The following is a 115,343-nucleotide window of genomic DNA, read 5'->3' as shown; positions in this document are numbered from 1 at the left end:
TGCCGTGGTCATCCCTGAGCGGGTGTTGAGTCGGCCACCCTCGGCGGAGCTGGCGCCTGATCAACGGGATCAGGACAGTCTGCCCTCCTATGAGGTGCTGGATGCCATCATTACGGCCTATGTAGAAAATGACCGGTCTGCGGCAGAACTGATTGCCTCTGGTTTTGCAGCCGACACGGTGCAGCGGGTATTGAAGTTAATTGACCGTGCCGAGTATAAAAGAAGACAGGCGGCTCCCGGTGTGCGTATTAGCACCCGCGCATTTGGAAAAGATCGGCGCTATCCTATTACCAACGGCTACGCTTCCTGGGGTGGCCATCATAACCTGAACGAGGAGCAACACCATGAAAAAAATTGAGGCGATCATCAAGCCCTTCAAGCTGGATGACGTGCGCGAGGCATTGCAGGAAATTGGTCTGGCCGGAATGACCGTAACGGAAGTTAAGGGTTTCGGTCGGCAAAAAGGGCATACCGAGCTTTACCGGGGGGCGGAATACGTGGTGGACTTTCTGCCCAAACTCAAGCTGGAAGTAGTCGTTGGCGACGAAATGGCGGATCGCGCCATTGAAGCCATCGAACATTCTGCGCGTACGGGCAAAATTGGCGATGGCAAAATTTTTGTGAGTGCTGTGGAAAAAGTCATTCGCATTCGGACCGGCGAAGAAGGTGCCGAGGCGGTCTGATCCTGCTCACCAGGGTGCAGCCAGCTGCACCCTCAGAGATCACCTGATTCGGCTCAGTTGCCTGTGCCCAGATCGCCCAGATATTTGCTTTTGGGGTAGTTGTAGGCGAGCACCTTGCGTACGGTTTCCGCCTGATTCTGGAGGTTAAGATGCCGGTAGGAGCGGACCAGGTAGTACAGGGCTTCTTTCCTTGAAGGGCTGAGCTGGTAGCGGGTAACCACGTTATCACAGCGATTGGCCGCCGCAACGTAAGCGTGGCGCACATAATAGAACTTGCAGATGTCCAGATTGCGCTTGCCGAGAATGTCGATGATTTTGGCCATGCGCAGACGGGCATCGACAGCATAGGGACTATGGGGCCACCGTGTGGCCAGCGTTTGTAGAGTGCTAAAGGCTTCTTCGGCGGGTTTGGGATTCCATTCAGCGCCCTGGATGCCTTCATAGTAGGCGATGCCTTTCAAATACCAGGCATAATCCACATGGGGGTTAGCCGGATGCAGTTTGATGAAGCGTTCGGCTGCTGCTGCAGCGGCTTCGGAATCGCCACTCTTGTAGTAACTGTAAGCAGTATCCAGTTGTGCCTGTTCAGCATAGGGACCGTAGGGATAGCGGGTTTCCAGTTCTTCATAATGACGAATGGCCGAGGTGTAATCCCCGCGTTCCATGGCTTGCTTGGCGGGCTGATACATTTGTGCAGCCGAAGCATGGGTTTCCGCAGTCTGATCGCCTTTGTGGGGAGTGCTGGCACAACCAGCCAGAATGGCAGTACAACAAAATGAAATAAGTAAGCGTTTGCGCATGAAGGACAATAGTCTATAGTGGCGAGCCATGAGCGACGATACTACGGGACTTCCCATGATTTTGCCAGTGGATCAAGCCGGTGAACGACTGGATGCGGTTTTGAGTGGCCTGCTTCCGGACATCAGCCGCAGCCGGATCCAGACCCTGTTGAAAGACGGCCATATTCGAGTGAACGGCGCCGTCGAAAAACCCAGCCTGCGCATTCAGGGCGGCGAAGCGGTAGACATTGATTGGCCGGAAAGCGAACCCAGTGTCTGGCTGGCCCAGGATATTCCTCTGCATATTATGTATGAAGATGCGCATATTCTGGTCCTCCACAAACCGGCCGGGCAGCTGACTCATCCCGGTGCCGGCCATGCGGATGGTACCTTGGTGAACGGGGTGCTGGCGCATCTGCCGGATAACGCCTATTTGCCTCGGGGTGGTATTGTCCATCGCCTGGACAAGGACACCACCGGCTTGCTGGTAGTGGCCAAAACCGAAATGGCGCGGCAGTCGCTGATAGACCAGTTGGGTGACCATACCATGCACCGGGAGTATCTGGCCCTGGTGAATGGCCCGATGACCGGTGGTGGTCGGGTGGATGAGCCCATTGGCCGCCATGCCCATGATCGGCTGCGGATGACCGTGCGTGCCGACGGGCGCCCGGCACAAACCGATTTTCGTCTGGTGGAGCGCTTCCCCCGCCACAGCTTCCTGCGTTTGCGTCTGGCGACCGGGCGCACCCATCAGATTCGGGTGCACATGACCCATATTGGCCATCCGTTGGTCGGGGACCCGGTATATGGGGGGCGCATGAGCGTGCCCCAGGGACTGGATGCTGAAGGCTTGGCTTACTGGCAGCAGTTTCGGCGTCAGGCCCTGCATGCCTGGCGCTTGAAGTTGTACCATCCGGAAACGGAAGAGTTGATGAGTTGGGAAAGTCCGCTTCCGGAGGAAATGGAAAAACTGCTGGATTTGTTGCGGCAGGCCCGCCGTGCCCACTGATGCACCATCTATTCTAATCCCCGACTGGCCGCTGCCAGCGGGAGTGCATAGCGCGATCACCCGACGTAACGGGGGTTGCAGTGAAGGTCCTTATCATTCCTTCAATCTGGGTGATCATGTCGGTGATGTGGGTCAGGCCGTGGCCAAAAACCGCGAGCAACTTCGTGCCTTGCTGAAATTACCCCAGGAACCACAATGGCTGCGCCAGGTACATGGTACGGAATTGCTGCAGATTCCAGCTACTCAAGACCTCTCTCCGCTTCCCGAAGCCGATGGGGCGGTGACCCATCTTGCGGGGCAAGTGTTGGCGGTGTTGACTGCTGATTGTCTGCCGGTGTTGGCTTGCAGTCGTGATGGCCAGCATCTTGGAGCCTTTCACGCCGGTTGGCGGGGTCTGCTGGCCGGTATTCTCGAAAAAGGGGTGGCGGCTCTGGCAGTGCCTGGCAAGGAAGTTCTGATATACTTGGGTCCAGCCATTGGGCCCGAGGCTTTTGAAGTGGGTCCGGAGTTGAGGGCAGCTTTTGTTGCGGAAGATCCGCAGGCTGTCAGCGCCTTTCGTGCGGGGGTAGGGGATCGCTGGCTGGCGGACATTTATCAGCTTGCCCGGCAGCGCCTGCAACGGGTTGGGGCCACGGCCATTTATGGTGGGGGCCTGTGTACTTTCAGTGATACCGAATTTTTTTCGTACCGGCGGGATGCAGTGACCGGACGAATGGCATCTTTGATCTGGAGGGAATAAGTCATCATGGCGACTTTACGCAGAGCCGGTGATCCGGCGCTGGTTACGGACCCGGACATCATTGCCGGGCTGTTGGCTCCGCTGGGTGTGCTTCTGGAAAAGCTTCCTGTTCCCGCAACGGACAGCAGCCGCTCCCTGTTGGCCCAGGCAGAACTCAGTGGCGACGATCAGGAAAAGCTGCTGGGGGCTCTGGATGCGGTGTTTCGGCGCTTACAATCTGAAAAAGGGTACCAGGACCGGGATCTGGTAGTGCTCTATCCCGGTCACCCCCAGCTGGAGGCACTCAACGCCCGTTTTCATCGGATTCACACCCATGATGATGAAGAGGTGCGTTACATCGTCGATGGCGAAGGGGTTTTTGGCTTTGTGCTGCCCGATGCGCAGCAGGTCGAGCTGACGGTGATGGCAGGCGATTATATTCATGTCCCGGCTGATGTGGAGCACTGGTTCCGTCTCAATCAACTCCAGCGGATCAAGGCGGTCCGTTACTTCAGCGCCCAAGGCGGATGGACTCCCCATTATACGGATCGTCCCTTGCAGAGTTTTCACGGTTTATGAGTGGCTACATCGAGGTGGATTACCAGTTTCCTGCCGGGGTCGATGCGCAGCGGCAGGCTCAGGCCATTGCCATCGGGCAGACTGCAGGAAGCTGGGACGCGCGTTTTCAGCATCGGGAAGAACAGCTTCGGGGGCATCTCGCTGAAGTACTGGCATTGCATGAATTACCCGAGGGACGACACCTGGCCACCATCCGTTTTCCCGCCGAAAATGTGGATGGACGCATGGGTAGTCTGCTGACCATGATATTCGGGAAATATTCTCTGGCGGGTCCGGCCAAGGTCATGGCCATACGCTTACCCGCCGAGTATGGGCAATCTTGTCGCTTTGGTCTGGCGGGTATCCGCGAAAAACTGAACGTAGCGGAACGCCCCCTGATTATGGCCATTTTCAAGCCCGCTCTGGGGCTGAGTGCTGAGGATCATGCCGAAATTCTGGCAGAAGTGGCGATGGCCGGTCTGGATATCATCAAAGATGATGAAATTCTGCCGGACCTGCCTTCGGCTGCTACGCTGGCCCGCTGGGAAGCCTGTGCACCCATTATTGAGGCGCGTCGCGATCGGACCGGGCGGGATTTACTCTACGCCATGAATCTTTCCGGAGATGCCCGGCAGGTTCAGGAACTGGCCCGGCAGTTGGCTGACCGGGGGGCCAATGCCTTGCTCCTGAATGTGCTTGCCTATGGATTCCCCATGCTGGAAGCCCTGGCAGCAGATCCGGAAGTGAATGTCCCGATTTTTGCGCATCCGGCCCTGGCTGGGGCCTGGTGCGCTGCACCCGATTATGGTTTTGCCTATGCGGCCGTGCTGGGGACGGCGATGTCCTATGCTGGTGCAGATGCGGTTCTTTATCCTGCCCATTATGGCAGCTTGCCTTTTCCGGAGGCGGATGAGCAGGCCATTGTTGCGGCCTTACGGGCGCGGGGCGTAGCGCCAGTTCCCTCTGCGGGGGTGCACCCCGGTATGTTGAGCGCCATTCTGGAAGATTACGGCCCCGAGGTTATTCTCAACGCGGGGACCGGGATTATGGATCATCCCATGGGACCCTCCAGCGGCGTGCTGGCCTTTCATGAAGGGCTGGAACGCTGGCAGGAGGGAGCTTCCCTGAAACTGTCTGATCTGCCCGCCGGACCTTTGCGCACGGCCGTGGAAAAATGGGGGGCTGCCTGATGCTGTCCAAAGCCATTTTCTGTGACTTTGATGGAACCATCACGGAGCAGGAGATTTTTGTGGCCTTGATGCGGCATTTCGCCCCGGAGACTGCTGCGCAGGTTCTTCCGGAAATTTATGCGCAACGCTTGAGTCTGCGGGAAGGATTACCCCGGATCCTGGAAGGCATTCCGTCCCAACGCTGGCCGGAAATGGAAGATTTTGTTCGGGGTACAGCCTTGCGTCCCGGTTTGGAACATTTACTGGCTTCCGCCCGCCAGGCGGCTGTGCCTTTTATTGTGGTGACAGGTGGCTTTACCCGCATGGCAGAAATCGTCCTGGAACCTTATCGCGCCGATATTCATGCGATTCACGGGCTGGAAGTGGATTGCTCCGGCCCGAATTTGCGGGTTTTTTCGCCCTGGCAGGATGCGCATGAACTGGTGGCCAAACGTCAGGTGCTCGCCCATTATCAGCCCGGGACGGCGCTCTGCATTGGCGATTCCATCACTGATCTGCGGGTGGCGCGCGACTGCCCTCTGGTTTGTGCCCGTGATCGGCTGGCGCAATATCTGCAGGAGGAAGGCAAGGCTTTCATTCCCTTTGAAACGCTGGATGATGTCAATGCGGCACTGGCTGCACGCGGTTGGTGGAAGGAGGGTGCCGATGCACCATGAAAATTTGCGACAGGGGCTGGCACTGGCTGCCCGAAGCTTTTATGAAAGAGGCTGGATGCTGGGAACAGCAGGTAATTTATCGGCGCGCATGGCTGAAGAGACTTTCTGGATAACTGCCAGTGGCCGTCCCAAGGATTTGCTGGATACCGAAGATTTTGTTTCCGTAAACCTCCAGGGGGAGGTACTGCTTGCTGCCAGCGGACGTAAACCTTCGGCTGAAACTTCCATCCATCAGGTGATTTATCAACATATTCCTGAAGCCCGGGTGGTTTTTCATGTGCATTCCATTGAGGCCAATCTCTGCGGACATTTCGCCAGAAACGGGCAACTCCGTCTGCCGCCCCTGGAGATGCTCAAGGGACTGGGGATTCCCGATTCGGAACCCGAAATAGATCTGCCGGTTTTTGCCAATCATCAGGACGTTGCCCGCATTGCCAAAGAAATGGATACTGTTTTTGCGCAAGCCATTCCCCCGGTGCCCGGCGCGCTGATTCACCAGCATGGCGTCACTGCCTGGGGCGGTGATTTGTTGTCTGCACGCCATCACCTGGAATTGCTGGAATATTGTTTTCGTTATCTCGTACAGGCTAAAGCCCTCGCTATAGGAGTTCAGGCATGAGTCAAGCGCTTCTCACCGTCATCGGCGAAGATCGCCCCGGTATTGTCGCAGCTGTCACCCAGGCGCTGTTTACGGCGGACTGCTCCATTGGTGACGCTTCCATGATGCGTCTGGGCGGTTATTTCACCATCATGCAGGTCATTGACTACAGCAGAGACCTGGGCTCCGTGGAAATGGCCCTGGACCCTGCCATCAAGCGCCTGAATTTACGGGTACACCTGGATCCTATTTCCAGTGTTGCGGTCGCGGCAGATCTCCCCAACACCCGGGTCACAGTTTATGGGGCAGATCATCCGGGTATTGTGGCCGGGGTGACCGGCGCCTTGGCCGCCATCGGTTTTAATGTGATTGATCTGGAAAGCGAAAGCTCCGGAAGCGCCGAGCGGCCACTGTACGTCATGGTCATTCAGGGCTATGCCCCCGATGGCATTGAAAGCGTGCGCAAGGCGGTTTTGCCCCTGCGGGAAAAAGAAGGGGTAGAAGTGGGTGTCCACCCCATCGAAGCGGCCGTATTCTGATGGCGGTACTGTCCATCCTCACCTATCCCGATGCGCGTCTGCAGCGCAAGGCCGAAGCCGTCCAGGTTTTTGACGATGAACTGCAAAAATTTATCGGGGATTTGACCGAAACCATGTACGCCGGTCCGGGGGGCGTCGGTATTGCCGCCCCTCAGGTGGATCGCCATCAGCGTATTGTCATTGTCGATGTGCGCCCCAAACTGGGGGAGGATTGCCATGGTCTGATGGTGCTCATCAACCCCGAACTGATGGCCTGGGAAGGAATGGCGGTGGGCCGCGAGGGCTGTATGTCGGTCCCGGATTTTACCGGCAATGTTATCCGCGCCGAGCGCATTCAGGTGCAGGCCCAGGACGTGTTGGGACGCGAGCGCAGTTATGAATGTGAAGGCTTTGAGGCACGGGCGGTGCAGCATGAAATGGACCATCTGGACGGATTTCTGTTTCTGGACCGCCTGGTGTCACGAAAAACCGACCTGTTTCGCCGCAAAAATTACCAGAAATCCCAATAACCAGAACCTAGACAGCTCCGTACTGAGTATCGAGCCAGTGACGATAACTGCCATCCATGACCTGTTGCCACCATTGCGGATGCTCCAGGTACCAGAGGATGGTGCGCTGAATGCCGGTGGGAAAATCCACCGCAGGTTCAAAAGCCAATTCCCGGGTGATTTTGTCCGCATCAATGGCATAGCGGCGATCATGGCCGGGGCGGTCACGGACATACTGAATCAGTTCTTCGCTGTTGCGTCCCAGCGCAGGGGCGGCTTGGGGGTATTGCTCCGACCAGCGGGGATTGCTGGCGAATAGTGCATCCATCTTCCGGCAGACCAGTTGCACAATGTCGATATTGGCCCATTCGTTACAACCACCAATATTGTAGCTTTCGCCTTCCCGGCCCTGTTCAAGAATGGCGACGATTCCCCGGCAGTGATCTTCCACATATAGCCAGTCGCGAATCTGCTGACCATCACCGTAAATGGGCAGGGCTTTATTGTGAAGAATATTGACGATGATGAGGGGGATAAGTTTTTCGGGAAAATGATAAGGTCCGTAATTATTGGAGCAGTTGCTGGTCGTCGTGCTTAATCCGTAGGTATGCTGATAGGCACGGACCAGATGGTCGGAGCCCGCCTTGCTGGCGGCATAGGGAGAATTGGGCGCATAAGGCGTGTCTTCGCGAAAGGCAGGGTCTTTGGGTCCGAGGGTGCCGTAAACTTCATCAGTGGAAATATGATGAAAACGATGGGGAACAGGGCCTTCAGGGCCATCCAGCCAGAGAGATTTCGCCATTTTGAGGAGCGTATGGGTGCCGACGATATTGGTCTGGATAAAAGCATCAGGGTCATGAATGGAGCGATCGACGTGGCTTTCCGCAGCAAAGTGCACAATGACATTGATGTCATGGGCACGCAGGCTGCTTTCAACCAATGCCGCATCATTAATGTCACCCTGAACAAAGTGAAAGCCGGGATGCGATTCCAGTCCGTCAAGATTATGGTGGTTACCGGCGTAGCTGAGGACATCGTAAGCGGCCAGAATCCCTTGAGGATGGTTCTTCAGCCAGTAGTGACAAAAATTGCTGCCAATAAAACCGGCGGCACCGGTGACCAGCAGGCGTTTTTCCGCGAGTATTGCAGAAGAGGTGGCAGACATGGGGGTTCCTTAGTTTAATCAGAATCGGTATCGGTGAGCATTTGCCGCAGTGCCTGGCGCCAATGCGGAGCCGCACCTAATGCGGCATAGCTGGTACTTTTATCCAGTACCGCGCAGGCAGGGCGGCGGGCGGGGGTTGGGTAGGCGCTGGCGGGAATCATCTGAAGGGGGATGCTACGCTGAAGCAGACCCAAAGCCAGAGCTTCTTCCTGAATTGCGACCGCAAAATCGTACCAGGAGGCCACGCCGGCATCCGTCCAATGCTGAATGCCGTTGAATTCAGGTTGTTCGTAGGCCCGCCAGATGGCAGCCGCCAAACCTGCCGCCCAGGTAGGACTGCCAATCTGATCGCCAACCACTCCCAGAGAGTCCCGTTCTGACATCAGCCGCAACATGGTTTTGACAAAATTTTTACCGTGGGCGCTATACACCCAGGCTGTCCGCAAAATGAGCGCATTTCTCCCCAGAATACGGACAATTTCTACCTCGCCGGCAGCTTTGCTGGCACCATATACGCCAAGTGGATGACAGATATTGTCTGGCTGATAAGGGGTCGCCTGACTCCCATCAAATACAAAATCCGTGGAAACATGAATGAGTCGGGCAGAATGTTTTAGGGCAGCCTCTGCACAATGAGCAGCGCCATCCCGATTGATGGCATAGGCTTTTTCCGATTCCGACTCGGCAAGATCAACGGCGGTATAAGCGGCGGCGTTGATGATGAGGTCGGGCTGAAAACTCTCGGCAGCCTGTTCCACCTGTTCCCGAATGGCAATATCTGCCTGGGCGCGAGACAAGGCGCGCAGTTCAACAGACTCAGGTCGGTGACGTTGGAGTTCCCAGCCTAACTGACCATTCGCACCAAAGAGCAGGACGCGTTTGATTCTGGATCCGGCGGTGCTCATGTCTGGCTCCTGCTTCCTTGCAGTAGACTCATGCAACGGGCCATGCAACGGGGCCTGTTAGCATTCATGGGATTTTCCTCCGGATATTTAGTCAGAACGGCCGGTTGGGGCGTAAAGAAATTCATAGAAGTTGTCCATGGCAATGCCCTGGGTATCATAGCCCGTTACTTCGACCTGATTATTTTGGGTACCCACCGCCACCATGCAGGCATGCTCTTGAGGCAGAGCAGAGGCCGCCACGAAAGAGGACCCCTTTTGTCCGCAGGTATTGTGCGGATATTCCTGATTCAGACTGACGATAAGCTGATCAGCTATCTGCTGCGCTTGCTGTGGAGACCTAGCCGCAAAAGCCCGTTTATTCCGCCAGGCATCGGCAATGGCTTTGCGTTCTGTGGCTGTGCTGGCTGATGCCATGGCTTCATGATGCATCTGGTCCAGAGTTTCCAACGCCACATACAAATCGGTGCGCGCACCACTCTGCTGATCAATGACATGAACACTGAGAATAATGGCCAGTATGCCATAAATGACGATGACCGCACCGAGCGCCCAGGCAAAACGCAGCCGACTGGATTTGCCAGGATGATTCGCCATCAGGAAGGCCGCCGTTGCGCGGGACGGGCCCGGCGATGTGTGCTTTTCGGACTATTTTGGCGGTCAGCTATATGCCCCTCTTCATGGCGAATCTGCAAACGATTTTCGGCGGCAAAACGCATGATTTCCGCAAAGGCCTCGGGGCGTAATTGTTCCAGACTTTCATCCATGATGATGGCCGCGTTGCCATTAATGTTGGCGGGCTCAATCAACGGCAAATAATGAATTTTATGGTCGGCACCGAAATGGGCGAGCCCCACCCCTTCCAGGAGCATTTCAGCCCAGGCTGAGGGACGAAATTTGCCCCCGCTTTCGGTTACGCCATCAATGATGATCATGGATACCGCTGCTCCTCAGGAAAGGGGGCGATAATAACGCTCTTCGCATGGAGAATGAAGGGTTCACGAATAGGTTTCTGCCTTTGCGAAAGAGCAGCCGGCCGCATCCTTGCTGGCCAGCTGGGGTTCCGAATCCGTGAGGAGGGGCCAGTCTATTCCGATCTTCGGATCATTCCAGGCAATACAACGCTCGGCTTCCGGGGCGTAAAATTCAGTCGTTTTATAGAGAAAGTCGGTGCTGTCGCTCAGTACGTAAAAGCCATGTGCAAAGCCGGGCGGTACCCAGAGCATCTGATGATTTTCTTCAGAGAGTGTGGCTCCGACCCATTGACCGAAGGTGGAGGAAGACCGGCGCAAATCTACGGCCACATCAAAAACAGCACCTGAAACAACGCGTACCAGCTTTCCCTGGGGCTGATGAATCTGATAATGCAGGCCACGCAGCACGCCCTGTTGCGAACGGCTGTGGTTATCCTGCACAAAAGAGAGATTCAGGCCGGCATCACTAAATTGGCGTTGATTCCAGCTTTCCATGAAAAATCCCCGGGTGTCGCCAAATACTTTGGGGGTAATGAGCAGCACCTCGGGGATGCGCAACTTTTCAATCCTCAAAACGGTGACCCTTCTTCAATGATGCGCAGCAGATATTCTCCATAACCACTTTTTTTCAGTGGGGCTGCAAGTTCTGTGAGTGTGTCTGCATCAATATAACCCATGCGGTAGGCTATTTCTTCAGGGCAGGCGACTTTCAGGCCCTGGCGTTCTTCCAGGGTGCGAATGAATTGTCCGGCACTGAGCAGGTCGGCGTGCGTGCCGGTATCCAGCCAGGCGGTGCCGCGCCCTAAGACTTCTACATGCAGGCGTTTTTGTTCGAGGTATAAACGATTCAGATCAGTGATTTCCAGTTCGCCGCGTGGCGAAGGACGAATTTCCCGGGCCAGGTGACTCCCATCTGCATCATAAAAATACAGGCCGGTGACCGCAAAAGAAGAGCGTGGTTTGGCGGGTTTTTCTTCCAGTCCAATAGCAATCCCCTGGCGATCAAATTCCACTACACCATATGCTTTAGGATTGGCAACGTGGTAAGCAAAAATCGTTGCCCCGTTATCGGCCTGGTTGGTTTGCTGCAGGGATTCACTAAGATCATGTCCATAAAAAACATTGTCGCCAAGCACCAGTGCCGAAGGGCTACCCGCCAGAAAGTTTTCGGCAATCAGCAAGGCTTGCGCCAGACCGTCAGGACGCGCTTGTTCGGCGTAGCAGAAATCCATCCCCCACTGCCGACCATCTCCCAAAAGCTGCTGGAAACGTGGAAGATCGTTGGGGGTGGAAATAATCTGGATTTCGCGGATTCCAGCCAACATCAACGTGGCGAGTGGATAATAAATCAGGGGTTTGTCATATACCGGCATCAGCTGTTTGCTGACTGCCTGGGTCAGCGGATACAGACGGGTACCGGAACCCCCGGCGAGGAGAATACCTTTACGCTTCATGAACGGTCTCAGGATTTGCTGTTTTACTCTGGCTCAGACACAGGCTATTCATATACTCGGTAAAATCGGCACCCACTTCGGAATGTAATTTGCCGAAGGCAATGGTGGCCTTGAGATAGCCTAATTTGTCGCCACAATCAAAGCGCTGACCGGCAAAACGATAGGCCAGCACCTGACGTTCGCTGAGCAGATGCGCAATGGCATCCGTCAACTGGATTTCACCTCCCGCGCCACTCTGGGTGTTTTCGAGAAAATGGAAGAGCCGGGCGGGCAGAATGTATCGACCGACCACACCGAGATTGGACGGTGCTTTTTCCGGCTGGGGTTTTTCGACGATGCCGCTGACCTGAAAAATACGCTCGTCCCAGGGACGTGCGTCTACCACTCCATAACGGGTAGAGTGTTCACGGGGGATTTCTTCCACGCCAAGAATGCCGGCCTGATAGCGATGGTGCTGTTCGACCATTTGCGCCAATACGGGTGGTTCGCCGAGCATGAGATCATCTGCCAGCAGCACAGCAAACGGTTCATCGCCGATGACTGGCTTGGCCATCAGCACGGCGTGACCCAGCCCAAGAGGGTAAGGTTGACGCAGAAAAATGGTGCTGACATGGCTGGGCAAAATGCTTTGTACCTGTTCCAGCAAGGCCTTTTTGCCGCGCTTTTCCAGTTCGTTTTCCAGCTCGTAGGAAACATCAAAGTGATCTTCAATGGCCCGTTTCCCCCGACCGCTGATGAAAATCAACTGATCGCAGCCCGCAGCTATGGCTTCTTCTACGGCGTACTGGATCAGGGGTTTGTCCACTACCGGCATCATTTCCTTGGCGCTGGCTTTGGTGGCCGGTAAAAATCGGGTACCCAGGCCCGCTACGGGGAAAACTGCTTTACGTACTTCAGCCATACGTGCACTCCTTCTGGTATGCGGCGAGTATAACGAACACACCCCGCCTCTCGCAAAGTGTTTGGCTTCATGAACTATCTGCCGTTTCAGGTGCGTGAGGAAGAATCCGTGTCGGATTCGGAAAGTTCTTGCTGGATACCGGGTTCTGGTTTCTCCCGAAGCATTTTTCCACCACCGACGCCACCAGCCATGGCAAAACGTAAAGCCTGCTGGGGTGTCATGTCTGGAAGCGGGATGATTTTGTCTTTTTGAATCAGGCAGGTGAAGCCGCCGACGCCATAGCTCATGGGAATAAAAACGGCCACACAGTCTTCGGGGAGGTGCGGTAGTTCATGTAGGGTGTCACGGGTGACCAGCCCGATGATGTAGCCCATATCTCCCCCTTGCCGGACCAGTACAGCACTACGAAAGCCCCGGTCTGCGCCACCAAAAAGTAATCCCACCGTTTCCTGGATGGTGCTGTAAAGACTATGCAGAACCGGGATTCGTGCCAGCGCCTTGTTCATCCAGTCAAAAATCCATGCGGTCAGGACATGGGAAGCCAGAAAACCAACGCCCAGAATGGTCAGCAAGGTCAGGACCAGTCCCAGACCGGGGATGTCGATTCCGAAAATGGCCTTGATCGGCGCTTCAAACAAGTTATTGAGCCAGCTGCCAATCCATAACACCACATAAATGGTCAGGCCGATGGGAAGAGAAATGAGCAGGCCCTGTGCGAACCAGCGGCGCAAATGCCAATGCTGAAAACGTGAAGGCGGCTGAACGGGTACTGGCAGGGTCATTGGGATCCCGTTTTGGCAAGTATCTTGCCAGCATAACAAAAAATGGCAGGAAGTGGTGGATAATTACGGAGCATCATCGCGATCCTCCTGGTTTTTGAATAGTTGCGGGGCCAGGCCATGTTTGCGCATGAGCTTGTAAAGATCGGTGCGATGGCGACCAGCAATGCGAGCAGCCCGGGAAATGTTGCCGTCAGTGGCACGCAGCAGATTTTCAAGATACACCCGTTCAAAGGCCGTTTTGGCATCCTGTAAAGGCGGGAAGGCACTGGATCCGCCCTGACGGCCGGCATCGGGAATGGCCTCTCCCGAGACCCAGCCTTTTTCGGTGACGGCGGCGGCAAAGGTGATGGCGTTTTCGAGCTCTCGAACATTACCGGGCCAGGGTCGCTGCATCAGTTTGTCCATGGCTTCGGGGCTGAAACCTGGAATATTGCGTTCCAGGCGCTGGCTTTCCCGATCCAGAAAATATTGGGCAAGCAGCAGGATGTCTTCGGGACGCTCGCTGAGGCTGGGAACCCGTAGGGGAATGACGTGCAGGCGATAATATAAATCTTCCCGAAAGGCGCCGCTGGCAGTCAGTGCATGAATATCCTGATGGGTGGCACTGATGACGCGTAAATCCACGGTTATTTCCGTTTTTGCTCCCACCGGGCGTAACGTGCCTTCCTGTAATACCCGCAGCAGTTTGACCTGCAAGGCCAGGGGGAGGTCTCCGATTTCGTCCAGGAACAAAGTACCCTGGTCGGCGCTGCGAATGAGCCCGAGATGGTCTTGAGTGGCTCCGGTAAAAGCCCCCTTAACGTGGCCAAACAGTTCACTTTCGGCCAATTCGGAGGGAATGGCGCCACAGTTGACGGCGACAAAAGGATGGTCACTACGGGCGCTGGCTTCGTGGATAGCTCTGGCGACACGTTCTTTGCCAGACCCACTTTCTCCAGAAAGAAAAACACTGGCCTGGGAAGTGGCTATGCGGGTAATTTCGTTGACCAGACTGGCCATGACCGGACTGCGGTGGAGGATGCTTTGCCCGGCCTGGGCGCGTAGGTCAGCCCTTAACTTGCTGAGTTCACGGCCAGCGAGGCGTTGCGCCAGTGCCGCCGTGCATAATGTTTGTAATTCGTCATTACTGAACGGTTTACTGAGATAACCAAAAGCCTGGGCACGCATGGCTTCTACCGCGTTAGGAATGGTGCCATGGGCGGTCAGCAAAATAACCGGCAAATCGGGATCACGAGCCTGAGCGGCTTCAAGGACCGCCATCCCGTCCATGATGGGCATGCGTAAATCGCTGATCAGCAAATCCACACTTTCCTGGTCCAGTAGTTCCAGCCCTTGCAGCGGATTGTTGCTACTCAGCACCCGATAATCTTCACTTTCCAACCACAAACCCAGCAGCCTTAAGAAATCCGGATCATCATCAATAATGAGAATAGTGGGCATGGTTTTACGCATCTCAGGGTAGGGGCGCGCCGTGCGCTTCCAGGGTTTTTTCTGCATGCTGGTGCAGCAGGGATTCCAGACGTTGGAGCCGCGCCTGTGCGGCATCTGCAGCATTTTGTGCAGCGATAGCCTGTGCTTTGCTTTGCTGAATGCGGACTTTGTCTTGTTGAAGGAGAGTAATATTTTGCAGCAGGGCATTGACGCTGCGCCGTAAGGGCAGGATCTGGCTGGCCAGGTCCTGGTTTTGTGCCGCCATGCCGAGTTCCCGGGCGGCGTTATCCAGGGCAGTTTTATTGAGAGGGCCACTGCTTAAATAGCTGTTTGCCAAGGCTAGATGAATATTGGCACAATTTGCAGATTCAGCGGGCCCGCAATTATGCAGTGCCTTGAGTAGCTCTGGTCGGGGCGTTTCTGAAAGAGGCAGAGGTACGGCCTTGGGCTGGCTCGGTGTGGCCGGATGAATCATTGCACAGGCTCCCAGAAACAATAGGATACTGAAGGTGCCGAGTGAGCGGATCGCAAGCAATAATCGGTACATCAATGGGCTGCCTTCTGAGGAGAAGAGGGTAGCCAGATTTCTGCGCTGAGCCCCCCCTGCGGACGATTTTGAATGCGTATCCAGCCGTCTTGAGCCGCTACCAGTTCGCGGGTGATAGCCAATCCCAATCCGGTACCCCGGGGTAAACTGTTACTGACCGGAACCTGATAAAATCGTTCAAATACCCGTTCCAGCAAGGCTTCAGGAATGCCCGGGCCTTCATCTTCTACCCGAAACAGAACGCCCTGCTGTTCGGCATTGGCCTGCACGTGGATTTGTCCGCCTGCAGAGCTGTATTTGTTGGCGTTGCTGACCAGATTGCTGAGAATTTGCCGCAAGCGTTGCGGATCGGCGTACACTTCCAGCGGCGCATAGCTTTCACAAAGGAGGGTTTGCTGCCTTTTTTCTGTTAATGGCTGCATGCGTTTTTGCAGATCTTCGAGAATCTCGGACACTTTGACCGTTTGGGGTGAAAAATCCAGGGATTGCGCTTGTAAGGCATGCATGTCGAGCATTTCCTGAATGGCCGCATATAATTCCTTGACCTGACGGACGACAATTTCGAGGACTTCGCGTTGCCGTGGCAGAAGCGGGCCGATGCGCTCGCTGAGCAGTAATTCACTGCCGGAACGGGCCGAGGCCAGAGGTGTTTTCAGTTCGTGAGACACCTGGCTGAGAAATTCGTGGCGCAGGCGCTCTTCTTCCCGCAAGCGGGCCTGCATGCTGTCGATACTGCGGGCCAGATCGCGCAATTCCTGGGGCCCATCACTGGCAACATGGGCGACTTTGCCCGCCCCAATATCTTCCAGGGCCAGACGGAAGTCCTTTAATGGTCGGGTCAAGGCCGTGGCAACCCGCCAGGGTATCAACAGGCTGAGCAGCGCCGTGATAACTACCAGTGCATAAAGCAGTTGCACGGCCTGAGAACGCGCTGCCGCTGCCGCTTCCCCCTGACTGAGCAGCAAGGACTGCATAGCCTGGTGAACGTCATGAAAACGCGCTTCTACAGCCATCCGGCTAGCTTTGCCGTTGAGCACAGCTGCTTGCTCTGAGCCTGGTGCTTCTGCGGACTGCAAATAATTGGCCAGACTCACTTGTAGTTGCTGGAGTGTGTTGGCAAGTTGGGGGTAGGTTGTTGCGCCGGTCTGAACTGTTTGCAAAGACGTTTGTTCGTGATGAATCAGGTGGGCAAAGGTGGTTTCATAACCAGAGTGGGGCAGGACCTGCGCCAGGTCCTGATAAAATTCGGCCTGACGTTGTTGTCCATGAATTTCCAGTAATTGCTTTTGCAGCGGCAAGCCAATCTCAATCAGCGTATTGCTGCTGTCGCCCAGGGTATGAATCGCCTGGATGGCCGCAAATACGACCCCCGCGACCAGAAACAGGATGATAATGGCAAAAAACAGGACGCTTCGGGGAATCGAAATGGCGCCACGATGCTCTTTAGCCGGGGGGTCCATCCTCTTTTGTCCGGTGTTCTGTTCTTCCATAAAGTCCGCAGCCATCCACTCCTCCATGCCGGTTGCCCTGAACATGGGCAGGGCATTGCCGGAAACCAGTGTATGCGACTGACGTCCAGCGGCCTAGTGTAGATTATCGGCTACAGCAGCACTTCCCGGTAAATGCCACCGGTAACATGGCAGGTTACGCGTCCACATTGGCCAGAAGTGTGGCCGCCGCCTCGTATACGGCCGTGTTGAGATCAATGCCGCCGAGCATGCGGGCGATTTCCTGCTGACGTTGTGCCGCTTGCAGGGGGCTTATGGCGCTGAGGGTTTGGCCATCCTGCACCTGTTTTTCAATGTGCAGATGATGGTGACCCTGCGCCGCCACCTGGGCAAGATGGGTAACACAAAGCACCTGCTGATGGGTGCCAAGGCGGCGGAGCAGACGCCCTACGCGTTCGGCAACGGCCCCACCAATGCCCACATCCACTTCGTCAAAAATCAGAGTGTCAATGCGCTCGGGTGCAGCTAGAATGACCTGTAAGGCCAGACTGATGCGCGAGAGTTCTCCGCCGGAAGCCACCTTGGCCAGGGCCTGTGCCGGATGACCGGGGTTGGCGGTAATCCAGATTTCTGTCTGATCCCAGCCGGTGTCACGCCAGAACTTTTCTTCTTCCGGGTGACTGGATAAACGTAATTCAACCTGAGCATGGGGCATGCCCAGTTGACGGATTTGTTCGGCAACTGCGTCAGCCAGGGCTTGCTGACGGGCTTGCCGGGCGGTGGTGAGAGCATGACTGTGCTGGATATAAGTCGTTTTGGCTTTGAGTAAAGCCTGCTCAGCAGCGAGCAGCGTGCTTTCCAGGTTTTCTATTCCCTGCAGTTCCTGACGCAGGGTATCGCGTTTGGCGATTAATCCCGGCAAGTCACAATGATATTTGCGTTGAAGATCCTGCAACTGTTGCAAGCGTCGGGCAATTTCTTCCAGACGTTCGGGGTCGGCTTCCAGATCGGCCAGATAGCTATGCACATTGGAAATGCTTTCTTCGACCTGGATGAGCGCGGCATTGAGCAAAGCCTCATTTTCCTGCAGGCGGGCATCATGCTGGGAAGCCACGCTGAGATGACGCTGGGCCTCGGCCAGGGCGCGGTTGGCTGGATGCGCTTCACCTTCCAGGCCTTCCAGTGCCGCCTGGAGGTGTTCGCGCAATTTCTCGACCGCCCCGAGACGCTGTTCCTCGCTGCGCAGGCTTTCCCATTCTTCTTCCTGCAACTGCGCGGTTTCCAGCTCCTGCAGCTGAAAGCGTTGCCAATCGGCCTGTTCATTCTGACGGGTTTGCTCCGTACGTAATTTCTGACAACGCAGCGTCTGTTCCCGCCATAGCCGATGCTCTTCGGCAACCTGATCCAGCCTGGTTTCCAACCCTGCAAAACGGTCCAGCAGGGCCAGTTGACGGTCGGCGTGGAGCAACTTCTGATGTTCATGTTGTCCCAGCAGCTCAATCAGATACTCACCAAACTCCCGCAGCTGGGTGAGGGTGACGTTGCAACCATTGATAAAAGCCCGGCTACGGCCATTGCGTTGGAGGACCCTGCGCAGTACACACACCGGTTCATCCGCATTCATATCCTGATCGCGCAACCATTGGCGGGCGGCATGTTCGGAGGCAATGGCATATTCAGCACTGATTTCGGCCTGCTCTGCACCATGGCGGATACTGTCTGCATGCCCCTTGTCTCCGAGGAGCAGGGCGATGGCGTCCACCAGAATGGATTTGCCCGCACCGGTTTCTCCGGTGAGTACGGTCAAACCCGCATCAAAATCAATGCTGACGCTGTCAATCAGGGCAAAATTGCGAACCTGCAGGCTGAGCAGCATTTAATCTTCTCCCGGTGATTCGGCCCAATGCAGTTTTTCACGCAGTATCTGAAAGAAGTTTTTTTCTTCTGGATGAATAAAACGTGCCGAGCAGGGGGCACGGCGGATGTGAATTTCATCGCCGACGGCCAGAGGAATGCTACAGTGACTGTCCAGGCTGAGGGCTGCGGGCTGACGACTGGCGGTCAGGCGGGCACGGATGGTCACAGTATCGGCGACGACCAGCGGCCGGGCGGTGAGGGTGTGCGGGCAGATCGGCACCAGCAGCAATGCGGCGAGGCTGGGGGATAAAATGGGGCCACCCGCTGACAAGGCATAGGCGGTCGAACCCGTTGGAGTGGCTATGATGACCCCATCAGCGCGCTGGGTATAAACAAAGCGGCCATCCATATGGACGCTCAGTTCAATCATGCTCTCGCCGCCGCCTTTATGAATAAATACTTCATTGATCGCCAGGCCGCTATGTATTTGTTGATTGTCGCGCCACAATTCGGCATGCAGGACCCGGCGTTGATCCTGCTGATAATGCCCCTGCAAAATGGGCGGAAGGGCGCTTTCTATTTGGTCAATGGAAAGATCAGCCAGGAAGCCCAGCCGTCCCTGATTAATGCCGAGAATGGCTATGCCACTACTGGCCGTATTTCGGGCCGTTCCTAACAGGGTGCCGTCGCCGCCAATGGCAATAACCAAATCCGTTTCCGCGCGGGCTTCGCTGAAAGCCATCCGTTTCAGGCCGAGGGTATCATTGATCTCGCTAGAACATTGGGTTTCGATAAAAACTTCCCGCCCCTGGGATTGAATGAAATCACGCAACAGGCGTAATCCCGGTAGTACCGAAGGATCACGGTATTTGCTGACGAGCAGAACGCGCTGGAAGGGCTTGGTCATGGGAGTAGCCTACATGGGGGCGTTACAAACGCCAAGAGGAAAATGGCGGTTTTCAGGGCAGGGGAGTTCAGGGCGATAATTACGCCTGCAGCCATCCATAAAAACCGCGTAGCAGAAGATCGGGAACATGCTGGCTGTTGGGGACTTGTGCCTGCCAGAGCGCCGCATCACCACCGGTCAGTAGCACCTGAGCGTCGGGAAACATCTGCTGAAAATGGGTGATGGCACCCTGCAAGGCGTCGGCAAATAAATGGAACACGCCGGACTGGATGGCTGCACCCGTACTGTTACCAAGGGCTGCGGCTGGTACGGGCAAATCCATGTCGGGGAGAAGTGCCGTGCCGAGAAACAGGGCATGAAGGCTCATGGTGATTCCCGGAAGAATTCTGCCCCCCTGGAAGCGGCCATCGGCAAACAGGTCAATGGTAATGGCCGTACCCATGTCAATGATGATACTGCTTTGGGCGGGATAATCCTGAGCCGCAGCGAGCAGGCAACAGCGTCGATCAAACCCCAGCGCTTCGCCAGGGACATAGGCATTGGGGACGCGCTGGTTGAACACAGCCAGATCAGGTTCGCGAAGACGTGCTTTGGGTAATAATTCCCGCCAGGTTTGCAACGCTTCCGGCACGACCCCTCCCAGCGCAAAAGTCTCTTCCTCTTCATGAGGGTATAGCTGTTCCCACTGCTGTAAAATATGCGCAGGATGCAAGGCGGTTGCGGCGCTGATGCTCTGAAAATGCAGGCCGTCGTTGCTCTGTGCCAGCAGGGTTCGGGTATTGCCAACGGCGATGAATATCATGATGCCAACGGCCGCAGGCTGACGTCGCCAGCACTTAACCATACCGGGGCTTTGTCCGGCTCCTGTACCTGCAGGCGACCATCCTCCCCAATGCCCAGCACTTCTGCCGAATAATGTCCCCGCACATCGCTGATTTGCACGATCTGGCGCATCATGGGCGCTGCCGCTGCATTCCAGAGCGGCAGAAATGGTTCCAGGCCGTCGCGATCAAAGCGGGCGAAATCCGCCTGCCAGCGGCGAATGATTTGTCCGGCAAGATGGCTGCGGGACAGGTTGACCTGGTGTTGCGCCAAACTCGTGGCAGTGTCCGGCAGGGTAGGATCGTCGTGTACATTCAGTCCCAGGCCAAGTACCAGGCGGCTTTGCCCAGAGGGCAGGCGGCGTGCTTCAAGCAGCAATCCCCCCAGTTTTTGCCCGCCGACCCAAATGTCATTGGGCCATTTGATCCACAATCCGCTGATACTTTTTTGCAGTACCTGAAAAACGCCCAGACCAGCCACCAGTGTCAGGGCAGGGTTAATGCTGGCCGCTGGTGTCCAGCCATAACTCATGGCCAGATGCTGACCAAAGGGCGAAGACCAGTGACGCGCACGCCGCCCGCGTCCGGCCCACTGACTTTCTGCCAGACAAATGCAGGGGTTGGCGTCGCTACCCAGCATTTCGGTGTTGGTCGAGGCACAGGCTGGCAGTATCCGGATTTGTGCTTCAGGAAGGTTGGCAACAGCGGCAATTTCCGGGCGGGAAAGGGGCGGATGAGGATACTCCAGGTGCAGACCCTCTGCAGTCTGGCGCAGGGGGATCCCCCAATGCTCAGCTTCCTGAAGCAGGGCCGTGGGTTCTCCCGCATCGTTAACGCACTCGGCATCAGCCAGAACGTCCAGCAATTTTTGCAGTGCCGCTGTGGGTGCTTCAGGGGCGGATATGGCCGTCTCCCAATACAATCCATTTTTGCAAAGTCAGCCCTTCCAGACCAACCGGACCACGAACGTGCAGACGATTGGTGGAAATGCCAATTTCCGCCCCCAGACCATATTCAAATCCATCTGCGAAGCGGGTGGAGGCATTGACCATCACCGAGCTGGCGTCGACTTCGCGCAAAAAGCGGCGGGCGTGGGTATAATTTTCAGTCAGGATGGATTCGGTGTGCTGGGACCCATAGCGATTGATGTGGGTTATGGCCGCGTCCAGATCGTCGACGATTTTGAGGGAAATGATGGGCGCCAGATACTCCGTACCGTAATCTTCTTCCGTAGCTGCCACGGCACCTGAAAGGCGTGGCAAGCTCCGTTCGCAGGCCCGGACTTCGATGCCTTTTTCCTGCAGCGCCGCGACTATAGGAAGTAGCAAATCTTCCATTCGATCCTTGTGGATCAACAGGCTTTCGGCGGTGTTGCAGGTGCCCAGTCTTTGGGTTTTGGCGTTGACCACCACTTTCAGCGCTTTGCGGGCATCCGCATCGGCATCAACGTAAACATGGCAGTTACCGTCCAGATGCATAATTACCGGCACTGTGGCATCGGCCTTGATGCGGGAAATCAGCCCTTTGCCGCCGCGCGGAATGATCACATCGACATGAGCATCCATGCTGATCAGCACACCGACGGCTTCCCGGTCTGCCGTGTTGACGTATTGCACCAGATCCAGAGGCAATACCGCCTTACCCAAAGCCGCCCGCAAGCGTTCGGCAATAGCCATGTTGCTGTGCAGGGATTCCGAACCGCCGCGCAAAATGACCGCATTGCCCGACTTGACGCAGAGACCGGCGGCATCAGCCGTGACGTTGGGACGTGACTCGTAAATCATGGCAATCACACCCAGCGGCGCCCGCATATGACCAACCTGGATGCCGCTGGGGCGATAACGCAAATCCGTGATTTCACCAACAGGATCGGGAAGTGCGGCAATTTCTTCGAGGCCCTGGGCCATCGCTTCAATGCGCGTCTCATCCAGTCGCAAACGGTCAATAAAGGCGGCATCCTTGCCCGCCTCTTCAGCACTGCGCAGATCTTTGCGATTGGCGCGCTGCAGATTATCGGCATCACGCCGTAAAAATTCTGCCATCAGGCGCAAGGCTTGGTCCTTGGCGGCACTATCGGCGCTTTGCAAGCGTCGTTGGGCGCTGCGGGCCCGTTCGCCAATTTTTTCCATTTCCTGGTGCAAATCCATCATCAGTCTCCTCCTTCGTGTCAGTCTGGCTGACATGAGTTCAGCGCAGAACCTTCCATGTCGGGCAATATATGACCTGCCAATGGGGATTCATTCGCGCGGATATTGGCTCTATTGTGCCGTTCTCAAGCCGATCCGGCAATTCGCAGGCATAAATCGGTCAGGGCGGGCCAGACCGGAGTGGGGTCCTGACCCTTGATGCGGGCGTCAATTTCAAGGCATTCACGGATGCCCGCCAGCAGGCTATGACCCGTCAAACGCCGCGCCGCCGCGCGGAACCAGTTTTGGCGGGGAGGGAACACCCGGTTTTGGCGAAAAACCTGATCAACGTCCACATGGGCGGCGCGTAATTCCGCCAGTATCCGCAAATCCTTGTGGAGTGCCCAGAGACAAAGAGCCGGTTCACCATCCCCACTGCGCAGACGATCAATAATGCGCAGAATTTGCGTCGGTTCGGCGCGCAGCGTCGCATCAGCAAGGTCATAAATATTGAACTGACTGCTGTCGGCCAGTACGTTACGAATAGCCGCAACATCCACCGCTTGCCCCGGATAAATCTGCTGCAGCCGTAAAATGGCCTGATGGCAGGCCCCGAGGTTGCCCGCACTCAGATCCGCCAGCAACTGGATGGCCTCGTGATCTGCCGACATTTTTTGCAGTTTGAGGCGTTGTTCTATCCAGTGGATCCAGTCTGCGCCTTCGGGGCGATACAACAATAGGGTCTGGCCGTGACTTTCCAGGGCCTTGAACCATTGCGTTTTTTGGACGCTGGCATCGGGGCGCGGACCGCTGAAAACGAGCAGGGCATCGGGGGGCGGCGAAGCCAGCCAGTACTGCAGGGCGCTGACGCCTTCCTTGGGCAGCTTGATGCTGTCCAGACGCAGGAGGAGCAGGCGTTGTTCAGCGAACAGCGAGCCAGCATCCCGCTCATCCCGCAGCGCATCCCAAGGGGCGGGGGAATGATTCAGTCGCTGTCGTTGGGCAAAACCCTGTTCTGCAGCAACCTTCCAGAGTGCTTCTTCAGCCTCCTGCAAGAGCAGCGGTTCATCAGAGAACAAACCGTAGACGGACGCCAGCTTACCCTGCAGGTGTCCTGACCACTGCCCCGGCTTGAGTCGCATCTCAGCCGCCGGACTGACGGACGACCGGGCTGTTCAGAACCCGCCGGAGAATCTGCCGGGCACCCTGCTCCATCAGCAATCTTTCCATGCGAATCTGTTGCTCATTGGTAGCCAGAGGATTTCCGCTGTTATAACTGAAACTGTTTTCCACCAGCAGCGACTGGACGGGGAGGATGGCTTTTTTCTGATGATCCATGACGCTGAATTGCGCATGGAGGGTATCCAGAAATTCCAGAGCCACGCCGCTACTGGGGCTGATGCTGATAATCCTTTGCGAGACATAGGCATTATCAATTTGCAGGACAGGACCATCCGCACGACTGAAATTGCCGTCGCGCTGCAATTCACGGTGAACGGCTGTGGCCAGGGCGCCGCCACTGGGACCGCTGCCAGAGACACGCATCCCCTGCAACTTGGCCGGAACGGTTGATCCTGTCTGCAAATGAAACCCGCAGCCTGCCAGCGCGAGCAGAAGCAGGCTCATCAACCCGTAAATGCCACGCTGGCGCCATGTCTTCATCCCAGCACCAGATTAACCAGACGGCCTGGCACGACAATGACTTTGCGCACGGTTTTACCTTCCAGATGACGCTGCATGGCGGGGCTGGCCAGCACTGCCTTTTCGATGGCGTTATTGTCCGCTTCGACCGGAAAATCCATGCGTTCCCGCAATTTCCCGTTGACCTGGATGACCAGGGTCAGCGTGTCCGACTTGAGCGCCTCGGGGTCGGCGCCGGGCCAGGGGGTATGGATGATATTGCTTTTCTGGCCCAATACTTCCCAAAGTATTTCGGTCAGGTGCGGAGCAAAAGGCGAGAGCATCAGCACAATGGCACGCAATCCCTCGCCCAGTACGGCACGCAAGTCCGTGGACGCATCGGCACCGACTTTCATGAGGCTGTTACTCAGTTCCATGATGGCGGCAATGGCCACATTAAAATGATAACGACCTTCCATATTGCGGCTGACGCGTTCAATGCACTGATGAACAGCGCGACGCAGATCTTGCGCCTCGTCAGACAATTCTGCCGGTACCATCAGATTCTCTGCCCCATATTCATGGACCAGACGCCAGATGCGGCTCAGAAAACGATGCGCCCCTTCGACAGCCGCATCAGACCACTCCAGATGTTGTTCAGGTGGTGCCGCAAACAAAATAAAAAGACGGGCAGTATCCGCTCCATAGCGATCAATGAGTCCTTGAGGATCAACGGTGTTCCCCTTGGATTTACTCATTTTGCTGCCGTCTTTCAGCACCATGCCCTGAGTGAGCAACTGCTTGAAGGGTTCATCATGAACAGCATCTGCAGGCAACAACCCCACATCCCGCAGCAAGCGATTGAAAAAACGGGCATAAAGAAGATGCAGTACGGCGTGTTCCACCCCGCCCACATATTGGTCCACCGGTAACCACTGGGTGGCGCGCGCATCCAGCATGGTATCAGCATCAGGACAGGCGAAACGGGCGTAGTACCAGGAACTTTCCACAAAAGTATCCATGGTATCGGTTTCGCGTCGGGCCGGAGCCGCACAGCGCGGACAGGGCACATTCAGAAACTCCGGATCATCCAGCAGGGGAGAGCGGGGGTCCTTGAGTTGATAATGGGTGGGGAGCACGACCGGCAAGTCCTGCTCAGGAACCGGGACCACGCCACAATGTTCACAATGAATCATGGGGATAGGTGTGCCCCAGTAACGCTGACGGGAAATTCCCCAATCCCGCAAACGGTAATTGATGGTTTTCTGGCCCAGACCCCGTTCGGCAACGGCCTGGGTGATACGGGTTTTAGCCTGCACACTATCCAGACCGTTGAAGTCTCCCGAATGCACCAAAGTCCCGGCACCCGTGTAGGCTTCGGTCATGGCCGCAGCTTCAACCGGCGCAGATTCTGCCGCAATGACCATCTGGATGGGCAGCTTATATTTCTGGGCAAACTCGAAGTCACGCTGGTCATGGGCGGGCACACTCATCACGGCCCCTTCTCCATAACCCATCAGCACAAAGTTGGCCGTCCAGACCGGCAGTTCAGCGCCGGTCAAGGGATGTTTGACGAACAGGCCGAGAGGATGTCCTTCTTTTTCCTGGGTTTCGATGCTGGCTTCCGAAACCGAGCCATGCCGGCAACGCTCCAGAAATTCAGCCAGATCCGGATGCTGCTCTGCTGCCTGCAGGGCCAGCGGATGCTCTGGCGCTACGGCCAGATAAGTGGCGCCCATCAGGGTGTCGGGGCGCGTCGTAAAGACCTTGATAACCCCTTCTCCGCTCGCCAGGGGAAAATGAATTTCCGCCCCCTCAGAGCGCCCGATCCAGTTGCGCTGCATGGTCAGCACCTGTTCCGGCCAGCCTTCATTCAGGGTGTCCAGACCCTCCAGTAATTCTTCGGCGTAGGCGGTAATGCGCAAAAAATACTGAACAATTTCGCGCCGCTCGACGGGGGCGCCGGAGCGCCAGCCGCAACCATCTACCACCTGTTCATTGGCCAGAACCGTCTGGTCAACCGGATCCCAGTTGACGGTACTGAGTTTCTGGTAAACCAGACCCTTTTCCCAGAGCTTGAGGAACAGCCATTGTTCCCAGCGATAATAGTTAGGGGTGCAGGTCGCTAATTCCCGTGACCAGTCATAGGATAATCCCAGCCGCTGCAACTGCCCGCGCATATGGGCAATGTTGTCCATGGTCCACTCGGCCGGGGCCAGACCATTTTTGAGAGCCGCATTTTCGGCAGGCAAACCAAAGGCATCCCAGCCCATGGGTTGCAGGACATCCTTACCGCGCATGCGCTGATAACGTGCGATGGCGTCCGCAATACTGTAATTGCGCACATGGCCCATATGCAGTTGTCCCGAAGGATACGGAAACATCGCCAGAGCATAGAATTTTTCCTTGCCGGGCACGCTGGGTGCGCGGAAAGACTGCTGGTCTTGCCAGCGTTTTTGCACTGCCGGCTCAAGGTCTTGGGGGGAATAGGCGGGAATATCCATGAATTCTGTTGTTCAGCCCGATTTGTTGAAGTGGCACAAAGGTTGCCACAGGCACCCGAGTGGCGCAATGTTCCAGCGCGAGGAACGGTCTCCTGCCATTGGCGCATGGTCCCATGCAGGTTAGACTAACCCCTGACAGCAATTAAAATATCGAATTTGGAGAAAACATGGCTGAATTGCCAGAACTGGAATTACTGAAACAAAAATTACGTCGCAACATCCTGAACAAGCGGGTCAATGTCATGCAGGTGCACAACGCCAAAGGCGAGTTGCTGACCGATGGCGCGGGCATTGAAGAAGCCTCTTTCAAGGGCAAACCAATTACCGATTTGCATCGCTATGGTCAGTACCTGTTTCTGGAATTGGCGCGCAAAGATATTCTGGCCATGCAGCTGGGTGGTGAACTCAGTGCCGAATTGGAGCGGGGGCCTGCCCAGGCAGAAAGCGAAGAAGAAGCGCGGGCCGTTCTGGAAATTCAGATTAATGGTCATCAGCGCTTACGTCTGCATGGAACGCAGTTAGGTAATCGCCTGCGTATGCTCGACGAAAACAGCGATGTGGATTTTCTGACCAAGCTTGGACCCGATCCTTTGATGGTGCATGGTGAAGGGCTGGCGGTTTTGCGTGAGGCGCTGTCTCGCCGCCGCAGTGCCTTGCGCAATATTCTTCTGGATGATGCTTTTGCGCCGGGTATTGGTGCGGTATGGGCCGACGAAATCTTGTATCAGGCGCGCCTGCGTCCTGATCGTACCGCGCCCAGCCTGACGGACGAAGAGCGCGACCGTTTTCTGGAGCAGATTCCCAAGGTGCTGGACCGGGCGGTACGCTGTCAGGCCAAAACCAATCTGCTACCCAAAACCTTTCTCACCCGGCACCGGGAAGACAACCAGTGCCCTGGCTGCGGCGGCGCCCTCGAAACCCTGTCAGTGGGTGGTAAAAACGCGCTGTTCTGCCCGGCCTGTCAAAGCTGAATCAATCTGCCCCGGTCTGGTAGCTTCTGCGCGGCCTTACTTGTGTTTCCACGGCAGGCCGCTGGCTTTCCAGCCCTCGACTTTGCCGCGCTGACCCTGGTGGTCCTGCTTACCCTCAAAGCCCCCCAGAATGTTGTAGCAGTGATGATAACCCAAGCTGGCCAGATGCTCGGCAGCCGCCAGCGAACGGCCACCGGTACGGCATAGAAGCAGCAGGAAATTGTCGGGCGTTACTTCTTTTTTGATCTGCTGGTCAAAATCCGGATTGGGCGTCATGCCGGGATAGTTCTGCCAGGGAATATGTTTACCCCCTTCAACCATACCCACGAAATCCAGCTCCGGATGTGAGCGAACATCCACCAGTACGGCGTCGGGATGCTCACGGAGCAACGCATGGGCTTCTGCAGGCGTCATATCACCGGCATGGCGTTTGCCTGCAGCTTTGGCGCGTTCATGGGCTTTTTCAAGAATTTCTGCGGTACTCATGGCGGTTGTCATATTCATGTTGATCTCCTCATGGCGGGATCGTGCTTATCCCTGCCTTTCATTGTCAAATATAGCACGCTCTGCTGAATTTTAAGGCGACTTCATGGCCGAAATTTTTTCTTGCCGAAGCGCGTTGACGCATCGCTATTCGGTGTTGGTTCATCATGTGTTTGCCCAACGGGAAAATTCAGCGGCGTGATTTTTGCGTCCGCTGGAATGCTTTGTTAGCCATTAAATCCCGAAGTCCGGTAATGCGCCTTGCTGTAAATAGAAAACGATGTCCTCAAACGAAACCCCACGCTCTGAAATAAGCTGTTGGTTTTTATCAGGATTCCAGTTGATCGGCTTCATGATCTACAGTATAACCCAAATGTGTGCCTTTTGGCATCAGACCGGAGGGTTTTAAGGTATGAGCGAGATCGAAAGTTACGTGATTGGGGGCTGTACAATTTGCGCAATGGTATTGTTGGGAATATTCCACCGCACGCCTTCCCGCCGTGCCTCCAATGCCTTATATTCAATTCACATACATAACAACCACTGACCGCAAGAGACACGCATGTTCGAGCAGGCTTTCAAGAATATCGATGACATCCTCCACAAAGATGCAGGCTCCTCCAGCGAACTCGATTACACCGAACAGACCTCCTGGCTGCTGTTTTTAAAGTACCTGGACGCCCTGGAGCAGGACCGGGCCATGGAGGCGGAGCTGGAAGGCCGTCCCTACACCTTCATCCTGGAGGATGCCTTCCGCTGGGAGCACTGGGCGGCGCCCAAAACGGCAGATGGCAGGATGGACCACCACAAGGCCATGTCCGGGGACGACCTCCGGGACTTTGTGAATATCCGGCTGTTTCCGTATCTCTCAGGCTTTAAACACCGGGCTACTGGTTCCAATACCATTGAGTACAAGATCGGTGAGATCTTCAGCGAGATCAAAAATAAGATTCAAAGTGGCTACAACCTGCGAGAGATCGTGGAGATCATTGATGGTCTGCGCTTCCGATCCCAGACGGAGAAGCATGAGCTATCGCACCTTTACGAAGCCAAGATCAAGAACATGGGGAATGCCGGTCGTAACGGCGGCGAATATTACACGCCCCGTCCCCTGATTCGGGCGATTGTGCAGGTGGTAGCGCCCAAAGTCGGCGAGAAGATTTACGACGGCGCCGTGGGCTCTGCGGGCTTTCTCTGTGAGGCCTTCGACTATCTCAAGGCCCAGCCGGGACTGACCACCGGCGACATGCAGACGCTGCAGGAGCGTACCTTCTTCGGCAAAGAGAAAAAGAGCCTGGCCTACGTCATCGCCATCATGAACATGATCCTGCATGGCATCGATGCGCCGAATATCGTCCATACCAACACCCTGGCCGAGAATCTCATGGATATCCAGCCGAAAGACCGGGTGGATGTGGTGCTGGCGAATCCACCCTTCGGCGGTAAAGAGCGCAAGGAGGTTCAGCAGAATTTCCCTATCAAGACTGGCGAGACGGCTTTTCTATTTCTGCAGCACTTTATCCGTATGCTGAAAGCAGGTGGCCGGGCCGGTGTGGTCATTAAAAACACCTTCCTGAGCAATACGGATAATGCCTCGGTCAGTTTGCGCAAGCTGCTGCTGGAAGATTGTAACCTGCATACGGTACTGGATCTGCCGGGCGGGACTTTTCAGGGGGCGGGTGTAAAAACCGTGGTGCTGTTTTTTGACAAGGGCGCACCGACCCGCAAGGTCTGGTACTACCAGCTCAACCCCGGACGGAACATGGGGAAGACGAACCCCCTCAATGACAACGATCTGGCTGAGTTTGTCGAACTGCAGAAGACCAAGGCCGACTCGCCGCAGTCATGGTCGGTAGATGTGTCCGGAATCGACACCCGTACCTATGACCTGTCGGCCAAGAATCCCAATGGCGGTGATGAGAAGGTGCTGCGCAGCCCGGAAGAGATTCTGGATGAGATTGCTGCACTGGATGCCGAGAGTGCTGAGGTGCTGGCAGCTATTCGGGGGCTGCTGTGAGGGAGGGGTGGCGCATCGAAAAATTTGGAGGAATCTGCGACCTTAAAAAGGGCAGGAAACCAAGATTAACGAACACAAAAGAACCGAACGTAAATCCCTACCTTGTCGCAAAATATCTCCGTGGGGCAGAACCTACAGATTTCGCATTTATTGAGGATAAGAATTCAATTCCAGTAACTGCTGATGAGATCATTATTATTTGTGACGGATCTAATTCCGGTGAGACATTTATTGGATTTGATGGCATATTATCATCAACCATGGCAAAAATTGTTCACGGTAATAACATTGAAACCAAATTCCTTATATATTTTCTGGAATTGATGTTTGAAAAATTTAATTCTTCTAAAACAGGGTCAGCTATTCCTCATCTTGATTTGAATGCTTTACGAAACCAGGTGTTACCAGTCCCCCCCCTCCCCGAACAGCGCCGCATCGTCGCCATCCTCGACGAAGCCTTTGAAGGCATAGCAATCGCAAAGGCGAACGCCGAGAAGAATCTCCAGAATGCCCGCGAGGTCTTTGCGAGCCATCTGAATGCGGTGTTTTCGCAGCGGGGTGAAGGGTGGGTGGATCGGCGGTTAGGTGATGTGGCCATGGAATTTGGACGTGGAAAATCAAAACATCGGCCCCGTAACGATCCTAAGCTTTACGGCGGAAACTTTCCATTCATTCAAACTGGAGACGTGCGCAACTCAAGCCATCTAATCACTTCTTACGATCAAACTTATAACGATGCAGGTCTGGCGCAGAGCAAACTTTGGCCTAAAGGAACTCTTTGCATAACCATTGCAGCAAACATTGCGGAGACAGGCATCCTAGATTTTGACGCTTGCTTCCCAGATAGCATTATTGGATTAGTCGCCAACGAAAAAATATCCACCAATAAATATATAGAATATCTGCTTACTAGTTTCAAATCTCGCTTGCAGCTTCTGGGAAAAGGAAGCGCGCAAGATAACATAAACCTGGCGACTTTTGAAAGCCAATATTTCCCGTTCCCGCCATTAAGTAGCCAGAAAGAAATTGTATCCATATTTGACGATTTACATGAAGAAACCCAACACCTCGAATTCATCTACCAGCAAAAACTCGTCGCCCTCGATGAACTGAAGCAATCCCTCCTACACCAAGCCTTCAACGGCGACCTATAGGACTCCGCCATGAACGAAGCCGACACCCGCGCCCAACTGGTAGATCCTGCCCTCAAGGCCGCTGGCTGGGGTGTGGTGGAAGGTAGCCGGGTACTGCGGGAGTACCGGATCACTCAGGGGCGACTCCAGGGCGCAGGGCAACGCGGCAAACCCGAGATTGCCGACTACGTGCTGGAGTACCGCAACGAGAAGCTCGCCATCGTCGAAGCCAAGCGTCTCGATCTGCCCCATACCGAGGGGGTGATGCAGGCGAAGCAATACGCCCTGAAGATGGCCATACGCTTCACCTATGCCACCAACGGTCAATCCCTCTATGGGATGGACATGGAAATGGGTTCGGAAGGTGAACTACCCTGTTATCCTTCCCCCGAAGAACTCTGGAATCTAACCCATGTCGTAGAAAACACCTGGCGGGATCATTTTGCCGCCATTCCGTTTGAAAGTGTCGGGGGATCATTCCAACCCCGCTATTATCAGGAGACCGCCGTACAGCGTGTCCTGGAAGCTATTGCGCAGGGACAGGAGCGCATCCTCCTGACGCTGGCCACCGGCACCGGCAAAACCTTCATCGCCTTCCAGATCGCCTGGAAGCTCTTTCAGGCCCGCTGGAACCTCTCCCGCGAACCCAGCCGCAGACCGCGTATTCTGTTTCTGGCCGACCGGAACATTCTCGCCAATCAGGCATTCAATGCCTTTAACGCTTTTCCCGAAGATGCCCTGGTGCGGATTGCCCCTGAGGATATCCGCAAGAAAGGCCGTGTTCCCACCAACGGCAGTATCTTTTTCAGCATCTTCCAGACGTTCATGAGTGGCCCCGGTGAGACACCGTACTTCGGGGACTATCCACCGGACTTCTTCGACTTCATCGTGGTCGATGAATGTCATAGAGGCGGCGCCAAGGACGAAAGCAGCTGGCGCGGCATCCTCGAATACTTTGCGCCTGCGGTACAGTTGGGCCTCACCGCCACACCCAAGCGCCGGGACAACGTGGACACCTATGCGTACTTTGGCGCGCCGGTCTATATCTACAGCCTCAAGGACGGCATCAATGACGGTTTTCTGACCCCTTTCAAGGTCAAGCAATTCGCCACCACCATCGACGAATACATATACACCCCCGATGATGATCTCCTCGAAGGCGAAATCCAGCGCGGCAAGACCTATCTGGAAAAGGACTTCAATCGCAAAATCGTCATCCCCGAGAGGGAACGCTATCGGGTAAAGCTCTTCATGAGCCAGATCGACCATCGCGAGAAGACCTTGGTGTTCTGTGCCAATCAGGAACATGCTGCCATGGTGCGGGACATCATCAATCAGGAAAAAACCAGCACCGACCCCCTCTACTGTGTCCGCGTGACGGCCAATGACGGCAGCATGGGTGATCAGTATCTGAAAGACTTTCAGGACAACGAAAAGAATATCCCCACCATCCTGACCACCAGCCAAAAGCTGAGCACCGGCGTCGATGCCCGGAACATTCGCAATATCGTTCTGCTTCGCCAAATCAACAGCATGATCGAATTCAAACAGATCATCGGTCGGGGCACCCGGCTGTATGAGGGGAAGGACTTTTTCACCGTCTATGACTTCGTGAAGGCGCATCATCATTTTGGTGATCCAGAATGGGATGGCGAGCCGCTGGAAGCGGAATCCACAGGGAGAAGCAGCGAAGTGCGGGAACCCCGTCTACCTCTACCGCCGACCGAGCGGCCCGTCAAAATCCGGGTAAAACTGCGGGATGGGAAGGAGCGCAGCATCCAGAGCATATCTTCCACCATCTATTTCGGACCCGATGGCAATCCCGTAACGGCAGCGCAGTTTCTGGAAGGGCTTTTTGGCACACTGCCGGAGTTCTTCAAGGATGAGGATGCGCTTCGTCAGATATGGAGCGATCCTGAGACGCGGAAGAGCTTTCTGCAGGGACTGGCCGAGAAAGGCTACAACCGGGAACTGCTCATGGAGATGCAGCAAATCATCGACGCGCAGAATAGTGATCTCTATGACGTGCTGGCCTATGTGGCCTTTGCCTTGCAACCGGTTCCCAGATCAGAGCGGGCTGAACACGCCAAGCAGAGTATGGGTCAACAGTTCACTGACAAACAGCGGGCCTTTCTGGACTTTGTGCTGACGCAGTATGTGAAAGTGGGGGATGCGGAACTGGATACCGAAAAATTATCGCCTCTACTCCGGCTGAAGTACCATAACGCTATCGCCGATGCGTTTGCGGAGCTGGGCACCCCAGTACAGGTAAGGGAAGTGTTCAGCGGGTTTCAGCGGTATTTGTATGATGCACGGCAAAGGGAATAAGGATGAGCGTAACGGACAAGAAATGGCGCGCTGTCATAGATCAGGTATTGGCGGAATCATCTATGCCGTTACACTACACTGACATTGCGGAGCGTATTGTAGAAAGAAAACTTAGGATCAATATGGGCGCTACTCCAGCGGCTACTGTGAACGCTCAGATATCTCGATCTATCAAACATGAGGGCTCAGATTCGCCATACGTGCGAGTGGATCGGGGCGTTTTTGCGTTAAAGAGTATGATTGGTGAGAATCCAGCAGCTTTTCCCCAAGGTGCAGAGAATGCAAACGCTGAGGTGGATGAATATCAATATGATATTATCACTTCTTTCGGGATGTTCTGGCGCCGTGACAATGTAGAATGGAATGCAATGCCTAAACTTTACGGGGTCCAACAGATAGGCGCTGACTCAGTGGACTTCTGCAGACAAATTGGCATCTATCTACTGTATGACGGCAGAGAGGTTATTTACGTTGGACGTAGCACAGACCGTCCCTTAGGGCGACGACTTTACGAGCATACTACTGATCGTATGGCTACAAGATGGGATCGGTTTTCGTGGTTCGGTCTGCTTCCTGTATCCGAGACCGGCAGTATTGGGGTTATGCCAGCGTCATATCCAGCGGAAAAGCTGATTCCTGCATTGGAAGCAATACTTATTGAGGCCCTGGAACCACGGCAAAATCGAAAGCGTGGGGATGATCTTGCGGCAGTGGAGTATAGCCAGAAGACTGACCCAGATATTGATAAGAGAAAGGCTAAAGCCCTTATCGATAGGATATAGTACGGGCACAGGAGATCAGCAACACAACTTGTTAAGAAATGGACTACTGTTCCAGATTGTGATCACCAGACCACTGGGGTAGTATTATGCGGAGTGAACTTCAGGTTTAGACTGGAAGCGGTCATTCAGCAGCGGAAAGCAAATGACGTCATCCGACTAGTATTCATGATTGGGGTGATTGGGGATGACAATGGGTTTAATTATTTGCAATCTGGAATGTTACGCTGCACTCACCGTTAGTGTAGTTGAATTTACGTTAGGTAGATAAGAAAGTATTGATGAGTCGGAGTCCTCGCATCCTAAAATTCACCTTAGAATGGGCCCTCACGTTGATGAGTTGAGATCACTGTCAGCGAATATTATCAGAGCAAGTAGGCAAAGCCTGCACGGAACGCCAGATAAAATGTAGCACTTTGCCTCTTATCACCAAAGATCGAAAGTTCACTTGCACTAACTAAAGAATCTATTTAAAATCATCGCTAATGCTGGCAAATAATGGCACTAGATTCCACTGATTGGCTCATATTTTCATCGATGGATTTCTAATAAACGCCGTCTTTTTTGTTAGACGCTACTTAGATGTTAAATACTCTAAGATTGAATACATTTGCGAATTGATTGTGAAAAAACAATCTGAAGGAGTATTATATAGTTGATCGGCACTTTGAATATAGGGCTGATCAGGAATTAGTTCGTCATCACAATGAGGAACAATAGCATTTATGCTGGATTGAGTGGATTCCAGATGAAATTGAAGACCAATTACCTTGGTACCTATTTGGAATGCTTGATTATCACAGGATGCACTATAGGCTAATCGTTGTGAGCCTGTAGGCAAATCAAAGGTTTCTCCGTGCCAATGAAAGGCCTCAAGCTGGTTGGGTAACCTAAACATCTTTTTGTCAGTCTCTACTCCGTAAATTGGGAACCAGCCAATTTCTTTATGCGAAGCAGGGTAAACCTGAGCACCACAGACAGTGGCAATCAATTGTGAACCTAGACAGATTCCCAGAACTGCAGTTTCATTATGTAACGCTATGGACAAGAACTTTTTTTCATCTATTAGCCATGGGTACTCATCCTCATCATGGATGCTCATTGGTCCACCGAGAATAATCAGCAAATCAATTCCAGACAAAGACGGTAAGATGTCGTTTGCATAAAAGCGCGTCCATGTCAACTGTGCATTGATTTTGGTAATCCAATTTGCAATGCTTCCGAGCCCCTCAAACTCAACATGCTGTAAAACATGAATATGCATCAGCAAAATCTCCACAATAAATTTAAGGTTAATATTTGAGCGATAGATTAAATCACAATATTTAATTTCATGATAATGCAGATATATTACCCTGGCCACAAATATCGCATTGAAAGCGAAAAATGCGGCCACGGAATTCTTTACACCAGAAAATGATCATCACCTAATAACATATCTTCAAAAAACGCACCGTAAGGTTTGTGAGGATGGCGAATGTGAATTTCCAACACCCATAACAACGCGGACGGAGTAAAGTCGACTTCTGCTAGAGGACCATCATAAATAACAGAATGTGGAAAATCGGAAATACGATGGCCAGACAGATCCAAGTTTAACTCCCACCCCAATTTCTTCGCTTCAATCTCGGCAAAATCGTATAAATCTCTACCGCTAACGTGCTCAATTTGCCATTCTTTTCTAACAATATGGAACAATTTGCGCACATCTTCAGCGCAACGTTTCATATCTTCGTCGTTACCAAATACAAAAGTTTCTCCGCCATCTCCTTCCCACTTTTCAAATACCGGACCGATATCTATAAACATAATATCATCATCACCTAGCCTCACACCAGGATCAGAGTCAGCTCCAAATGTCTTTGTAGTATTGGAACCAAACCTCACATAAACATCATGCCATCCTCTAAGCATATTTTTTTTAGCAAGAATATCTTTGGCCATATCTACGGCATCTTCTTCAAGCATCCCGGGATGGCAAGCAGCAGCGATTTCATGGAGTGCTGCCCGAGTCATATCTCGTACTTTCAACATTTCATCATAAACAAAGTGCTGCCCAGATTTTTCCAGATCATATTTCTTTAAAACTGCGTTCATCATATTTCTCCTGTCCAGATTCAAACCGTATCATGGATGCAAAGTGTCAATCCATTTAGGTTTGTAGTTAAATCAATTTGACATGCCAATCTACTAGCACTAGTGACATTTGGTAATATTGCTAAAAGTCTTTCCTCCTTTTTACTGGCTTTTGGTAGTTTTTCAACCCACTTTCTATCAATTTCTACTAAACAGGTACCACAGGATGCCTTACCTCCACAGACAGACAGAATTGGTTGAGCGCTTGAGCGAAGGGCATTAATAAGAGTTCCACCTGAACTCACGGTGAGTTCCTGTCCATCTATATTTAATGAAACGGTGGGTAATGTATTATCTAGCTTAGGTGGCACCTCCGATGAGTCTTCTGCAGCGTTGAATATGTCCGAAAAAAACGCCTTTACCGGCTTTGTGGATTCTTGGACGAACACTCTATAAGCATCGTTAATCATCGCTCCACTACCACAGGCAAGAACAATGGTATTACCAGGATTTAACTGTTCATTTACAGCTAAATCCTGGATGTGGCCCATACCAAGGGATGAAACGACACATTGTGATTGGAAACTTGGGTATAGTGCTCGCCAAGTCTTTAACTGTTCAGCAAGGTAACAATCATTTCTGGAACGAACTCCCCAATAAAGATTAATCTGTCGGTGACCGCTTGATGATAAATGCCTCTCCAACATCGCGTGAAATGGTGCGATACCAGTACCTGTTGCCAACATAATAATAGGATCATTCCCATCAGGAAAAAAGAATGCTCCACATGGTCTCGATATCTCTAGTTTATCTCCTTCACGGAGATAGCTTAATACTTGATCAGAAAAGTTTCCGTTTGGCCATAGTTTTATGTGAAATTCTAAACTTCCAGTAAGTTGATGCGCACGAGCGATGGAGTAATGTCTACTCACTCCTCCAGCTGACCTGATCAGCATATACTGGCCAGGAACAAATTTTAAAGCTGTTGAGGGTTTAATCTTTAATCCTCTTACTTGCGGAGAAAGTGTCCAGATCTTTTGAACTGTAGCCTGTATCATGCGCTGACCCATTTTTTTGCTCCTTTGGGTCATTCTGTTTCTGTAAGAGGTGCATGTGAAGAATCAAGATCAATTCTTATCTCATGAGCTGCCGATGGGTTTCTCCTGTGGTATAACAAGTTCCAGGTGGTACCCATAACCAGATAGCCAAGAAATAAATATGGAAAATAGTTGACTGGACTTTGTGGTACTGGATAAACAGAACCAATTGTAGGAATCATGAGCAGTACTAGTGCGATTCCTTGAATGACTCTGTCTTTGCCCCGCAATTCACCTAGTTGCTTTAGGTAAACTGTAGCGCCTAGTGTGACTAAAATATAGGCCACAAGAAAACCAAATGCAGCTATTGTACCTACCCAACCAAAAATTGTAAACGCTGATTGATGCGTCAGTATCACCAGAGCAGTCGGAACTATAAAAGCTATTGCGGCCATAATATTAACAGCAAAATGTGGGGTAGCATTGATTTCATGAACTTTATTTATTTTGCTGGATATTATTCCATGTCGACTCATCGCATACATCACTCTTGAACCTGCGTTGATGCACGATAGACTTAACGCGAAAAAACTGGCCATTGCGCCCAAAGATATTGGGATACTCAACAGGTCAACGTTTGCAAGTTGCGCCATCACATTTAGAGGGGCACTGATTTGAGCTAGAGGTTGACTATAGCCTTGAGTTCCAATGATTGTTACATAGGTAACAAATACAAAGAAGGCTCCTGCACTAATTAAACTCCATAGTACTGCTCTAGGTATATTTTTCAGCGGGCTTTTTGCTTCATCTCCCAGAGATGTTGCACTCTCAAAACCTACCAGGCTGAATATGGCAATCACCATCCCTAGACCTAGATTCGATACGTCAAACTTGTGAAAATTAAATTGGGCTGTATCAATGATGAAATGATGTTCACCAAGCACGATGGCGCATAAGATTGTAATCAGTAATACTGAAACACCTTCAAGGACAAAAGTAAATAATTGAGACAGTCTTATGTCTTTCCATGCCAGGAACCAAGCAGATGAAGCTCCTACCGCAAAGAGCAGGATAGTTGGTACTGTGATGCCAACCATAGACAATAATATTTTTGCAAATACGCTAAAACCTGTTATGCCTGCCATAGCGATACCAAGATAGGCCCATATTAGTGACCATCCTCCAATCCCCCCAGCGGTCAAACCTAAACTTCGACTAATATAGGCATACATCGAACCGGTTGAGCTTGATCGTTTTGCAAACTGGTTTAAGTTGAACGCTACAAAAAGCAACATTACAGCGCCTAATGCATAAGAAAGCCAACTCCATTCCCCTGATGTGCCATACATGACTGGAACGATTAGTGCTGCAGTCATGGTAGGAGATATTACGGCAATATTTTGTGCTAATAATTCTCGGAACCCTAAACAGTTGTGCTTCAATTGTGTGTGTTTCATTGCCTTGCCCTCTAAGTTAAACCACCTTGAACGCTATAAATAGAAAATCACAATTCCCTTACCCAACGATGTCATGCTATGTTGGATGAAGGGGCATCTTAAACATCCAGTTTTGAAAATTTTCCTGGTCCAGTTACTTCGAGGGCAAAAATATGCTGAGGACATGGGATTTGATCATTTCTGTACGCAGTGGATCTGGCACTGTAGCTGGCCAGATTGTTCAGGCTATCATTGAGGAAATACAGCGGGGACGTATCGCACCAGGAAGTGCTCTGCCGGGAACGAGGGAGTTGGCCAAAATTCTTGGCATAAATCGTAAGACTGTTATCGTGGCCTATGATGAATTAACAGCGCAAGGCTGGCTGTCCCCTGAGAAAGCAAGAGGGACTTTCGTTTCTTCGGAGATTCCTGGTAAAGAGATCGATGCCCTTAGGACGCAAGGTACTCATGTCGCAGGCCAAACGGATTATCCTCTTTCTGATAGCACACCAATTGTGCCACTCATTTTTGGAAAGACGGGTTTTCTCACAATCGACGATGGGGCGCCTGATACGCGTTTGGTCCCAGTGGCAGACCTGTCAAGAGCGTGGCGCAAAGCTTTATTTGCTGCATCACGTCGCAATCAGCTCGGGTATGGAGATCCGCGTGGGAGTTTGAATCTTAGACAGCAAGTACTGGCAATGCTTAGTAATGAGCGAGGACTCTCAGCGGAAACGGATAATGTCTGCCTTGTGCGTGGGAGTCAAATGGGAATCTACATAACTGCGCGTGTTCTGATTCGTCCAGGTGATGTTGTGGTCGTTGAGGAGTTAAGTTATCCACCAGCGCGCGAAGCATTTCGATGTGCAGGAGCAGAAGTTGTCAGCATCAAATTGGATGAAAATGGAATGTGTGTTGATGAGCTTGAAACCCTTTGCCGCCGAAAGCATGTACGTGCTGTTTATGTGACACCGCACCATCAATTTCCTACAACGGTTTTAATGCCAGCTCCACGGCGGCTTAGGTTGTTAGCCTTGGCGGAACAGTTTGGCTTTGCGATCATTGAAGATGATTATGACCACGAGTTTCATTTTACGCATCGTCCAATGCTACCTCTTGCAAGCATTGATCGCTGGGGTAAAGTTATCTACATCGGTTCCCTCTCGAAATTACTGTCTCCATCTCTTCGTCTTGGCTATTTAGTTGCTCCTGAGACTTTTATCGAACGCGCTGCGAATCAGGTGGCACTTATAGACCGTCAAGGTGATCCAGTAACGGAGGCTGCTGTAGCTGAACTGATGAAGAATGGAAATATCCGCAGCCATACGAAAAAAGTTATGAAAATCTATGCGGAACGTCGCATTTTTCTTGCAAACCTCATCAACAAATATTTAGCAAAGAAAATTACTTTCAATTTGCCTACGGGAGGATTAGCTTTATGGCTACAATTTGATCAAGATGTTAATATGCTGAGATTACAGCAAGAGGTAATCAGCCAAAAGCTTCAATTTCTTCCGGCTGATTCTTTTTCTTCGCTCAGTCAGCCCGTTAGTGCCATACGTTTTGGTTTTGGGAGTCTAAATGAACAAGAAGTACATGAAGCAGTCTTGCGCCTTCATAATGCAGTAATGAGTTCTTTGGAATATTGATATCATAATGAATTTATAATGCATTTTAACTTCTCTAAAGGTATTCAAAATGACCAACATTTCGGCATTAAATTTTCTCTTATCATTTTTGAAAACTTTTATTTTATTTGTTTTTACAGCAATAGCTGAAATTGTCGGTTGCTATCTTCCATGGCTAGTTTTCAAGCAAGGGAAACCTTTTTTGTTGCTTATTCCGTCGGCATTTTCTTTGGGTATTTTTGTGTGGTTACTAATGCTGCATCCTACGTCAGCAGGGCGAACTTATGCTGCATATGGTGGGGTGTATATCGCTGTTGCCATTGTTTGGCTTAGAGTTGTCGAAGGTATTCGTCCAAATTTGTCCGATACTATTGGTAGTTTTGTTGCCCTAATGGGCATGGCGATCATTATGTACGGATCTCGGGTATGAAATATTTTGATTAATATGGTGAACCCATGAGTTAAGACAAAATATGTATAGTGGATGCCAATCAGTAGTGATGTTGACTGGTTTCTGCGCGGATTTGGCCGATAATAGCCATTCCTAGGCTATCTGTGAATGACTGCAAACGCTGCACTGTAGACATTCGAATTATGGTACGACATTACGCACGAGACGATATTCTTGTGTTTTGCTGCCACTTCACAAGACGTGACAGCCTACGTTTGGCTGGCTGGCCTCTTTGAGTCTCATTTTATGTGTCGCATCAGTCTCACGTTATGTGTCGACCAATGGCCCACCCCACCATCAATCCCAACTCAGCGCCCCGCCAGTCTGATATTCCGTCACGCGGGTTTCAAAAAAGTTCTTTTCCTTTTTGAGATCCATCATTTCGCTCATCCACGGGAAAGGGTTTTGTACGCCCGGATATTGCTGGGGCAGGCCCAGTTGTACTAAGCGCCGGTTTCCGATGAATTTGACGTAGTCCTTGAATATCGGGGCATTCAGACCCAGCACGCCACGGGGCATGGTGTCGTCGGCGTAGGCGCATTCCAGTTCCACGCCACGACGGATCAGATCAATGATTTCCTGCTGGAAGGTTTCTGTCCAAAGTTGTGGGTTTTCGACCTTGATCTGATTGGCTAAATCAATACCAAAATTACAGTGCATGGATTCATCGCGCAGAATGTACTGGTATTGTTCGGCAGCGCCTACCATCTTGTTCTGTCGGCCCATGGCCAGAATCTGGCTGAACCCGACATAGAAAAAAGTCCCTTCCATAATAGCCGCAAAAACGATCAGCGAGCGCAGCAGTTTCTGGTCATTTTCCAGTGTGCCCGTCTTGAAGTTGGGGTCGGCCAGGATGTCGATGAAGGGCATCAGAAATTGATCTTTATCCCGCACCGACGGTACTTCGTGGTACATATTGAAGATTTCACCTTCATCCAGGCCAATGGATTCAACAATATACTGGTAGGCGTGGGTGTGAATGGCTTCCTCAAAGGCTTGCCGTAACATGTATTGGCGGCATTCCGGCGCGGTAATATGCCGATAGGTGCCCAGTACAATGTTGTTGGCAGCGAGGCTGTCAGCGGTCACAAAAAAACCAAGATTACGCTTGACGATGCGGCGCTCATCTTCCGTGAGGCCTTTGGGATCTTTCCAAAGGGCAATATCACGAGACATCTGGATTTCCTGAGGCATCCAGTGGTTGGCGCAGGCGGCCAGATACTTGTCCCAGGCCCACTGATACTTGAAAGGGACCAGTTGATTGACATCCGCACGGCCGTTGATGATGCGCTTGTCTTCGGCCCGTACCCGGGCGAAACGCATGCTTTCCTCTTCCGGCAAAGACTCCGGCAAATCATTCAGGCTGCTGCTGCGGAGTGGTTCGGGACGCAGACTATTTTCAAAATTCAACATAACGGCAATTTCTCCTCTGCTTATTGGCAGGCTTCACAGGTGGGATCATCAATGGCACAGGCCTTGGGCTGGTGGCCGGACACGGCATTGAGAGTGCCTGTTTGTACAGTGGATTTTTCCGCCGCTGTGGCTCCCAGCGAGCGGAGGTAATAGGTGGTTTTGAGCCCACGTTTCCAGGCCAGACGGTAGGTTTCATCAATTTTCTTGCCGGACGGCTGACCAAAATACAGGTTCAGACTCTGCGCCTGATCCAGCCATTTCTGACGACGGGCAGCAGCTTCGACCAGCCATTCCGGATCGGTTTCGAAGGCATTGGCATAAAGCGGCTTGAGGGCGGCAGGAATGCGGTCCACGGGCAAAACCGATCCGTCAAAGTATTTGAGGTCATTGACCATGACTTCGTCCCAGAGTCCCTGACGTTTGAGATCATGCACCAGATAGCTGTTTACCACCGTAAATTCGCCGGACAGGTTGGATTTGACGTAAAGGTTTTGATATATGGGCTCAATCCCCTGGCTGACGCCAACAATGTTGGAAATGGTCGCCGTGGGGGCGATGGCCAGACAATTACTGTTACGGATGCCTTTCCGAACCTTGTCCCGCAGCCCGTTCCAGTCGAGGCGAACACTGCGGTCTACGTCAACGCCGTGTTCGCGGCTGGCGGCCAGCAGTTCGATGCTGTCGATGGGCAACATCCCCTGACTCCAGAGCGAACCCTGGAAGCTCGGGTAACTGCCTCGTTCCTGCGCCAGATCAGCAGAAGCTTCAATGGCGTAGTAGGAAATCACTTCCTGACTGATGTCAGCAAAGGCGACAGCCGCTGCCGAAGCATAAGGTATCCGCATTTCCAGCAGGGCATCCGAAAAGCCCATCAGACCCAGACCCACAGGACGATGCCGCATATTGCTGTTGCGCGCTTTGGCCACTGCGTAGTAGTTCATGTCGATGACATTATCGAGCATGCGCATGGCGGTGCGGATGGTCCGACTGAGCTTGTCGGTGTCCAGCAGTTCCAGCAGATCTTCGGGGGTACTGTCGGTGCGCAGGGCAGACTGATCGGTAATTGCGGTATTTTTCAGGTGCGCAATCAGGTTCACGGAGCCCAGATTACAAACGGCAATTTCCTTGTCGTTGGTGTTGAGGGTGATTTCCGTGCAGAGATTGGAACTATGTACGACACCCACGTGTTGCTGCGGGCTGCGCAGATTGCAGGGATCCTTGAAAGTAATCCAGGGATGACCGGTTTCAAAAAGCATGGTCAGCATTTTGCGCCACAGCTGCAGGGCCGGGATTTTTTTGTACAGTTCGATTTCACCCGCATCTGCCATGCGCTCGTAATGTTCGTAGCGTTCCCGGAAAGCGGAGCCGGTCAGATCATGCAGGTCTGCCGTTTCATTCGGGCTGAACAGCGTCCAGGCACTAGCACTTTCCACCCGCTCCATAAACAGGTCAGGAATCCAGTTGGCGGTGTTCATGTCATGGGTGCGGCGCCGGTCATCGCCGGTGTTTTTGCGCAGTTCAAGAAATTCCTCAATGTCCATGTGCCAGGTTTCGAGGTAGGCGCAGACGGCACCCTTGCGCTTGCCGCCCTGGTTGACGGCAACGGCGGTGTCGTTGACCACCTTGAGGAAGGGAACCACGCCTTGAGATTTACCATTGGTGCCCTTGATGAAAGAACCCAGTGCCCGTACGGGTGTCCAGTCGTTACCCAGGCCGCCACTGAATTTGGAGAGCAGGGCGTTTTCCTTGATGGCCTCGTAAATATCATCCAGATCGTCGCCCACGGTGGTCAGGAAGCAGCTCGATAATTGCGGCCGCAATGTTCCTGAATTGAAAAGGGTGGGGGTCGAACTGACAAAATCGAAGCTGGACAGCACTTCATAAAAGGCGATGGCCTGTTCTTCACGATTCACTTCATTGACAGCCAGACCCATGGCCACCCGCATCCAGAAAGACTGGGGCAGTTCAATATGGCGTTCGCGGACATGCAGGAAATAACGATCATAAAGAATCTGCAGCCCCAGATACTGGAAATTGAGGTCGCGCTCGGGTTTGATCGCCGCCGTAATGCGGTCCAGATCATATTGACCAAGGCGCGGGTCAATCAGTTCGTGGGCGATGCCGGTCTGCAGGTAATCCCGGAAATATTCAGGATAGCGTGCGGCCATTTCGGTCTGGGTGGCGGCTTCTCCCAACACTTCCCAGCGTACCCGGTCCAGCAACAGGCGGGCAGAAACATAGGCATAGGCAGGGTCGCGCTCAATCATGACCCGGCTGGCCAAAATAGGGGCCTGAAACAGTTCATCTTCGCTGATGCCATCGTACAGATTTTTGCTGGTGTTGTTCATCAGGGTATCAACGGAAACGGCCTCGCCAAGGCCGCTGCAGGCTTCCTCAATGACGGCCCGCAAACGCTTCAGGTCGAGCACCTGCTGAGTGCCGTCCGGGTATTTCACCTGAATTTGCGGTATGTCCGTCTGAGGGGCTGAAACGCTCTGTTGACGGCGTTCGCGGGCGCGATCTTCGCGGTAAAGTACGTAGGCACGCGCGACTTCGTGTTCGCCCGCCCGCATCAAGGCCAGCTCTACCTGATCCTGAATGTCTTCTATATGAAAGGTGCCGCCACCCGGCTGACGTCTTTGCAGAGCCTCAATGACCTGCCCGGTCAGGCGCGTGACGAGGTCGCGCACCCGGGCGCTGGCGGCACCGCTACCACCTTCCACGGCCAGAAAGGCTTTGGTCATGGCAATATGAATTTTGCTGGCATCAAAGGTAACCATCGCATTGTTGCGGCGGATGACCTTGTAATGACTGGCTTCTGATGGATCGTATGCAGGATTGCTGACAACTGTTTGAGCGGCGGGATTGGGCATGTTGAGACTCCGAAGCTGGGCGTAAAGGGCCTGGAAAAAGCGTTTATGTCACGCAATGGGCACCCGGAAAACAAATTGCCTACCAGACACCTCACACACCAAATATAGTCTTGCTGGTGCTGTTGTCAACTACATATTGTGGATGAAAAGGTGGATAAATGGTTTGCAAGGTGTGGATAAGATAGCCAGTGCAATCATTTTGCGCAGGTTTTCTGAAGGGCCACAAAAACGGTAGAGGGCTTGGAGGCTTTGCCGCGACTTTGGCCCGCGCCGTTTTTGTGGAGTTTACAGATCGCTTCTAAAGAAATTAAAATTTGGACTTGTTCTAATTGGCGTCTTGGGCGCATACTGACGACATAGACTCTCAAGGAAGGATGATATGACTGCTTCAACCCTCGATATAGCGCGTGCCACCTTGTTTACTCCCGGCGGAATCAGTGAAGGGGAGCTGGAAAAAGTGTTTGGCCGACTGTCTCATCGAGCGCTGGATGATGCCGACCTGTACTTTCAGTACAGTCGCAGCGAAGGCTTCAGTCTCGAAGAAGGGGTGGTGAAAAACGGGAGTCATTCCATTGAGCAGGGGGTAGGGGTGCGCGCCATTCAGGGCGAGCGTCAGGGCCTGGCCTACTCGGATGAAATTGGCGTCGAGGCGCTGCTGACGGCTGCAGACGCGGCGCGCGCCATTGTCCATCAGCCGGGTGAGAATCGGGGCCTGGTCTGGCAGCGGCGCAATGGGCTGTCCTTGTATCAGCCAACCGATCCGTTGGCCTCTATCCCTAATGAAGAAAAAATCGCCCTGCTGGAGCGAGTGGAGCAAGTGGCGCGGTCGGTAGACCCCCGCATTGTTCAGGTGATGGCCAGCCTGAGTGCCAAATTCGAGGCGATACTGGTGGCGCGGCTGGATGGCACCATGGCGGCAGATGTCCGTCCTTTGGTGCGTCTCCATGTTTCGGCCATTGCCGAGCAGGGCGGACGTCGCGAGCAGGGGAGCGCCGGTGGTGGTGGTCGTTATGATTACCAGACCTTCCTGAAAGGCCAGATGGCAGACGATTTTGCCCGCGAAGCGGCTCGTCAGGCACTCATTAATCTGGAAGCTGAAGCGGCGCCGGCAGGGAGTATGGATGTGGTGCTGGGGCCGGGTTGGCCGGGCATTTTACTGCATGAAGCCATCGGCCATGGCTTGGAAGGTGATTTCAATCGTAAGGGTACCAGTGCATTTAGTGGTCGGGTCGGTGAGCGGGTTGCTGCTCCAGGGGTGACTGTGGTGGACGACGGTACGCTTGAAAATCGCCGGGGCAGCCTGAATATCGATGACGAAGGCACGGAAACCCAGTGTACCACCCTCATTGAAGATGGAATCCTCAAGGGCTATTTGCAGGATACGCTCAACGCCCGCCTGACCGGCACCCGTTCTACCGGCAATGGTCGTCGCGAGTCCTATGCGCATCTTCCCATGCCCCGGATGACCAATACCTACATGCGTGCGGGTGATCGGGATCCTCAGGAAATTATTGCCAGTGTCCGGCGTGGTCTCTACGCGGTGAACTTTGGCGGGGGGCAGGTGGATATTACCAACGGTAAGTTTGTGTTTTCCGCTTCTGAAGCCTATCTCATTGAAAATGGTAAAATAACCCGGCCGATAAAAGGGGCGACACTGATTGGAAACGGTCCGGATGTGCTGACCAGGGTTGAAATGATCGGTAATGATCTCCAATTAGATACGGGTGTGGGTACTTGTGGTAAGGATGGTCAGAGTGTGCCGGTGGGCGTCGGTCAGCCTACTCTCAAAATACGCGATCTGACGGTGGGAGGAACGCAGGGTTGAAAAAAATCTTATTGTCAGTGGCTTTTCAGAGGGCTAACATCAAAGCATCTGTCAGTCTTGAATCTGGGTCAAATTCTCCCTTGCGGGGGGTAACTTATGAATAATGTCTTAAAAAACGTTTTGTTATGGGTGGCCATAGGGGTCATCCTGATGCTGGTGTTTCAGAACCTCAATACGAGTAGTTCGACGCCCGCTCAGGCTATGGACTTTTCGACGTTTGTGAATAGCATCAAGCAAGGGCAAGTAGCCGATGTGAATATTGATGCCAATCATGTAACGGGTAGTCTCAGTTCCGGGCAAAAGTTCAGCGTTTACACGCCGACCAATGATACCCAGCTGGTGCCCCAGTTGCTTGCCGCAGGCGTAAAAATCAATGTAAAACCCCCGGCAGGACAATCTATTTTGCTGTCCATCCTGATTTCCTGGTTCCCCATGCTTCTGCTTATTGGCGTCTGGATTTTCTTCATGCGCCAGATGGGTGGCGGTGGTGCGGGTGGCCGTGGTGCCATGACATTCGGGCGCAGCAAGGCCCGGATGTTGACTGAAGAAAACAACAAGGTCACCTTCGCCGATGTGGCGGGCATTGAAGAAGCCAAGGAAGAGCTGGCGGAAATTGTCGACTTCCTGCGCGATCCCCAAAAATTCCAGCGTCTCGGTGGTCGGATTCCCAAGGGTGTGCTTTTGATGGGTTCACCGGGTGCCGGTAAAACCTTGCTGGCACGCGCCATTGCCGGTGAAGCCCGGGTACCGTTCTTCTCCATTTCGGGCTCGGATTTTGTGGAAATGTTCGTGGGTGTCGGCGCCTCTCGGGTTCGCGACATGTTCGAGCAGGCGAAAAAGCATGCACCCTGCATCATTTTCATTGACGAAATTGATGCGGTCGGACGGCAGCGTGGTGCGGGTCTTGGCGGTGGTAATGATGAGCGCGAACAGACCCTCAACCAGTTGCTGGTAGAGATGGATGGTTTTGAAGGTACGGAAGGTGTTATTGTGGTGGCTGCCACCAACCGTCCGGATGTGCTGGATCCAGCCTTGTTGCGTCCTGGTCGTTTTGATCGTCAGGTCACTGTGCCCTTGCCCGATATTCGTGGTCGTGAACAGATTTTGCAGGTTCACATGCGTAAAGTGCCTATTACGCCCGACGTGGATCCCAAGGTCATTGCCCGGGGTACGCCTGGTTTTTCCGGGGCTGACCTGGCCAATCTGGTCAACGAAGCGGCGTTGATGGCAGCTCGCAAGAGTAAGCGTCTGGTTGATATGCATGACTTTGAAAATGCCAAAGACAAGGTCATGATGGGTGCTGAACGCAAATCGGTAGTGATGAGTGACAAGCAGCGGGAAACTACGGCATACCATGAATCTGGTCATGCGGTGGTTGCCAAGTTGTTGCCTGGCACAGATCCGGTCCATAAGGTGACCATCATTCCTCGTGGTCGGGCTTTGGGTGTAACCATGCAATTGCCTACTGAAGACCGCTTCAATTATGAGCGTGAGGAAATTCTCTGTAACATTTCCATCCTGATGGGTGGACGTATTGCCGAAGAAGTCTTTCTGAATCAGATGACCACGGGTGCGGGTAATGATATTGAACGCGCCACGGATCTGGCCCGGAAAATGGTGACCCAGTGGGGTATGTCCAATATTGGTCCCATGGTCATTGGTGAGAAAGAAGAAGAAGTGTTCATTGGTCGGGAAATGACCAAGCATAGTAACATTTCCGAACAGACAGCCATGACAGTGGACGGAGAAATCCGGGGCATCATTCGTGAGCGTTATGATGTAGCACGCAAATTGGTAGAGGGAAATCGCGACAAGGTCGAAGCTATGGCTAAGGCTTTGTTGAAGTACGAAACCCTGGATTCCAATCAGGTGAGTGACATCATGGCCGGGCGTGATCCACGTCCGCCGGTGGATGAAGCGGGCAGTTATCCGACCATGCCCCCGGATGGTAATGCCGCCAGTTCGGATAAGACCGGTGGTCAGACGCTGCCGGGCCTCAATCCCGGAGAGCATCCCGTTTGACCGTAACGCTGGATTGCAATGGGCGCCCGCTGTATTTGGGGCGCCCTTGTGTTATGGGGATTTTGAATGTCACGCCCGACTCTTTCTCCGATGGCGGAACTTATATCCGCCCGGAGTTGGCGGTTATGCGGGCGCGGCAAATCTGGGAGAGTGGCGGCGACATCATTGATATTGGTGCGGAATCAACCCGTCCGGGTGCCCCCGCTGTTTCCGAGTCCGAAGAAATGGATCGCCTGCTTCCGGTGGTGGAAGCGGTGCTGGCAGCAGTACCTTTGCCGGTGTCCATAGATACTTACAAAGCTAAGGTCATGCGGGAAGCCTGGTCTCTGGGGGCGGGGTTGATGAATGATGTCACCGCACTGCAAGGCGATCCCCAATCGCTGGCCATGGTCGCAGAGTTGGACATCCCGGTTTGCCTGATGCATATGCGGGGCATTCCACGCAACATGCAGACCAATACTCATTATGACGATGTGCTTGGCGAAGTAACCTGTTTTTTCAGGGAACGCATGGCTGCATGCGCAACCGCAGGAATCCGCCGTGAACAGTTATTACTGGACCCCGGATTTGGTTTTGCCAAAGATCTCCAGGGTAACTGCCGGCTTTTGCGGGAACTGGATGCCCTACAAAGCCTGGGATTGCCGATTGTTGTCGGAGTTTCCCGAAAAAGCATGATTGGGGAGTTGTCAGGCGTCGCCCTTGCCGCTCAACGGCTGGCCGGTAGTATTGCCGCCGCACTCTGGGCTGTGGCCGAGGGCGCGCAGGTGCTGCGCGTCCACGATGTGGCAGAAACGGTGCAGGCCATCAAAGTCTGGACAGGTATTCAGGAACAAGGGGCTGAAAAGCCGTTGAGGGAAACACCATGAGCAGAAAGTGGTTTGGCACCGATGGTGTCAGGGGACGGGTCGGAGATTCCGTCATTCACCCGGAATGGGTGCTGAAGTTGGGATGGGCGGCTGGTCATGTGCTGACCGCTGGTGTTACGGGGCGACCCCGGGTGGTGATTGGCAAGGATACACGGCTTTCTGGTTATTTGCTGGAATCAGCACTGGAATCCGGTCTGGCCAGTGCTGGGGTAGATGTGTTGCTGGTCGGTCCTTTGCCGACACCAGCTATTGCCTATTTGACGCGTACTCTGCGTGCGGACGCCGGGATTGTCATCAGCGCTTCGCATAATCCCTATCAGGACAATGGGATCAAGTTTTTCTCGGGCGACGGCTATAAATTGCCCGATGCCCAGGAAGAAGCCATTGAAGCCTGGATGGATCGGCCAATGCTGGTTTCTGATTCCGAACAGCTTGGTAAGGCGCGCCGCGTAGAGGATGCGGCAGGTCGTTATGTAGAGTTTTGCAAAACCACCTTTCCGGCCAACCTGGACTTGCGTGGCCTGCATCTGGTTGTGGATTGTGCGCACGGTGCCAATTACAAGGTGGGCCCCATGGTATTCCGGGAGTTGGGTGCACAATTGACTTTGCTCGGTGTGGAACCCAATGGCATCAACATCAATGCCGGAGTCGGTTCGACCTGTCCGGAAAGTCTGCAGGAGCAGGTGCGCAGTACTCAGGCTGACCTCGGTATTGCTTTTGATGGTGATGGCGATAGACTGATTTTGGTAGATGGTCAGGGCGCGCTGCTGGATGGCGACGAACTCATCTGGCTTTTGGCCCGCGACATGCAGCAGCAGGGTATTTTGTCAGGCGTGGTCGGTACAGTCATGAGTAATCTGGCCCTTGAGCAGGGTCTTGCTGATTTGGGAGTGCCTTTTGTGCGTAGCGCCGTCGGTGATCGCTATGTTCTTGAAGCCATGCAGCAGCACGCCTTCCCTCTGGGTGGTGAATCATCTGGGCATATTATTACGCCGGCCAATACCACGGGGGATGCTATTCTGGCCGCCTTGCGCGTGCTGGCCATTATGCGTAAATCCGGCAAAAGCTTGAAGGCACTTCGGGAAGGCTATCAGCCTTATCCGCAGGTGCTGATTGGCGTACGTCTGGCAGATGCACGACGTTTGCTCGATCATCCTGCAGCGCAAGAACGGGTTGCGGCCGCAGAACAAGAATTGGCGGATAAAGGGCGGCTACTGGTGCGGCCATCAGGTACAGAACCATTGTTGCGGGTCATGGTCGAGGCCGTGTCAGCGGACCTGGCTGCGCGGGTTGCCGAGAAGCTTGCCAAAGAACTCAGTGATCTGGCGCCCGGATAAAATCAGAAAATGCAAAATTGACCGCTTCGAGTGGAGTCTTTACACTCGGTCGCACATTAGACGATCATGACATATGGCTGAACAAGGAAGATTTGATTTGCGTCCCACCATGGTTGCAGGAAACTGGAAGATGAATGGCCTCAGCGCCGATGCCGTGCATCTTACCCAAGCCATTCTCAGCGCCGATCTGGAGCAGATGCGTCCTGAAGTGGTGCTGTTCCCGCCGTACACCCTTTTGCACGCGGTGACTCAGGAAGCAAAGGGAACCGCTTTGCGCTGGGGGGGGCAGAACTTGTTCTGGGAACCCAATGGGGCCTATACCGGAGAAATTTCGGGCGCAATGCTCCGCGACATGGGTTGTCGCTATGTTTTGGTAGGGCATTCGGAAAGACGGCAGATTTTTGCGGAAACGGACGAACTGGTGGCCCGCAAGGTGAAAGCGGCGCTGTCATCGGGTCTGATACCCGTGGTCTGTGTGGGTGAGAGCGAAGCTGAGCGCGCCCAGGGCGCTACCGAACAGGTTCTGCAGCGTCAGGTCGAGGCGATATTGCCTTTGTTGAATCTGGAGTCCAACCAGCCTAACCTCATCATTGCCTACGAACCCATCTGGGCCATTGGCACCGGGCAAAGTGCCAGTCCGGAAGAGGCCCAGACCGTACATGCTTTTATTCGTAAGCTGGTGGCAGGGCATTCCAGCCAGTTGGCCAAGCGCCTGATTCTGTTGTACGGAGGCAGCGTCAAGGGCAATAACGCAGCGGCACTGTTTGAGCAGGAAGATATTGATGGCGCTCTGGTTGGCGGAGCATCCCTGAGCGCGGGAGAATTTATCCAAATTTGTCGTGCTGCCGAATTGGCAGGACGAGGAGGTTGATTTGATGTACACCTTGTTATTGGTGTTTCAGGTGATTATTTGTGTCGTCCTGGTAGGGCTGGTCCTGATTCAGAAAGGTCAGGGCGCGGATATGGGCGCAGCATTTGGCGGTGGTGGATCGCAAACCGTATTTGGTGCCCAGGGAGCGGGAAACTTCCTCAGCCATACCACTGCGGTTATTGGTGCCATATTTTTTCTGAACAGTCTTGGTCTGGCGTATCTTTCCGATCATGCTGCAAGCAGTGCGGTTTCCGGGATTGCTTTGCCAAGCAAGGCCCCGGTTACCAGCACGCTACCGGTGAAACCCGCTACTGCGACGCCTACGGTCGTTCATCCTGCGGCAGCGGCTACGGGTTCTGCAGCAAGCAGTGTGCCAGCAGCGCCAGTTTCTACAGCAAAAACACCTGTGAAGCCTTGACGTAGCAAGCGGGTCATGAGAAAGTTTTAGAACTTCGGCCGAAGTGGTGAAATTGGTAGACACACCGTCTTGAGGGGGCGGCGGCGCAAGCTGTGCCGGTTCGAATCCGGTCTTCGGCACCAAATTGCAGCCTATAGGGCTGTTTTTTTGTCTCTGGAGTATACCAGAGCATTGATTTATATATAAGAAAATTAATTTATAGCGGACTCTGGAGATGGTGTTTTCAGGTCCATATTTGGGTGGAGGAGTGTTGGGGATGTTGAACCACTATTTACCCGTGCTCATCTTTATTGTGGTGGCACTGGTGGTCGGTGTGGTCCCATTGCTGATGGGAGCCTCGCTGGGACCGCACAAACCGGATAGCGAAAAGCTCTCGCCCTATGAATGTGGCTTTGAGGCTTTTGAAGATGCGCGCGTCAAATTTGATGTGCGCTATTATCTGGTAGCCATTCTGTTCATTCTCTTTGATCTGGAAATTGCCTTCCTGTTCCCCTGGGCCGTGGTCTTCGATCAAATCGGCATGATGGGTTTTCTGGCCATGATGATTTTTCTCGCCATTCTCGTGGTGGGTTTCATTTATGAGTGGAAAAAAGGAGCCTTGGAATGGGAATAGAAGGCATCCTCGAAAAAGGTTTTGTGACCACCAGCATCGATACCGTGGTCAACTGGAGTCGTACCGGCTCCTTGTGGCCCATGACTTTTGGGCTGGCATGCTGTGCCGTAGAGATGATGCATGCCGGAGCAGCCCGTTATGATCTGGATCGCTTTGGTATCGTGTTTCGTCCCAGTCCGCGTCAGTCGGATGTGATGATTGTGGCGGGGACTCTGGTCAATAAAATGGCCCCGGCCTTACGTAAGGTCTATGACCAGATGCCGGAACCGCGTTGGGTGGTTTCCATGGGTTCCTGCGCTAATGGTGGTGGCTATTATCACTACTCGTACAGCATTGTGCGTGGTTGTGATCGCATCGTGCCGGTGGATATTTATGTTCCCGGTTGTCCGCCCACTGCCGAGGCGCTACTTTACGGTCTGATCCAATTGCAGAAAAAAATCCGCCGAACCAATACGATAGCCAGGTAAGCCATGACTGACGCACTCGAAAACCTGCGCCAGACACTGAGCGCAAAGCTGGGAGATACTCTGCGCGATGCCCGTATTGATCGTGAAGAATTGACGGTGGAAATAACTCTGGAAGGGTTCCACGCAGCTTGTCTCTGGTTGCGCGACGATCCGGCCTGCCGCTTCGACATGCTGATAGATGTATGCGGCGTCGACTACTCCGAATATGGCGACGGTACCTGGGAAGGTCCGCGTTTTGCGGTGGTCTATCATTTACTTTCCCTGCCACACCGGCAACGCATCCGTTTACGGATATTTGCGGACACGGAGTTGCCGATTGTCCCTTCCGTAGTGGATGTCTGGGCGGCCGCCAACTGGTTTGAGCGGGAGACTTTTGATCTTTACGGCATTTTGTTTGATGGTCACCCCGACCTGCGCCGTATTCTCACTGATTATGGTTTTGTGGGTCATCCTTTCCGTAAGGATTTTCCGCTGGTGGGAACCGTAGAAATGCGTTATGACGCCGATCAGGGGCGCGTCATTTACGAACCCACGCGCACCGAAGAACGGGTAATTGTCCCGCGCATCATCCGGGCCGAAGAGGGGGGGCGCTACAATGCCAGAAATCAATAATTTCACCATGAACTTCGGGCCGCAGCATCCTTCGGCACATGGGGTGTTGCGGCTGGTGCTGGAGCTGGATGGGGAAGTCATCGAGCGTGCTGATCCGCATATTGGTTTGCTTCATCGTGCTACGGAAAAGCTGGCTGAAAACAAAACCTATTTGCAGAATTTGCCCTATATGGACCGCCTCGACTACGTGTCGATGATGTGTAACGAGCATGCGTACTGCCTGGCCGTGGAAAAGCTGCTTGGTCTGGAAGTGCCAAGGCGTGCCCAGTATATTCGTACGCTTTTCGACGAAATCACCCGGGTCCTCAACCATCTGCTCTGGCTGGGTGCCTATGCGCTGGATGTGGGCGCAATGAGTGTTTTCCTGTACTGCTTTCGTGAGCGGGAAGACCTTATGGACGTCTATGAGGCGGTTTCCGGTGCGCGGATGCACGCAGCTTATTATCGGCCGGGTGGGGTTTATCGTGATCTTCCGGCGCAGATGCCTCAGTATGTGGCCTCGCCTTACCGGGATGCCAAGCGCCTGGATGAACTCAATGCCAATCGTCAGGGAACGGTGCTCGATTTCATTGAAGATTTTACCCGACGTTTTCCCGGTTATGTAGACGAATATGAAACATTGCTGACCGATAACCGCATCTGGAAACAAAGAACAGTGGGGATTGGTGTGGTGGGTTCCGAGCGGGCGGTGCAGCTGGGCTTTACCGGTCCCATGTTGCGGGCTTCCGGGGTGGCCTGGGATTTACGGCGGACCCAGCCTTATGCGGCTTATGCTGATCTGGATTTTGAGATTCCCGTCGGTAGTACCGGGGATTGTTATGACCGCTATCTGGTGCGGGTGGCGGAAATGCGGCAAAGCAACCACATCATTGCCCAGTGCGTGAATTGGCTGCGCCAGAATCCGGGGCCGGTCATTACGGATGATTTCAAGGTGGCAGCGCCGCCGCGTGAAGAAATGAAGGGCAGCATGGAAGCCCTCATCCATCACTTCAAGCTGTTTTCGGAAGGCATGTCCGTTCCGGCGGGAGAAGTGTACACGGCTGTCGAGGCTCCCAAGGGGGAATTCGGGATATACATGGTTTCGGACGGAGCCAACAAGCCCTACCGGATGAAAATTCGTGCCCCCGGTTTTTCTCATCTGGCGGCAATGGATGAAATGGCCAAGGGACACATGATTGCAGATGTGGTGGCGATACTGTCCACCATGGATATTGTTTTCGGCGAGATTGACAGGTAGAGCATGTTATCGGAAAAGTCCCTGAAAGCTATTGCCTTTGAGCGCAGCAAATATCCGCAGGAAGAGGCGCGTTCTGCGTTGTTGGCGGCACTGCGTATTGCCCAGGAAGAACAGGGTTATCTGCGTGATGAACTGATTGAATATGTCGCAGAAATTCTGGGGTTGCCAGCCATTCAGGCTTTTGAGGTGGCAACTTTTTACACCATGTATGACCTCAAGCCCGTGGGTCGCCACAAGCTCTGCGTCTGTGGCAGCGTGTCCTGCTTTCTGAACGGATCAGACCAAATCATTGGTCATCTGAGTAAAACACTGGGAATCGGTCCGGGTGAAACGACGGCTGATGGCTTGTTCACCTTGCAGGAAGTGGAATGCCTGGGTGCCTGTAAAGATGCGCCGATGATGCAGCTGGGAGATCGTTACTACGAAAACCTGACTCCGGAAAGTCTTGATGCTCTGATTGCCCAATTGCGGGGAGGATCTGAAGATGTACGTTAATGGCGTTACGCTGCAGAATCGTGGTATTCCCGACTCCCATCGTCTGTCCGTGTATGCCGGAACCGGAGGTTATGAAGCCTTGCGCAAGGTCCTCCAGGAACCGATGGCGCCCGATCAGATTATTGCCGAAATGAAAAAATCCGCTTTGCGTGGGCGCGGTGGTGCCGGTTTTCCGACCGGACTGAAATGGAGTTTCATGCCCAAAGGCGTCAGTGGCACGAAATACCTGCTCTGCAATGCTGATGAGGGCGAGCCCGGTACCTGCAAGGATCGGGATATTATGCGCTATGAACCGCATCGCCTGATTGAGGGGATGATTATTGGTGCCTATGCCATGGGTGCTACGGCGGGCTACATTTTTATTCGTGGCGAGTTTATTGAACCCATCCATATTGTCGAGGATGCGCTGGCTGAAGCCTATGCAGCGGGTTATCTCGGCCAGAATATTCTGGGTACCGGTTTTTCCTTCGATTTGTATGTATATCGGGGTGCCGGGGCCTACATTTGTGGGGAAGAAACCGCACTCATGGAAGCCCTGGAAGGCAAAAAGGGCCAGCCGCGCTTCAAGCCACCTTTCCCGGCCAGTTATGGGCTTTACGGACGTCCTACCACCATCAACAATGTCGAAACGTTCGCCTCGGTGCCGGACATTATCACCAAGGGTGGCGAGTGGTTTTTGAATCTGGGTAAACCCAATAATGGTGGCACCAAGATTTTTTCAGTCACTGGCCAGGTCCAGAAACCTGGAAATTACGAAGTCCCCATGGGGCTTCCGTTCCGCGAACTGTTGGAGATGGCGGGGGGATTACGTCCTGGTCGCCAGCTGAAAGCGGTGATTCCCGGTGGAACCAGCACGGCGATGGTGGCTGGAGAGGTGATGATGGATGTCACCATGGATTATGACTCCATTTCCAAGGCGGGTTCGGCGTTGGGCGCGGGTTCTGTGATTGTCATGGATGACAGTGTGTGCATGGTCCGTACGGTAGAGCGCATTGCCCGTTTTTATATGCATGAGTCCTGTGGTCAATGTACACCCTGCCGCGAAGGCATGGGTTGGTTGTGGCGGGTCATGCATCGCCTCGAAAACGGTCAGGGTCGGGAAGAAGACCTGCAACTGCTTCTGGATGTGGGTTCGCGGATTGAGGGGCGGACCATCTGCGCCTTGGCAGATGGTGGTGTTGCGCCCGTGGTGAGTTCCATCAAACTGTTTCGTGAGGAATATGAATACCACATTGAACACAAAAGCTGCATGATCAGTATGGGGGAGCACTGATGCCACATATTGAAATAGACGGACAGCAAATTGAGGTGGCAGCTGGTACCACGATCATGGAGGCCGCCGAGTCTTTAGGGATTTACATTCCGTTTTTCTGCTATCACCCTAAACTTTCCGTAGCAGCCAATTGCCGGATGTGTCTGGTGGATGTGGAAAAAGCGCCAAAACCCTTGCCTGCCTGTGCCACCCCGGTGGCCGACGGAATGAAAATTGCGACGGCTTCGCGCAAGGCAAAAATGGCCCAGCAGGGTGTCCTGGAATTTTTGCTGATCAACCATCCCCTGGATTGTCCGATTTGTGATCAGGGCGGCGAATGTCCATTGCAGGACATCACCATGGGCTTTGCCAATCCGCACAGTCATTACAATGAGGAGAAGCGGGTTGTCGAAGACAAGGACATCGGTCCGCTGATCACTACCGAAATGACCCGCTGTATTCAGTGTACCCGCTGTGTGCGGTTTGGGCAGGAAATTGGTGGCATCAAGGAGCTTGGGGCTACCGGACGCGGTGAACACATGGCCATTGGCACTTATGTAGCCAAGGCTGTGAAATCGGAATTATCCGGAAACATGATTGATTTATGCCCGGTGGGTGCGCTGACCAGCAAACCCTTCCGCTACAAGGCCCGCTCCTGGGAACTGAAGCATACCCCCGGCATTTGTCCGCATTGTTCCACGGGCTGCAATACCGATGTCCAAAGCCTGGGCAAAGAAGTATTGCGGGTTTTGCCGCGCAATAATGAAGCCGTCAATGAACAATGGATTTGTGACAAGGGGCGCTATGCCTACACCGGATTGAATGCGCCTGATCGGGTGACCCAGCCTTTGTTGCGCGATTCACAGGGTAAGTGGACGGAAGTCTCCTGGGCAGAAGCTCTGGAAGCGACTCTCGCCGGACTGGAAAAAGTGCTTGCCCGTCACGGTGCAGACAAGCTGGCCGGACTGATTTCCGGACAGTCCAGTAACGAAGAATTATTTCTGTTCCAGGCCTTGTTGCGCGGACTGGGTAGCCCGCATGTGGATCATCGTCTGCGGCAGCAGGATTTCCGTGCGGATGCAGCCATGCCTCTTTATCCGGCGCTGAATATGAGTCTGGAAGAACTGGAAAGAGAACCGCTGATTGTGCTCTGTCATGGCTTCACCCGGCACCAGCAGCCGCTGACCAACCATCGCCTGCATAAGGCGGTACTGAACGGCGGTAAGGTGGTGAGCATTGACAGCATGCGTCAGGATTTCAATTTTCCGGTCACCCAGATGGTTGCCGAGGCGGGTGAAGATCTGGCCTTGTACCAGCAACTGGCGGGGCATTTTGCCCATGTTCATGAAGAAAAACAGACCGATGTTCTGGTACATTTGGCCCGGGAAATGGCGGCAGCAGATAATCCGCTCATTTTGATTGGCAGTGCCTTGCTGCATCACCCCCAGGCTGCCGATTTGCTGGCGCAGGTGGAAACCATTGCCGAGCTGGCGGGTGGGCGGATTGGCTGGCTGGCAGAAGAAAGCAACAGTGCCGGAGCCTGGTTGAGTGGCTGTGTACCTCAGCGCGCTCCTGGCGGCCACCTGCTGGCAGAGTCCGGTTTACCTGCAGGTGCCTGCTGGAACGCCGAAATGCAGGGCTTTATTCTTTTCGGAATGGAGCCGGGTGCGGATAGTCTCGCAGGAGCACAAGCGGTTCAGCGCCTGCGCGATGCCGAGTTTGTCTTAAGTATCAGTCATTTTAGCAACGAAGCCCGGCAGTATGCGGATGTAATATTACCCATGGCCGCGTTTGCCGAGGGTTCAGGTTCTTATGTGAATAATGAAGGACGCTGCCAGTCCTTCCGCGCGGCAGTGAAACTACCCGGTGAAGCCCGTCCCGGCTGGAAAATATTGCGGGTATTGGGTGATAGTCTGAAGCTGCCGGACTTTCAGTACAATGAACTGAGCGAAGTCAGCGCCGCCTGGCATCATGCCGTGGGCGACTATGATATGGATATTCCGCCTTTCCATGCCTTTCCAACACTGGGTGCGGCGCAACCCATACCAGCAGGCACGTTATTGCGCCTTGGCGACTGGCCCATTTATCAGGGTGATCCTCTGGTGCGCCGGGCCAAGCCGCTGAGTACCCCCTTGGTTGCCAGAATGCATCCCGATCAGGCCCGTCAGTCGGGAATTCAGGGTGAGGCCGTGGAAGTCAGTACCGCATCGGGAAAAGTCACTCTGGCCCTGGATCTGGATACGCATATTCCCCTGGGTTGCATCTGGATTCCTCTGGGCTACCCGGAAACTTCGGGACTTGCTGCGCCTTATAGGCCCTGTTCCGTGGCGATGGCAGCATTACTGCCGGAAACCCAGAGGGCGTCATAATGCATGATTTTTATCATACCGGCTGGTGGGCGGTCATCTGGTCGATTATCAAAATTGTCATTGTGGTGGTGCCGTTATTACTGGGTGTGGCTTACCTGACCCTGGCAGAACGCAAGGTCATTGGTTACATGCAGGTCCGTCTGGGACCCAACCGGGTGGGTTTCAGAGGTTCGCTGCAGCCTATTGCCGATGCGCTGAAGCTGATGTTCAAGGAAGTCATCATTCCTACCAGTGCCAATCGCTTCCTGTTTTTGGCAGCGCCGGTACTGGCGTTTGTGCCCGCGCTGCTGGTCTGGGCGGCAGTGCCTTTCGGGCCGGATGTGGCTATCTCCAATATGAATGCCGGTTTGCTGTACGTGCTGGCGATTGCCGGGCTGGGCGTGTACGGCATTATCGTGGCGGGCTGGGCTTCTAATTCCAAGTATGCTTTTCTGGGTGCCATGCGTGCTGCTGCACAGCTGGTTGCTTACGAAATCGCCATGGGTTTTGCCCTGGTCGGGGTGTTGATGTTGGCCCAGACCCTGAATCTGAGCAAAATTGTCGAGGCCCAGGCCGGTGGCGGATTCTGGTCCTGGTACTGGTTGCCCCTTTTCCCGTTTTTTCTGGTGTATTTTATATCCGGTGTGGCGGAAACCAACCGCGCACCTTTTGACGTAGCGGAAGGCGAGTCGGAAATTGTCGCCGGTTTCCATGTGGAATATTCTGGAATGGCTTTCGCCCTGTTTTTCCTGGCGGAATATGCCAACATGATTTTTGTGTCGTTGTTGACGACGGTCCTGTTTCTGGGCGGTTGGTATGCACCCATCAACACACCATTATTGACCTGGATACCTGGCTTGGTCTGGTTGCTGCTCAAAACCGCTTTTCTGCTATATGTGTTTTTGTGGATTCGTGCAACATTCCCACGCTATCGCTATGACCAGATCATGCGCCTGGGCTGGAAAGTGTTCATTCCGGTAACCATTGCCTGGATTGTGGTAGTGGGTATTGCCCTGGAAACACCCATGCGTGCCATTCTGCGCTGAGGAGAACAATATGCAAATTCGCCCAAAGCAGTGGTTCAAGACTTTTTTCCTGACGGAAATGCTGCGCGGTATGCAGCTGACCGGTCGGTATTTTTTTGCCCGCAAAATTACCGTGCAGTATCCCGAAGAACAAACGCCCCAGTCTCCGCGTTTTCGGGGGCTGCATGCTCTACGCCGTTATGAAAACGGTGAAGAACGCTGCATCGCCTGTAAATTATGTGAAGCCGTCTGTCCGGCATTGGCTATCACCATTGAAAGTGAGCAACGTAATGACGGAACCCGACGCACCACCCGTTATGACATTGATCTGAGCAAGTGCATTTTTTGTGGTCTCTGTGAAGAATCCTGTCCGGTGGATTCCATTGTCGAAAGTCGGGTGCTGTCCTATCACGGTGAAATTCGTGGTGATCTGATTTATACCAAGGATATGCTCCTCGCTAATGGTGATCGCCTGGAAGCAGAATTGGCAGCGGATCGCGAAGCAGACCGCGCATATCGTTGACAGGAAAATAATAATTATGATCATAACCACCATCCTTTTTTACCTTTTTTCGGCGATATTGCTGGGTTCTGCGACAGCGGTCATCACTGCAAGAAATCCGGTGTATGCGTCTCTTTTTCTGGTGCTGGCGTTTTTTAACGCCGCCGCCCTGTTCATTTTGCTGGGGGCAGAATTTTTGGGTCTGATCCTGATTCTGGTTTATGTGGGCGCGGTCATGGTGCTTTTCCTGTTTGTGGTGATGATGCTGGATATTAATTTGACCCGTCTCAAGGAAGGGTTTTTGAGTTACCTGCCGCTGGGGCTGGCCATTGCTATTCTGGGCGTGCTGGAACTGGCCGTGGTTTTCTGGACTTCACCGTTGGGCCATATTCCTGCTCCGGGCCCTATTCCTGCCAATGCAGATAATACCCGCGCTCTGGGCGTGTTGCTTTATACCCATTATTTATATCCCTTTGAAATTGCGGCGGTGATTTTGCTGGTTGCGATTATTGCGGCTATTGCCCTGACCTTGCGACGTCGCCAGGGGACTAAAACCCAGAGTATTGCTGCACAAATGGCAGTGCGTGCCAAAGATCGCATCAGTCTGGTGAATTTGCGGGGGCCAGAACAATGATGATGGGTGGACAACCAACGCTCGCCGCTTATCTGATACTCGGGGCTATCCTGTTTTCCATCGGTGTGGTGGGGATTTTCCTGAATCGCAAAAACGTGATTATTTTGCTGATGGCCATTGAATTGCTGCTGCTGGCGGTGAATATCAATCTGGTGGCCTTTTCCCGATACCTGGGTAATCTCGAAGGGCAGGTTTTTGTGTTTTTCATCCTGACGGTAGCTGCTGCTGAAGCGGCCATTGGTCTGGCCATTCTGGTGGTTTACTTCCGGAACCGCCGGAGTATCAACGTAGAAGATATTGACGAGTTGAGAGGCTGATATGTGGGTTTTTGACTGGTTGAATGCCTTTCCGCCTCTCCTTGTGTACCTGATTATTCCGTTGGCACCGCTGGCTGGCTCTCTGGTGGCTGGTTTTGGCGGCTGGAAGCTGCAGGAACAAGCACACTGGGCGCCATTGACGGGTGTTGCGGTTTCTTTTTATCTGGCATTGGCGGTACTGTTTCAGACCCTGAATGGTGTCGATTTTTACGGCAATATCTATACATGGGCCGTGTTCGGCCATCTGCAAGTCCCCATCGGTTTTGATGTGGACAGCCTGACCGCGCTGATGCTGGTGGTGGTTACCTTTGTGTCGCTTTGTGTGCATTTGTACACCATAGGCTACATGCATGGTGATCCTGGTTATGCCCGCTTTTTCAGTTATATTTCCCTGTTCACTTTCAGCATGATCATGCTGGTGATGAGCAACAATTTTCTCCAACTGTTTTTTGGCTGGGAAGCGGTGGGTCTGGTTTCCTATCTGCTCATTGGTTTCTGGTTCCAGCGCGAAAGCGCCAATGTCGCCGCCCTGAAGGCATTTATTGTCAATCGGGTCGGCGATTTCGGTTTCCTGATTGGTATTGCGGCCATTTATCATTACTGTGGCAGTCTCGATTACCGCACTGTATTTGCCATGGTGCCCCATCTGGTCGGCCAGACCGTGGAAATTATTCCCGGACATCCCTGGAATGTACTGACCTGGATTGCCTTGCTGTTGTTTATCGGCGCCATGGGCAAATCAGCCCAGGTGCCGCTGCATGTCTGGCTCCCGGAATCCATGGAAGGCCCAACCCCGATTTCGGCGCTGATTCACGCGGCGACCATGGTCACCGCCGGTATTTTCATGGTGGCCCGGATGTCGCCCATTTATGAACAGTCGGCCACGGCATTGACCGTCATTTTGTTGATTGGCTCTATTACCGCCTTGTTCATGGGGCTGATTGGACTGGTGCAAAATGACATCAAGCGCATTATTGCCTACTCGACCCTTTCCCAGTTGGGATACATGACGGCTGCACTGGGGGCTTCGGCCTTTTCAGCGGCTATTTTTCACCTCATGACCCATGCGTTTTTTAAAGCGTTGCTGTTCCTGGCGGCGGGTTCGGTGATTCACGCCATGGCCAATGAGCAGGACATCCGCAAAATGGGCGGCTTGCGCAAAGCCATGCCCATTACTTACATCACCTTTCTGATTGGCGGCCTCGCGCTGTCGGGTATCCCGCCCTTTGCCGGATTTTTCAGCAAGGACCTGATTATTGAAGCCGTGGGTATTTCCACCTTGCCAGGAGCTGGCTGGGCAGAGTTCATGCTGGTTGCGGGGGCCTTCGTTACTGCTCTTTATACTTTCCGGATGTTTTTCATGGTGTTCCACGGTACACCCCGCATGGACCCCTACACCCGAGATCATCTGCATGAGTCACCCTGGGTGATTACGGTGCCGCTCATTGCATTGGCTATTCCTGCGGTATATGCCGGTTGGGCGTACATTGGTCCGGTAGGATTGGGGCATTTTCTCGATTCTTCGCTGGTCATTGCTCCGCAGTTCAACACCATCGGTGAAATTGCCGCGCATTGGCAGGGTGCTGGTGTCTTTCTCGTGCATGGTCTGGAAGCCTGGCCCTTTTGGTTGGCCGTAGCGGGTATTGTTTGTGCTGCCTACTTTTATGCCTGGAATACGGGGTTACCCGAATGGCTCAGCCGCATCCTCAGTCCGGCAGTCTGGCTGCTGGAGAGTAAATATGGTTTTGATACCTTTAATAATACGGTTCTGGTACGCGGAGTTGTTCAGTTCGGACGGCTGTTCTGGCATGTTGGCGACGAAAAACTGATTGACGGTCTGATGGTCAATGGCACCGCTTTCGGCATCGGCAAGTTGGCATTGTCCTGGCGTAGAGTGCAAACGGGATACATTTATCATTATGCTTTCGCCATGATTATCGGGTTGATTTTATTCATGACATATTTTGTGATCTGGAAGGGGTAGGCACTGATGAACGCTTCGCTCCTCAGCTATTCTATCTGGATACCCATCGTCGGCGGCCTGCTGGTTTTGGCCGTCGGAGATCGCCGTGCGGCACTGGCGCGTTGGTTGGCCCTGATTGTGTCATTGCTGGCCTTTGCCGTTACCATTCCCCTCTATACGGGTTTTGATACGCATACTGCGACCATGCAATTCAGTGAGCGGGTTTCGTGGATTCCTTCCCTGAATATTTACTATCACCTCGGTGTGGATGGCATATCCCTGTGGTTTATATTGCTGACCAGCTTTTTGACCGTGCTGGTGGTCATCAGCTCCTGGCGTAATGTTCAGACCCGGGTTGCCCAATTCATGGCGGCTTTCCTGATTATGGAAGGCATGATGATCGGCGTGTTCTGCGCCCTCGATGCCATTCTTTTTTATGTATTCTGGGAAGCCATGCTGATTCCGATGTTCCTGATTATCGGCGTCTGGGGTGGACCACGACGGGTGTATGCCACCATCAAGTTTTTTCTGTATACCTTCCTGGGTTCCGTGTTGATGCTGGTGGCTTTGTTGTACCTGTATTATCACAGCGGCAACAGTTTCGACTTGCTGGTTTATCAGCACACCCCCTTGGGAATGACGGCGCAGATTCTCATTTTTATGGCGTTTTTTGTGGCGTTTGCAGTAAAAATTCCCATGTGGCCAGTACATACCTGGTTACCGGATGCCCACGTGGAGGCGCCTACCGCCGGATCGGTGATACTGGCCGCTATCATGCTGAAGATGGGTGCCTACGGTTTTCTGCGTCTGAGTCTGCCCATTGTTCCGGATGCCAGCCACAAACTCGCCTGGCTGATGATTCTGCTTTCCCTGATCGCCATTATTTATGTGGCGCTGGTGGCTATTGTTCAGGAAGACATGAAAAAACTGGTGGCCTACTCCTCCATTGCCCACATGGGCTTTGTGACACTGGGCTTTTTCGTGTTTGATAGTGTCGCCATTGAAGGCAGTATTATTCAGATGCTCTCTCACGGCTTTATCAGTGCCGCCATGTTCCTCTGCATCGGCGTGCTGTATGACCGTATGCATACCCGGAATATCAAAGCCTATGGAGGGGTCGCCAACGTCATGCCGATATTTGCGGCGCTGATGATGTTGTTCGCCATGGGTAATGTGGGTTTGCCGGGGACTTCCGGTTTTGTGGGTGAGTTTATGGTGGTGCTCGGCACTTATCAGGTGAATCCGTGGTATGCGATTCTTGCCGCTACCGGTCTGATTACGGGTGCCAGCTACACCTTGTGGCTGTTCAAACGCGCTATTTTTGGTGGAATTGTGCACCCCGAGGTGGCAGCCCTGAAAGATCTCGATGCCCGCGAAATGCTGGTGCTTGGGACCCTGGCGGCGTTCACGTTGCTCTTGGGCGTATGGCCCGCACCTTTCCTTGATATCGTACATACTTCGGTACAGCATCTGGTGGCGCAGATAGCTGTTTCGAAAATTCCGGCGTAGAAGGACACTGCCTATGAATGCTTTTCTGCTGCATTGGACTTTTGCGATACCGGAAATCTGGGTGTTGATCATGGCCTGCGTGGTGTTACTGGCGGATTTATACCTGGGCGAACGACTGCGGGACGTGGCTCCGGTGTTGACCGTCCTGACACTGCTGGGTGCAGCGGTGCTGACCTTTTTTGAATTGGGACAAAGTGGTACGACTTTCGCCGGTTTGCTGGTGCTGGATCCATTTACCAATGTGGCCGAATTGTTCAGCTATCTGGCTGTATTGATGGTGGTGCTCTATTCGCGACGCTATCTGATGGATCGCGGCATATACCGGGGCGAAATCTACGTGTTGCTACTTTTTGCCCTGCTGGGGGTCATGGTGATGGTCTCGGGCGCAAACCTGTTGAGCATCTATCTGGGGCTGGAGCTTTTGGCGCTGAGTCAATATGCGCTGGTTGCCTTCAATCGCGACAGCCTGGTCGCAACAGAAGCAGGGCTGAAGTATTTTGTTCTGGGCGCTCTGGCTTCGGGTTTGCTGCTTTATGGTATGTCGCTGCTTTACGGACTGACAGGAACCCTGGAGGTTCGTCATATTGCTGCAGCACTGGTGAATGTCACCAGCAGTAATCTGATTCTGGTATTCGCTCTGGTCTTTATCGTTTCGGGTATTGCTTTCAAGCTTGGCGCAGCCCCCTTTCACATGTGGTTGCCGGATGTCTATCAGGGCGCACCCACGGTGGTAACGACTTTTCTGGCCTCGGCACCTAAAATCGGCGCCTTTGCCCTGATTATCCGCCTTTTGGTGGATGGTGGGTACGGCATGCTGGAATCCTGGCAGCAGATATTTATTGCCCTGACATTGGTATCTCTGGTTGTAGGCAACCTGATTGCCATTGCCCAACAGAATCTGAAACGGATGCTGGCCTACTCAACAGTAGGGCATGTGGGTTTTCTTTCCCTGGGCATTGTTGCGGGGACAGAAGCTGGCTTTGCCAGTGCATTTTTCTACACCATTGTTTATGTGCTGATGTCTCTGGCCGGTTTCGGGATGATTCTGCTCCTCACCCGGGCAGGTTTTGAAGCAGATCGCATTGATGATTTCAAGGGATTATCGCAGCGCAAACCCTGGTATGCCTTTTTGATGCTCATCATCATGTTTTCCATGGCGGGCGTTCCGCCGACGGTGGGTTTTTATGCCAAGCTTGCGGTGTTCCAGGCCGTCATTGCAGCGGGTTATGTGTGGTTGGCGGTGATCGGCGTATTGCTGGCAGTGATTGGGGCCTTCTATTATTTGCGGGTCGTGAAAGTCATGTATTTTGATGCCCCTGAACCGGAAAGTGGGCCGATCGTGCGCGATGATCTTGCCAGTGCTACCCTCAGTATCAACAGTCTGGCTTTGCTGGTTCTGGGGATTGTTCCCGGACCGCTGATGGCCTTCTGTTTTTATGCCATGCAGGGAGTGATTTGATGGATATGCATAATTGGGTACTACTTTATATATTACTGGCTTTTGTGGCAGCCAATTTGCCCTGGTTGAGTAATCGCCTGTTTTTTATACGTCCGGTTGCGGGAGGCAAGGCCCTGCAGTGGTACCTGCTGGAGTGGTTGGTGATGTACTTCATTGTGGGGCTGGTTGGCATGGTTATTGAAAACAGTCTGGATGGTAGCCTGCATGCCCAGGGTTGGGAATTTTATGTGATTGCCCTGTGCATGTTTGCCGTTTTTGCCATACCGGGTTTCATCTGGCGCTTTAACGTGCTGCCCATGTTACGTAGATCTTGACCGGAGCCCGCGTAATGGGTACATTTGCGGGCTGCAGGCGCGTAGCTCAGGGGGAGAGCGCTACCTTGACACGGTAGAGGTCGGCGGTTCGAAACCGCCCGTGCCTACCAAATCCCGCACCAGAGGGAAGATTCTCTCTGGTGCTTTTTCTTTGGAGAGGGCATATGCCAGACATTCAGTTGCCAGATGGTAGTCATCGACAGTTCCCTGAACCCCTCACCGGGCTGGAACTGGCGCGCACTATCGGCAGCGGACTCGCCAAGGCAGCAGTAGCCATGCGCGTCGATGGTACCCTCAAAGATCTCTCCACGGTGCTGGATGAGAATGTGGCAGTAGCCATTATCACCAAGGACAGTCCCGAAGGTCTGGAAGTAATTCGCCACTCCACCGCGCATTTGATGGCGCAGGCGGTACAATCGCTGTTTCCGGGTGTTCAGGTGACGATCGGCCCGGTGATTGAAAACGGCTTTTATTATGATTTTGCCAGTGCGCGCAGCTTTACTGTGGAAGATCTTGCTGCCATTGAAAACCGGATGCGCGAACTGGTAAAGCAGAATCTTGCCGTGCAGCGCGAAGTATTATCTCGCGATGCCGCCATTGATCTCTTCGAGAGCATGGGTGAAGACTACAAGGTCCAGATTATCCGTGATATTCCAGCCAGTGAAACGTTGAGTTTGTACCGTCAGGGTGATTTCGTAGATCTCTGCCGAGGCCCCCATGTGCCCTTTACCGGATCACTGGGTGCCTTCAAGTTGCAGCGGGTTGCCGGTGCTTACTGGCGTGGAGACTCCCGCAACCCCATGTTGCAGCGTATTTATGGAACGGCCTGGGCGAGCCAGAAAGATCTAGATGCCTATTTGCAGCAACTGGCTGAAGCTGAAAAGCGCGATCATCGTCGTATTGGCACCGAACTGGATTTGTTCTCCATTCAGGAAGATGCCGGGGGTGGGTTGGTTTTCTGGCATCCTATGGGTGCCCGGATCCGGCGGGTCATTGAGGACTTCTGGCGCAGTGCCCATGTGGATGGGGGCTATGAATTACTGTTTACCCCTCATATTGCCCATGAGCAGTTGTGGCATACCTCTGGACACAAGGATTTCTACGCGGAATCCATGTTTGATCCCATGCAGGACGAAGGCCAGCCGTATCAGCTCAAGCCCATGAACTGTCCTTTTCACATTCTCATTTACAAAGACAAGTTGCGTTCCTATCGGGATTTGCCCCTACGCTGGGCGGAACTGGGGACGGTATACCGTCATGAAATGTCTGGCGCACTGCATGGTTTGATGCGGGTGCGCGGCTTTACCCAGGATGACGCCCATGTGTTCTGCCGCCCTGATCAAATTGCGGTGGAAATTGGAGAAGTGCTGACGCTGGTTCAGAAAATTCTCGGCACCTTTGGTTTTGACCGTTACGAAATCAACCTTTCCACCCGGCCAGAGCACTCCGTGGGTAGTGATGCCATCTGGGAAACAGCTACCGAGGCTTTGCGGACAGCTTTAGATCGTGCGGGCCTTGAATATCAGGTGGATGAAGGGGGCGGGGCTTTTTACGGCCCGAAAATCGATTTGAAAATTCAGGATGCCATTGGCCGTAAATGGCAGTGCAGCACCATCCAGCTCGATTTCAATTTGCCCGAGCGTTTCGGGATGGAGTATGTGGCTGAGGATGGTTCGCGGCAGGTACCTATCATGGTGCATCGCGCCATATTTGGTTCCGTGGAGCGCTTTTTCGGGGTGCTCATAGAACATTATGAAGGAAAATTCCCGTTGTGGCTGTCACCCGTGCAGGTTGCGGTGCTTCCGATCAGTGAGCATTTTGTCGAATATGCAGAATCTGTCACCGCTGCATTGAGCAAACTCGGCCTGCGTGTCGAAACGGACTTGAGAAACGAGAAGATAGGTTATAAGATACGCGCCCACACCCTGCGCCGGGTGCCCTATATGCTGGTCGTCGGAGAACGCGAGCAGGAAGCGGGAACCGTGGCGCTCAGGGATCGGAACGGTCAGGACTTGGGTTCCCATAGCATTGCTGCGCTGGGCACCGCTCTGCAGAAAATGCATCAGGAGCGGCAGAATACCCTGGAGTGGCAAGGCTAGCGAGGAGGATAAGGCGATCGCGACAGAGAAAGAAGTCAATATCAACCGGGAAATTACCGCAGCGCGGGTCCGGCTGATAGGGGTGGAAGGTGAACAAATGGGTGTGGTTTCCGTTATGGAAGCCTTGTCGGCCGCAGAAGAAGCCGAGCTGGATCTGGTGGAAATTGCCCCACAGGCGGAACCACCTGTTTGCAGAATCATGGATTACGGCAAGTTTCGCTTTCAGGAAAGCAAACGTCAGCATGAAGCGAAGCGTCGGCAAAAGCAGACCCAGGTCAAGGAAATCAAATTCCGTCCGCGTACGGATGATGCCGATTACCAGATCAAGCTCCGTAATATCATGCGCTTTATTGATGATGGAGACCGGGCCAAAATTACCCTGCGCTTTCGCGGTCGTGAGATGTCTCACCCGGAACTGGGCATGGAACTGCTCAACCGGGTAGAAAAAGATTTAGCAGAAGTCGGGGTGGTTGAACAACGGCCACGCATGGAAGGACGGCAAATGGTGATGATTGTCGCCCCACGGAAAAAATAGGAGAGCATCGTGCCAAAAATGAAGACCAATCGCGGAGCGGCCAAGCGTTTCAAGCGCACCGGATCCGGCAAATTTAAGCATCGTCAGGCGTTTTTGAACCACATCCTGACCAAAAAAACGACCAAGCGGAAGCGTCATCTGCGCCACACCTTGGTGACTTCGGGAAGCGATCAGGCTGCCTTGCGGCGCATGCTTCCCTACGCTTGATGACAGAGGAATCGTACCATGCCTAGAGTAAAACGTGGCGTAACTGCCCACGCCCGTCATAAAAAAGTCCTGGCTCGCGCCAAGGGCTTCCGTGGTCAACGTAAAAGCAACTTCCGCATCGCCCATCAGGCGGTGATGAAGGCCCTGACTTATGAATACCGGGATCGTCGTACCAAGAAGCGGGATTTCCGCAGCCTCTGGATTGTGCGCATCAATGCCGCAGCGCGTTCAGAAGGTTTGAGCTACAGCCGTTTCATGAATGGTTTGCTGCGTGCTGGCATTCAGCTGGATCGCAAGGTCCTAGCGGATATTGCGGTGCGCGACAAGCCGGCGTTTACCCGTCTGGTTGAGGTGGCTAAGGGCCAGCTGGCCGCTTAATCATGACGGAGGCTGTGGATATGTCGCTATCTTCCATAGCTTCCCTTGCAGAGGCCGCGCGTGATATTGCGGCCGCTGCTGATCTTCCCGCGCTGGAGCAAATCCGTCTGCACTGGTTGGGGAAAAAGGGTCTGTTGACCCAGGCCATGCAGCAACTCGGACAATTATCTCCAGAAGCACGCCGTGAAGCCGGACAATTACTGAATGTGCGCAAGGAGGAAGTGCAGAATCTGCTGCAATCCCGCCGGACCTTACTGGAAACTGCACGGATTCAAGCCCGCCTGGAGGCTGAGCGGATAGATGTCACCCTGCCCGGAAGGCGTGTTGCGCTGGGGAGTAGTCATCCCATCCGTCAGACCCTCGAATGGATAGAGCAATATTTTTCCGGTTTGGGTTTTGAAATTAGTGATGGTCCCGAAATAGAAGACGATTATCATAATTTTGAAGCGCTGAATATTCCCGAAGATCATCCAGCGCGGGCGATGCACGATACGTTCTACTTTGACCAGAATCGGGTGTTGCGTACCCACACTTCCCCGGTACAAATCCGCTTTCTCGAAAACCATCAGCCCCCTTTGCGGATGATTGCAACGGGACGCGTATATCGGCGGGATTCTGATATTACCCATACCCCGATGTTTCATCAGGTGGAAGGGCTGCTGCTCGATGAAGAAGCCAGTTTTGCCGATTTGCGTGGCCTACTGGAAGATTTTCTTCAGAATTTTTTTGCCAAACCGGATTTGCCGGTGCGCTTTCGTCCTTCCTATTTCCCCTTTACGGAGCCTTCTGCAGAAGTGGATGTGGGCTGCGTCATCTGCGGTGGTTCAGGTTGTCGGGTTTGCAAGCAAACCGGCTGGCTGGAAGTGCTGGGCTGCGGCATGGTGCATCCGGCAGTACTGTCTGGTGCCGGGGTAGATGGCGAACTATTTGGCGGTTTTGCCTTTGGCATGGGTATCGAAAGACTGACCATGCTGCGTTATGGGGTCAATGATTTGCGTCTCTTTTTTGAGAACGATCTGCGCTTCCTCAAGCAGTTTTCCTGAGGAGCGAAGGCTATGCGTATCAGTATTCAGTGGCTTCGTGATTGGTTGGATTTCTCCTGGAATACGGAAGAAATCGCCCGTCGGCTGACCATGGGTGGGATCGAGGTGGAGGCTATCGAGCCCGCTGCTCTGCCTTTTCATGCTGTGGTCGTTGCGGCGGTTCAAAGCGTGGCAGCGCATCCGGAAGCCGACAAGCTACGGGTCGCTCAGGTAGATGCTGGTGATGGCACCCTGCGAACGATTGTCTGTGGGGCTGCAAATCTGGCTGAAGGGCAGCGGGTACCCCTGGCCTTGCCGGGGGCGGAGTTGCCGGGTAATAAAAAAATAGCCATTTCGGAGCTGCGCGGTGTGCGTTCGGAGGGCATGCTTTGTGCGGCTGGTGAGCTGGGTCTGGAAGATGGCAGTAGCGGATTGATGATTCTGGATGCAGAGGCTCCCGTAGGCGCGGATTTGCGGACTTATCTGCATTTGGATGATGAAATTCTGACATTGGGCATTACTCCTAATCGCGGTGATGCCTTGTCCATAAAGGGCGTTGCCCGCGATCTGTATGCCCTTGGGGCTCAGCAACTGCATGCCCCCCGGTCTGTCACACAAGGTCCTGAGTGGTCTCAGCAGGACTCCACCCAACACTCCGTGCAGGGTGATTACTCTGTAGCAATAGATGCTGAAGCCAGAACAGCTTGTCCCAGTTATACCGCATTGTGGATTGACGGCGTACCAAATCGCTTGCCGGATTTTTTGCGCGAGCGTTTGCGCCGGGCCGGTCAGCGCAGCATCCACCCGATGGTGGACTTGCTGAACATCTGGATGTTTGATACCGGTCAGCCTTTGCACGCTTTTGATGCCAATACGATTCAGGGTGGACTGTGTGTACGCTGGGCCAAGACCGGAGAAGTCCTTGATGCGCTGGATGGCCGCGATCTGAACCTGGAGCCGGATATGCTGGTCATTGCCGACGCGCAGGGACCGGTGGCACTCGCGGGTATTATCGGCGGACGCCGTAGCAGTGTGACCCCGCAAACCCGTTCCATTATTCTGGAAGCGGCGTTTTTCCAACCCAAGGCCATTCAGGGCCGCGCACGTCGACTGGGTTTGCAAACAGATGCCGCCATGCGCTATGAGCGGGGTGTGGATTTTAATCTGGCTCCGCAGGTAGCCAGAGGCGTGCTCGCGCAAATGATGGAACTGGCCACCGTGCAGTTGCGAGCCTCCCATTCATTTACCCTGAAGGGCCAGTTGCCAGCTTCCGCCGAAATTTCATTGCGGCAAAAACGTCTTGAGCGGGTGATGGGAATGCCCTACGAGGCGGCGGTCATTGAGCAGTTGCTGACGCGTTTGGGCCTGCAGATTCGTCTGACGCAGGATGGTTGGCAGGCCACTGCCCCCAGCCACCGTTTTGATCTGCGGATTGAGGCAGATCTGATTGAAGAGGTGGGAAGAATTTACGGTTATGACCACCTGCCAGCCCATCGCCCTCGTGGCATCTTGCAGGCGGTACCCGATAATCAGTCACCATCTCAGATGTTGCGCCATATTTTGCAGGCACGGGATTATCACGAAGTCATTACCTACAGTTTTATCAGCCAGGAATCTCAGGATGATTTCCAGCCGAATGCGGATGCACCCGCCCTGCTGAACCCCTTGTCAGCAGACCTGGCGGTGATGCGTGCCAGCCTCTGGCCGGGTTTGCTGCAGACCTTGCAATTTAATGCGAAGCGTCAGCAGGATCGTATTCGTCTTTTTGAAATGGGGCGGGTATTTTCAGCAGATCGGCAGAGCATGGTGCTGGCGGGTTGTATCTGGGGCACTGGAGATCGTGAAAACTGGGCGCAAACGGCCAGAAATGTGGATTTTTTTGATCTTAAAGGGGATGTAGCCGCCATTCTGGCGTTATGGCCACAAACCCATTTTGAGTTCCAGACCCTGTCCACTGAGCATGCGCTGCATCCCGGACAGGCCGCAGAAATTCTGGTTGAAGGCCGCAGAATCGGGATGCTCGGGGCTCTGCATCCGACCCTCGCAGCGCGCTATGACCTGGACAAATCGGCCTTTTTCTTCTATCTAGACATAGAGATGCTGGAACATCTGCAGAAAGGGCGGCACTTTACGGCGTTGTCACCCTATCCTGCCTTGCGCCGGGATATGGCGTTGGTCATACCCGACAACATTGAGGCAGGAGCAGTTCTGGCGGCAATGCAGCAGGCTGCCAGTGCGGTGGTGCAGGAAATTCGTATTTTTGATCGCTATCAGGGGGAATCCCTGCCGGCAGGGACCTACAGTTTGGCATTTGCGCTCATTTTGCAGGATCGTGAGCGTACGCTGACTGAGGCTGATGTACAAATGGAATTGGAGCGAATGCTTACAGCAGTGAAGCAAATCGGCTCCATAGAACTCAGGGCATAGGGAGACAAGAAAGTGGCCGTCACGAAAGCAGAAATTGTTGATATGTTGTTTGAAACCATGGGCTTGAACAAGCGTGAAGCCAAAGGTGTTGTGGAAGCCATGTTTGATCATATTCGCGAAAACCTGGCCCAGGGCGAAGAAGTGAAACTCTCCGGCTTTGGTAATTTCACCCTGCGCGATAAAAACCCCCGACCAGGGCGTAATCCCAAAACCGGCGTGGAAATTACCATCACCGCACGGCGGGTGGTGACTTTCCATCCGAGCCAGAAGCTCAAAGCCTACGTCAATGGTAGCGAACCAGATAACGGCTAAGGGTAAAGCTGGCAAAGAGCTCGCCGCGCTACCAGAAATTCCTGAAAAACGGTATTTCTCCATTAGCGAGGCGTCTCTGCTTTGTGGGGTCAAGGCCCATGTACTGCGCTATTGGGAGCAGGAATTTCCGCTACTCAGTCCGCTGAAAAGAAAAGGTAATCGCCGTTATTACCAGCGCCACGACTTACTACTGGCGCGGCAGATTCGTGAGCTTCTTTATGGAGAAGGTTACACCATCCACGGCGCTCGTGAACGACTTCAGGGGCTGCGCAACGAATCCAGTCACGGGCATCCGGTCTCAGCGGCACAACTGGAATTCGAAATGGATGATAATGCCTCCGGCCTGCACACCAGCACGGGCAACCGCCTGACCTACTTGCGTATTGAATTGTCCGAATTGATAAAAATATGTGCCGGCAAGCATTGACCCGACGCCAGCGAAGCATTAGAGTAGCGGCTCTTGCGGGGCGTAGCGCAGCCTGGTAGCGCACCTGAATGGGGTTCAGGTGGTCGGAGGTTCAAATCCTCTCGCCCCGACCAATAAATCAAGGGGTTAGGGCGTATTTCCCTGATTTCTTTTTCTACAATCACCGCCTTTTTCTACAATCCTGCTCAGTGGGGTGATCCGCTCCGCTTCTCTGGCTCTGATATATGCCTCAGTCATATCGCCGCTGGCATGGCCGGCCAGTGCTTGCGCGTAGTCTCTTCCAGCGACCCGCTTGGCGTCAGTAAGCGCCTTGGCTCGTATGTCATGAAAGTGAATATCCTCCACGCCAGCTTTGGCCACGATACGTCGCCAGGCACTGTTCCAACCGCTCACACTATAGGGTTGCCCGTCTCGTGTGCAGAAGAAGTAGAGCGACCCTACCCTGCGGCGCAAGCTCTTGGAACGTGAAATCACTTCGTCCAATGCAGGGGCAATGATGAAGGCATTGGTCCGATTAGCCCCTATTCCACAGGGGTAAGCACCAAACCGCGGCCTGAACTCGGCACCAATTCGACATACAGAGCTTTTCGCCCGACGATGACAGCAAGCATAGACCTCTTGTCCCGACGCTTCGCTGATAAACGGTTCCATTCCGATCTATCGAGACCAGAAGGATGGGGATAGTCTTCCGGATGGGTGTGCCATTCGCCCAGATAGCGAACGGCGCCCTGACTCGCCATCCATCGAGACAAAGCGATGGTTTCGTGGCCAAACGGCATCCGCTCGAACAGGTAGCGAAACCGTTTGTCCCATGCGGTGGGAACCGTTGCCTGCTCAATGAGCATGTGAGTTCCGTGGACCGAACCGAGTAGCAGCCCGCCAGCTTCGCAGTCAAAATCACTGGCCTGAACATGCTGGCAGAAGGTCTCCAGCGTGGACTTCGAGAAATTCAGCAACGTCCTCTTATCGTCGGCTGCCCAAGAACTCATGAGTTGCATAAGGGACATTCCCGATCCCGAAGTGGATCGCAATCGTGCGTGGCAATTTGATGGATGCGGTCGATCATCCTGGTTCGCAATGCAGGGGAATAGACGCCGTTGACCCAGTCAAGCGTCATTTCCGCGCCCAGGCTGGCAGCGTGCACGGACACCGAAGCGGGAAATGGCACGTACAAGCCCTCGCATCCATGCCCCGCCAAGATGGTAGGAAGAGGATCAAGGGTGGAACGGAGTCCACCTCTTCTATTGCTATGCCAAAGACATCGGAAGCACGCGCCAGATGCGTTCGTTCTCAGGAGCGCACGGACAGCCGTTCCCGGCCCCTCGATCCAGACCGAGAGCATGGGCATCGGAGGCGGATAGCGGCCGCAAAGCCAATGCCCGAGTGATTCTTCCCCGGTGGCATCTATGAGCAGGTCCAGCTCTCTCAGTTGGGCCTGCCTGACATCCACGGGGAGCGCACGGATATCGGCGCCCGGGGCCAAGCGTTTGAGTTCTTTCGCCATGGCCTCGGCTTTGTTAGACAGCAGGTCCGGGAACCCCAGGCGATGGCGTCCGATGTTCTGGGGAAGAAGGTAATCGAAATCCACCAATGTGAATTTTCCGCCGCATGTCCCCGCCCCGGCCTTGACCAGCATGTCCGACAGATATCCACCGATCGTGCCACATCCCACGACGGCCAGGTTCTTACCTGCAAGCGTCCTTGAATTGGGCATGTTCCGCTGGGCAAGATACCGATCATCGATTCTGACCACCGATATGGGCATCACCTTTAGCCCGTAGCTCGAATCTCTGCGATCTGCGAGCTTGCCCTTTTGGACCGGACGTTGGTGTTCATAGAGAACGGCAAAGCCATACGTCATCAACGGAGATTCGATAATGATCAGAACGCCGTTGGCCTTCTTCCTTTCTCCTTCCTTGATGCGCTCGTGAATCTTGCACCGGCACCGAGGGTCAAGGGTGCTTTGCCAAGCCAAGATATCCCTCACCGTCTCGGGTGGCCAGTGGTTGGTCAGCGGTCGGGGTTGGGCGATAGTCTTGACCCGGTAAGTCAGCACCGTCCTATCGGTGACCTGGTAGCCGAGCGAACTCAGCTTCCTTTTTGTTCGATCTTCGTTGTCGGTGATAAACCACAACGGATTTCCATTGGCTTGCGCGACGATGCAGTTCTGTCGCCCTAAATCCTCGCCTTGCATGTCTACGAAACAATGCCAGCCATTCCAATAGGCAAAGAACTCTTCCGCGAGGTCTTCGATCATCTCCCCCTGCATGATCTGCCCGAACACGACGGCCGCACGTTGCAGGCACGCCAGCGACTGTCCGACAGGATCGTAGATGTCCAGAACGACCGTGCCCTTGGCGAGATAGCAAAGCCCGCCATCTGCGCCAAGATGAGGAACCGCTGCGGGCAGCTCAGGAGGGATTTCCAGCAGCCGGATGCGAGGCAAGTCGAAGAACGTGGGGTCAAGCTGAACCTCACACGGGCATCCATTGTCCGCGTCGGGCGGGGTCAGTTGCCCTTGCAGCTTGAACCAGCCGTCATCCATCTTGCCGACAAACTCGAAGCCTTGCTGCTTGAAGGCATCGATCACGTCTGCGACCACTGCGGCGCTGCTCATCCAGCTTTCGTTCGTCCGATAAGTTCACTAGGACCAGCAGCAGCTGGAGCCGCGGCAATGGTGGCGGCAACGGATACCTCCTTGACCCGATCCGGCTCGTTCGGAAAGCGCGGGCCGAACTCGCCTCGCATCCAGATGCAGGCCTGTGAAGGACTACCAGCGCCGGTTGCTCCGCGAAGCATTTTCTCAAATTCTTCGAACGCCTTTACCGCTTCTTCGACACCCTCATGGCCAAGTCGCTCCGTAAGCGATTCGGACTCATCCACGGGGTTGTTCACACCCGCCCGCAACCTAGCTGGCAGTGCCGCGACGACATCCAGCAACGCGAGGTCGTCGCGCCGATCACGCTTCTCAAAGAGAGGTGCCGCGGCGGCCATCAAGAGGATCGAAGCGGGTCCGCCGCTGGACCACCTCCAATCGCGAAACGCCTTCAAGTAACGAACTACGCGGCGGAATTGCTCACCCTTGGCCTCCACTTCGCCCAGGAACCACTCCTTCACAGGCCTGGGGTCAGAGGACATCCAATTGCATTCACGATGAGCCAGAAGCACCTTGTCGGCGGGAAGGGCTGTCCATGTGTCCCGCTCTGCCATCTGAACAGCCTCTGATATCGAATCGAAGCCACGCTGCTCCATCGACGCCTTTAACAACACAAACTCTTCGTCTGGGATCGCGTACAGAGGAATATCAATGTGGGCATACGTGGCAATGACGATGCGGATGCACGTCGGTTTGTCGGTGACAAGCTTCCACCGCTTTTCCTCGACCAGCGGCTTCAAGGCTTCTTCCGCAGCGGCAAAGAACACCGTCGCCGCGGCGCTGGGACGCCTCGTCTGCGAGACGAAACTCATTGGCAGATAGCAGCCATCATCGACATCCGCCTGCTGCGGGCGTTGTGCCGGGGAGTTCAACGTCTTGTATGCCCATGACCCTTGCGTGAAGTAGCGCGGCTGCGGCACGTCTTCCGTGTATCCGCTTGCCCTAAGCACGCGGGGGATGCCTGTGCGCAGGCAGTTCCTGACATCAGTGCGTGCGCTGGCGATCCAGGCGCGCTGCTCAGGCGTCAGATCCAGCTCGTTGTGCATGCACGATTCGTCATCAAGGGTGGTAAAGAAGAGCGGGCTCAGGTTCAGCATGCGGCCTCCGGGACATTCTTGTTGGGGCCGTGATAGAAGATGGGTGCGCCGGCCTGGTGCGCTCGAAACGGTTGGAAAAGAGGATCGCCGAGCGCACGCTGCGCCGCGTGGTTGCCGCGATCCTTGAGCGTATTCGTGGCGCCGATGGAAACCCGATCCAGCGCCTTCACGTCCTTGCTTTGATCGGGCGTCGCCTTGTCGTCGATCTGGAAGTAGTTGTTGCTCAACGCCTGCCGCAGCATGTAGTCCACCGACGACTCCTGGGCAGAGATCACGAGATCGAAGAGTCCCCCGCGCCATTTGCCGAATCCGCGGTCGAGGCTGGCGCCGCCGCGAACAGTCGCACCGATGGTCATCGTGCCGATGGCGAGGACCCGAACCAGCGCATCCTGTTTCGGCGCTAGGAACGTCTGGACTTCGTGCAACCCGAACAGACCCGGGGCGTTGCCCACCAGCCCGCCGTCCGCGAAGACACCCCTGTCATTGCGCGCCAGAGGAAAGTAGACGGGCGCGGCTGCGGTCGCCAACGCCACATCGACGATCTTCATGCGGTGATCCAACTCAAAGGAAGGATGATGAGGTGTCTTGAAGAACTGCCCGCGGCCCGTCGAGTAGTTGACCGCCGGAACGAGAACGCGGTGCTTCAGGTCGCCGATCGTGTTCCCTTGGAATCGCTCGGTCAGCACCTCTCGCAATCCCATCGAGTCATGCTTTGCGGTCAGCCAGAATCCTAGAAGCCGTCGCGGCAGACTGCGGCAACCGAAGATGCGACTGCCCTGGTCTTCAAACAGCGCTTTGAGTTCGTGGGCCGGAATTTCCGCAGCCAGCCCCAAAGCCAGCATCCCTCCCGCCGATGTGCCGCAGATCAGATCGAAGTGCGACGCGATAGGACGCCCCAGCACGGCTTCGAGTTCGGCGAGAACCGTGGCGGTGTACAGGCTGCGATAACCGCCCCCTGACAGGGCGAGCACATGGTAGGTAGGGATGCCCGTCATGGCACTTCAGCCCTTCGGCGGAAAGGGGTCGTTGCCGTGGCTGTCCTTGTCACGGATACGGCCATCAGGACGATGGATGACGAGTTCAGACTGCTGGTTGCGTGCTATATCCCTCGCTGCGTCAATGGCCTGTTGCTGCGTATCGTGTACAGAGGTCGCCCGCTGATTGCCTGCGCTCTCGACGGCCCAACCGTCCTGGTGAGGGACAACATGCTGATTCTTACCTGCCATGATGAATCTCCTTCAATGGAGCTATCGAAGTCCCAGCCGCTCGGCTGGGTTGTCAATGGCCACCGGCTGTAGCACAATGCGTTGCTCATGCAGACAACAGGAAGGCCAAGCCAATCCGGCCTAAAGCAGGCATAAAACCTACTTTCGTTGTCTGGTTGGACAACAATGTATCAGAACCCGCGTGCCAGTGCAACTGGCACGCGGGTTCGCCTTTGAACATCAACCGGATGTGAGGGGCATCAGAGGGTTTGGCCCTATCTTCCCGCAACCGCAAGGATCAGAACTTATGCCGCAAACAGGCCTTGGCGTCGCCCTCAAGATGTTACGTGAACGTAGAACCCTTTCCCTGCGTGAAATCGGCCAGCTATCGTTAGTTGATCATGCTTATGTCCATCGCCTCGAAACAGGCGAGAAGACAAACCCATCCCAAGACTTGGTTGAGAAGCTGCTGAAGGTTCTCAAGCCGGGAGAAAGAGATATAGCGCTTGTGATGTGGCTGGTTGACCATGCTGACGCTGATCCCAGCCTTGTTGAATTCGTGCTAAAAGATTCCTCCATCAGCATCGATATTTTTACAGCCGCAGCTGGAGTCAGGCATCGGGGAAACACTAGGCCTGACCCCGCTACGCTGATCGCCCGAATCAAAAAGGTCTTCGACGACGACGAGGATGACTGAACGTGGACGAGACGGATGTCAGACATAAAGCACGAGCCTTTGTTGCAAAAGTCGATGTTTCGAACATCCGGGAAGACTTGTCCCCCTATGTGACCGCCGCTAACGCTAAGATCAAGAAGGATGAACTTGGCGAAGGAGAGTCTGGCTATACCGTTACGAAACCGAACGGTAAGCACATCATCACAGTGAACTCCCTGGAAACTGACGAGCGCCAGCGCTTCACTGTTTGCCACGAAATAGCTCATATCGTGCTCGGCTTGGAATCAAGCCACGAGGAAGTGCCTTCGTGGTCTTATGCAAAACGACATCCGAATGAGATCGCCTGCGACACGTTTGCGTCTGAACTGCTGATGCCTTATCAACAGTGGCTCTCCGCTGTCCCCAAAGAGGAGCCCTCCCTGGAGCTTATCCAACACATGGCCGGTTTGTTCAGCACATCATTCCCAGCAGCGGCGTCAAGGTTCGCCAGTATTAGCGATATGCCGTGCGCATTCGTCACCATGGAGCGTGGGGCAGTGCGGTATGCCGCACGCTCCACGGCCTTGCGGCAAGCGGGGTGCTGGATACCTCCTAGGTCAGTAATTCCAACAGGCTCCGTGGCTCACCAAATCCGCTCTTCGGAAAAAAATGCTACTGAAACAGGGGAAGTTTCACAGGACATCTGGTTCGACAACTGCGGAAAAGGCCTTGACCTCTGGGAGCTTTCAAGACATTACCTGCGTACCGACACTACCATCTCCCTGCTATGGTTCGACAGTGACGATTTACCTGCGGTGGAGGTAAATCGCTTCGGCGCACGTATCGAAGATGATGGGGGCTTGGCTGAACTGACGGGCGAACTGCCATGGCCGGGACGCAGCAAGCGCCGCTAGAAAGCCAACACGGCCTCGACGACAAAGGTATCTCCCTTTTCCGTCGCCACTCAACCAAAGCTCAAACTTGAATATCTCCCAGACTCGTAGACACCTAACGGCCGCTGTCCAGCTTTGAGCGGCCGCATTGCGAAGCACACAAGAATGACGGCAGCGGGTCGGATGATGTCATTTGATTGAAGCCAATGAATGACCGCAATCAGTCTTGAACTGCCGTTCAGGCCGGCCCCGACTACCAGCAATCTTGCCGCTGATCATGGAGTAGCCCGTTTCAACCACGGCACCAAGTCTTGGTGTGCGCATCCTTTTTCAAGGTATGTCAGTCGTCAGGCGCCTTCATTCTCTCTGGGTTCCGCATCAATCAGGTTCTGGAGCAACGACCCGTCAAAGCCAGAATACCACGACTTTCTGTGGCTTGCCCCCTTGCCTGCGGATGCGCTGCTCAATGTGCCCCGTGACCTCTCCACCAGCGTCGAGCTTTTGTAGCACGGTATCACGGTTGCCGTCTTTGCGATAAAGCCAACCGATGGGCGTTTCCGGGTGCCCCCCAAGCCAGATCCCCACCGCATCCCGATCATAGGAGTTGGCCATATCCCGAGCTATCCTAACCTTGTTATCTACAGGGATACCAGACAGGCCAGAGGCTTCAGGGAACGCCTGGTTAAATGCAAGATTTGAAATTCGTCGCATGGTTGCCAGCTATACCTTGCGGTACCGGCCAGCGGAGCATTGGCCCCGGTCCCATTGCAGCCTAATGTTGCCATGCAGGCTTTTAGCCGACTGTAGAGCAGTTACAAAGGCACCTTTGAACATTGAGCATTCCTCCATATCGGATCCCGTTTGGGTATAGATCGAGGGATCTGGATATACCTGAAGGGGCGCACCTGCGTCCGATCTATACCTGGCCAGGAATCAGACTCAGAGTGCGGGGGAAGATGAACTACGAAGAAATTGAGGTTCCAGACGAGCTACTTTGTGGCACCGCCTTTATCGAGGACAGGGCGCCAGACTTGCTCATCGCTGCGGCTTGGGCCATAAACGGGTACCGTTGCCCTGCTGAACGTTTGAAGCAAGCAGAGCCAGAGGAAGACATTGATGATGTGGAGTGAATCAACGGTTAACACGATCCCGCAAGACCTGCGTAAAGAGCTTTCCTTGCTTGCCGACTTGTTTCCGGAACAAAGCCCTTTGCCATATACAAAGGCCAAACTCCTGGTGCTGTCGTGGAACAGGCTCGGCCAGGACGCCCTGGCCTGGGCCGGAGCAAACCTGATCATCAAGATAGATCCAGCCCCCTACGAATCTGGAGATCCGGCATACGGCCCCACTCCCATGCAGGCAGTGAACCGATCGGTTGACCTTTGGAAGCCGTTCTCACCTGAGCACTGGCGAGAGCATGTGCGAGGAATGAGCCTGTTCGACCTGGCTGTTTACCTGAAACTGAAGGTAGGAACGTGGGGAACGACACCGATAGCCCGCCGGCGGCATGTCACAAAAGATCGGCTTGATGGTATTGGACTTGGGTGTCAGATTCATCCCACCCGCTCAACCGCTTCGATCTTCCTATGTGGTGAGCGATCACTGCTGGAGATTGTCGAAACAGACCTTGCGGACCAGATCAAATAGGCTTCACAGGTAGAATCAGAAATGGCTAAAGCCTTCTACAACTGAAAACTCGCCGTTGTTTTGTAATGGAAATATTTTACCTCGGTATGCCATTTTGTAGAAAGCGTCCGCGCAGGGATATGCTATAAATACATAGCGTAAGCGGGATTATAGGGCTAGAATGGGGTTCAGGTGGTCGGAGGTTCAAATCCTCTCGCCCCGACCAATATTACCATATGAATCATGATGATATAATTTTTATGGGCCATAAGTAAAACTTGTGGGTAAACCATCATAGATAGCCCGACGGTATCCGTCACAACCCATGGTTCCTGATGTTTGTCCAGGTAGTGTTTAGTCATTTTTTCGATGGTGCGCTGCAATAATCTGTAGGACATCTTGACGATGCCTTCGCAAGATTTCAGAAGGACGCATAACATCTCTCCGATGACCAGGGTAAACATCCGGTATTATAATTCTGAATCCACCCCAAAGAGGGTAGGAATGAGGTTTTATCTGCCAAGATCCCTATTCATTTCGGAGAGTTGTGTGTGTAATTCCGGGAGGTCACTTTGAATGGTTTTCCAGACGATTTCCAGGTCCACCTTGTCGTAGCCGTGTGAGACGCGATTACGCATCGTGTACATGACCTGCCAGGGAATGTGGTTTACTGCTCTGCTAATTCAGCGGCTTTGCACTGTATGTTATTTGCTGCCTCACCGATGATCTCAATATTGCGGATCACAGCGTCCTGCACTAACTCATTTGAGAGGAACGCAACTTCGTCCATGTCGGCCGTGTACCGATCAATCCTCTCAATGGCTTTGAGGATGTGACCAAGGTAGTCCGGGACACGCATGGCCTTGGTCATACAGGCGTAGCTTCCGAGATGACCTGGCTGCGGAAAGTGTCTGGCAGGGCACCAGGCGTCAGCACATCGACCGTCACGCCAAGCATGCGTTGCAGTTCCACCTGAATGGTGGCCACGTCCATCAGGGTTGTTTCGGGCGTTGGGTCGATGAGGATGTCCAGATCGCTACTTTCGGTGTCCTGACCATTCAATACGGAGCCGAACACCCGGGCATTTTGGGCGTGGTGAGATTCGACTATCTGCCGGATTGCGGCACGGTTTGAGGCCAAGGCTACTGATGGTTTCATATTCCCCCCACGATAAAATCTAACCCGCAGATATATTATAGGGTATTTTGACCTTCCCAACACCTGCAGTGCGAACCAGAAGCGGGTGAATTACCGCACCAGACCGTTCTGCAAGCCAGCGGGATCCTGAATACCTCCTGCCGGTTTCTATTCCCCCTTCCGGAGACAGGCAAACCCAGCCGCCGACACGCAGGCAACGCAACATCTCATACTCTCCTACATCCGGTCAGTGGACGTTATTACTCCACTCCACATTTGCCGCACTTATGGGCGGCACTGCGCGTAAGGCGCGTTTGACCAGTTGGCCACTGGCATCGAGAACGCTGAGCTGATAAAAACCGGCCACCGCTGGTGTCCAGTCCACGCTGCGTAACGCCGGATTGGACGCGAGTGGGCGACCGTCCAGCAGAAAATGAAAGGGCCGGTTTCCGCCAATGATGCGAATACTGACCGGCTCGCCAACTGTCAGCTGGCTTCCCGATGCGGGGGAGGCGATTTCCAAAAGCGTACCCATGGGCTGGCGTTGCAAGGTCAGGGAACAGGACGTCGGATGGATCTCAATCGGCTGTCCCGGCAGAATGCTGAAAACCTTGGCGAGGATAGGGATGGCGGCGAGTGCTGTGTCACCGGGTAGAGCGGCGCCATTGGGTTGGCCAATCCAGACTGCTGCGGCGTAGCGGTGATTATATCCAATGGCCCAGTCGTCGCGATTTCCGGCGCTGGTGCCGGTTTTCCAGGCAATGCCGCCAGGACCACCAAAAGGGAAGGGACGATTGAGGATGGCGGTGACATCTTGCGCTGCATAAGGAGATAACAGACGGCGTGCGCGGCGCTGTTGTCCAGCAATCAGGTGTAAGCGTTCGACGACACCATCGTTAGCCAGTCCGGCATATAGTGCCAGCAAGCGGCGCATGGAAATGCCAGCACCACCCAGGGCCAGGGGCAGGGCGGGATCCGCGCCATAAGGGAGCAACAACGGCGTGCCAGCAGCCCGCAGATGTGCCGCAAAGCGCAGGGGGCCGTAGGCTTCGATAAGATCTACGGCCGGCACATTCAGGGAGCGTCGTAATGCGGTAGTTGCGGTGACAACCCCCATATAGCGGTCATTATAATCATTAGGTTCATAAGCGCCGAAATTACTCGGAAAATCAGCTACATTGGTGCTTGGACGGATGATTCCGGCTTCAAAGCCGAGGCCATATAAAAATGGCTTGAGAGCGGAGCCCGGAGACCGAATAGCTCGGGTCATATCGACAAAACCATCGCGCTGGACATTACCCCAATCACCACTGTAAATCGCTCGGATGCCTTTTGTCTTGAGGCTGACAACCACAATAGCGATGCTCTCCGAGGGGGCCATCTGCTGCAGGGCATGTTGGGCGATATCGGCTACCGCGCGATCCATGGGCGCATCAATTGTGCTACGAGTCCCACTGGGTAGTGTCGAGGCAACCTGGGGAGAAAGCAGAGGCATGGGATAGAGACGTTGCGGCAGCGCCGTTGCCAGAGCGCGCTCCAGTGCTGCCCGGGAAATAATGCCCCGGCGTTGGGCTTCTCGCAGAATCTGATTGCGGGTGGCAAGAGCCGCCCGAGGGTGGGTCAATGGATTCAGCCGATTGGGATTGCGTACCATCATGACCAGAAAGGCAGCTTGTGCCGGACCCAAGGTGCGTGGAGACTGATTGAACCAGGCATGCGCAGCCGCCTCGATACCCTGAATGTTGCCACCCTCAGGAGCCAGTGACAGCCACATGCCCAGCACTGCAGACTTGGAATAATGTTCATATAGAGAAATAGCCTGCAGGGCCTCCACTATTTTGACGGGCAGGGTGCGCGGTGCCGGATGGAGCATGCGGGTGACTTGCATGGTGAGGGTGGAAGCGCCGGAAACTACGTGTCCCGCCATGATCATCTGTCCTGCAGCACGGATGATGGCGAAGGGGTCAACACCGGGGTCCCAGGCGAAATTCTGGTCTTCAATGGCGATCAGCATCTGGATCAGGACCGGACTGACCCGCTTTGCGGGCGTGGCAAAAGCCCATTGCTGTTGGTGATTGAGAAACATGCTCAATACGTGGCCGTGGCGATCGTAAATGATGCGCCCCTCTTGCTTCAGAGTCTGGGTATCGGGTGGCATAAACCAGGCAATGACGGCCACCAGAATGATGCTGAGCAGCAGCCAGTGTCCGCAGCGACGCCACCAGGCGTATCGGCCCCGAGGCCAGAGGCAGCGTCGGCCCCCGCGCAGAATGCTCGAAAATATTCTGTCCGTCTTGCGCCCACTCATAGGGTGTTCATGAGGCAGGCGGTGGTATCACGCTGACCTTGCGCCCAGCGCTGCGGGCGGAGATGGAGGGGTGAAACATGTCGCTCAGCGTAACGCCGGGCAGAAGGTAATGCCCCGGAGTGACGGCACGCAGCAAAATGGCCGTCTTGAAATCGGGTATCCCGTCGCCGTCGAAAGCCTGACTGTCCTCGGGTGCCATTTTGAAGGCGGCCTCGTAGCGGTCATCGGTGGCCGCAGTAGCTTCCGGAGTGTTGAGGTTTTTGAGCCAGGGCAGCCCGTGCACCTTGCCCGTCGCTGTGTCGCCCGCCAGTTCCCAGCCCGGTGGCAGACCCATGTTGAGCAGTGCGCGATGGGGTAGGTTATCGCTGATGCTCCCTTTCAGAACGGCGACGAAGACGGTGTTCTGCGGCAGGGAGTCGGGCTGCAGGGGCTTGCCGGAGAGTGAATAAAAAGCGCGGCTGACAGTCATCCCCTGCTCGGCGGCCGGAGGCGGGCTGCTGGTGATGCCTGTCGTGCTGAGGGCTACCGTCAGGGCTTTGCTGCCGAGATTACGGATGTTGATCGCCTGACTCAGAGGCAGAACAACGGGCCCAGTCTGCTGGATAGTTTGCTGACCCCATTGCACATGCACTGGTTGATTGTTGCCGCCCAGTACGCCATCGGCGTAAAGCGCCCAGGCCAGTTCCTGGGTAGTCAGACTGTCGGGTTCCAGCCCCGCGCCGGGCAGATTCTGTCGTAATTTAGCCAGGGCATCGGGCATCAGTCCAGTCTGGGCAATGATGGTCGGCACTGCCCAGGCATCCCGTAAAGGTGAACCGAAGGCATCATCCCAGTCTGAGCGTCCCCACCACCAGTCGCCCCCAATGGGCCCCTGACTTTTGATGGCTTTTTGCAAGGCCTGCTCGGCCAAATGGCGTTCTCCGATGGTGTTCAATGCCGAGCCCAGTTGTGCCAAGGCCAAGGGCATGGTGAGTTGATCCATGTGTCTTGCCAGCATACGGATGGCTCCTGCTGGCGCTTTCCCGGCCAGGCTCAGATCGTAGACTGCATAAATGCGATCAAATACCGGGTGGTTTTCCTCTTCCACCTCATTACTCAGCCAGTGCAGGGCCTGGTCGATGGTGGGTTGCGGCACCGTTGCCCCGGCTTTTTGGGCGCGCAGGAGAAATTCTGTGGCAAAAGCCGTGAGCCAGGGCTGTGCGTCACCATTATTGGACCATAGCCCAAAAGCGCCATCATAACGCTGATTATTGAGGACCTGATTCACGTAATCCTGAAGCTTGGCGGCTTGTTCCGGGGTGATGAGCGGAGGCTTCAGAATAGTCAGCGGTAAACCTTGGCTGGCGGCATTGAGCAGTGAGTGACAATGCCAACCCTGATACAGCGCCTGCACGTAGGCCTTGGGGTTGAAGGGCAGGGTATTGCCCAATGTGACCGCAGTGGTGCTGGAACCGGGAATGAAGCCTTGTAGATCCGGCTTGAGTAGATGCTGGCTTCCGGCCGCCAGGGTCAGCCGATGATTTTTGGAAACCGGAGGCTGGGAAGAATGCACAACCATATCCCAATGGCGGACGAGTTGGTATCCACCTGGTCCGGTAATACGTAAGGTCAGTTGAGCAGTGCCTTCTCCCGTGCCGGTCAGGGTTACCGGCAAGAGATGCATGGCCTGCACTTTCAAAAAGGTTTTGTTCTGACCATTATTCCCGACCTGAATGGGTCCGGAAGCGGTGACTACACTTTGATAGTTGCCTGCGGGCAGCTTCAGATTTTGTAGCATGAGCGTGGCCTCGGCGCTATCACCGGGGGACAAAAAGCGGGGCAGTAGCAAATTGGCGATGAGCCGGTTGCGGACGATGATGTCGGCATCGCCAGCACCCACCGCATCTCCCTGCCAGGTCACAGCCATGAGATGTAATGCTCCATTGAACTCCGGAACATCAATGGGGAGTTCCGCAATCCAGGCACTATTGGCCTGCACCGGACCGGCAAACAGTGCCACCACCTTCTGGGGAATGGGACGCACGGCCGGGCCGAAGTTGGCCCCGGCCCCATTTTGCAGGAGTGCCTCATAGCCGGTAGGTCGCGCCAGTAGCGCAGCGTAGTTGTCTGCTACGCTGATATCCAGCCGCCGTTTCCCGAAAAAATGATGCAGCGGATTCGGGTTGGGAAATTGGGTAAGGTTGAGAATCCCCTGATCGACGGCCGCCAGCGTCACGTAGGCACCAGGTCGGGTTTTAAGAGGAATCCGGATGATTTGATGGGGGCGATAAACAGGTTGCACATCAAAATGAACGGGGATGGCGCGCTCGCCAGGCTTGAGGCCCAGCCAGGTCAGGCCGATGGCGCGTTCTGGTGCCTCGCTGGCGCTGGCTGGCCGAAACACATCGACCAGCGCATAAGCACCTGCACCCCAGCTTTTTTCCACCGGGATATGCAGGGTGATGCCCCCTTTGGGTAAATTGAAATTTTTCAGGGACAGGATTTTGTCGTTGGCGAGCACCAGTACGGCCGGGCCTCCAAAGGGGGCATCAATATGGATATCTGCCGTGCTGCCTGCTGCATATTCTGCCGTGTTACTGCGTACTGAAACCCGTTGGGGTACGCCCGGATTGGCACTGGTCTGCCAGCCGGAGTAAAAAATCGCGGAACTGGCCGCCAGTCCACCGTGTGCCTCAATGACCCGCAGTCGGTAACGACCATAATCCAGTACCGGCAATTGCAGGGTATAGGCATGACTGGCGGGTAAGCTGATATTTTTCTTCAGTACAGGATGGTCAACGTAGCTATATCCCCAGCTGGCTACGCCGTGTTGCATGGATATGTTCCATTGCGAAGACTGTCGGACTACCTCGATTTGTACGGGCATGGCGCTGGGCTTGCCGTCTGGTGCCAAAGCCACAATATGAAATTCCGGTATTTTCCCTGCGGCTACCGTGTCATTTTTAAAGGCATTTTCGATGCCAATGAGTGGGTGGTCGGGAGTCACCGGCAAAATGATTTCGCTGCTCACCGGACGGCCAGAAGGCTCATTGATGGAAACCGCGACATGGGCTTCCAGAAAACGCGTGCTATTAGGTAGTTGCTTTAAATTGACGGGTACTTGTGTCTGGCCTTCAGCATCGGTGTCCGGCAGTGTTGGCTCCTGGACCGGGGCGGTAAATATTTCGCTATGTAGTCCGAACTGATAGTTCTGCCATTGCGGATAGGGTGTAGGATCACTGCTCAGGCTGATCCGTGCCGTTCCCGACAAATGCGCACCCGGAGCACCATAAAGATAACGTGCCTCTACCGGCCACTGCAGGGCTTGTCCGGCCGGAATGGGCTTGGCTGTTCCCAGTTTGACAGCCAGAGTTGGCGGTACAAAGGCAGATACGGTAAAGCTTTCCTGCGCCAGGGCAGGCTCCTTGAGACCTGTCGCCAGACTCACACTCCAGTTGCCATCCTGAGCGGCCAAGGGCAGCTTGACGGGTACGGCAATGGCATCATCGTCAGACAATTTTGGAACTGTATCCAGAAATACCTGCCCACCGGGCCGCCGCACAATGAGATGCAGAGGCAAATTCAGTGGCTGACCTGCGGCGCTGCGATAAATGGCCGCCACATGGACCGTCTCGCCGGGGCGATAAATGCCCCGGTCCAGCCACAGGAATGGACTGACCGGTTGCAGTGCCGAACGTCCGGAAATGCCGCGCCCGGACAAGTTCAGCGACGAGTTTTCGAGATTGAACAAGGTAAATTCATTATCCGGTCCATAGATGTGCAGGGCAGCCGGGCTTTGTCCACCACTGCCCTGGAGAATGGGTTGGGGGAAAAAGGCAATGCCATCGGCGTTGGTCTGGACGGTCTGGAGGATATCATTGTCCTGGGCAATGAGTTTCACGCTGACGCCACTCCAGGGGCTGGCATCCGTATAATGGCGGATCTGCACATATAATCCGTTACGGCCCTGCCAGACGGTGGGTGCCAGATTGGTGCGCAATACCAGTTGCACGCTGTTCAGGCCGCCGTTGGGGTTGGGCGTACCATCTCCCGGACTGATCTCAATGGCATAGAGCCCGGGTTTCTGCAGGATTTTGGGCAGTGGCAATATACTGTGCATCAAGCGGTTGGCGCTGAAATGCGGAATATCTGCGCTGCCTTGCCAAATCGTCAGGCTATTCTGGTTGTTCAGGGTGGATTCGCTGTCGTCCTGGTTCAGCAGGGGGTGGTTGGCCACAAAAGCCAGCAAGGCACGTTCTGGTACCCGATTGATTTTCAATTTAACCCTGGAAATATTGATACTGGAAAAACCTACGGCGGGGGGCAGCGATGCCGGAATAATGAAGCGTCCGGTATCGGTGATGATGCTGGGAGAACGATTGGGCAGGGTCAAGGTGACCGTTTGCGCGCTGCTCAGAACAGCTCCGGCAATGGCTGGCAGGCCCGCACGGATATGCATTTGGGTACTGCTGCCAGCGGGCAGGCCGCTGATGCAGATGCCGCCATTTTCGCGAACCACTGCAACATGCGCTTGGGCGGGCGAAAAAGTCACCCAGTTGCTGGCATGAAAATCCGGGGCCTCGGACAGTGGTGCTGTAAAGCGGACGCAGGTACGGGTGGGGAACTGGTTGGTATCAGGCGTAATTTTCTGAACCTTGAAACCATAGTGCATTACGGTTTTTTTCAGGTCGACAGCCACTTGAGCATTGCCGGGATAAGCACGATACATGGCCTCAAGTAAATGAATTTCACCGAGATGATCGTCCTCTGCAGCCAGTGCTTTCTGCAGAAGCTGCAAAGTCGGAAGCAGGCGGGTGACATCTGGTTTCTGGCTGTAGATATTGCGATTATAAGCCAGATAAGCAGCATATTTAGTCTCTTTTGCAGAGGTCCTATCCCGCTTTTGCAAGGCATCGGCCAGATGCCACCAGATTTGTGGGTCAGTATTGTCTCCGAGGGCAATGCGTTGTTGATAGTCCTTGACAGCTGAAGACCAGTCTCCTGCCGAGTAGGCCTGATTGGCCTTGCTGAGCGCGTCGCTACGCTGTTGTTGTTTCCAGCTTTCATATTGGTCCTGCAGGGCTGCAGCCTGAGCCGTATTTCCGGATTGCAGGGCATTATGAATGGCTTTTTCCTTATCCTGACAATTGTTGCGAAAACTCTGGCCCAGCGCCGAATACTCCAGCGTGCTGGCATAGTTTTCTGCGTCATTACCCAGACCGGGCAGAACATGGGACAAATGGATGACCGGAACGGTAGTAGTGCTTTGTGCAGGGCTGGTCGATGCAGCAGGAAGCGAGGTAGTCAAAGCCCCGGTATGATCTGGGGATTTGGATAGGTGGCTGTTATTGATTTGGGCCGAATGGGTTGTTGCGCTTTGTCTGGTGCTGAAAGCCCAGGCCGCCAAAGCGATGAGAACCAGCAGTAATGTGATGACTATCCATAGGGTCCGGGAACTGATTTTATGTTGAGTCATATATTTTCTCTGTATAATCGGCCGGATAGATCGTCAAGATGTGTAAATGACTACCAGAAAAAGATAAAATCAGCGGTTATTGATAATTTCGAATAATAGTTTAAACGTGTTCGGAGAACAACGTGGAAATGATAGATAATTTCAGAAGAAGTAATGCGTGATATACTGTTTGCAGTAGATTTTCGTTTCGGCCTATTTAATTGCTGCGATGTCGTTGTTTTGTTTATTACTGTTCCCGTTAAATAATAGGAGTGTTCATGTTTGCCCTTAAAGTTTTATTTGCCGATGAAAATGCCGCCAGGGAAGCCATTTCCAGTATTCGTGAGGCCGGGATGGAAAAGCATGCGGATCATCCTGACTACTATGCAGCACTGCAAAAACTGTTGCAGCAGCCGTTACAGTGCAGCCCCGCTATTTTTGCCGAGAAGGATGTCATCTCCTGTGAGTTTTATGGTTTTGACGAGAAAGAATCGGCGATGGTGGAAGCGGCTTTTCTGGATGTAGGGGCGCTGGAAGTGGTTGTCGAATAGTCGGGTACCAGCTGGCGGGTTCCCGGTTCATTGGGCAATCAACCCGCCCGCACAACAGGAATGCCTGACCACATGTTCAGATAATGGGGGGGCGGTTACCGGCACGCATGGCTCAAGCTCTTTCGGCCCGCTGGATGTTGAATGCCCCATGATTTTCACCCCGCTATAGGAACGCTGGATATGATAACAAAAAGCCCCCTGAAAAGGGGGCTGACAAACAAGCAAATAACAAATCTTACTTACAGGTCTATGCCTTCATGATCCATGGCCGCAAAATAATCGGTAACGCGACCATCCGGAACGGTGACTTTCAGTGCCCAGATCATGCAGATAATGGCCAGAATGGCGACTAAAACCATGGACAGGTAGAAAGGAATGTTCCCTGTTCCCCCCAACACCTTGGGTCCAAACCAGGAAAGTACCCAGAGCCCGATAAAATAGGGAAATATCCAGGTAATATGTTTGAAACCGAGGGGCTTATCACCGGATTTACCCCGAAGCAGGTGCACCATCCAGTAAATGAAGAGGATGGCAAACAGTACGCCAAAAATATAGGAAAGCGCCTGCAAACCACCCCAATACGCAACCAGTGAGGAGAGAATAAAGGCAATGGGGGCGATAATGTGCGCTCCCCAAAGGCGGAAGGGTCGCTTCAGGTCCGGCACAGAACGGCGCAACTGCAACAAGACGATGGGACCAATGCCGTAGGTGATGACTGAAATGGTGGTAATGAAGCCCACCAGCTTTTGCCAGGAAGGAAAAGGCAGAAAATACAGACAGCCAATGACATAAGCGACAATGACACCAACCCAGGGCACGCCGCCTTCACTGATTTTGGTGAAGAAGCTCGGACCTGCCTTGACTTCCCCATTGGCGACTACGGCGCGCGCTGCTGAGGTCGCATACACAAGAGCCGTGCCACCGGGAGAAATGAGCGCATCTGCATAAATCAGCACCGCCAGCCAGGTAATCCCGAGCATGCCGGCAACTGCCGCGAAGGGACCAAATACTCCAGTGAAACTGAGCTTGGTCCAGCCCTGAGTGAGTTGATCGGGTGGCATGCTGACCAGAAAGGCCCATTGCAGGGCTACATAAAGACAGCCACCAATAACGATGGAGCCTATTACCGCCAAGGGAATGTGTTTGCCTGGATTTTTGCTTTCTCCACCTAATTCAATGGCCTGTCTGAAGCCTAAATAACTGAAGACAATGCCGGAAGAAGCCACAGCCACAAACATGCCATGCACATTTTCCTTCATATGCATGATATGAAGATTTTCCGGATGATAGGAAAATGCTACCAGCACGATGATGGTCAGGACAGGAACCGCCAGCTTCCACCACCCCAGGCTGGTGAAAATCTGGGTGACCCGTTTGATGCCCAGGAAGTTCAGCAAGAACATCAGTCCCAGCAGAACGACGGCGGCAATCAGACCAAATCCGCTGAGTAGACCCGTGTTATCCAGTAAAAGGCCAGGAATATAGTTGTTGGCATAGGTGAGTACCGCAATGACTTCCACAGGAGCAATGGCAATATAAAACATGAACAGCAGCCAAGCCCAGATTTTACCAAGCAGATTGCCATGAACCACATTGGCGATATGCGCAGCGGCACCCGCACGCGGAAATAACGGGCCGACTTCGGCGTAGGTGAGCCCCAGAAACAGAATGGTCACCGCACCAATTAACCACGAAAAAATGCTGAGGGGACCCGCAATATGGGCCGCATTCAGTGGGCCGAACAACCAGCCGGATCCGATAATGCCTCCCAGGCTGGCAAAAATAAGGCCTGAGAATCCTACTTCTCTTTTTAGTTTTTTGACCACGTTGGAAGGGTCCTCCCTGACTAATGAATTCACGCTGCTTGGACTTGAGTGGTCTGTGTTGACTTTTTGGTCATGAATGCACGCCAAAAAAGAACTTTATGGAACCTGTCAATCCGCGCATCATTTTAATCGTTAGAAAAACTGAATGACCGCAACGCACCAATATGGTGCATTGCTGCCTTGTTTGCACTGAAACTGCCCGAACAGGATGGCATATCTCCACCAAATAGAGAATAAATCACCCAATCGGGTGCAGATTCAGTGGGTGGCATGCTTCCTGCAATATCTGTGCTTGGTAGTTTTCTTCATCACCTAACATGGGGTTCTATTTATGTCATTTGCTTACATCGTACATCTTGCAAATTACTCTGATGGCGTTTTATACGTTTTGATGTTCTTGTTTGTCGTCGAGTTAGCGGTAATTTTTGATCGTGGTTGGTATCTCCGCAATGCCATCAGCAAGGGAAAGAAAATACTGTGGGGAATTTCTAACCAGGGCAAGTTACGGCGTCCTGATCTGGAAGCGCTATCCGGCATGGCCAAGGGCTTACCAGAAGAAGCACTAATTGGTGTCGCTCTGCGCCACTTTAATCTGATCCACCACTATGGCAGTGCCAGGGGGGAAGCTTTTGCGAACCGCTTGGACGAAGCTATTTTTCTGACCACTCCCAGTCTGGATAAACGCTTGTGGATTCTGGATACGATTGTCACGCTGGCCCCACTTTTGGGCTTGTTTGGCACGATTTTGGGTATGTTCCATGCTTTTTCGATACTGGCGGCACCTGGACATGACGCCACTTCGGTAACGGGTGGTGTGGCTGATGCGCTTATTGCAACGGCTTCCGGTCTGTTTATCGCAATGCTCGGCTTGCTGAGCTTCAATGCGTTCAATAACTCCATTGAGAAAACGATTTTTCAACTGGAATCGCTCAAATTGGTATTGATGAATCGGCTGGATGGGGCTCCCGTTGTTCTGGAAGAAGGCTTCTCAGCCCAACAGACCAATAAAGTCAGCAAAGTACCTGCTTAATAAATTGAAAACTTATAGATTATTCGTTTGTTAGGATAAGGAGTTTCCTATGCTACCCCAGCGCCGTCCCCGTAAAAAAGGGCGTGTCGAAATCATCCCGATGATTGATGTCATGCTCTTTCTCTTGGTTTTTTTCATCATGATCACTTTGCAGATGATTACCGATAAAGGCCTCAAGCTGCATTTACCCACATCCAGCGAAACGAAAGTATTACCGCATCCACATTTCGTCTTGAACATTGTGCAGGATGGTAGCGTGGTTGTGAAAGGTAAAAAAATGAGCCTGGGCGAGCTGCAAAGTTTTCTGGGGGCTGATGGTGACACTAAACACACGCAGGTCACGATTGCAGCGGACAAGATGGTGCCTTTTAAAGATTTTGTACAGGTCATGGATGTGTGTCAGAAAGCCGGGGTGACAGGTATAGGGATTGCGGCGAAAGCGACCTGAGCAGCGCAAGTTCTCTGAAGAATATTTCATTGTTTTGCATGGATCAAAAAACAGGATGACAGCAGATGGCGAGCATGATCACTGAAAATGGTAATTTTACATTGATGCCCCAACCCAAGGACCACCAGTTCAAATATGCGCTGAGTGCTGCGGTTGCCGTTGAGATTATGCTGGTACTGGGCCTGGTATGGTATGGTCAAGCGACGCCCACGCCGCCAGTGATTAAACCCAAGGAGCATGTGATTGCGGTGCAGGTTGTTTCATTGCCGCCGCCCCCACCGAAGGTCATCCCGCAACCGAAACCGGTACCTCCGAAGCCGGTAGTGCAGCATGTAACCCCCCCACCGCCACGGCCTCACCCCCGGGTTGTGATTCCGCCTAAGCCGGTACCGGTACCGACACCACCCGTAAAAACGGTGACGCCACCTGCACCCAAGCCGGTTCCGGTTCCTCCGGCCCCGCCAGTACCGCCCAAGCCGGTCGTGACACCGCCACCGCCCGCACCGCCACTGTTATCGGCAGCACAGACGGCCTCTTTGATGGGGAGATACGTGGGATTGTTACGACCGATGATTCAGCAGAATCTGCATGTTCCAGCAGAGCTGAAGGCGATGGGTTTGAAAGGGAAGGCGACCGTTCAGTTTGAGGTATCGCCTTCAGGGAAAGTGCTTTGGGCCAAGATCATTGATCCCAGTCCGTTGTCGGCGGTCAATCGTGCTGCGCTGGCAGCGGTAGAGAGCGGGAGTTTCCCACCATTTCTGAAGAAAATGCCCAAGCAGAACACGATTTTTCAGATACCCGTCGAAGTTGGTGCGAGTTCAAACTAAGCCAGGCCAGTTGGAGAAATATGATGAGCGATTCCCATTCCATCAGCGCAACCAGAGATAACGAACGCACCAGTACTGCCCCAAAGGTTGCGCTGATCTGGTTGGCTGCCACTATGACAGCTTCCAGCCTTCCGGTGGGGGTATTGATCGCGCAAATGTTCCCATTGGCACCCTTTTTATGGGTGGTTCTGCTGGCTTCCCTGCTTTTTTTCGCAGTTGGCATTCTCAGTATTCCTGGTTTTGTGTATGGCATCCCGACCATGGCTATTTCGGCAAGGGTCTTTGGAAAGCCATTCAACAAATTCATCTCGTTCAGTAATTGGCTCTCCCAGATTGGCTGGCAGGCGGTGGTGCTGGTTTTGGTGGTTTATATTCTACGTAGTGTGTTGAATACCTATGCATTGGTTTCTCCTGAACAGAGTCTTTATGTCGCACTTCTTATTGCGGTATGTGCCGATTTTGTGGTTCCAATAATTGGCTATGGCGCTATTGTTTCGGCACAAACGGTGGGTGCCTTATTTCTGGCTTTATTCGCCATCGCTATATTAATTTGGTTACACGGGGGTGAGGCTTTAACAGCTATTCCGGCTTCAGGACATTTTAATGGGTTACAAGCTTTAGGGGGTATTTCATTGGCATTGATGGGCGGTGCTTTTTCCTGGACGATGTTTGCCTCGGATTACTCGCGCTATATCCGTCGCGACAGCAGTCTCACCCAAATTGCGCTCTGGCCCAGCTTGGGTGGTTTTGTCGGTGGTGCCCTGATTTTGGCTCTGGCTATTACGCTTTATGTGCATGGTGGGATACAGGTAGGCCCATCAGGGATCACTATTGCGGCACGAGGATTAGGAAATACGTTGTTGTACTTGGGTTTCTGTCTGTTTGCAGTTATGGGTCTTCTCGCCTCCAATTTTTTGAACTCCTACAGTTCTGCATTCAGTCTGGCAGTCGTCGTAGGCAAAGATTTGGACCGCAAGAAATTTACCATCATGGATGCATTTTTGGCAACCCTGGTCGGGATTTATATGCTGTTTATAGCACCCTCATTTTGGGACTCTTTTCAAACCTTTCTGGATTTGTTGATTATAGTTGCGGCGCCTTGGACCGGCATCATGATTGTCTATGTTTTAATGGACGTTGTTCCAGAGGCGCTCCACGGGACTGTGCGTCAGCAAAAATATGGTGCAAATGTGCTTATATTGGGCTTTGGTATTCTAGTTACCATTCTGTTTTCAAATAATCCTTTGTGGGAAGGCCCGGGTGCGCAATGGCTGCATGGGAATGATATTTCCCCACTTCTGGGCGCGGCTACAGGTGTACTGCTGTCTATGCTGTATCGATTTGTTTCAAGACCAGCTGAGAGAATTTTTGGGGACGTCAGGGGTGTATGTGCTGTTAAAAGCAAAGCCCCTAACATTGCAGAATAAAGAGTTATAAAAATGATTATTAAAAAATTATTCAGAGCTTCCATTCTCAATCCGAAAGGACCTGGTTCCTCAGAATTCTATGATGATGGCGCACTTTATGTAGAAAATGGTCTCATAAAATCGATTGGAAAATTCGATGATATAGCACAAAAAAACAAAGATTTTGAGCTGATAGAATTGGACGGCGTGGTAATGCCCGGTTTTGTGGATGTGCATCTACATTGGGTGCAGCATCGAGTGAGGGGCCAATATGCAGGAGAATTATTATCCTGGTTGAAATCTTATATCTGGCCAGAAGAAGCGCGATATATAAACACCAATTTTGCCATAGCGGCGGCAGAACAGTTTTACACTGACCTGTTGCGTGCGGGTACTGTGATGGGAATGAGCTATTCCAGCCCGCATGCTTCAGCAACAGAGATCGCCTTGCAAAAAATGCGCGGAGATTGGATCATTGGAAATGTATTGATGGCCATTAATGCTCCCGATGACTTGACGGATTACAGCTTGCATGATCCGGTTTTGTTAAAAGATTTTATGGCACGTACAGACCGTATTCATTATGCCGTGACGCCCCGTTTTGCACCAAATCTGAGTGCCGCTGCGCTCGGCATGATGGGCCAAATTGCCGCAGCGAGTGATGTGTTCATTCAGACCCATCTTGCCGAGTCCAGGGCCGAATTGGCGTGGGTAAAAGAATTGTTTCCGGATGCTGCGCATTATACGGAAGTTTATGATCGTGCGGGATTGCTGACTAAAAAAACCATTCTTGGTCATTGTATCGAAATGTGTGATGCAGAATGGCAGTGTCTGGCTGAACGTGGTTCATGGGTAGCCCACTGTCCGACCAGCAACGAAGCCCTTGGTAATCGCCGGATGCCTCTGGAAAAGTTGCGCGAGTATGATATTCCTTTCGCGCTTGCTACAGATATTGGTGGCGGTCCCAGTCATAGTATGTTGCATGTTATGCAAAGATTTTTGGCCACACATCGTGCAGCAGATATTCCGGTTCAAGTGCAGGAGGCGCTCTATCGAGGGACATTGGCGGGTGCTGAGGCCATGGGGCGAGATTCCGTTGCTGGGAACTTTATGCCAGGTAAACGCGCAGATTTCATTTTAATGCCCGCCATGGACCCCCATGATTCATGGGTGGGCTGGTTCGAGTCCAGTTTGGCAGGCAGCATTTCTGAGCTGGAGGAGCGCCCACGAGGAACCTGGTTGTCGGGAGAGAAAATTGCATAAATCCAAGTCATTTTTTAAATAAGGGAGCGATTAACCAGAATGAATTTTAATCTGAATTCAAAAAAAGTACTTGCTGATTTTGTTCGGGATCTGCCCAAGGTCGAATTGCATCTCCATATTGAGGGAACGCTCGAGCCGGAGTTGCTGCTTTCTTTGGCTGAACGGCATCGTATCGCCATGCCCTATGCCAATATAGAAATGGCACGAGCCGCATATGAGTTTGATGATCTCCAGAGTTTTCTTAATGTGTATTATCTGGGCACTTCAGTTTTACGTGAGGAACGTGATTTTTATGAGTTGACGCAGGCTTACATGCAGCGCTGCAGGCAACAGAATATTATCCATACAGAAATATTTTTTGATCCGCAGACGCATCTGTCTCACAGTGTACCTCTGGATGCGGTCATGGGTGGTATACAATCCGCACTTCGGGAAGCCGAGTTGGAGTGGGGTATCAGTAGTGCGCTGATTCTTTGTTTTGAAAGAGATCGTGAAGCAGAAACGACGGTTGGTTTGCTTGAAGACGCGCTGCGGATTGGCGGTATTGCGGGTGTTGGGCTGGATTCCGCCGAACTGGGTAATCCTCCCCGTAAGTTTCAGGAAGTATTTAAGCTAGCAAAATCCCTTGGGTTGCATCGCGTTGCACATGCTGGAGAAGAGGGCCCGCCCGATTACATATGGGAGGCCTTGGATACACTGGAGGTCGAACGTATTGACCATGGTGTGCGCTGTATGGAAGATCCGCAACTGGTGCAAAGATTATTGGTAGAAAAGATCCCGTTGACGGTTTGCCCGTTTTCCAATGTGGAGCTCAAGGTGTTTCCAGATTTGCATTCTCATAATCTGGGTGATCTTTTGGCTGCGGGCCTGTCAGCTACTATTAATTCCGACGATCCGGCTTATTTTGGTGGTTATCTTAATGAAAATATTGTTGAGACAATGGATTGTCTCAGTCTCGGTGTAGAGGATCTGATTGTTTTGCAAAAAAATGCAATAGAGGCCAGCTTCTGCAGTGAAAGCAGAAAACTCGAGATGAATCACTTATTGGAAAAGTATATCAAAAATTACACGTCTATTTCATAATTTCAGACCTGGAGATGCAAAGTGATTAAGCATATTATTCGTATCAGTATCATATCAATGGCTTGTACGATGCCCTGGATTGCTACTAACGCATTAGCAGCCGTAACGAACCAGCCATCAGCTGTAATGAGCCCTAAAGTGATCGTATTGACAGCTTTTCCTCCGGAATGGCATGCCTGGACCACACAAAAGTCTTACCAATATAAATCGTTATCTATTCCTGGATTGTATCGCCCCCTTATTTGTGATCACCAAGGTGTTTGTGTCACAGAGACAGGCGAAGGAGAAATGAATGCAGCAATAACGGTGACAAGTTTGGTCAAGGACCCTGCGATTAATGTGAAAAAAACTATTTTCATTCGTAGTGGAATTGCTGGTGGTGTGGACAAGAAAGAATCTGCCCTGGGCAGTGTTTATATTAATAACTGGATCATTTCCTGGGCATTTGGGCATCATTATCTCAGTGATCAGAAAGCGCTGGCATGGGCAGCACCTGGATGCGATGATTATTCAGCGCCCGGTAAATGTGCGGATTATACCCAGAATACGCTGGAAAACCTGGCTTACAAGGTGAACCCCGCTCTGTTGAATATGGCAGTCAAAGCTTCTGCCAACGTTGATTTGGCCAATACAAGTGGGGCTAAAAAGCTTGATAAGACTTTTAAAGTATCTTCTCGTCCGAAAATCATGATTGGTGCGACGATTACCGGAGATGATTTCTGGATCGGAAAAGAAAATCAGAAAATTGCAGAGCAAATTGTTCATCTATATACCCATGGTCAGGCTGAGTATACCAACACGGCCATGGAAGATCTGGGCGACATTGCGGCACTGTCGCGATTCGGTCTGGCCGATCACTATCTTTCTATTCGTGGTATCTCGGATGTTGATGTTCCACCGCCGGGTAAAACAGAAGAGCAAATATGGAAAACCGGGGATCTTTATGCCAGTAATTTGGCTGAAGAAAATGCGGTACGGGTAACCAAGGCTGTAATTGACCATTTGCTTCATGAAAATTATAAATAGGGTAAATATAGTGAATAGAAGAAATACCTGCTGTTTATCGGTGCAGGAGTTATATTATGGCTAAGTTACTGGAAGTGGCAAGTGAGATGGAAAAGAAAAATTCTCCAAAACGCGTGGATGGCTTGTCCAAAATTTACGGTAAGGCCCTTTATGTGGATGATATTCCTTTAAACGGGGTTCTTCATGCCTCGACAATACGCAGTTCATGTGCAGGAGGCGTTGTTGAAGAACTGACTTTTGATCCGACCTTTGACTGGACACCTTTTGTCGTGGTAACAGCACAGGATATACCTGGTCTTAATGCCATTAAAATGCTGGAAAACGACCAGCCTGTGCTGGTGGATCGGGTGTTTCGTCACGCCGGAGAGCCGTTGGCTTTGTTGGCCCACTCTGATCGCGGCATGCTTGAAACGGCTTTATGCCACGTTCATGTCCGCGAGACCCCGTTGGCACATCCTGTTTTTGAAATTGACGAAGCATTGCATGCAGAAGGCACTATTATTCCAGACAATGTTTATACGGACTATCTCCTCAATAAAGGCGATGTTGAACAGGCACAAAAAAATGCAGAGTGTTTTATTGAAGAGCGTTTGATGACGTCATCCCAAGAACAACTCTACATTGAGCCACAAGGAATGATTGCCGTCTTCCAGGAAGATGGCGTGCTCAGAATAGAGGGGTCCATGCAATGTCCATACTATGTGCTGGATGCCTTGGAGCAGTGTACGGGTTTAGACAAGGACAAGTTGCGAGTCGTACAAAGCACGACCGGTGGCGCTTTTGGCGGTAAGGAAGATTATCCCTCCATGATTGCTTGCCACGCCGCCCTGCTGGCGCTCAAGGCCGGAGGTCTACCGGTTAAGCTGATTTACGAACGCGGTGAGGATCTGCGCGTAACTCCCAAACGCCATCCCTCCCGCAGCCTGGTTCGTCTTGGTGCGAATAGGGAGGGTGAGCTCCAGTTTATTGATATGGATTTTGCCATTGATGGCGGTGCCTACCGTACCCTGAGCCCCGTCGTTCTGTCACGGGGGGTTATTCATGCCCCGGGACCTTATCGCTGCGCCAATATCCGCGTCAGAGGCCGTGCAGTGGCGACGAATCACCCACCCTTTGGGGCATTCCGGGGTTTTGGTGCACCACAAAGTATTTTTGCACTGGAAGTGGCAATGGATCGCCTTGCTGCCAAGCTCAATATGGATCCGGCTGAGTTACGGCGGAAAAATTTGCTGCACCGTGGTGATGTCAGTCCGACCGGCGATTTGGTGGGAGAAGACTGTTTTGCGCAAGAAATTCTCGAAGCAGCGCTCATTGCAAGCCATTATGAAGAGAGACGGGATGCCTTTCGACATTGGAATGCCGCTCAGCACAATACGCTTCGTGGCATTGGCTTGGCGACATTCGCCCATGGCGCGGGCTTTACAGGTAATGGAGAATTGTACTTGGCCTCCCGAGTGTTTCTGCAGGCACATGCTGATGGTCAGGTAGAAATTCTTTGTTCGAACACCGAAATGGGACAGGGTGCAGCGACCACTCTGGTACAAATTGCTGCTGATGCACTGCAGTTACCCATGGAGCAGGTGCACCTCGCGCAAACAGATACGGCCAGGGTGCCAAATTCTGGTCCTACAGTTGCCTCGCGGACTTGTATGGTCGTTGGTGATCTGATTGAAAAAGCAGCACAGTGCTTATTACAGAAATTAAGGGCGGAGGGTGGGCTTAGCCAAACATTTACGTCGGCGGAATTTAGTGCTGTCTGTTTCCGCATGCAGGAGTCTGGAAAAGATTTGTTGGTCACCGCCAGCTATCAACCGCCTGTGGATATGCTTTGGGATGAAAAGTCTTTCACCGGACGGGCTTACTCCAGCTATGCCTGGGCAGCATATATTGCCGAGGTAGAAGTGGACAAATTGACTTTGGAAACCCGCGTGTTGAATTTTACAGCGGCACAGGAAATTGGACATGCCGTACACCCCCAGATTGTGCAGGGCCAGATTGAAGGGGGGGTTGTACAAGGCATTGGTTATGCCCTTTATGAAAATGTGCTCTGGAATCAATTCGGCGTGATGGCTAATGACCGTTTGACCAATTACATCATACCAACCACTGCGGATATCGGACCATTACAGGTTGTCCTGATGGAGAAGGGCTTGGGTGCAGGTCCTAAAGGGGCCAAGGGTGTCGGAGAGCTGCCTATGGATGGCCCTGCCCCGGCTATCGTGAATGCCATTCAACAGGCCTTGAAAATCGACGTTGCTCAGATCCCGGCCATGCCTGAGCTTCTGTTGGACTTGAGTCGTGCGCAAAGAGGTTCCCAATGTCAGTAAAAATGCAGATTAATGGTCAGGAGGTTCAGGTGCAGGCACCGCCAGCGAGTCGCCTTCTGGATGTGTTACGGGGTGAATTGGGCCTGAAAGGCGCCAAGGAAGGCTGTGGAGAAGGGGAGTGCGGGGCCTGTGCGGTATTGGTTAATGGCCAGGTGGTAAATAGTTGCCTGATTCCTCTGGGGCAAATGGATGGCGCAAAGATTGTTACTATTGAGGGAGTACCAGGGGACAGCCCGTTGCTACAATCTTTTCATGACTGTGCAGCCGCCCAATGCGGAATCTGTACCCCGGGCATGATCCTGGCCGCTACGGCATTATTGGCCGAACATCCCCAGCCGACAATGGACGAAATACGCTGGGGGCTGAGCGGTAATTTATGCCGTTGTACAGGTTATGGACGCATTTATGAGGCGGTTACTCAAGCATCAACGGGAGACGCGCATGGCTGAATGGCTGCGTCCCCGGCATATGAATGAGGCATTGCGGCTGCTTGCAGAACTGCCAGCGGATCACCATCAAATTATTTCTGGCGGTACTGATGTCATGGTGGCGCAGCAGTTGCGTGCTCCACGCGATATTGCTGTTTGGCTGGATTTGAGTGCTATCCCAGAACTGAAAATGGTAGAAGTGACGGCAGAAGGTATTCGTATTGGCGCGGGAGTGACGCTGAGTGTGTTGCGACGGCACCCGGAAGTGCAAAAACACTGGCCTATGTTAGCCGCTTCAGCAGCGGTTACCGGTGCCGCGCCTATTCAGAATCGTGCGACTCTGGGTGGAAATTTATGCAACGCTTCGCCTGCAGCAGATAACGCTCCCGTGTTGCTGGCCTATGGTGCTCGTCTTGAGATTGCCGGGCCAAATGGCACACGGTTTTTGCCTTATGATCAATTTCATCTGGGTTATCGACAAACCGCCCTGGCAGCCCATGAATTACTCCAGGCCATTCATGTCCCATATCTACCAGGTGGTTCACGGGCATACTATCGCAAAGTTGGGACACGCGCTGCCCAGGCAATTGCTAAAGTAGGTATTGCAGCATGGATTCATTTTGACGCGGGACAGGGAATTATTGCTGCGCGCTTCGGACTGGCCAGCGTGGCGGCAACCCCATGCTTGCTGCCAAGGGTAAGTCATTATTTGGAAGGTAATAATCTAAAGCATGTTTGTGAATTCACGATACGTGAAAAAGTATCCAGCGATATCAAGCCTGTCGATGATATTCGTTCAACTGCCGAATATCGCCTGGAAGTGGCTTCCCGCCTAGTTTGGGAAGCTATTCATGATGCACATTAATTGATAGCGAGGAAATAAACTATGAGTGTTCAAATTGATGAAGGTGTAGTTGTGGAAGTCCCGTTTGTGGATGCTACTCCACAAAATCTTGAAGATTATGGCGTGATGATTACGGAAAGCGTCTATCGTCCAGGGCTGACTATTCCCTTTTATAAAGGGAGTGTCGAGGAAGGTCAGAATCTGGATTTTCAATATACCGGGAAAGCGGTGATCCGCACCGCACGAATTTCACATCGTAGCCCGGAAATTACCTGGTTGGAGCGTCATCTGAATATGACACAGATTTTTGTTGGATTGGGTACTGCACCCTTTGCCATGGTACTGGGGAAGCCCAATCAGAATTCCGGGCAAAATGTTCCTCGGCTTGAAGATGTTTGTGCCTTCAGGGTCCCAGCAGGACAAGGCGTTATGATTCATGCCGGTACTTGGCACGATTTCCCCATGGCTATTGTGGATCCAGTAACCGTACTGACCATGAATTCTGATGAAGTGGTTCACGCGCTCGCTCATGCGAAAAGTGCGGATGAAATGGATGCGGGGGATGTTTATAAAATTGATATCCGCCGTCGTACTGGTCGAATTTTGAAAGTGCCATTCTAAAAGTTGAGGTAAGACGCAATGCGCACTGACTTGTCTCGATTTTTCACCAGTGGACCGGCGGATGTATCCGGATTGGCGGAGGCTATAGCCCGTGGGGAAATAATCCCCAAGGATATTGTTGCCATCATTGGTAAAACCGAGGGAAATGGCGGGATAAATGATTTTACCCGTAATTTGGCAATCACGGCGCTGAGTCATCTGTTAGCTCCATTTCTGGAGTGTTCTCCAGAGGACGTCGAAGAAAGAATTGTGTTATCTTTTTCAGGTGGTAGTGAAGGGGTAACTGCCCCCCATCTCCTGGTATTTACGATATCAGGCACTGTTTCGACCCAAAAGAATCCCTCCAAGCGATTGGCATTGGCAACGGGATTTACCAGGCCTTTTATGGCAGATGAAGTGGGACGCATGCCCATGATTCTGGAAACTGCCCGGACCGTGAAGAGCCTTATGCAGAAGCTGCAGGTTGCCGCAGAAGACGTACATCTGGTTCAGATCAAAGGGGCGATTCCTCCAGTTTCCTTGCCGCACCCGAATCTACGCTGTGATATGGCCTGGTCACGGGGCGCTTCCGCTCTGGGCGTGGCTCTGGCGCTCGGAGAAGTCGGTGAATCGCAATTGAGCGATGCAGTGATTAATAGCGATTGGTCTCTTTTTTCCACGCGTGCCAGTGTTTCTGCCAAACCCCTACTGTCCCGCTCCGAAATCGTGCTTTTTGCGAACTCGGATAATTGGGAGGGGGAACTGCTTATCGCTCATGGCGTGATGCAAGATATCATTGATATTCCGGGAATATATTCAGTGCTCGAACAGTTGGATTTAAAACCTCAATATGGTCAGCTTACTGCGCATGATTCCGAGAAAATTTTAGGCGTCTTTGCCAAATCGGACGCGCATCCCGGCAATCAAATTCGGCAACGTCGTCATACCATGTGGACTGATGCGGATATTTCGGATATGCGTTATTCCCGATGTGTTGTGGCCGCCCAGTTGGCAGGTGTTTTGGGTGACACCGGGGTGTATGTTTCCACCCGTGCTGAGCATCAGGGACCTCAAGGTGGTGGTCCGCTTGCCATCATTGGAGTAGCCCCATGAGTACCCTGACTGGCCTCGCCCAAAAACCGTCGCGGGTTACTTGTGAAGCCTTGGTTGTTGACGTGAAGGGCTCGGCACCTACGGCAATAGGCGGAAGTCTCGCTTTGCGCGGTGATGATGTTTTGTTAGGTACAGTGGGTGGTGGACAGATGGAATACAGTGTTTTGAACCACCTTCGTGGTAACGACAACTGGCCCGCACGTCTGGAATTTGTTCTGGGTACAAAAGATGATCAATGTTGTGGGGGGCGAGTTGCCATTGCTTTAATTGATGTTCCGCCTTTTTTTTCAAAACTCTATGATGCCGGGACGGCTCGCGTTTATCAGGTGGATGAACGGGGTTTTTTGCATTTGATAGCCGGGATAACCCAGCATGGGCAGCGCTTGGGTGATTCCGGTGTCTGGAATTTGCTGGAGAATATTTACCACCCGGGTTTCTCTGAAGATGGCGCTTATTTTTTCCTTCCCTCTGTCCAGCAACAGACCGTATGGATTTTTGGTGCCGGACATGTCGGACGGGCTTTCGCTAAACTGGCTGTTGGACTGGATTTCCAGATTACTGTTTTTGATGATCGGTCGGATTGGGCGGTTCCTGAAGCTTTTCCGGAAGAAATAACCCTGAAAAAAAATTGCACTCTGGAGAGTTTTCGGGAGCAGCCCCGTTCAGACATTGTTTTGATCATGACTTATAGTCATGCCCAGGATTATGCTTTGCTTGAACATTTTCTGAAGCAACCACTGACATATCTGGGTGTCATAGCCAGCCAGTCCAAGTGCGCCCGGTTTCAGCACCAACTTATTCGTTCGGGACATCAGATTCCGGATTACTTGCACATGCCCATGGGCCTGCCGGGAATGGGTAAAAAACCTTCGGAAATTGCCGTCAGCATTCTGGCGGAATTATTACAGCTACGCCAAAAAGGAGCCATTTCATGCCAGTTCTAAAGCCCATGAGCGATGCCATGGCCGAGCAGTATATGCAGATTGTTTTTGAAACCATGGATCTGACCGTTGATGCAGCGTGGCTGTCGGAGATTCGCAACTATTTCATGATCAGTGCGCGACTGGCGGGTATTCTGGAGACTTATCCGCTCGATATGACTGAGGATTTGGCACCGGTGTTCCGGCCATGAGCAGTTCATTTCAGGTATTCACGGAAGCTGGTGAAATTGCCCGTAAAGTCCGCCTTGGTGAATGGCGAGCTGTTGACGTTGTTGATGAGTCCTTGCGTCATATACGTGCCCAAAATACGCAACTTAATGCCTTTACCCAGATTACAGAAGCAAGGGCACGTCATGAGGCTGAACAAATAGACCGGAAGATTGCCCGAGGTGAAGACCCTGGTGTCTTGGCCGGTGTCCCTTTTGCGGTTAAAAATCTGTTTGATGTGGAAGGGGAAGTCACCTTGGCGGGTTCAAAAATCAACCGTCAGGATGATCCGGCAAGCATGGATGCCACCCTGGTCCAACGTATGAATAGTGCGGGTGCGGTGCTGCTTGGGGCGCTCAACATGGGTGAATATGCCTATGATTTTACCGGTGAAAATATCCATTATGGGCCGTCCAGAAATCCCCATGATGGTTCCCGGATGACCGGTGGCTCCAGTGGCGGAAGTGGTGCAGCCGTAGCCGGGGGAATGGTCCCTATCGCTCTGGGTTCGGACACCAATGGTTCAATCCGTGTACCTTCGTCATTGTGCGGAATTTTTGGTCTCAAACCCACTTATGGCCGCCTGTCTCGTGCGGGGACTTTTCCATTTTGCCCCAGTCTGGATCATGTGGGTCCTATGGCACGTAGTGTGACCGACCTGACCAGGGTTTATGACGTGTTGCAGGGGTATGATCATAAAGATCCCGCATCTGTGCAAAGAGACCGAGAGCTGGTGAGCAGTGGGTTGGACGAAGGTGTTGCCCAACTAAAAATCGCCATTGCGGGAGGATATTTCCGAAAACAGGCCAGCACAGAGGCGGAGCAGGCCATCCAGAAGGTGGCAGATCGTCTGGGTGTGAATGAAGAGGTGGAAATTGCCGGGGTAGCTCAGGCACGTGCAGCAGCTTATCTGATCACCAATGCCGAGAGCAGTAATTTACATCTGGAACGCTTGCGTCGTTATGCAGGCGATTATGATCCAGACGTCCGTGATCGTATGCTCGCAGGCACCTTGTTGCCCGCTTCCTGGGTGATTCAGGCACAGCGTTTTCGCAGTTACTACCGTGCAGAACTGCAAAAGATTTTTGCAAAACATGATTTGCTGATTGCGCCTGCCACGCCGATGACTGCGCCGCAAATTGGGCAGAGAAGCATGGAACTGGATGGCGAAACCATGCTTGTGCGTCCCCACTTGGGTTTGTATACCCAGCCCTTTTCCTTTATCGGTCTGCCGGTGGTGGTTGTGCCGGTTTCAACGGTCGGCACCATGCCTATCGGCGTTCAGATTATTGCTGCGCCCTGGCAAGAAACGAAGGCCTTAAGAGTAGCCAGATATCTTGAGTTGTCCGGTTTCACCAGTCCTCTTCCACAAAACTAAAAGGAAATTCCCATGAGTTATGCCGAGATCAATGCGCCGGAAGTATTTGAAGAAGTGCAGGAAGTATTTCTCCGCTATGAAAAAGCTTTGGTGGAGAACGACGTAGCTGTATTGGATGAGTTGTTTTGGAATAGCGAACATACCCTGCGTTATGGCGTGGCGGAAAATTTATATGGCTACGCAGCCATTGCTGATTTTCGGGCCTCTCGTCCGGCACCGGCGTTTAATCGTGAATTGGTGAATACCACCATAACTACTTACGGAAAAGATTTTGCTACCGCAAACACCGAATTTCGTCGTGATCAGGTACATGGCCGACAAAGTCAGACCTGGTTGCGGACCCCGGAAGGTTGGCGGGTTGTGGCTGCCCACGTCAGTCTGATGCCAAAAAAAGGATAGGGTCACTTGGCAGCGGCGGTCATTCTGGCAGGTGGGCGTTCCCGGCGTTCGGGACTTTTACACAAAGCCTGCCGGAAAATCCCGGGTGATACCCGTAGCTGGGTGGACCGCCAGGTAGACCGGCTCAGAGAAGCAGGTTTTGCGCCGGTTATGGTGGTTACCGGCTACCGCCCGCGACGCATTCATCATTGTCTCCATCGTCGGGTAAGCTATCGTCACCATTTCAGGGCTAATTGCGGACCATTCAGTACATTGCAACGGGCTTTGCAGGGTTTGCGCGGACCTCTTTTGCTGGTGCAAACCGATACGGTTTTGCCTTCGTTGTTTGATTTGCGCCGTTTACGGCGTGTTATGCAGGGCGAGTTGGTTGCTGCGGCCAGTTTAGTGAATATCCACGGGCGAGGTGGACATCCTTTGATACTGTCTGCAAGTTGGGCCCGGCAGCTTTTGGATTTGTTCTGGCAGAGCAAGGATGCACGTTTGGATGAGCAACTCAGGCTCCTGCCTTCAGGTCGCTATATCCGCCTGAATAGTCGCAGGCATCATTCATTTTCAGGTCTGAATACGCAGAGGGAATGGCACTCTGCCCATATCCGGGCCAGGAGGTTGCCGTGACCCGTACTGTACCCCCGCTTTTTGCGCAGGCATCTGCCGGTATAGTCAGCGCCCCTCATTTTCTCGCCGCCGAAGCGGGTGCCAATATCCTGCGCTGCGGCGGTAACGCCATCGAAGCAGCCATAGCCGTGGGCTCCACGCTGGCCGTGGTCTATCCTCATATGAATGGTTTGGGTGGGGATGCATTCTGGCTGATTTCTGACGGCAATTCAGAAACGGTGAGGGGATTGGCTGCGGCTGGCCCAGCTGGTCAGTATTACTCACCAGCGACTTTTCTGGACGCTCATCTGCACGAAATCCCATTTCGGGGTGGCCGGTCTGCACTGACGGTTCCTGGTGCCGTAGCCGGGTGGGGATCTGCCTATGAATTTTCGCGAAATACCTGGCATGGGGCCTTGTCCTGGGGTGATCTGCTGGAAGGGGCTTACCTGCATGCAGCACGCGGTTTTCCGATCAGTCCGAATCAAAGTGCAACTTTGGCGCGTTTTGCACCGGATTTACGAGAGCAACCAGGCTTTGTACAGCAATATTTGCCCAATGGTGAGGTCCCCATAGCCGGTACCCTGGGGACGCAATACGCACTGAGTGAAACTCTGAAAACCCTGGCGAAAGAAGGGGCTGACAGTTTTTATCAGGGCAGTTTGGCAGAAACAATGATCAGGGGTTTGCGCGCCGCTGGAAGTCTTTTGACCGAAGCAGATATGTCTGCCTTCAAGACAGATTGGGTGGAACCATTACGTGTTGCTTTTGGCGATGGTGAAGCCATTAATTTCCCTGCACCGACCCAAGGGGTGGCTTCCTTAATGATTTTATCACTTCTTGACCGTTTAAAAGCGGACCTGGGAGATCATCTGTCTGCAGATTTTATTCATTATAACGTGGAAATTACCAAGCAAGTGTTTCAGTGGCGGGACCGGGTGGTCGCTGATCCTTATTTCCATGATTTTGATTTGCAGCAGTTATTGCAGGAAGGTTTTCTGACGGATATTGCTGCCCTTATCCAGCCTGGTCGTGTCCTGCCAACACCGGACATCGGCATTGGCGATGGGGATACGGTATGGTTTGGGGTTGCTGATGCTGCAGGTCGTACAGTAAGTGTGATCCAAAGTCTTTATCATGAATTTGGTTGTGGCGTTATGGCGGGCGACACGGGTGTGATCTGGAATAACCGGGGCTGCGCTTTTTCGTTAAAAACAGAACAAATTAATGGCCTTGAACCAGGTAAGCGTCCTTTTCATACCCTGAACCCAGCCATGTATGCAGAAAATGGGCGGGTGCAAATGGCCTATGGCAGCATGGGGGGAGACGGGCAGCCGCAGACACAAGCCGCCATTCTCATGCGTGCCAAACACTTTGGCTTATCGCCGGAAGAGGCGGTTGCCAGTCCGCGTTGGCTTTACGGCCGAACCTGGGGTGAGCGCAGCGCGGGGCTGCGGCTGGAACATCGATACCCCAAGCAGGTGTATGCCGATTTACAGCGTTGGGGGCATTCGCTGTCCTGGGTGCCTGATTATAGCGATGTCATGGGCCACGCCGGGATAGTCAAATCAAGCACTGGATTAGGATACACTTTTGCTGCGGCGGCGGATCCGCGTAGTGATGGAGGTGTGATGGGTGTTGATGTTACATAGCAAATCAAGGGTGGATCCACTAAATCCTCAAGTTTCATGAGTCATCTCATTCAGTTCTTCGGCAATACAGTTCGAAAAACGTGCCGCAGCAACGGAAATACCTCGACTTTTTAATTGTGCGCAAACCAAAGGCACAGGTCGAATATCCAGTGCTGAAATGGTTTTATAAACGATGTGCTCATGAATGCGTTCCTTGGGCATGCCGGTGGAAATGACGAAGCCGATATTCTCCGAATGATGGAGCATTCCTCGCATAATCTCGTAAGAATTGGTTTCTGCGGCAATCTGGATTTCTGACGCGGCATTGTGTAAAGCAGGTTCCAGCATTTCCCGAGAGGTAAGCCCTGGGGCTGGAATAACCAAAGGATATTGCACGCAATCGCTAAATCGTAAGGTGGTTTTTTGCGCTAGTGGGTGACGATTATGCATAGCAGCGACCAAAGGTTGTTCAGAGATGGCAAGGTCAATGACATCGGGATGGCGCGGCGGAGCCACGATGATTGCGAGGTCCACCTCAAAGGCCAGCAAGGCGCGAATGGCATCAGCATGCTTGGCGACATTTACCGCGAAAGACACGCCTGGATATTGCGCTCGAAATGTGTTGATGATTCGGGGAATAAAGTCGCTGGCCAGGGCCGGGCTAACTGCCAGGGAGACTTGTCCACGGCGCAATCCGTTCAAACTATCAATTTCGGAGCGGAGGCGTTGCATGTCTGACAAGTGTCTGCGCACGTAGACCAGGAATACCTCGCCCGCAGCAGTAAGACGCATTCCCCGGGGGTGACGTTCGAAGATGCTGGAATCCAATTCGTCTTCCAGATCTTGAACCCGACGATCCAGAGCTGACGCAGTGATATGTAATTTATCCGCTGCACGTCTGACTGAACCTTCGCGGACAATGGCGTCCACATATTTAAATAATCTTAGATGCTTCATGTTGAGCCTCGTGTTGAGTTTTTCTGCACAGAGAAACAAAAAAATAACACTATATATGGACACACTATTTCATCACAATCAAGTGGAAATGAGTTAGGGATGTGCAGGCACGAATAATGTGCCTCATTTTAGTGCAGTTGATGACGTTTTGCACTGATATGAAGCATATTGATTTTCTTAACCAGGGATCATCCGGCGGTATTCAGCTTTATTGATTGTGGCATACAAGATGCTTAATGAAATTGTTTTATAAACAACAGGAGTACATAAATGACTAAAGCAAAAAAACAACTGCTTCGGCAGAGTATTCTGGTAGCAGTTGGCTTGCTGGGAAGCAGTTTATTACCCGTCCATGCTGCCACTAGTGCCACCCCGACAAAAAAAGTCTATAAAATAAAACAGGTATCAAAAGATTTGCTACGCATGGTAGATAAGGCGGCGCTGACCAAAGTAAAGCCAGTCTACGGGGCAGAGACGGCTTTAATACCCAAGAAATTTCTTCATGGTCAGGAGTCTACCCAAAATGCCTCAACCATCCTGAGCTTTGTGCCTGGCATCAATGCTACCAGTACGAACCCAATTGGAGTCAAAACCCATATATCAGTACGGGGTTTCTCGCAGACACAAGTGGGGTATACCTTTGATAATTTGCCCATTGCCGATTTATTCAATGGTGGTTTATCTGGTGGCAATAATAATTATGCAGATTTGACTAACCTGATCCCCGTAACCTTGGGGGAAACTTCAGGTATTCAGGTAACCTATGGTACTCCGCCTCCTGATGTGAATGCAGTGGGCGCAATAGGTGGGAATATTAACTATCTGCCTAAGGTGCCTTCATCCAAACAATACGAGTCCATTTTTGCCGGTTATGGATCATTCAATACCCGTAACTATGGTGCCGAAATTAATACGGGAGCAGCAGCCGGGTATGGCAATCTTCTGTTGCGTTTTTCATCACGTCAGACTGCCGGTTATCTGGAACATAGTCCGGATCGTGAGTATTCATATTATGCCGCGTATGATTTACCACAAATATCTCCCACTTCCAAGTGGTCACTGGTGTTTCTCTTGAATAAAAATCAAGGGGCTACAGCTGCGCGTATGCCTAAGGCTTTGCTGGATCAGTATGGTCCTTATTACCAATGGCCGACATCGTTTACTTATGCAAATAGCAAAGCCGAACATATGATGGCCATCCTCCAGAACAAAACGCTTATCTCTTCTCATGCCGTGTTTGGTTTTAAGGGTTTTTATGCATATACTAATTCCCACCGCTTGGAATATGTGAATCCTGACGCTAATTCTCAATATAATAGTTTTGTCACATTTTATTTGAATCCCGCAGAAACAGTTTGCCAGTCTTCAGGCAATGATTTTATGGGAAATGACTCTGCGGCTTGTCAGGCACAAATCATTAACGGCGATAACTATCATAGTTATACTTATACGACTAACACCTTTGGCTTGAATCCTTCCATAGAATGGTTGAATCATTATGTAAATCTGAAAGCTGGTGGGTTGGCTGTTGTTTCTACATATGATTCCCGTGACTATGTATATGGGACGCCGAATGTTCCCGAGGTGCCGGGCTACAATAACCTTTGGGATGAGCATGGCTGGAGAATTTACGGAAAAGTTTACGCTCAGGCAAAAATAAAGCCAACCAGTAATCTTGCTATAACGCCTGGTGTAAAATATGAAACCATTTCTACCCGTATTAATGATGTACCTGGGTATTATTACTCAGTAGGTGCTACCAGTGGAAGAACTTACAGCGCGGTAAGTCCTTATGTTGGGATTCAGTATAAACCAATGAAGGCAATCACGCTATATGCCAACTATGCCAAGGGATATAAATACCCCAATATTACTGCTTTTTATGCGGCGGATAGTAATGCTACCACGACATCACCCGCGACCCCGGTAACCATCAAGCCAGAGAGTGTGAATACCTACCAGTTTGGCGCTGCCTATAACAAGGGACCCGTGGACGCCAGCATTTCTTTCTATCGTTCTGATTTCAATCATACCTTCAGTTCGTACTATGATACGACTAACGGATTGACTTATGAATACAATATTGGGTCTTCACAGTATCAGGGTATAAACATTGCTACGGCTTACGCACTGGATGCAAATCTTTCTCTGTATGGCAACTATTCAATTCAGGAGGCTGAATATACCTCCAACTCCTCCAGTGCGTATGGCGTGTCAACCAGTATCGGTGAAGCTCGCCCCAATACCCCAACCTACCTTGCCGGTTTGGGGGTTCTTGGACACTACATGGGTACGAGGGCAAGACTCTATGGTAATTTGGTGGGGCCACAGTATATTGAAGCAAGTACGGGGGCTCCTACACATTTAAGTATGCCCGCTTATGCCACGATGAATTTTAATCTCGCCCATACATTTATGATTCATCAATATGGCATTAAAAATGTGACCTTGAGTTTAAGCGGGGTAAATCTCCTGAATTCGGAGGCATCGGTGCTGGAAAAGCAGTTTCCCTATACCAATGGGGTTTCGGGGAACTATCTGGTAGCTGAGCCGATGATGCCGCGATCATTTTTCGGTACCGTGAAAATGGTGTTCTAGCAGCTTGTCGGACTTTCATTTTGCCTAAAATTATCGTATAATTACTTACGATTCAATGTGATGAGTGATTTTATGGCCCA

Annotated in this window: 111 protein-coding genes and 3 tRNA genes (1 of these 114 running past the window's edge); 73 read left to right on the top strand and 41 right to left on the bottom strand. The window is 53.0% G+C overall.

Features of this window, described 5'->3' with window-relative positions:
- On the top strand, nt 1-358 hold the 3' portion of the coding sequence (locus HAP95_RS08830) for an NAD+ synthase (protein WP_215883884.1). It extends 1,304 nt beyond the left edge of the window; only the last 358 of its 1,662 coding nucleotides appear in the window; its start codon lies off the left edge, out of view; its stop codon occupies nt 356-358.
- A complete protein-coding gene (locus HAP95_RS08825) occupies nt 345-683 on the top strand; it encodes a P-II family nitrogen regulator (RefSeq protein WP_215883883.1) in 339 nt (112 codons plus the stop codon). The genes HAP95_RS08830 and HAP95_RS08825 overlap by 14 nt, the downstream gene beginning before the upstream one ends.
- A gap of 53 nt (nt 684-736) precedes the next feature.
- On the opposite strand, the gene HAP95_RS08820 is transcribed toward HAP95_RS08825, so the two are convergent.
- Complete coding sequence (locus HAP95_RS08820) at nt 737-1,483, bottom strand: outer membrane protein assembly factor BamD (RefSeq protein WP_226832670.1); 747 nt, start codon at nt 1,481-1,483, stop codon at nt 737-739.
- Between the two features lie 28 nt (nt 1,484-1,511).
- On the opposite strand from HAP95_RS08820, the gene rluD reads away from it, so the two are divergent.
- The 8 genes from rluD to def are packed head-to-tail and all read left to right on the top strand — an operon-like array spanning nt 1,512 to nt 7,239.
- Nucleotides 1,512-2,471: a 23S rRNA pseudouridine(1911/1915/1917) synthase RluD gene (rluD, locus tag HAP95_RS08815; protein ID WP_215883881.1), complete on the top strand. Its 960-nt coding sequence runs from the start codon at nt 1,512-1,514 to the stop codon at nt 2,469-2,471.
- Entirely contained in the window at nt 2,461-3,210 is a 750-nt protein-coding gene (gene pgeF, locus HAP95_RS08810) for a peptidoglycan editing factor PgeF (RefSeq protein WP_215883880.1), read from the top strand. The genes rluD and pgeF overlap by 11 nt, the downstream gene beginning before the upstream one ends.
- Before the next feature lie 6 nt (nt 3,211-3,216).
- On the top strand, nt 3,217-3,768 hold the full coding sequence (locus HAP95_RS08805) for a cupin domain-containing protein (protein ID WP_215883879.1): 552 nt from the start codon (nt 3,217-3,219) through the stop codon (nt 3,766-3,768).
- Nucleotides 3,765-4,937: a RuBisCO large subunit C-terminal-like domain-containing protein gene (locus tag HAP95_RS08800; RefSeq protein WP_215883878.1), complete on the top strand. Its 1,173-nt coding sequence runs from the start codon at nt 3,765-3,767 to the stop codon at nt 4,935-4,937. The genes HAP95_RS08805 and HAP95_RS08800 overlap by 4 nt, the downstream gene beginning before the upstream one ends.
- The gene (locus HAP95_RS08795) at nt 4,937-5,593 is read left to right on the top strand and encodes an HAD-IB family phosphatase (RefSeq protein WP_226832669.1); all 657 of its coding nucleotides are present in this window, start codon (nt 4,937-4,939) and stop codon (nt 5,591-5,593) included. Before HAP95_RS08800 ends, HAP95_RS08795 begins: the two co-directional genes overlap by 1 nt.
- A complete protein-coding gene (gene mtnB, locus HAP95_RS08790; RefSeq protein ID WP_215883876.1) occupies nt 5,583-6,212 on the top strand; it encodes a methylthioribulose 1-phosphate dehydratase in 630 nt (209 codons plus the stop codon). Before HAP95_RS08795 ends, mtnB begins: the two co-directional genes overlap by 11 nt.
- On the top strand, nt 6,209-6,730 hold the full coding sequence (locus HAP95_RS08785; RefSeq protein ID WP_010641569.1) for a glycine cleavage system transcriptional repressor: 522 nt from the start codon (nt 6,209-6,211) through the stop codon (nt 6,728-6,730). Before mtnB ends, HAP95_RS08785 begins: the two co-directional genes overlap by 4 nt.
- On the top strand, nt 6,730-7,239 hold the full coding sequence (gene def, locus HAP95_RS08780) for a peptide deformylase (protein WP_215883875.1): 510 nt from the start codon (nt 6,730-6,732) through the stop codon (nt 7,237-7,239). The genes HAP95_RS08785 and def overlap by 1 nt, the downstream gene beginning before the upstream one ends.
- A 7-nt stretch (nt 7,240-7,246) precedes the next feature.
- Here the strand turns inward: def and rfbB are convergent, their stop codons facing one another.
- The 19 genes from rfbB to leuS all read right to left on the bottom strand — a co-directional run bounded on the left by rfbB (nt 7,247) and on the right by leuS (nt 26,657).
- On the bottom strand, nt 7,247-8,383 hold the full coding sequence (gene rfbB / locus HAP95_RS08775) for a dTDP-glucose 4,6-dehydratase (RefSeq protein WP_215883874.1): 1,137 nt from the start codon (nt 8,381-8,383) through the stop codon (nt 7,247-7,249).
- Between the two features lie 14 nt (nt 8,384-8,397).
- Complete coding sequence (rfbD, locus tag HAP95_RS08770; RefSeq protein WP_215883873.1) at nt 8,398-9,288, bottom strand: dTDP-4-dehydrorhamnose reductase; 891 nt, start codon at nt 9,286-9,288, stop codon at nt 8,398-8,400.
- 87 nt (nt 9,289-9,375) lie between these two features.
- Nucleotides 9,376-9,882: a hypothetical protein gene (locus tag HAP95_RS08765; RefSeq protein WP_215883872.1), complete on the bottom strand. Its 507-nt coding sequence runs from the start codon at nt 9,880-9,882 to the stop codon at nt 9,376-9,378.
- Entirely contained in the window at nt 9,882-10,220 is a 339-nt protein-coding gene (locus tag HAP95_RS08760; protein WP_215883871.1) for a DUF3579 domain-containing protein, read from the bottom strand. Before HAP95_RS08760 ends, HAP95_RS08765 begins: the two co-directional genes overlap by 1 nt.
- A 63-nt stretch (nt 10,221-10,283) precedes the next feature.
- Nucleotides 10,284-10,832: a dTDP-4-dehydrorhamnose 3,5-epimerase gene (gene rfbC, locus HAP95_RS08755; protein ID WP_215883870.1), complete on the bottom strand. Its 549-nt coding sequence runs from the start codon at nt 10,830-10,832 to the stop codon at nt 10,284-10,286.
- Entirely contained in the window at nt 10,829-11,713 is an 885-nt protein-coding gene (rfbA, locus tag HAP95_RS08750; protein WP_215883869.1) for a glucose-1-phosphate thymidylyltransferase RfbA, read from the bottom strand. The genes rfbC and rfbA overlap by 4 nt, the downstream gene beginning before the upstream one ends.
- Nucleotides 11,703-12,614, bottom strand: coding sequence for a UTP--glucose-1-phosphate uridylyltransferase GalU (galU, locus tag HAP95_RS08745; RefSeq protein ID WP_215883868.1), 912 nt, complete (start codon nt 12,612-12,614; stop codon nt 11,703-11,705). Before galU ends, rfbA begins: the two co-directional genes overlap by 11 nt.
- 86 nt (nt 12,615-12,700) lie before the next feature.
- A complete protein-coding gene (locus tag HAP95_RS08740) occupies nt 12,701-13,396 on the bottom strand; it encodes a DUF502 domain-containing protein (protein ID WP_215883867.1) in 696 nt (231 codons plus the stop codon).
- Between the two features lie 63 nt (nt 13,397-13,459).
- Complete coding sequence (locus HAP95_RS08735; RefSeq protein WP_226832668.1) at nt 13,460-14,893, bottom strand: sigma-54-dependent transcriptional regulator; 1,434 nt, start codon at nt 14,891-14,893, stop codon at nt 13,460-13,462.
- Nucleotides 14,850-15,302 (bottom strand): hypothetical protein, encoded by a 453-nt coding sequence (locus tag HAP95_RS08730; protein WP_215883866.1) that lies wholly within the window; start codon nt 15,300-15,302, stop codon nt 14,850-14,852. Before HAP95_RS08730 ends, HAP95_RS08735 begins: the two co-directional genes overlap by 44 nt.
- 71 nt (nt 15,303-15,373) lie before the next feature.
- Complete coding sequence (locus HAP95_RS08725; protein WP_215883865.1) at nt 15,374-16,879, bottom strand: sensor histidine kinase; 1,506 nt, start codon at nt 16,877-16,879, stop codon at nt 15,374-15,376.
- A gap of 139 nt (nt 16,880-17,018) precedes the next feature.
- Nucleotides 17,019-18,698: a DNA repair protein RecN gene (recN, locus tag HAP95_RS08720; RefSeq protein WP_215883864.1), complete on the bottom strand. Its 1,680-nt coding sequence runs from the start codon at nt 18,696-18,698 to the stop codon at nt 17,019-17,021.
- The gene (locus tag HAP95_RS08715; RefSeq protein WP_215883863.1) at nt 18,699-19,586 is read right to left on the bottom strand and encodes an NAD(+)/NADH kinase; all 888 of its coding nucleotides are present in this window, start codon (nt 19,584-19,586) and stop codon (nt 18,699-18,701) included.
- 79 nt (nt 19,587-19,665) lie between these two features.
- Nucleotides 19,666-20,388, bottom strand: coding sequence for a type III pantothenate kinase (locus HAP95_RS08710; protein WP_226832667.1), 723 nt, complete (start codon nt 20,386-20,388; stop codon nt 19,666-19,668).
- A complete protein-coding gene (locus HAP95_RS08705) occupies nt 20,385-21,329 on the bottom strand; it encodes a biotin--[acetyl-CoA-carboxylase] ligase (protein ID WP_215883861.1) in 945 nt (314 codons plus the stop codon). The genes HAP95_RS08710 and HAP95_RS08705 overlap by 4 nt, the downstream gene beginning before the upstream one ends.
- The gene (locus tag HAP95_RS08700) at nt 21,298-22,557 is read right to left on the bottom strand and encodes a glutamate-5-semialdehyde dehydrogenase (RefSeq protein WP_226832666.1); all 1,260 of its coding nucleotides are present in this window, start codon (nt 22,555-22,557) and stop codon (nt 21,298-21,300) included. The genes HAP95_RS08705 and HAP95_RS08700 overlap by 32 nt, the downstream gene beginning before the upstream one ends.
- Before the next feature lie 122 nt (nt 22,558-22,679).
- The gene (gene holA, locus HAP95_RS08695; RefSeq protein WP_215883860.1) at nt 22,680-23,675 is read right to left on the bottom strand and encodes a DNA polymerase III subunit delta; all 996 of its coding nucleotides are present in this window, start codon (nt 23,673-23,675) and stop codon (nt 22,680-22,682) included.
- 1 nt (nt 23,676) lies between these two features.
- Nucleotides 23,677-24,195: an LPS-assembly lipoprotein LptE gene (locus HAP95_RS08690; RefSeq protein ID WP_215883859.1), complete on the bottom strand. Its 519-nt coding sequence runs from the start codon at nt 24,193-24,195 to the stop codon at nt 23,677-23,679.
- A complete protein-coding gene (gene leuS / locus HAP95_RS08685) occupies nt 24,192-26,657 on the bottom strand; it encodes a leucine--tRNA ligase (RefSeq protein WP_215883858.1) in 2,466 nt (821 codons plus the stop codon). The genes HAP95_RS08690 and leuS overlap by 4 nt, the downstream gene beginning before the upstream one ends.
- Before the next feature lie 167 nt (nt 26,658-26,824).
- Here leuS and HAP95_RS08680 point away from each other — a divergent pair, with 167 nt between their 5' ends.
- Nucleotides 26,825-27,628: a DNA-formamidopyrimidine glycosylase family protein gene (locus HAP95_RS08680; protein WP_215883857.1), complete on the top strand. Its 804-nt coding sequence runs from the start codon at nt 26,825-26,827 to the stop codon at nt 27,626-27,628.
- A gap of 36 nt (nt 27,629-27,664) precedes the next feature.
- On the opposite strand, the gene HAP95_RS08675 is transcribed toward HAP95_RS08680, so the two are convergent.
- Nucleotides 27,665-28,132 (bottom strand): rhodanese-like domain-containing protein, encoded by a 468-nt coding sequence (locus tag HAP95_RS08675; protein WP_226832665.1) that lies wholly within the window; start codon nt 28,130-28,132, stop codon nt 27,665-27,667.
- A gap of 541 nt (nt 28,133-28,673) precedes the next feature.
- Here HAP95_RS08675 and HAP95_RS08670 point away from each other — a divergent pair.
- From HAP95_RS08670 to HAP95_RS08655, 4 genes are read left to right on the top strand one after another with little or no spacing between them, the layout of a single operon-like run.
- Nucleotides 28,674-30,128: a type I restriction-modification system subunit M gene (locus tag HAP95_RS08670; protein WP_215883856.1), complete on the top strand. Its 1,455-nt coding sequence runs from the start codon at nt 28,674-28,676 to the stop codon at nt 30,126-30,128.
- A complete protein-coding gene (locus HAP95_RS17490) occupies nt 30,125-31,282 on the top strand; it encodes a restriction endonuclease subunit S (RefSeq protein WP_215883855.1) in 1,158 nt (385 codons plus the stop codon). The genes HAP95_RS08670 and HAP95_RS17490 overlap by 4 nt, the downstream gene beginning before the upstream one ends.
- Nucleotides 31,283-31,291: 9 nt before the next feature.
- Nucleotides 31,292-33,589, top strand: coding sequence for an EcoAI/FtnUII family type I restriction enzme subunit R (gene hsdR, locus HAP95_RS08660; RefSeq protein ID WP_215883854.1), 2,298 nt, complete (start codon nt 31,292-31,294; stop codon nt 33,587-33,589).
- A 2-nt stretch (nt 33,590-33,591) separates the two neighbouring features.
- Entirely contained in the window at nt 33,592-34,371 is a 780-nt protein-coding gene (locus HAP95_RS08655; RefSeq protein ID WP_215883853.1) for an HTH domain-containing protein, read from the top strand.
- A gap of 571 nt (nt 34,372-34,942) precedes the next feature.
- Here the strand turns inward: HAP95_RS08655 and HAP95_RS08650 are convergent.
- From HAP95_RS08650 to HAP95_RS08635, 4 genes are read right to left on the bottom strand one after another with little or no spacing between them, the layout of a single operon-like run.
- Nucleotides 34,943-35,764 (bottom strand): type 1 glutamine amidotransferase, encoded by an 822-nt coding sequence (locus HAP95_RS08650; RefSeq protein WP_368356569.1) that lies wholly within the window; start codon nt 35,762-35,764, stop codon nt 34,943-34,945.
- An 8-nt stretch (nt 35,765-35,772) separates the two neighbouring features.
- A complete protein-coding gene (locus HAP95_RS08645; RefSeq protein WP_215883852.1) occupies nt 35,773-36,468 on the bottom strand; it encodes a M24 family metallopeptidase in 696 nt (231 codons plus the stop codon).
- A 17-nt stretch (nt 36,469-36,485) separates the two neighbouring features.
- Nucleotides 36,486-37,514, bottom strand: coding sequence for an FAD-binding oxidoreductase (locus HAP95_RS08640; RefSeq protein WP_215883851.1), 1,029 nt, complete (start codon nt 37,512-37,514; stop codon nt 36,486-36,488).
- A 17-nt stretch (nt 37,515-37,531) separates the two neighbouring features.
- Nucleotides 37,532-38,938, bottom strand: coding sequence for an APC family permease (locus HAP95_RS08635; RefSeq protein WP_215883850.1), 1,407 nt, complete (start codon nt 38,936-38,938; stop codon nt 37,532-37,534).
- Nucleotides 38,939-39,108: 170 nt separating this feature from the next.
- Between HAP95_RS08635 and pdxR the strand changes: the two genes are divergently transcribed.
- Nucleotides 39,109-40,566, top strand: a complete 1,458-nt coding sequence (gene pdxR / locus HAP95_RS08630; protein WP_215883849.1) for a MocR-like pyridoxine biosynthesis transcription factor PdxR — start codon at nt 39,109-39,111, stop codon at nt 40,564-40,566.
- Between the two features lie 49 nt (nt 40,567-40,615).
- A complete protein-coding gene (locus HAP95_RS08625) occupies nt 40,616-40,975 on the top strand; it encodes a YnfA family protein (RefSeq protein ID WP_215883848.1) in 360 nt (119 codons plus the stop codon).
- A gap of 318 nt (nt 40,976-41,293) precedes the next feature.
- Here HAP95_RS08625 and HAP95_RS08620 read toward each other — a convergent pair whose 3' ends face one another.
- Together HAP95_RS08620 and HAP95_RS08615 are read right to left on the bottom strand one after the other, a co-directional pair.
- Nucleotides 41,294-42,409: a ribonucleotide-diphosphate reductase subunit beta gene (locus tag HAP95_RS08620; RefSeq protein ID WP_215883847.1), complete on the bottom strand. Its 1,116-nt coding sequence runs from the start codon at nt 42,407-42,409 to the stop codon at nt 41,294-41,296.
- Nucleotides 42,410-42,429: 20 nt separating this feature from the next.
- Nucleotides 42,430-45,282, bottom strand: a complete 2,853-nt coding sequence (locus HAP95_RS08615) for a ribonucleoside-diphosphate reductase subunit alpha (protein WP_215883846.1) — start codon at nt 45,280-45,282, stop codon at nt 42,430-42,432.
- 379 nt (nt 45,283-45,661) lie between these two features.
- On the opposite strand from HAP95_RS08615, the gene tldD reads away from it, so the two are divergent.
- The 32 genes from tldD to HAP95_RS08455 all read left to right on the top strand — a co-directional run bounded on the left by tldD (nt 45,662) and on the right by HAP95_RS08455 (nt 74,888).
- Nucleotides 45,662-47,107, top strand: coding sequence for a metalloprotease TldD (gene tldD / locus HAP95_RS08610; RefSeq protein WP_215883845.1), 1,446 nt, complete (start codon nt 45,662-45,664; stop codon nt 47,105-47,107).
- A 96-nt stretch (nt 47,108-47,203) separates the two neighbouring features.
- Complete coding sequence (ftsH, locus tag HAP95_RS08605; RefSeq protein WP_215883844.1) at nt 47,204-49,129, top strand: ATP-dependent zinc metalloprotease FtsH; 1,926 nt, start codon at nt 47,204-47,206, stop codon at nt 49,127-49,129.
- 53 nt (nt 49,130-49,182) lie between these two features.
- A complete protein-coding gene (gene folP, locus HAP95_RS08600) occupies nt 49,183-49,995 on the top strand; it encodes a dihydropteroate synthase (RefSeq protein WP_215883843.1) in 813 nt (270 codons plus the stop codon).
- Nucleotides 49,992-51,332: a phosphoglucosamine mutase gene (glmM, locus tag HAP95_RS08595; protein WP_215883842.1), complete on the top strand. Its 1,341-nt coding sequence runs from the start codon at nt 49,992-49,994 to the stop codon at nt 51,330-51,332. Before folP ends, glmM begins: the two co-directional genes overlap by 4 nt.
- 97 nt (nt 51,333-51,429) lie before the next feature.
- The gene (gene tpiA, locus HAP95_RS08590) at nt 51,430-52,203 is read left to right on the top strand and encodes a triose-phosphate isomerase (RefSeq protein ID WP_215883841.1); all 774 of its coding nucleotides are present in this window, start codon (nt 51,430-51,432) and stop codon (nt 52,201-52,203) included.
- A 4-nt stretch (nt 52,204-52,207) separates the two neighbouring features.
- Nucleotides 52,208-52,621: a preprotein translocase subunit SecG gene (secG, locus tag HAP95_RS08585; RefSeq protein WP_215883840.1), complete on the top strand. Its 414-nt coding sequence runs from the start codon at nt 52,208-52,210 to the stop codon at nt 52,619-52,621.
- A gap of 37 nt (nt 52,622-52,658) precedes the next feature.
- Nucleotides 52,659-52,743 (top strand) — tRNA-Leu (locus HAP95_RS08580).
- A 134-nt stretch (nt 52,744-52,877) separates the two neighbouring features.
- Nucleotides 52,878-53,234: an NADH-quinone oxidoreductase subunit A gene (locus tag HAP95_RS08575; protein ID WP_024893593.1), complete on the top strand. Its 357-nt coding sequence runs from the start codon at nt 52,878-52,880 to the stop codon at nt 53,232-53,234.
- Complete coding sequence (locus tag HAP95_RS08570; RefSeq protein ID WP_010641695.1) at nt 53,225-53,701, top strand: NuoB/complex I 20 kDa subunit family protein; 477 nt, start codon at nt 53,225-53,227, stop codon at nt 53,699-53,701. The genes HAP95_RS08575 and HAP95_RS08570 overlap by 10 nt, the downstream gene beginning before the upstream one ends.
- A 3-nt stretch (nt 53,702-53,704) precedes the next feature.
- On the top strand, nt 53,705-54,313 hold the full coding sequence (locus tag HAP95_RS08565) for an NADH-quinone oxidoreductase subunit C (protein WP_215883839.1): 609 nt from the start codon (nt 53,705-53,707) through the stop codon (nt 54,311-54,313).
- Nucleotides 54,297-55,550, top strand: coding sequence for an NADH-quinone oxidoreductase subunit D (locus HAP95_RS08560; RefSeq protein ID WP_215883838.1), 1,254 nt, complete (start codon nt 54,297-54,299; stop codon nt 55,548-55,550). The genes HAP95_RS08565 and HAP95_RS08560 overlap by 17 nt, the downstream gene beginning before the upstream one ends.
- A gap of 3 nt (nt 55,551-55,553) precedes the next feature.
- Entirely contained in the window at nt 55,554-56,045 is a 492-nt protein-coding gene (nuoE, locus tag HAP95_RS08555) for an NADH-quinone oxidoreductase subunit NuoE (RefSeq protein WP_215883837.1), read from the top strand.
- On the top strand, nt 56,035-57,318 hold the full coding sequence (gene nuoF / locus HAP95_RS08550; protein WP_215883836.1) for an NADH-quinone oxidoreductase subunit NuoF: 1,284 nt from the start codon (nt 56,035-56,037) through the stop codon (nt 57,316-57,318). Before nuoE ends, nuoF begins: the two co-directional genes overlap by 11 nt.
- A complete protein-coding gene (gene nuoG / locus HAP95_RS08545) occupies nt 57,318-59,666 on the top strand; it encodes an NADH-quinone oxidoreductase subunit NuoG (RefSeq protein ID WP_215883835.1) in 2,349 nt (782 codons plus the stop codon). The genes nuoF and nuoG overlap by 1 nt, the downstream gene beginning before the upstream one ends.
- On the top strand, nt 59,666-60,691 hold the full coding sequence (nuoH, locus tag HAP95_RS08540) for an NADH-quinone oxidoreductase subunit NuoH (RefSeq protein ID WP_215883834.1): 1,026 nt from the start codon (nt 59,666-59,668) through the stop codon (nt 60,689-60,691). The genes nuoG and nuoH overlap by 1 nt, the downstream gene beginning before the upstream one ends.
- 10 nt (nt 60,692-60,701) lie before the next feature.
- Nucleotides 60,702-61,193: an NADH-quinone oxidoreductase subunit NuoI gene (nuoI, locus tag HAP95_RS08535; RefSeq protein ID WP_010641710.1), complete on the top strand. Its 492-nt coding sequence runs from the start codon at nt 60,702-60,704 to the stop codon at nt 61,191-61,193.
- 16 nt (nt 61,194-61,209) lie between these two features.
- The gene (locus tag HAP95_RS08530) at nt 61,210-61,806 is read left to right on the top strand and encodes an NADH-quinone oxidoreductase subunit J (RefSeq protein ID WP_215883833.1); all 597 of its coding nucleotides are present in this window, start codon (nt 61,210-61,212) and stop codon (nt 61,804-61,806) included.
- Nucleotides 61,806-62,123, top strand: a complete 318-nt coding sequence (gene nuoK, locus HAP95_RS08525; protein WP_029316355.1) for an NADH-quinone oxidoreductase subunit NuoK — start codon at nt 61,806-61,808, stop codon at nt 62,121-62,123. Before HAP95_RS08530 ends, nuoK begins: the two co-directional genes overlap by 1 nt.
- Nucleotide 62,124: 1 nt before the next feature.
- The gene (gene nuoL, locus HAP95_RS08520; RefSeq protein ID WP_215883832.1) at nt 62,125-64,107 is read left to right on the top strand and encodes an NADH-quinone oxidoreductase subunit L; all 1,983 of its coding nucleotides are present in this window, start codon (nt 62,125-62,127) and stop codon (nt 64,105-64,107) included.
- Between the two features lie 6 nt (nt 64,108-64,113).
- On the top strand, nt 64,114-65,595 hold the full coding sequence (locus tag HAP95_RS08515; RefSeq protein ID WP_226832664.1) for an NADH-quinone oxidoreductase subunit M: 1,482 nt from the start codon (nt 64,114-64,116) through the stop codon (nt 65,593-65,595).
- 13 nt (nt 65,596-65,608) lie between these two features.
- Nucleotides 65,609-67,054, top strand: coding sequence for an NADH-quinone oxidoreductase subunit NuoN (gene nuoN / locus HAP95_RS08510; protein ID WP_215883831.1), 1,446 nt, complete (start codon nt 65,609-65,611; stop codon nt 67,052-67,054).
- On the top strand, nt 67,054-67,368 hold the full coding sequence (locus HAP95_RS08505) for a DUF2818 family protein (protein ID WP_215883830.1): 315 nt from the start codon (nt 67,054-67,056) through the stop codon (nt 67,366-67,368). The genes nuoN and HAP95_RS08505 overlap by 1 nt, the downstream gene beginning before the upstream one ends.
- A 35-nt stretch (nt 67,369-67,403) precedes the next feature.
- Nucleotides 67,404-67,478 (top strand) — tRNA-Val (locus tag HAP95_RS08500).
- A 54-nt stretch (nt 67,479-67,532) separates the two neighbouring features.
- The gene (gene thrS, locus HAP95_RS08495; protein ID WP_215883829.1) at nt 67,533-69,467 is read left to right on the top strand and encodes a threonine--tRNA ligase; all 1,935 of its coding nucleotides are present in this window, start codon (nt 67,533-67,535) and stop codon (nt 69,465-69,467) included.
- The gene (infC, locus tag HAP95_RS08490) at nt 69,430-70,002 is read left to right on the top strand and encodes a translation initiation factor IF-3 (RefSeq protein WP_438263657.1); all 573 of its coding nucleotides are present in this window, start codon (nt 69,430-69,432) and stop codon (nt 70,000-70,002) included. Before thrS ends, infC begins: the two co-directional genes overlap by 38 nt.
- A 9-nt stretch (nt 70,003-70,011) precedes the next feature.
- Nucleotides 70,012-70,209 (top strand): 50S ribosomal protein L35, encoded by a 198-nt coding sequence (gene rpmI / locus HAP95_RS08485; protein WP_215883828.1) that lies wholly within the window; start codon nt 70,012-70,014, stop codon nt 70,207-70,209.
- A gap of 18 nt (nt 70,210-70,227) precedes the next feature.
- Nucleotides 70,228-70,587, top strand: a complete 360-nt coding sequence (rplT, locus tag HAP95_RS08480) for a 50S ribosomal protein L20 (protein ID WP_010641740.1) — start codon at nt 70,228-70,230, stop codon at nt 70,585-70,587.
- Between the two features lie 20 nt (nt 70,588-70,607).
- Nucleotides 70,608-71,630 carry a phenylalanine--tRNA ligase subunit alpha gene (gene pheS / locus HAP95_RS08475; protein WP_215883827.1) on the top strand — a complete coding sequence of 341 codons (1,023 nt, stop codon included), beginning with the start codon at nt 70,608-70,610 and terminating at the stop codon, nt 71,628-71,630.
- A gap of 12 nt (nt 71,631-71,642) precedes the next feature.
- Nucleotides 71,643-74,036 (top strand): phenylalanine--tRNA ligase subunit beta, encoded by a 2,394-nt coding sequence (gene pheT / locus HAP95_RS08470; RefSeq protein ID WP_215883826.1) that lies wholly within the window; start codon nt 71,643-71,645, stop codon nt 74,034-74,036.
- Between the two features lie 12 nt (nt 74,037-74,048).
- On the top strand, nt 74,049-74,348 hold the full coding sequence (locus HAP95_RS08465; RefSeq protein WP_024893611.1) for an integration host factor subunit alpha: 300 nt from the start codon (nt 74,049-74,051) through the stop codon (nt 74,346-74,348).
- Nucleotides 74,323-74,775, top strand: coding sequence for a MerR family transcriptional regulator (locus HAP95_RS08460; protein ID WP_215883825.1), 453 nt, complete (start codon nt 74,323-74,325; stop codon nt 74,773-74,775). Before HAP95_RS08465 ends, HAP95_RS08460 begins: the two co-directional genes overlap by 26 nt.
- Nucleotides 74,776-74,811: 36 nt before the next feature.
- Nucleotides 74,812-74,888: transfer RNA gene (locus HAP95_RS08455), tRNA-Pro, on the top strand.
- Nucleotides 74,889-74,901: 13 nt separating this feature from the next.
- On the opposite strand, the gene HAP95_RS08450 is transcribed toward HAP95_RS08455, so the two are convergent.
- The 6 genes from HAP95_RS08450 to HAP95_RS08425 are packed head-to-tail and all read right to left on the bottom strand — an operon-like array spanning nt 74,902 to nt 79,754.
- On the bottom strand, nt 74,902-75,258 hold the full coding sequence (locus HAP95_RS08450) for a tyrosine-type recombinase/integrase (RefSeq protein ID WP_215883824.1): 357 nt from the start codon (nt 75,256-75,258) through the stop codon (nt 74,902-74,904).
- A 38-nt stretch (nt 75,259-75,296) separates the two neighbouring features.
- Nucleotides 75,297-75,773 (bottom strand): Mov34/MPN/PAD-1 family protein, encoded by a 477-nt coding sequence (locus tag HAP95_RS08445; protein WP_215883823.1) that lies wholly within the window; start codon nt 75,771-75,773, stop codon nt 75,297-75,299.
- On the bottom strand, nt 75,761-77,392 hold the full coding sequence (locus HAP95_RS08440) for a ThiF family adenylyltransferase (RefSeq protein ID WP_215883822.1): 1,632 nt from the start codon (nt 77,390-77,392) through the stop codon (nt 75,761-75,763). Before HAP95_RS08440 ends, HAP95_RS08445 begins: the two co-directional genes overlap by 13 nt.
- Nucleotides 77,389-78,528: a CBASS cGAMP synthase gene (locus HAP95_RS08435; RefSeq protein ID WP_215883821.1), complete on the bottom strand. Its 1,140-nt coding sequence runs from the start codon at nt 78,526-78,528 to the stop codon at nt 77,389-77,391. Before HAP95_RS08435 ends, HAP95_RS08440 begins: the two co-directional genes overlap by 4 nt.
- The gene (locus tag HAP95_RS08430; protein ID WP_215883820.1) at nt 78,522-79,523 is read right to left on the bottom strand and encodes a CBASS cGAMP-activated phospholipase; all 1,002 of its coding nucleotides are present in this window, start codon (nt 79,521-79,523) and stop codon (nt 78,522-78,524) included. The genes HAP95_RS08435 and HAP95_RS08430 overlap by 7 nt, the downstream gene beginning before the upstream one ends.
- A 6-nt stretch (nt 79,524-79,529) precedes the next feature.
- Nucleotides 79,530-79,754, bottom strand: a complete 225-nt coding sequence (locus HAP95_RS08425; RefSeq protein WP_215883819.1) for a DUF2188 domain-containing protein — start codon at nt 79,752-79,754, stop codon at nt 79,530-79,532.
- 286 nt (nt 79,755-80,040) lie between these two features.
- Between HAP95_RS08425 and HAP95_RS08420 the strand changes: the two genes are divergently transcribed.
- The gene (locus HAP95_RS08420) at nt 80,041-80,430 is read left to right on the top strand and encodes a helix-turn-helix domain-containing protein (RefSeq protein ID WP_215883818.1); all 390 of its coding nucleotides are present in this window, start codon (nt 80,041-80,043) and stop codon (nt 80,428-80,430) included.
- A 2-nt stretch (nt 80,431-80,432) separates the two neighbouring features.
- Nucleotides 80,433-81,302 (top strand): ImmA/IrrE family metallo-endopeptidase, encoded by an 870-nt coding sequence (locus HAP95_RS08415; protein ID WP_215883817.1) that lies wholly within the window; start codon nt 80,433-80,435, stop codon nt 81,300-81,302.
- A 384-nt stretch (nt 81,303-81,686) separates the two neighbouring features.
- Here HAP95_RS08415 and HAP95_RS08410 read toward each other — a convergent pair whose 3' ends face one another.
- A complete protein-coding gene (locus HAP95_RS08410) occupies nt 81,687-81,893 on the bottom strand; it encodes a hypothetical protein (RefSeq protein ID WP_226832663.1) in 207 nt (68 codons plus the stop codon).
- Between the two features lie 344 nt (nt 81,894-82,237).
- On the opposite strand from HAP95_RS08410, the gene HAP95_RS08405 reads away from it, so the two are divergent.
- Both HAP95_RS08405 and HAP95_RS08400 read left to right on the top strand, forming a co-directional pair.
- On the top strand, nt 82,238-82,411 hold the full coding sequence (locus HAP95_RS08405; protein WP_215883815.1) for a hypothetical protein: 174 nt from the start codon (nt 82,238-82,240) through the stop codon (nt 82,409-82,411).
- Complete coding sequence (locus HAP95_RS08400) at nt 82,398-82,928, top strand: hypothetical protein (protein ID WP_215883814.1); 531 nt, start codon at nt 82,398-82,400, stop codon at nt 82,926-82,928. The genes HAP95_RS08405 and HAP95_RS08400 overlap by 14 nt, the downstream gene beginning before the upstream one ends.
- A gap of 491 nt (nt 82,929-83,419) precedes the next feature.
- Here the strand turns inward: HAP95_RS08400 and HAP95_RS17485 are convergent, their stop codons facing one another.
- The 5 genes from HAP95_RS17485 to HAP95_RS08375 all read right to left on the bottom strand — a co-directional run bounded on the left by HAP95_RS17485 (nt 83,420) and on the right by HAP95_RS08375 (nt 91,807).
- Nucleotides 83,420-83,545 carry a HepT-like ribonuclease domain-containing protein gene (locus HAP95_RS17485; RefSeq protein WP_215883813.1) on the bottom strand — a complete coding sequence of 42 codons (126 nt, stop codon included), beginning with the start codon at nt 83,543-83,545 and terminating at the stop codon, nt 83,420-83,422.
- Nucleotides 83,546-83,574: 29 nt separating this feature from the next.
- Nucleotides 83,575-83,778, bottom strand: coding sequence for a HepT-like ribonuclease domain-containing protein (locus HAP95_RS17290; protein ID WP_215883812.1), 204 nt, complete (start codon nt 83,776-83,778; stop codon nt 83,575-83,577).
- The gene (locus HAP95_RS08385) at nt 83,775-84,065 is read right to left on the bottom strand and encodes a nucleotidyltransferase family protein (RefSeq protein ID WP_215883811.1); all 291 of its coding nucleotides are present in this window, start codon (nt 84,063-84,065) and stop codon (nt 83,775-83,777) included. Before HAP95_RS08385 ends, HAP95_RS17290 begins: the two co-directional genes overlap by 4 nt.
- A gap of 226 nt (nt 84,066-84,291) precedes the next feature.
- Nucleotides 84,292-86,352, bottom strand: coding sequence for a transglycosylase domain-containing protein (locus HAP95_RS08380; RefSeq protein ID WP_215883810.1), 2,061 nt, complete (start codon nt 86,350-86,352; stop codon nt 84,292-84,294).
- 7 nt (nt 86,353-86,359) lie between these two features.
- Nucleotides 86,360-91,807, bottom strand: coding sequence for an MG2 domain-containing protein (locus HAP95_RS08375; protein ID WP_215883809.1), 5,448 nt, complete (start codon nt 91,805-91,807; stop codon nt 86,360-86,362).
- Nucleotides 91,808-92,064: 257 nt separating this feature from the next.
- Here HAP95_RS08375 and HAP95_RS08370 point away from each other — a divergent pair, with 257 nt between their 5' ends.
- Nucleotides 92,065-92,337 carry a hypothetical protein gene (locus HAP95_RS08370; RefSeq protein WP_215883808.1) on the top strand — a complete coding sequence of 91 codons (273 nt, stop codon included), beginning with the start codon at nt 92,065-92,067 and terminating at the stop codon, nt 92,335-92,337.
- Nucleotides 92,338-92,576: 239 nt separating this feature from the next.
- On the opposite strand, the gene HAP95_RS08365 is transcribed toward HAP95_RS08370, so the two are convergent.
- A complete protein-coding gene (locus tag HAP95_RS08365; protein WP_215883807.1) occupies nt 92,577-94,163 on the bottom strand; it encodes an APC family permease in 1,587 nt (528 codons plus the stop codon).
- Between the two features lie 331 nt (nt 94,164-94,494).
- Here HAP95_RS08365 and HAP95_RS08360 point away from each other — a divergent pair, with 331 nt between their 5' ends.
- The 18 genes from HAP95_RS08360 (at nt 94,495) to HAP95_RS08275 (ending at nt 111,729) form a co-directional block, all read left to right on the top strand.
- Nucleotides 94,495-95,193, top strand: coding sequence for a MotA/TolQ/ExbB proton channel family protein (locus tag HAP95_RS08360; RefSeq protein WP_215883806.1), 699 nt, complete (start codon nt 94,495-94,497; stop codon nt 95,191-95,193).
- Between the two features lie 49 nt (nt 95,194-95,242).
- Nucleotides 95,243-95,641, top strand: a complete 399-nt coding sequence (locus HAP95_RS08355; protein WP_215883805.1) for an ExbD/TolR family protein — start codon at nt 95,243-95,245, stop codon at nt 95,639-95,641.
- 74 nt (nt 95,642-95,715) lie between these two features.
- A complete protein-coding gene (locus HAP95_RS08350) occupies nt 95,716-96,468 on the top strand; it encodes an energy transducer TonB (protein WP_226832662.1) in 753 nt (250 codons plus the stop codon).
- Between the two features lie 20 nt (nt 96,469-96,488).
- Nucleotides 96,489-97,895: a purine-cytosine permease family protein gene (locus tag HAP95_RS08345; protein WP_368356568.1), complete on the top strand. Its 1,407-nt coding sequence runs from the start codon at nt 96,489-96,491 to the stop codon at nt 97,893-97,895.
- 12 nt (nt 97,896-97,907) lie between these two features.
- Nucleotides 97,908-99,137: an amidohydrolase family protein gene (locus HAP95_RS08340; protein ID WP_215883802.1), complete on the top strand. Its 1,230-nt coding sequence runs from the start codon at nt 97,908-97,910 to the stop codon at nt 99,135-99,137.
- Between the two features lie 39 nt (nt 99,138-99,176).
- The gene (locus tag HAP95_RS08335) at nt 99,177-100,220 is read left to right on the top strand and encodes an adenosine deaminase (protein ID WP_215883801.1); all 1,044 of its coding nucleotides are present in this window, start codon (nt 99,177-99,179) and stop codon (nt 100,218-100,220) included.
- A 21-nt stretch (nt 100,221-100,241) separates the two neighbouring features.
- Nucleotides 100,242-101,246 carry a phosphorylase family protein gene (locus tag HAP95_RS08330; protein WP_368356567.1) on the top strand — a complete coding sequence of 335 codons (1,005 nt, stop codon included), beginning with the start codon at nt 100,242-100,244 and terminating at the stop codon, nt 101,244-101,246.
- Nucleotides 101,247-101,302: 56 nt separating this feature from the next.
- Nucleotides 101,303-103,573 (top strand): xanthine dehydrogenase family protein molybdopterin-binding subunit, encoded by a 2,271-nt coding sequence (locus HAP95_RS08325; protein WP_215883800.1) that lies wholly within the window; start codon nt 101,303-101,305, stop codon nt 103,571-103,573.
- Complete coding sequence (locus tag HAP95_RS08320; protein ID WP_215883799.1) at nt 103,564-104,022, top strand: (2Fe-2S)-binding protein; 459 nt, start codon at nt 103,564-103,566, stop codon at nt 104,020-104,022. The genes HAP95_RS08325 and HAP95_RS08320 overlap by 10 nt, the downstream gene beginning before the upstream one ends.
- The gene (locus tag HAP95_RS08315) at nt 104,015-104,866 is read left to right on the top strand and encodes an FAD binding domain-containing protein (RefSeq protein ID WP_215883798.1); all 852 of its coding nucleotides are present in this window, start codon (nt 104,015-104,017) and stop codon (nt 104,864-104,866) included. Before HAP95_RS08320 ends, HAP95_RS08315 begins: the two co-directional genes overlap by 8 nt.
- 21 nt (nt 104,867-104,887) lie before the next feature.
- Nucleotides 104,888-105,466 carry an ureidoglycolate lyase gene (locus HAP95_RS08310; RefSeq protein ID WP_215883797.1) on the top strand — a complete coding sequence of 193 codons (579 nt, stop codon included), beginning with the start codon at nt 104,888-104,890 and terminating at the stop codon, nt 105,464-105,466.
- A gap of 18 nt (nt 105,467-105,484) precedes the next feature.
- The gene (atzD, locus tag HAP95_RS08305; RefSeq protein WP_215883796.1) at nt 105,485-106,558 is read left to right on the top strand and encodes a cyanuric acid amidohydrolase; all 1,074 of its coding nucleotides are present in this window, start codon (nt 105,485-105,487) and stop codon (nt 106,556-106,558) included.
- Nucleotides 106,555-107,502: an XdhC family protein gene (locus HAP95_RS08300; RefSeq protein ID WP_215883795.1), complete on the top strand. Its 948-nt coding sequence runs from the start codon at nt 106,555-106,557 to the stop codon at nt 107,500-107,502. The genes atzD and HAP95_RS08300 overlap by 4 nt, the downstream gene beginning before the upstream one ends.
- A complete protein-coding gene (locus tag HAP95_RS08295; protein WP_215883794.1) occupies nt 107,490-107,690 on the top strand; it encodes an AtzG-like protein in 201 nt (66 codons plus the stop codon). The genes HAP95_RS08300 and HAP95_RS08295 overlap by 13 nt, the downstream gene beginning before the upstream one ends.
- On the top strand, nt 107,687-109,084 hold the full coding sequence (locus HAP95_RS08290; protein WP_215883793.1) for an AtzE family amidohydrolase: 1,398 nt from the start codon (nt 107,687-107,689) through the stop codon (nt 109,082-109,084). The genes HAP95_RS08295 and HAP95_RS08290 overlap by 4 nt, the downstream gene beginning before the upstream one ends.
- A 12-nt stretch (nt 109,085-109,096) precedes the next feature.
- Nucleotides 109,097-109,483 carry an oxalurate catabolism protein HpxZ gene (hpxZ, locus tag HAP95_RS08285; protein ID WP_215883792.1) on the top strand — a complete coding sequence of 129 codons (387 nt, stop codon included), beginning with the start codon at nt 109,097-109,099 and terminating at the stop codon, nt 109,481-109,483.
- Nucleotides 109,484-109,489: 6 nt separating this feature from the next.
- Nucleotides 109,490-110,098 (top strand): nucleotidyltransferase family protein, encoded by a 609-nt coding sequence (locus HAP95_RS08280; protein WP_215883791.1) that lies wholly within the window; start codon nt 109,490-109,492, stop codon nt 110,096-110,098.
- On the top strand, nt 110,095-111,729 hold the full coding sequence (locus tag HAP95_RS08275) for a gamma-glutamyltransferase family protein (RefSeq protein WP_215883790.1): 1,635 nt from the start codon (nt 110,095-110,097) through the stop codon (nt 111,727-111,729). Before HAP95_RS08280 ends, HAP95_RS08275 begins: the two co-directional genes overlap by 4 nt.
- Before the next feature lie 27 nt (nt 111,730-111,756).
- Here HAP95_RS08275 and HAP95_RS08270 read toward each other — a convergent pair whose 3' ends face one another.
- Complete coding sequence (locus HAP95_RS08270; protein WP_215883789.1) at nt 111,757-112,665, bottom strand: LysR family transcriptional regulator; 909 nt, start codon at nt 112,663-112,665, stop codon at nt 111,757-111,759.
- A 270-nt stretch (nt 112,666-112,935) separates the two neighbouring features.
- Between HAP95_RS08270 and HAP95_RS08265 the strand changes: the two genes are divergently transcribed.
- Nucleotides 112,936-115,263, top strand: coding sequence for a TonB-dependent receptor (locus tag HAP95_RS08265; protein ID WP_215883788.1), 2,328 nt, complete (start codon nt 112,936-112,938; stop codon nt 115,261-115,263).
- Nucleotides 115,264-115,343 lie beyond the last annotated feature (80 nt).

It is taken from the genome of Acidithiobacillus sulfurivorans, from assembly GCF_018853815.1.
Taxonomy (GTDB): domain Bacteria; phylum Pseudomonadota; class Gammaproteobacteria; order Acidithiobacillales; family Acidithiobacillaceae; genus Acidithiobacillus; species Acidithiobacillus sulfurivorans.
The sequence above is the reverse complement of the archived record's forward strand: the minus strand, read 5'-3'. Positions and strand labels throughout refer to the sequence as shown.

Excerpts from the sequence above, each read along its gene's own strand:
- HAP95_RS08825 (WP_215883883.1), top strand. The coding sequence starts at position 345 with ATGAAAAAAATTGAGGCGATCATCAAGCCCTTCAAGCTGGATGACGTG.
- HAP95_RS08820 (WP_226832670.1), bottom strand. The coding sequence starts at position 1,483 with ATGCGCAAACGCTTACTTATTTCATTTTGTTGTACTGCCATTCTGGCT.
- rluD (WP_215883881.1), top strand. The coding sequence starts at position 1,512 with ATGAGCGACGATACTACGGGACTTCCCATGATTTTGCCAGTGGATCAA.
- HAP95_RS08805 (WP_215883879.1), top strand. The coding sequence starts at position 3,217 with ATGGCGACTTTACGCAGAGCCGGTGATCCGGCGCTGGTTACGGACCCG.
- HAP95_RS08800 (WP_215883878.1), top strand. The coding sequence starts at position 3,765 with ATGAGTGGCTACATCGAGGTGGATTACCAGTTTCCTGCCGGGGTCGAT.
- HAP95_RS08795 (WP_226832669.1), top strand. The coding sequence starts at position 4,937 with ATGCTGTCCAAAGCCATTTTCTGTGACTTTGATGGAACCATCACGGAG.
- mtnB (WP_215883876.1), top strand. The coding sequence starts at position 5,583 with ATGCACCATGAAAATTTGCGACAGGGGCTGGCACTGGCTGCCCGAAGC.
- HAP95_RS08785 (WP_010641569.1), top strand. The coding sequence starts at position 6,209 with ATGAGTCAAGCGCTTCTCACCGTCATCGGCGAAGATCGCCCCGGTATT.
- def (WP_215883875.1), top strand. The coding sequence starts at position 6,730 with ATGGCGGTACTGTCCATCCTCACCTATCCCGATGCGCGTCTGCAGCGC.
- rfbB (WP_215883874.1), bottom strand. The coding sequence starts at position 8,383 with ATGTCTGCCACCTCTTCTGCAATACTCGCGGAAAAACGCCTGCTGGTC.
- rfbD (WP_215883873.1), bottom strand. The coding sequence starts at position 9,288 with ATGAGCACCGCCGGATCCAGAATCAAACGCGTCCTGCTCTTTGGTGCG.
- HAP95_RS08765 (WP_215883872.1), bottom strand. The coding sequence starts at position 9,882 with ATGGCGAATCATCCTGGCAAATCCAGTCGGCTGCGTTTTGCCTGGGCG.
- HAP95_RS08760 (WP_215883871.1), bottom strand. The coding sequence starts at position 10,220 with ATGATCATCATTGATGGCGTAACCGAAAGCGGGGGCAAATTTCGTCCC.
- rfbA (WP_215883869.1), bottom strand. The coding sequence starts at position 11,713 with ATGAAGCGTAAAGGTATTCTCCTCGCCGGGGGTTCCGGTACCCGTCTG.
- galU (WP_215883868.1), bottom strand. The coding sequence starts at position 12,614 with ATGGCTGAAGTACGTAAAGCAGTTTTCCCCGTAGCGGGCCTGGGTACC.
- HAP95_RS08740 (WP_215883867.1), bottom strand. The coding sequence starts at position 13,396 with ATGACCCTGCCAGTACCCGTTCAGCCGCCTTCACGTTTTCAGCATTGG.
- HAP95_RS08735 (WP_226832668.1), bottom strand. The coding sequence starts at position 14,893 with ATGCAGAAAAAACCCTGGAAGCGCACGGCGCGCCCCTACCCTGAGATG.
- HAP95_RS08730 (WP_215883866.1), bottom strand. The coding sequence starts at position 15,302 with ATGATTCATCCGGCCACACCGAGCCAGCCCAAGGCCGTACCTCTGCCT.
- HAP95_RS08725 (WP_215883865.1), bottom strand. The coding sequence starts at position 16,879 with ATGGCTGCGGACTTTATGGAAGAACAGAACACCGGACAAAAGAGGATG.
- recN (WP_215883864.1), bottom strand. The coding sequence starts at position 18,698 with ATGCTGCTCAGCCTGCAGGTTCGCAATTTTGCCCTGATTGACAGCGTC.
- HAP95_RS08715 (WP_215883863.1), bottom strand. The coding sequence starts at position 19,586 with ATGACCAAGCCCTTCCAGCGCGTTCTGCTCGTCAGCAAATACCGTGAT.
- HAP95_RS08710 (WP_226832667.1), bottom strand. The coding sequence starts at position 20,388 with ATGATATTCATCGCCGTTGGCAATACCCGAACCCTGCTGGCACAGAGC.
- HAP95_RS08700 (WP_226832666.1), bottom strand. The coding sequence starts at position 22,557 with ATGATGGATTTGCACCAGGAAATGGAAAAAATTGGCGAACGGGCCCGC.
- holA (WP_215883860.1), bottom strand. The coding sequence starts at position 23,675 with ATGCGACTCAAGCCGGGGCAGTGGTCAGGACACCTGCAGGGTAAGCTG.
- HAP95_RS08690 (WP_215883859.1), bottom strand. The coding sequence starts at position 24,195 with ATGAAGACATGGCGCCAGCGTGGCATTTACGGGTTGATGAGCCTGCTT.
- leuS (WP_215883858.1), bottom strand. The coding sequence starts at position 26,657 with ATGGATATTCCCGCCTATTCCCCCCAAGACCTTGAGCCGGCAGTGCAA.
- HAP95_RS08680 (WP_215883857.1), top strand. The coding sequence starts at position 26,825 with ATGGCTGAATTGCCAGAACTGGAATTACTGAAACAAAAATTACGTCGC.
- HAP95_RS08675 (WP_226832665.1), bottom strand. The coding sequence starts at position 28,132 with ATGAATATGACAACCGCCATGAGTACCGCAGAAATTCTTGAAAAAGCC.
- HAP95_RS08670 (WP_215883856.1), top strand. The coding sequence starts at position 28,674 with ATGTTCGAGCAGGCTTTCAAGAATATCGATGACATCCTCCACAAAGAT.
- hsdR (WP_215883854.1), top strand. The coding sequence starts at position 31,292 with ATGAACGAAGCCGACACCCGCGCCCAACTGGTAGATCCTGCCCTCAAG.
- HAP95_RS08655 (WP_215883853.1), top strand. The coding sequence starts at position 33,592 with ATGAGCGTAACGGACAAGAAATGGCGCGCTGTCATAGATCAGGTATTG.
- HAP95_RS08645 (WP_215883852.1), bottom strand. The coding sequence starts at position 36,468 with ATGATGAACGCAGTTTTAAAGAAATATGATCTGGAAAAATCTGGGCAG.
- HAP95_RS08640 (WP_215883851.1), bottom strand. The coding sequence starts at position 37,514 with ATGGGTCAGCGCATGATACAGGCTACAGTTCAAAAGATCTGGACACTT.
- HAP95_RS08635 (WP_215883850.1), bottom strand. The coding sequence starts at position 38,938 with ATGAAACACACACAATTGAAGCACAACTGTTTAGGGTTCCGAGAATTA.
- HAP95_RS08625 (WP_215883848.1), top strand. The coding sequence starts at position 40,616 with ATGACCAACATTTCGGCATTAAATTTTCTCTTATCATTTTTGAAAACT.
- HAP95_RS08620 (WP_215883847.1), bottom strand. The coding sequence starts at position 42,409 with ATGTTGAATTTTGAAAATAGTCTGCGTCCCGAACCACTCCGCAGCAGC.
- HAP95_RS08615 (WP_215883846.1), bottom strand. The coding sequence starts at position 45,282 with ATGCCCAATCCCGCCGCTCAAACAGTTGTCAGCAATCCTGCATACGAT.
- tldD (WP_215883845.1), top strand. The coding sequence starts at position 45,662 with ATGACTGCTTCAACCCTCGATATAGCGCGTGCCACCTTGTTTACTCCC.
- ftsH (WP_215883844.1), top strand. The coding sequence starts at position 47,204 with ATGAATAATGTCTTAAAAAACGTTTTGTTATGGGTGGCCATAGGGGTC.
- folP (WP_215883843.1), top strand. The coding sequence starts at position 49,183 with ATGGGGATTTTGAATGTCACGCCCGACTCTTTCTCCGATGGCGGAACT.
- glmM (WP_215883842.1), top strand. The coding sequence starts at position 49,992 with ATGAGCAGAAAGTGGTTTGGCACCGATGGTGTCAGGGGACGGGTCGGA.
- secG (WP_215883840.1), top strand. The coding sequence starts at position 52,208 with ATGTACACCTTGTTATTGGTGTTTCAGGTGATTATTTGTGTCGTCCTG.
- HAP95_RS08575 (WP_024893593.1), top strand. The coding sequence starts at position 52,878 with ATGTTGAACCACTATTTACCCGTGCTCATCTTTATTGTGGTGGCACTG.
- HAP95_RS08570 (WP_010641695.1), top strand. The coding sequence starts at position 53,225 with ATGGGAATAGAAGGCATCCTCGAAAAAGGTTTTGTGACCACCAGCATC.
- HAP95_RS08565 (WP_215883839.1), top strand. The coding sequence starts at position 53,705 with ATGACTGACGCACTCGAAAACCTGCGCCAGACACTGAGCGCAAAGCTG.
- HAP95_RS08560 (WP_215883838.1), top strand. The coding sequence starts at position 54,297 with ATGCCAGAAATCAATAATTTCACCATGAACTTCGGGCCGCAGCATCCT.
- nuoE (WP_215883837.1), top strand. The coding sequence starts at position 55,554 with ATGTTATCGGAAAAGTCCCTGAAAGCTATTGCCTTTGAGCGCAGCAAA.
- nuoF (WP_215883836.1), top strand. The coding sequence starts at position 56,035 with ATGTACGTTAATGGCGTTACGCTGCAGAATCGTGGTATTCCCGACTCC.
- nuoG (WP_215883835.1), top strand. The coding sequence starts at position 57,318 with ATGCCACATATTGAAATAGACGGACAGCAAATTGAGGTGGCAGCTGGT.
- nuoH (WP_215883834.1), top strand. The coding sequence starts at position 59,666 with ATGCATGATTTTTATCATACCGGCTGGTGGGCGGTCATCTGGTCGATT.
- nuoI (WP_010641710.1), top strand. The coding sequence starts at position 60,702 with ATGCAAATTCGCCCAAAGCAGTGGTTCAAGACTTTTTTCCTGACGGAA.
- HAP95_RS08530 (WP_215883833.1), top strand. The coding sequence starts at position 61,210 with ATGATCATAACCACCATCCTTTTTTACCTTTTTTCGGCGATATTGCTG.
- nuoK (WP_029316355.1), top strand. The coding sequence starts at position 61,806 with ATGATGGGTGGACAACCAACGCTCGCCGCTTATCTGATACTCGGGGCT.
- nuoL (WP_215883832.1), top strand. The coding sequence starts at position 62,125 with ATGTGGGTTTTTGACTGGTTGAATGCCTTTCCGCCTCTCCTTGTGTAC.
- HAP95_RS08515 (WP_226832664.1), top strand. The coding sequence starts at position 64,114 with ATGAACGCTTCGCTCCTCAGCTATTCTATCTGGATACCCATCGTCGGC.
- nuoN (WP_215883831.1), top strand. The coding sequence starts at position 65,609 with ATGAATGCTTTTCTGCTGCATTGGACTTTTGCGATACCGGAAATCTGG.
- HAP95_RS08505 (WP_215883830.1), top strand. The coding sequence starts at position 67,054 with ATGGATATGCATAATTGGGTACTACTTTATATATTACTGGCTTTTGTG.
- thrS (WP_215883829.1), top strand. The coding sequence starts at position 67,533 with ATGCCAGACATTCAGTTGCCAGATGGTAGTCATCGACAGTTCCCTGAA.
- rplT (WP_010641740.1), top strand. The coding sequence starts at position 70,228 with ATGCCTAGAGTAAAACGTGGCGTAACTGCCCACGCCCGTCATAAAAAA.
- pheS (WP_215883827.1), top strand. The coding sequence starts at position 70,608 with ATGTCGCTATCTTCCATAGCTTCCCTTGCAGAGGCCGCGCGTGATATT.
- pheT (WP_215883826.1), top strand. The coding sequence starts at position 71,643 with ATGCGTATCAGTATTCAGTGGCTTCGTGATTGGTTGGATTTCTCCTGG.
- HAP95_RS08460 (WP_215883825.1), top strand. The coding sequence starts at position 74,323 with ATGGTAGCGAACCAGATAACGGCTAAGGGTAAAGCTGGCAAAGAGCTC.
- HAP95_RS08445 (WP_215883823.1), bottom strand. The coding sequence starts at position 75,773 with ATGCAACTCATGAGTTCTTGGGCAGCCGACGATAAGAGGACGTTGCTG.
- HAP95_RS08440 (WP_215883822.1), bottom strand. The coding sequence starts at position 77,392 with ATGAGCAGCGCCGCAGTGGTCGCAGACGTGATCGATGCCTTCAAGCAG.
- HAP95_RS08435 (WP_215883821.1), bottom strand. The coding sequence starts at position 78,528 with ATGCTGAACCTGAGCCCGCTCTTCTTTACCACCCTTGATGACGAATCG.
- HAP95_RS08430 (WP_215883820.1), bottom strand. The coding sequence starts at position 79,523 with ATGACGGGCATCCCTACCTACCATGTGCTCGCCCTGTCAGGGGGCGGT.
- HAP95_RS08425 (WP_215883819.1), bottom strand. The coding sequence starts at position 79,754 with ATGGCAGGTAAGAATCAGCATGTTGTCCCTCACCAGGACGGTTGGGCC.
- HAP95_RS08420 (WP_215883818.1), top strand. The coding sequence starts at position 80,041 with ATGCCGCAAACAGGCCTTGGCGTCGCCCTCAAGATGTTACGTGAACGT.
- HAP95_RS08410 (WP_226832663.1), bottom strand. The coding sequence starts at position 81,893 with ATGGCCAACTCCTATGATCGGGATGCGGTGGGGATCTGGCTTGGGGGG.
- HAP95_RS08405 (WP_215883815.1), top strand. The coding sequence starts at position 82,238 with ATGAACTACGAAGAAATTGAGGTTCCAGACGAGCTACTTTGTGGCACC.
- HAP95_RS08400 (WP_215883814.1), top strand. The coding sequence starts at position 82,398 with ATGATGTGGAGTGAATCAACGGTTAACACGATCCCGCAAGACCTGCGT.
- HAP95_RS17485 (WP_215883813.1), bottom strand. The coding sequence starts at position 83,545 with ATGCGTAATCGCGTCTCACACGGCTACGACAAGGTGGACCTGGAAATC.
- HAP95_RS17290 (WP_215883812.1), bottom strand. The coding sequence starts at position 83,778 with ATGACCAAGGCCATGCGTGTCCCGGACTACCTTGGTCACATCCTCAAA.
- HAP95_RS08385 (WP_215883811.1), bottom strand. The coding sequence starts at position 84,065 with ATGAAACCATCAGTAGCCTTGGCCTCAAACCGTGCCGCAATCCGGCAG.
- HAP95_RS08380 (WP_215883810.1), bottom strand. The coding sequence starts at position 86,352 with ATGAGTGGGCGCAAGACGGACAGAATATTTTCGAGCATTCTGCGCGGG.
- HAP95_RS08375 (WP_215883809.1), bottom strand. The coding sequence starts at position 91,807 with ATGACTCAACATAAAATCAGTTCCCGGACCCTATGGATAGTCATCACA.
- HAP95_RS08370 (WP_215883808.1), top strand. The coding sequence starts at position 92,065 with ATGTTTGCCCTTAAAGTTTTATTTGCCGATGAAAATGCCGCCAGGGAA.
- HAP95_RS08360 (WP_215883806.1), top strand. The coding sequence starts at position 94,495 with ATGTCATTTGCTTACATCGTACATCTTGCAAATTACTCTGATGGCGTT.
- HAP95_RS08355 (WP_215883805.1), top strand. The coding sequence starts at position 95,243 with ATGCTACCCCAGCGCCGTCCCCGTAAAAAAGGGCGTGTCGAAATCATC.
- HAP95_RS08350 (WP_226832662.1), top strand. The coding sequence starts at position 95,716 with ATGATCACTGAAAATGGTAATTTTACATTGATGCCCCAACCCAAGGAC.
- HAP95_RS08345 (WP_368356568.1), top strand. The coding sequence starts at position 96,489 with ATGATGAGCGATTCCCATTCCATCAGCGCAACCAGAGATAACGAACGC.
- HAP95_RS08340 (WP_215883802.1), top strand. The coding sequence starts at position 97,908 with ATGATTATTAAAAAATTATTCAGAGCTTCCATTCTCAATCCGAAAGGA.
- HAP95_RS08335 (WP_215883801.1), top strand. The coding sequence starts at position 99,177 with ATGAATTTTAATCTGAATTCAAAAAAAGTACTTGCTGATTTTGTTCGG.
- HAP95_RS08325 (WP_215883800.1), top strand. The coding sequence starts at position 101,303 with ATGGCTAAGTTACTGGAAGTGGCAAGTGAGATGGAAAAGAAAAATTCT.
- HAP95_RS08320 (WP_215883799.1), top strand. The coding sequence starts at position 103,564 with ATGTCAGTAAAAATGCAGATTAATGGTCAGGAGGTTCAGGTGCAGGCA.
- HAP95_RS08315 (WP_215883798.1), top strand. The coding sequence starts at position 104,015 with ATGGCTGAATGGCTGCGTCCCCGGCATATGAATGAGGCATTGCGGCTG.
- HAP95_RS08310 (WP_215883797.1), top strand. The coding sequence starts at position 104,888 with ATGAGTGTTCAAATTGATGAAGGTGTAGTTGTGGAAGTCCCGTTTGTG.
- atzD (WP_215883796.1), top strand. The coding sequence starts at position 105,485 with ATGCGCACTGACTTGTCTCGATTTTTCACCAGTGGACCGGCGGATGTA.
- HAP95_RS08300 (WP_215883795.1), top strand. The coding sequence starts at position 106,555 with ATGAGTACCCTGACTGGCCTCGCCCAAAAACCGTCGCGGGTTACTTGT.
- HAP95_RS08295 (WP_215883794.1), top strand. The coding sequence starts at position 107,490 with ATGCCAGTTCTAAAGCCCATGAGCGATGCCATGGCCGAGCAGTATATG.
- HAP95_RS08290 (WP_215883793.1), top strand. The coding sequence starts at position 107,687 with ATGAGCAGTTCATTTCAGGTATTCACGGAAGCTGGTGAAATTGCCCGT.
- hpxZ (WP_215883792.1), top strand. The coding sequence starts at position 109,097 with ATGAGTTATGCCGAGATCAATGCGCCGGAAGTATTTGAAGAAGTGCAG.
- HAP95_RS08270 (WP_215883789.1), bottom strand. The coding sequence starts at position 112,665 with ATGAAGCATCTAAGATTATTTAAATATGTGGACGCCATTGTCCGCGAA.
- HAP95_RS08265 (WP_215883788.1), top strand. The coding sequence starts at position 112,936 with ATGACTAAAGCAAAAAAACAACTGCTTCGGCAGAGTATTCTGGTAGCA.